Genomic DNA, 112714 nt, shown 5'->3' on the forward strand with positions numbered 1-112714 from the left:
ATGGGCCATGGATGGCCCTTCGCAGCGGGCCCCTGGAGCGGTGATGGAGCGAGGGAACCCCGGCGCAGCCGGGGCCGTATGCAGGGGTGTGTTTCTTTGCTTACTTTCTTTGCACAAGCAAAGAAAGTGAGTCGCCCGTAAGGGGCGAACCCCATCAGATCAGACGATCTCGCTAACGGAGAGTGCCAAGTCATCGACAGCTAACACGTAATTACCAGTCCGGTGCCCAACGTATCCTCCCCCGCGAAAACGCAAATACCTTTCTCTGCCCGCCCCCTGCCGGCGACTGCACCGTTCGTCAGGAGATACGAGCATTCGCAATCGATCTTTGACAAGCATTCTCATTAACATTAGTATCCGATCCATCGAACAGAACCACCAAGACGAGCCTTGCTTATGTACGTCTGCCTCTGTGAAGGTGTCACCGATACTCAAATCCGCGATGCGGTCTACGAGGGCTGCTGCAGCTATCGTGAAGTGCGCGGCACGCTCGGCATCGCCAGCCAGTGCGGCAAGTGCGCTTGCCTGGCCAAGCAGGTCGTCCGCGAAACCATCGCTGAAGTGCAAAGCAGCCAAACCTCGCTGGCCTACCCTGCAGGTTTCGTCGCGGCCTGACGCACGGCCGAGAATAAAAAACCGGATCTGAGCATCCGGTTTTTTTTCGTCCTCGAACAGCCAAGGGTCACGTCGGACCGTCGCGCTCCAGGTGATCGAGATCCACCGCTTCACCCGGCTTGGCGTGCAACTTGGCGCGGATGTCTTCGAAGAGCGCATCGTATTCGGCATGGGCACGCATGATCGGGCTGTGGTTGGGCGGCAAGCCATGCTTGGCTACCAGGCGGGAGATCACGCTGGCGAAGTTGAACGCGGTATCGCGATGCATTTCGAAGACTTCCTCGAATGCCCTGCCCTCGATCTCGCCGACCAGGCGCCCATGCAGCATGGGTCCTTCTTGTGAATCCTTGCGCACCTCATAGTAGAAATCGATGCTGTAACCAGGTTGCCCGCCCAGGCCAGGCGGATTGCTGCGATGCAGGTGACCAGGTTCGAACATGGGGCTCACTCCTTTGCCGTGGCACTGCGAGAAACTCCCTGACGGGAGCGTGCGAAGAGTCTAGCTCGCTGCTCAAAGCCCTGCATCGCACCATTTCAGTGCACAGCTGAATCCCCTGCCCTTTCCTGTACCAACACCCAGGGGGCGACCACGACTGCCCACAACTGGGGGTTGCGCGCGAGCAGATCTTCGGCACGTGTATCTTCGAGCTTGCACAGCAGGCCTTGGTTCATCCATTGCGCAACTCGAGCCTGATCGTTCTCGGCCAGGGCCTGCGCGACCGCCACCAGATCCTCGCCACCCTCGACCCAGAGTAGCGCACCGCGAGCGAAGAACGGCTGCAGTTCCTGCCAACGAATCGGCGCTGTCTCACCGAGCAGCTTGGCATAGAGGGTGCTAGATTGATCCGTCATGGTGTGTCCCGTGTCGATGGCTTTGAATGCAGGCGCGCAATGATAGCGTCGGCAACTGCCCTGGCAACCGCGCGACGCTCGCCAGCCGACCCAGGCCACGCCGTTTTTCTATACATTCCTTGCAATTTAGCGACAACCCCACGTATCGCCTCCAGCTGCCGGCTTTTCAAGGCGCAAATCCGCGCTCTACACTGTTCCGGTACAGTTGCCGGAGGCATTACCGGGGTAACGGACCCGGTTCTGCAGCTTCGGCCGCAAGAACTACAACAACGAAAAACACAAGAGTGGAGCACTCATGAACAAGGCTACTAAGCAGATTTCCAAGCTGTTCGCGGCAATGGCACTGGCGGGGGCGGCCAGCTATTCGATGGCGGCCGACAACATCAAGATCGGTCTGGCCGGTCCGGTGACCGGTGCCGTTGCTCAGTACGGTGAGATGCAATTCATCGGCGCCAAGATGGCCATCGAACAGATCAACAAGGCCGGCGGCGTCAACGGCGCCCAGCTCGAAGGCGTGGTCTACGACGACGCGTGCGATCCGAAACAAGCCGTTGCCGTTGCCAACAAGATCGTCAACGACGGCGTCAAGTTCGTGGTTGGCCACCTGTGCTCCAGCTCCACTCAGCCGGCTTCCGACATCTACGAAGACGAAGGCATCCTGATGATCACCGCGGCTTCCACCAGCCCGGACATCACCGCTCGTGGTTACGAGCTGGTCTTCCGCACCATCGGTCTGGACAGCCTGCAGGGCCCGACCGCCGGCAACTTCATCGCCGACCACGTCAAGCCGAAGAACGTCGCCGTCATTCACGACAAGCAGCAGTACGGTGAAGGTATCGCCACCGCGGTCAAGCAGACCCTGGAAGGCAAAGGCGTGAAGGTTTCCCTGTTCGAAGGCATCAACGCCGGCGACAAGGACTTCTCGGCGCTGATCGCCAAGCTCAACCAGGCTGGCGTCGACTTCGTCTACTACGGCGGCTACCACCCGGAGCTGGGCCTGCTGCTGCGCCAGACCAAAGAGCGCGGCCTGAACGTCAAGTTCATGGGCCCGGAAGGCGTGGGTAACAAGGAAATCTCGGCCATCGCCGGCCCGGCTTCCGAAGGCCTGCTGGTCACCCTGCCGAAGTCCTTCGACCAGGATCCGAAGAACCAGGCGCTGGTCGAGGCCTTCAAAGCCAAGAACGAAGACCCGAGCGGTCCGTTCGTGTTCCCGGCCTACGCTGCCGTTCAGGTCATCGCCGAAGGCATCGAGAAAGCTGGCGATACCGATACCGCCAAGGTAGCGGCTGCCCTGCGCGCCAACAGCTTCAACACCCCTACCGGTTCCCTGGGCTTCGACGAGAAGGGTGACCTGAAGGACTTCAGCTTCGTGGTGTACGAGTGGCACCAGGACGGCACCAAGTCCGAAGCCAAGTAAGCTTCCTGTCTGAGCCAAAGCCCACTGCGCGAGCAGTGGGCTTTGTTTATTAGAAGAATTCCGGCCTCGCGCTGCGCCACAAGCGCCGCTTTACGCAAGCGCCCAGGAGTTAGGCAATGCCTGATCTTTATCACTACCTACAACAGCTGATCAATGGCCTGACCATTGGCAGTACCTATGCCCTGATCGCCATCGGCTACACCATGGTCTACGGCATCATCGGCATGATCAACTTCGCCCATGGCGAGGTTTACATGATTGGCTCGTACGTAGCCTTCACCGTTATCGCCGGCCTCGCCATGTTCGGCCTGGAAGCCGTGCCCTTCGTGATGATCGCGGCCTTCGCCGCCACCATGATCGTCACCAGCGCCTACGGCTACAGCATCGAGCGGGTGGCCTATCGCCCCTTGCGCGGCGGCAACCGCCTGATCCCGCTGATCTCCGCGATCGGTATGTCGATCTTCCTGCAGAATGCCGTGTTGCTCTCACAGGACTCGAAGGACAAGGCCATTCCCAGCCTGCTGCCCGGCAATTTCGTCTTCGGTGAAAGCGCCGCCAACGGCGTGGTGGTGTCCTACATGCAGGTGCTGATCTTTATCGTCACCTTCGTCACCATGATCGGTCTGACCCTGTTCATCTCCCGTTCGCGCCTGGGCCGTGCCTGCCGCGCCTGCGCCGAAGACCTGAAGATGGCCAACCTGCTCGGCATCAATACCAACAACATCATCGCCCTGACCTTCGTCATCGGTGCTGCGCTGGCCGCCATCGCCTCGGTACTGCTGGGCATGAACTACGGCGTGATCAACCCGCACCTGGGCTTCCTCGCCGGCATCAAGGCCTTCACCGCTGCGGTACTCGGTGGCATCGGCAGCATCCCTGGCGCGGTACTCGGCGGCCTGCTGCTGGGCGTTGCCGAAGCCTTCGGCGCCGATATCTTCGGTGACCAATACAAGGACGTGGTGGCGTTCAGCCTGCTGGTGCTGGTGCTGCTGTTCCGTCCAACCGGCATCCTTGGCCGCCCGGAGGTGGAAAAGGTATGAGCCGCAACATCAAATCCGCGATTTTCAGCGCCCTGCTGGTGCTGATCATTTCCTACCCGGTCCTGGGCCTGAAACTCTCCACCGTCGGCATCAGCCTGCGTGTGGAAGGCGCAAGTGCCTTCGAACTCTGGTGCATCGGCGGCGCTGCTACGCTGATCTTCCTCTGGCAATTGCTGCGTGACCGACTGACTCCGACCTGGGCCAAACTGCCCAAGCTGCCCAGCGGCTCCGGTCAGGTCGGCAACTTCCTCACCCTGCCCTCCACCCAGCGCTGGATCATCCTGGCGATGGTCATGGTGGCGCTGGTGTGGCCGTTCTTCGCCAGCCGTGGTTCGGTGGATATCGCCACGCTGATCCTGATCTACGTGATGCTCGGCCTTGGCCTGAACATCGTGGTCGGTCTGGCCGGTCTGCTCGACCTGGGTTACGTCGGCTTCTACGCAGTCGGCGCCTACAGCTATGCGATCCTCTCGCACTACTTCGGCCTGAGTTTCTGGATGTGCCTGCCGATCGCCGGGATGATGGCTGCGCTGTTCGGCTTCCTGCTCGGTTTCCCGGTGCTGCGCCTGCGCGGCGACTACCTGGCCATCGTGACCCTGGGCTTCGGCGAGATCATCCGCATTCTGCTGCGTAACCTCACCGAACTGACCGGTGGCCCGAACGGCCTGAGTATCGCCAACGAGAACAAGCCGACCCTGTTCGGTCTGTCCTTCGAACGCCGCGTGCCGGCCGACATGCCGACCTTCCACGGCTACTTCGAAATCGCCTACAACTCGCAGTACAAGGTGATCTTCCTCTACCTGATCGCGTTACTGCTGGTGCTGCTGACCCTGTTCCTGGTCAACCGCCTGCTGCGCATGCCGATCGGTCGTGCCTGGGAAGCCCTGCGTGAAGACGAGATCGCCTGCCGTGCGCTGGGCCTGAACCCCACCGTGATCAAGCTTTCGGCCTTCACCATCGGTGCCAGCCTGGCCGGTTTTGCCGGTAGCTTCTTCGCTGCCCGTCAGGGCCTGGTAACGCCGGAGTCGTTCACCTTCATCGAGTCAGCGATGATCCTCGCCATCGTCGTACTCGGCGGCATGGGCTCTCAGCTGGGCGTTATCCTCGCCGCCATTGTCATGGTGATGCTGCAGGAGATGCGTGAGCTGAGCGAGTACCGCATGCTGATCTTCGGCCTGGTCATGATCTTCATGATGATCTGGCGCCCGCAAGGGTTGCTGCCGATGCAACGTCCCCACCTGGAGCTGAAGCGATGAGCCGCACGATTCTCGAAGTAAGCGGCCTGTCCATGCGTTTCGGCGGCCTGTTGGCCGTCAACGGGGTGGGCCTGAACGTCAAGGAAAAGCAGGTGGTGTCGATGATCGGCCCGAACGGCGCCGGCAAGACCACCGTCTTCAACTGCCTGACCGGCTTCTATCAGCCGAGCTCCGGCAGCATCCGCCTGAACGGCGAGGCGATCGAAGGCCTGCCCGGCCACAAGATCGCCCGCAAGGGCGTGGTGCGCACCTTCCAGAACGTGCGTCTGTTCAAGGACATGACGGCGGTGGAAAACCTGCTGATCGCCCAGCATCGCCATCTCAACACCAGCTACCTGGCGGGTCTGTTCAAGACCTCGGCATTCCGCCGCAGCGAGCGCGAGGCCATGGACTACGCCGCCCACTGGCTGGAACAGGTCGACCTGGTGGACTTCGCCAACCGTGAGGCGGGCACCCTCGCCTACGGTCAGCAGCGTCGCCTGGAAATCGCCCGGTGCATGATGACGCGCCCGAGCATCCTCATGCTCGACGAGCCGGCCGCCGGTCTCAACCCGCGTGAAACCGAAGACCTGAAAGCCCTGATCAGCGTGCTGCGTGACGAGCACAATGTCACCGTGCTGCTGATCGAGCACGACATGAAGCTGGTGATGAGCATTTCCGACCACATCTACGTGATCAACCAGGGCACTCCCCTGGCCGACGGCACGCCGGACGACATCCGCAACAACCCGGACGTGATCAAAGCCTATCTGGGGGAGGCGTAATCCATGCTCAGCTTCAACAACGTCTCAACCTTCTACGGCAAGATCCAGGCGCTGCACGACGTCAGCATCGAAGTGCAGAAAGGCGAAATCGTCACCCTGATCGGCGCCAACGGTGCCGGCAAGTCGACCCTGCTGATGACCCTGTGCGGCAACCCGCGCGCCACCAGCGGCAGCATCCGTTACCTGGGTGAAGAGCTGGTGGGCATGGACACCCCGGAGATCATGCGCAAGAGCATCGCCATCGTGCCGGAAGGCCGCCGCGTGTTCGCCCGCCTGACCGTCGAGGAAAACCTGGCCATGGGCGGTTTCTTCGGTGACAAGGCGGACAATCAGGAGCAACTGGACAAGGTGCTGCACCTGTTCCCGCGCCTGAAGGAGCGCTTCGCCCAGCGCGCCGGCACCATGAGCGGCGGCGAGCAGCAGATGCTCGCCATCGGTCGTGCCTTGATGAGCAAGCCCAACCTGCTGCTGCTCGATGAGCCGTCTCTGGGTCTGGCGCCGATCATCATCCAGCAGATCTTCGACATCATCGAGCAACTGCGCAAAGACGGCGTGACCGTGTTCCTGGTCGAGCAGAACGCCAACCAGGCGCTGAAGCTGGCGGATCGCGGTTACGTACTTGAGAACGGCCACATCGTCATGCGCGGCAGCGGGGAAGAGCTGCTCAACGATCCCAAGGTACGCGACGCCTACCTCGGTGGCTAAGCGCAACCTGCGACATCGGAACCGCCCTTCGGGGCGGTTTCTTTTTATCTGCGGGAGTGCAACGGTCCACATTGGATCGCCCGCAAGCGGGCTCCTACAAACAGTAAGACCACCGCCTCCTGTAGGAGCCGGCTTGCCGGCGATCATGGCCTGATGGCGAACTCTTAAGCGAATATTTCCGCCCTCTTGCGTCAGCCTCGACGAGTATTAGTCTCAACAGCTCTACTCTCGCGAGTCCCGCTCATGCGCAAGCCTCTACTCCTGCTACTGGCCATCACCCTGCTGCTGAGCGCCTGCAGCCGTGTCGGCCTGGCCTATCGCAACCTCGATTGGCTGATCCCGTGGAAGCTGGGCGACTACGTGGCGCTGACCAGCGAGCAGAGCGCCTGGCTCAAACCCCAACTGCAGGAACACCTGACCTGGCACTGCAGCGTCGAGCTGCCGCGTTATCTCGACTGGCTGCAACGCAGTCAGCAGGCGCTGAGCAGCCGTGACAGCGAGCTGATGGCCAGCCAGTTGGCCGACTTCGAGCAAGCCATGCAGCGCATCGCCGTGGAGATCACGCCCAGCGCCATCGAACTGCTGCGCGGTCTAAGCCCGCGTCAGGTCGATCAGCTATTGGCGGCAATGGACGAGCAGAACGCCAAGCTGCGTGAAGAGTTTCTCGAGCCGCCCGTGCAGGAACAGGTCAGTCGGCGCGCCGAGCGCATGGAAGAGCGCCTGCAGCCCTGGTTTGGCACGCTGAACGCCGGGCAGCGCGAGCGGGTGCAGAGCTGGGCACAGGGCCTGGGCGAACAGAACAAGATCTGGCTGGAAAACCGCATGGTCTGGCAACAGGCTCTGCGTGAGGCATTGGAAGTACGCCGTGGCGATGACTTCACTGCGCGCATGACCGCCCTGCTGCAACAACGCGAGCGCTTCTATACCAGCGCCTATCAGGCCAGCTATGAAAGCAACCGTCAGGCCATGGCCGAGATGATCGTCGATCTGGTCGAGCAGGCAGACTCACACCAGATGGAGCGAGCCGACAAGCACCTGGAAAGCCTTCATGCCGACCTGGCTGCGCAGCAGTGCCAGGGGGGCGAGTCAGTAGTCAGTCGTTGAAACAACGGCAGCCGATAGACTCAGTCGTGGGGCTACCCAGGCCGTACGCACCAGGTAAGCCGGTGCGCACGGCGCACCCTACGACGCGATCTCGCTATAGCGTCGGCAAGCGCCAGTCGATGGGCGTCATGCCGTTCTGGCTGAGGAACTGGTTGCAGCGACTGAAATGACCATTGCCGATGAAGCCACGATGCGCCGACAGCGGCGACGGATGCGGCGAACGCAGCACCAGGTGCTTGGTCGGGTCGATCAGGCGCTGCTTGCTCTGCGCATGGGCACCCCAGAGCAGGAACACCAGCTTGGGCTGATGTTCACTGACGACCTCGATCACCCGATCAGTGAAGAACTGCCAGCCCTTGCCGGCATGCGAGCCAGCATTGGCGCGCTCGACGGTCAGCGAGGTGTTGAGCAGCAGCACGCCCTGGTCGGCCCAACTCTGCAGGTAGCCATGGGCTGGAATGTCGATGTTCAGGTCGCGCTTGAGCTCCTTGTAGATGTTCACCAGCGACGGCGGCGTCTGCACCCCCGGCTGCACCGAGAAGCACAGGCCATGCGCCTGACCCGGACCGTGGTAAGGGTCCTGACCGATGATCACCACCTTGACCTGATCCAGCGGCGTGGAGTTTAGCGCATTGAAGATCAGCGGCCCCGGCGGATAGATTTCCTTGCCGGCCGCCTTCTCCGCCTGCAGAAACGCACGCAGCTCGCTCATGTAAGGCTTGTCGAACTCCTCACGCAGCGCGTGTTTCCAGCTGGCTTCGAGCTTGATGCGGTCGTCGGTCATGCGGTTTTCCTGCGGGTACAAAACGAGTGGAGGCACGCTAGAGAAGGCAGCAAGGCAAGTCAAGGAAGAGCTTGCCGGCAGGGCGAAGGATGCTTTGCTAGCCTTTCGGGAACCGTATCAATCGATGATGCCAAGCCGATGTCTCCCTCTACCGATACCCTGCGCATGGCGTTGCTCAACCGTTTCCTGAAGGGCGAAGCCAGGATTCCGCAAATGCCTGAAGCCGCCGTCCGCATCAGAAAGCTGTTGGACGACCCACGCACCTCGCTGGAACAACTGACCCGCGTGATCACTGGTGACCCGCCGCTGGCCGCGTACCTGATGCAGTTCTCCAATACACCTCTGCTGCGCGGGGAGCGCTCCTGTAGCTCGCTACGCGAACTGCTGGGCCGCCTTGGTACCCGCCAACTGGCAGACCTGGTGCTGGGCTTCAGCCTGCAAAACCTGTTCACCAGCACCGAACCTGCGCTTCAGCTGGCATTTCGCGCTCGTTGGCGCAGTGCCAGGGAGCGCGCCGCCCACTGCGCGGTACTGGCACAGCGCACAGGCATGTCACTGGACGATGCCATGCTCGGCGGCTTGCTACAGGACATCGGCAGCCTGCCGCTGCTCTCGGAGCTGGAGCACTGGCCGAACGTGCCGCGCGCGAGCGACACGCTTCAGGAGCTGTGCGAGCGCCTGTCTGGTGACCTCGGCGCCCTGGTCCTGACCCGCTGGCAACTGCCCTCGGCGATCATCGAGTCCACTCGTCTATATGGACAGTGGCAGCGCGAGCATGACGGCGCTGCCGACCTGGCGGATCTGGTCCTGCTTGCCAGTGCCCTGCAGACGAGCCAGACGCTACAGGGGCCGCTACCAGCGCAGGTAAAACTGGGGCTGGAGCAGCCACTTGGCGAGCTGAGGCAGGAGCTGGCGGGCGAACTGCAACTGTGGAAGCGTCTGCTCGCCTGAAGTGCCTGCTATGCAGCCTCATCAGGCACATGGATGCAGCTTGTCCTCCCTCTGGAGCAGGTCGAGACTCTTCTGCACGCCCATGCAGGAGGTCATATGAGCGACTCGAACGGTATCAGCCGCGAGCGCCTGGAACAGGCGCTCGCCCACTCCACCTTTGCCCAACTGCTCGGCGCCGAACTGCTCGACTTCGCGCCAGGCCGGGTCAGCCTGCAGGTGCGCAGCCGTCCCGACCTGTGCCAGCACCATGGCTACATGCATGGCGCGGTCGTCGGCTTCATGGTCGACAGTGGCTGCGCCTGGGCAGCGGCGTCGATGGTTGGCGATGTGGTCACCAGCGAATACAAACTCAACCTGCTCGCACCCGCGCTTGGCGAACGCCTGCTGTGCCGCGCCGAAGTGCTCAAGGCCGGCCAGCGCCAGGCAGTATGCCGAGCCGACGTGTTCGCCGTGAAAGACGGCCAGGAAAAGCTGGTGGCCACCGGTCTGGCGACCATCGCGCGGGTATAGCAGGCGCGCGACTAACCCTGATGCAGCGTCCGGTAATGACTGGGCGCCATGCCCACCACCTTGCGAAACAGCCGCGAGAAGTAATACGGATCCTCATAGCCCAGTTGCTCGGCGACCTGACGCACCTCGATGTCGCCGCGATCGAGCAGGCGGCAAGCCAATGCCATCTTCAACTGAATGAAGTCCTGGATTGGCGCGTGACCGGTCAGCGCGCGGTAGGTCTTGGCGAAGTGAAAGCGTGACAGCTTGAAGTGCGCCGCCAGTTCGTCGAGGTTGAGGCTACCGTTCAGGTGCTCGCGCATCACCGCCTGCACCGCTTCGATATCCAGCACCCGCCCGGATTTCAGACTGACCCGCGCCGGTAGTACCGCCAGCGAACTGAGCATCGCCTGCAAGCGGTGCGCAGCATGGATGAAGGGCAATGCGTTTAAGCCCTGGCGCTGCAAGCCCAGCAACGCCTCGAAATCGCCGATCAGCCTGGGCTGCACGCCAATACGCCGGTGAGGTTGAGTGCCCATCAGGCGCAGGAAGTCCACGCCGAGACTGCCGTCGAAGTGCACCCAGTAGATCGTCCAGGGGTTTTGCCCATCGGCGCCATAGGCATGCGGTGCATCCTTGGGCAGCAACAGCAAATCGCCAGCGGTGACCTCGAATCGTCCATCCTCTGTTTCCAGCCAACCCCTGCCGGAACGGCAATAGATCAGCAGGTGATCGTCCGGCTGCAGGCGCCGCATCTGGTGCCCGGCCGCCTCCGGGTAAAAGCCCATGGCCAGGGGATAGCAGCCAGAGCTCAGCGCATGGCGCGCCAGCAGGCGGCGCAAGCGCGGCGGCGTGATGAAGCGCTGTCCGCCAAGCGGCAGCGGCCAATTGGAGGTTTCCACCCGCATGCCCATACCCACCACTTCCTTCCATAACGAACCGAATGACAAGATCGTCCATCTCAAGACCAAGATCGTCAATCCACAAAGCGGCGGCGAGTGGCTATAAAGAACCCCATACAAGAACAACAGGAGGCGACCATGCCCATTACCCTGCCGCAACTGATCGATGGCCAGTGGCAAACCAGCCAGGCCGATGAGCTGATCGAAGTCACCGACCCGGCCACTCAGGAGGTAATCGCCCTCGCCCCCAAGGCCACTGCCGAGGAAATCGAAGCGGCAGTAACCGGTGCACAGAAAGCCTTCCTCGCCTGGCGCGAAGTACCGGTATCGGAGCGCGCCCGCCTGATGCTGCGCTACCAGCACCTGCTCAAGGAGCATCACGACGAGCTGGCGGAGATTCTCGCGGCGGAAACCGGCAAGACCTTCGCCGACGCCAAGGGCGACGTCTGGCGCGGTATCGAAGTGGCCGAACATGCCGCCAACATCGCCAGCCTGATGATGGGCGAGACAGTGGAGAACGTCGCCCGCGAGATCGACACCGCCAGCTGGGTCCAGCCATTGGGCGTGTGCGTCGGCATCACCCCGTTCAACTTCCCGGCGATGATCCCGCTGTGGATGTTTCCGCTGGCCATCGCCTGCGGCAACACCTTCATTCTCAAACCCTCGGAACAGGACCCGATGACGCCCAATCGTCTGGCCGAACTGTTCCTCGAAGCTGGCGCACCGGCCGGCGTGCTGCAGGTGCTGCATGGCGGACGCGAGCAGGTCGATGCGCTGCTGGTGCATCCACTGGTACGCGCGGTGTCCTTCGTCGGTTCAGTGACGGTAGGCCAGCATGTCTATCGCACCGGCACTCAGCATCTGAAACGCGTGCAGGCCTTCGCCGGGGCCAAGAACCATATGGTGATCATGCCTGACGCACCCAAGGATCAAGTGCTCAGCAACCTGCTCGGCGCCAGCTGTGGCGCGGCCGGTCAACGCTGCATGGCGATCAGCGTGGCGGTGTTCGTCGGCGAATCGAAACAGTGGATCGACGAGCTGGCCAAGCAAATGGCCGAGCTGCGCCCTGGTCACTGGCAGGACAGCGGTGCCGCCTATGGCCCGCTGATCAGCCCACAGGCACGCCAGCGCGTACTGCGCCTGATAGAGGAAGGCAAGGCCGAAGGCGCCGACTGCCTGCTCGACGGCTCGCACTGCGCGGTGGACGGCTACCCGGACGGCAACTGGGTCGGGCCAACACTGTTCCGTGGCGTGACGACGAAGATGGGTCTGTACCGCGAGGAGATCTTCGGCCCGGTACTGGTGTGCATGGAGGTTGCGACCCTGGAAGAAGCCATCGAACTGGTCAACGCCAGCCCCTACGGTAACGGCACCAGCCTGTTCACCCGCTCCGGCGGCGCTGCGCGGCATTTCCAGCACGCGATTGAAGTCGGCCAGGTGGGCATCAACGTGCCGATTCCGGTGCCGCTGCCGTTCTTCTCCTTCACCGGCTGGAAGGGCTCGTTCTATGGCGACCTGCACGCCTACGGCAAGCAGGCAGTGCGTTTCTATACCGAAACCAAGACGGTGACCAGCCGTTGGTTCGACGACACACCGCTCGGCGATGGCCCGAACATGACTATTCAGCTGAAATGAGAACCGGGTGACCGTTTCTTAGACTAATAGACGATCACTCGAACTGGACGAGCGGCGTAAAACTGTTCTCTGCAGAACAAAAACAAGGAGAACTGCAATGCGCCAACTGTCCGCCACACTGGCCCTGTGGGCCGCACTTACCGCCTGTGCGCAGGCTGCCGAGCCCATCACCCTCGGCCTCAACTACCCGCGCACCGGACCATACAAGGAGGAGGGATTGGCGCAGATGCGTGGAGCCCTGCTGGCCATCGATGAAATCAACGCCGCTGGTGGCGTGCTGGGTAGACCTTTGCGCCTGTCCAGCAAGGACACTGCCTCACGTCCGGCCAAGGCAGAGAAGAACGTCGACAAGCTGGCCGCCGAGGGTGCGGCGATGCTCTTCGGTGGCTCCTCCAGTGCGGTCGCCATCGCCGCAGGCAAGCGCGCCAAGCAGCACGGTCTGCTGTACTTCGGCACCCTCACCTACTCCAATGACACCACGGGCAAGGATGGCCACCGCTACATGTTCCGCGAGTGCAACAACGCCTGGATGAGCGCCCGGGTGCTCGGCCAATACCTGAGCAAGACCCTGCCGAACAAGCGCTACTTCTATGTCACCTCCGACTACACCTGGGGCCACACCACCGAGGCCTCGCTGCGTCAGGCCACCGCCACCGACAATACCGCCCAGCACACCAGCGTGCGCATCCCCTTCCCAGGTGCGCGCCTGGCTGACTATCAGGACGCGCTGACCCAGGCCGCCGCCAGCAACGCCGAGATCCTCGCCCTGGTGCTGTTCGGCGAAGATCTGGTTCGCGCCATGCGCATCGCCAAGGACCTGGGCCTGACCGAACGCATGCAGATCGTCGCGCCGAACCTGACCCAGAGCATGGTCGAACAGGCCGGTCCCAACCTGATGCAGGGCGTGATTGGCACCGAACCCTGGACCTGGCGTGTCCCGGCGCTGGAAAAATCCGCTCGTGGCGAAGCCTTCGTCGAAGCCTTCAAGACCCGCTACGAGATGTACCCATCCAGTTCTGCCGCATCGGCCTACAGCATCGTCCAGCAATGGGCCGACGCCGCCACGCGAGCCAAGAGCCTCGACAGCGAAGCGCTGATCAAGGCGCTGGAAGGCCACACCTACACCTTGCTCAAGGACGAGCAGCAATGGCGTACCTTCGACCACCAGAACCTGCAGACGGTCTACGCGGTCAAGGTCAAGCCGCGCGACGAGGTGCTCAAGGACCCGCTCAAGCAGGACTACTTCGAAATCGTCGACCGCCTCGATGCCAGCAGCGCGCTGCCCAACCTCGCCGAGTGGCAGGCCGAACGCCGCGCCGGCGACCAACCCCTGACCTTGCAATGAGATGCCATGGACTTCGAACTCAGTGATGAACAACGTCTGTTGACCGACAGCGCCCGCGCCTTCGCTGCGCGGGAGCTGACGCCCCACGCTGCCGAGTGGGATCGCGAGCAGCACTTCCCTGTCGAAGTGATTCGCCGCGCAGCCGAACAGGGCTACCTGGCTCTGTATCTACGCGAAGAAGATGGCGGCCTGGGCCTGTCCAGGCTCTCCAGCTCACTGATTTTCGAACAACTGGCGGCGGGCTGCGTGGCCACCACCGCCTACCTGACCATCCACAACATGGCCACCTGGATGCTCGCCAGCTTCGCCGACCAGGCGCTGAAGGATGCCTGGTTGCCGGGACTGATCAACGGCCAGTTGCTGGCCTCCTACTGCCTGACCGAACCGGACGCCGGCTCCGACGCTGCCAACCTGAGAACCCGCGCGCGGCGCGACGGCGACGACTACGTGATCGACGGCAGCAAGTGCTTCATTTCCGGTGCGGGAAGCACGCAGGTACTGATCGTCATGGCGCGTACAGGCGAGAATGGTGCCAAGGGTGTTTCCTGCTTTCTGGTACCTGCCGATGCGCCCGGCGTGCGCTACGGACGTAACGAGGACAAGATGGGCTGGAAAGCGCAGCCGACACGCACCATCAGCTTCGAAGGTGTGCGCATTCCTGCCAGCCACCGCATCGGCCCGGAAGGTGAAGGCTTCGTCTACGCCATGAAGGGCCTCGATGGCGGGCGCATCAATATCGCCAGTTGCTCGCTCGGTGCGGCCCAGGCAGCGCTGGAGCAGAGCCTGCGCTACGTGGAAGAACGCAAGCAGTTCGGCAAGGCGCTCAGCGAGTTCCAGGCCCTGCAATTCAAGCTGGCCGACATGCTCACCGCCCTGACCGCCAGCCGGCAGATGGTGCGCCTGGCTGCGCACAAGCTCGATCTGGGGCATGGCGAAGCCAGCCTGTACTGCGCCATGGCCAAGCGCTTCGCCACCGACCAGTGCTTCGACCTGTGCAACGAAGCGCTGCAACTGCACGGTGGCTACGGCTATCTGAATGACTATCCGCTGGAACGCTGGGTACGCGACGCCCGCGTGCACCAGATACTGGAAGGCACCAACGAAATCATGCGGGTGATCGTCGCCCGCCGCCTGCTCCTGCAGGGCGGCATGCTCGATCGCCTGCTGTAGTAACCACGATAGGTAGGAACGCGCGCTGTTCGCGAGCAGAGCTCGCTCCTACTGCAATGATCCGTATCGAGGACGACCATGAGTACAGCCATCGAAACCTATAAATCCGGCATCTTCGACCTGACCCACAAACTCACCGTGGAAAAGCACGGCCACACCGCGCTGATCACTATCAACCATCCACCGGCCAACACCTGGGACCGCGACTCGCTGATCGGTCTCAAGCAGGTGGTCGAGCATCTCAACCGTGACGATGAGGTCTACGCCCTGGTGGTAACCGGTCAGGGGCCGAAGTTCTTTTCCGCCGGTGCCGACCTGAACATGTTCGCCGATGGCGACAAGGCCCGTGCCCGCGAGATGGCCCGACGCTTCGGCGAGGCCTTCGAGACCCTGCGCGATTTCCGCGGCGTGTCCATCGCCGCGATCAACGGCTACGCCATGGGCGGCGGCCTGGAGTGCGCGCTGGCCTGCGATATCCGCATCGCCGAACGCCAGGCACAGATGGCCTTGCCGGAAGCCTCCGTGGGCCTGTTGCCCTGCGCCGGTGGCACCCAGGCCCTGCCCTGGCTGGTAGGCGAAGGCTGGGCCAAGCGCATGATCCTCTGCGGCGAACGCATCGACGCCGAAACCGCCCTGCGCATCGGCCTGGTCGAGCAGGTGGTGGACACTGGCGAAGCACGCGGCACAGCCCTGCTGCTGGCATCCAAGGTGGCGCGGCAAAGCCCAGTGGCGGTACGTACCATCAAGCCGCTGATCCAGGGTGCCCGTGAGCGTGGCTCCAACACCTGGTTGCCGGAGGAACGCGAGCGCTTCGTCGACCTGTTCGATGCCGACGACACCCGCGAAGGGGTCAACGCCTTTCTGGAAAAACGCGACCCGCAGTGGCGCAACAAATGATCCGCGGCATCGTAGGGTGCGCCGTGCGCACCGCAATCGGCCAGGCCCGTAGGGTGGACGTCGCCTTTTACGTCCACCACAAACCCTCACGGTGGATGGATGAAGCGCCATCCACCCTACGCAGGGAGCCCCTATGAACCTGCAATTCGAAGCCCGTAGGGTGGACGTCGCCTTTTACGTCCACCACAAACCCTCACGGTGGATGAATGAAGCGTCATCCACCCTACGCAGGGAGCCCCTATGAACCTGCAATTCGAAGAACGCCCCAGCCTGCACGGCTACCGCATCGGCATCGCCAGCCTGGACGCGGAAAAGAGCCTCAACGCCCTCTCCCTGCCGATGATCGAAGCACTCGACGAACGCCTGAAGGCCTGGGCAGAAGACTCGACCATCGCCTGCGTGATGCTGCGCGGCAACGGCACCAAGGCCTTCTGTGCCGGCGGCGATGTGGTGCAGTTGGTCAATCAGTGTCGCGAACAGCCAGGCGAAGTACCGGCCCTGGCACGACGTTTCTTCGCCGACGAATATCGGCTCGACCATCGTATTCACACCTACCCCAAGCCCTTCATCTGCTGGGCCCATGGTCACGTGCTGGGTGGCGGCATGGGCCTGATGCAGGGCGCCGGCATCCGCATCGTCACCCCGAGCAGCCGACTGGGCATGCCGGAAATCAATATCGGCCTGTACCCGGATGTCGGCGGTAGCTGGTTCCTCGCCCGCCTGCCGGGTCGCCTGGGTCTGTTCCTTGGGCTCACTGCTGCGAGCATCAATGCCCGCGATGCGCTGGACCTGAACCTGGCCGACCGCTGCCTGCGCGATGACCAGCAAGAGGCACTGCTCGAAGGTCTGGTGCAGCTGAACTGGCGCGAACAAGCCGACCTGCAACTGCACAGCCTGCTACGGGCGCTGGAGAACGAGGCACGCAGTGAGCTGCCGGCAGCCCAATGGTTGCCGCGCCGCGAACGTATCGATGAGCTGCTCGACGTCGCCGACCTGCCGGCTGCCGTACACGCGCTCAAGGCACTGCAAGCGGATGACGACGCACTGCTCGCCCGCGCTGCCAAGACCCTGGCCAATGGCTGCCCGCTGACGGCGCACCTGGTCTGGCAGCAGATACGCCGCGCCCGCCACCTGTCGCTGGCCGAGGTGTTTCGCATGGAATACGCCATGAGCCTGAACTGCTGCCGCCACCCGGAATTCCCCGAAGGCGTGCGCGCCCGCCTGATCGACAAAGATCAAACACCGCATTGGCACTGGCCGGACGTGGCCGCAATCCCAGACGCCGTGGTCGAAGCTCACTTCGCATCGGCCTGGGAAGGCGAACATCCGTTGGCGGATCTGTAAGCGCGGGTCGGTGCGCACGGCGCACCCTACATATAGCCCGGATGCACTCCGGGAGAGCTCACACGCAATCCTCGAACAATGACAATCGATGCGCGAAGCGCCCAATAGAAAGGAAAGCTGCCATGACCCAAACCGCCTTTATCGGCCTCGGCCACATGGGCCTGCCGATGGCCCGCAACCTGCTCAGGGCGGGCTATCCGCTGACAGTCTTCGACCTGGTGCGCAGCGCCGTCGACACCCTGGCTGGCGAAGGTGCCGTGGCGGCCGATAGCGCCACCGACGCCATCGATCAGGCACAGGTAGTGATCAGCATGTTGCCGGCCAGCCGTCATGTGGAAGGCTTGTACCTGGGCGATGAAGGCCTGCTTGCGCGGCTGCCCGCCGGCACGCTGGTGATCGAGTGCTCGACCATCGCCCCGGAGTCCGCGCGCAAGGTGCACGCCGCCGCCCGCGAGCGCGGCATCGCTCTGCTCGATGCGCCGGTCTCCGGCGGCACCGGCGGTGCAGCAGCCGCCACCCTGACCTTCATGGTGGGTGGTGAAGCCGAAACGCTGGAGAAAGCCAGACCGCTACTCGCCGCCATGGGCAAGAACATCTTCCACGCCGGCCCCGAGGGCGCCGGCCAGGTGGCCAAGGTGTGCAACAACCAGGTGCTCGCCGTGCAGATGATCGCCACCGCCGAAGCCATGGCCATGGGCGTCGCCAACGGCCTGGAGCCGGCCGTGCTGGCCGAGATCATGCGGCAGAGCTCCGGCGGCAACTGGACGCTGGAGAAGTACAACCCCTGGCCCGGCGTGATGGAAAACGCCCCTGCATCGAAAGGCTACAGCGGCGGTTTCATGGCCGAACTGATGGCCAAGGACCTCGGCCTGGCCCAGGAAACTGCCAGCCACAGCGGCAACAGCACACCGATGGGCGCCCTGGCGCTGCAGCTGTACCGCCTGCTGCTCAAGCAGGGCAAGGGCAAGCAAGACTTCTCGGTGGTGCAGCAACTGTTCGTGGAATAGCGTCTACAGCCAGTTCGCCTATATGCACAGTCGCACCGCCGCCGTAGGGTGCGCCGCGCGCACCGGGGCTTTTCCCGATAGGCCGGTGCGCATGGCGCACCCTACACGGAGCCTAACGCAGGGTCAGGCCGAACGCCTCGTCGCTGAAGTCGAAACAGTTGAGGAAGCGGCGAATCTCCAGCAGGTTGCCGTCGACCTTCACATCGCCGAGCAGCGCGCCCTTGACCAGGCCACCCTCACCGGTCAGCAGGGTTTCCATGAAGCGCTTGTCCATGCTCAGGCGCAACTCGGTGCCTTCGGGAATGCCTCTGTGCAGTTGCGCGACGCCGCGCCGGACCTCCAGCGCCCATTGCTCGTCCACGTCGGGGAAGCTGAAGCCCAGGGTCAACTCGACATCGCCGGCCTTTTCCGGGTCGATACGAGTCACCCAGTTCTGCAGGAAGCTCTGCGGGGTGAAGCTGCGCACCATGTCCGGCGAAAGGAACACCTTGCGCATCTCCACCGAGCGCTGGCGGATGACGTCGCCGTCGAGCTTGCCCTCCAGCTCCATGGCGCTCATCAGGTACCAGTTGCGCCAGTTGATGTTCATGCTGGCATAGCCCAGTTTGCGGAAGCTGCGCGCCTTGATCTCGCGCGCCAGCGCATCTTCGTGGTCGACGCGAATGGCATAGCCGGACAATTCGGCAGCCCACTGGTAGTCGCCCTTGAGGTAGGCATTGCCGGCTTCCAGCAGCAGTTTTTCACGGCCGCCGGCGAGGGCGATCAGGCGCTCGGCCTGCTGCAGTGGCGGCGTCGGATCAAGGTCCACCGGGTCACCCTGGAACCAGCCCAGGTAACCGTTGTAGATCTGCCGCACGCTGTGCTTCACCGTGCCGTAGTACTCGCGCAGGTAGGGCGTGTAGCCGGCCAGATGCGGCGGCAGTTTGACCTTCTCCACCAACTCATCGGGCGTCAGTCCCTTGTTCATCCAACGCACGGTCTGGTCGTGAATGTAGGCGATGCCATCGCGGGTCATGCGCAGCACTTCCTCGACCTTGTCCTGGCCGCTGACGGGCCGACCATGCAGCGGCACCATATGCTCGGCCTGGTAGGCGCGCAGCTTGTCCAGGCTCTCGACCCACTGCACCGGATCGCGGAACTTGGTGCCGCGCAGCGTGTGGATGTTCGGCAGTGTCGGGCCCTGATCAACCTCGGCGCTGATCAGCACACGGTTGGCCGGCAGATACAGAGTGATCTCGTCCGGCGCCTCGCTCGGCACGTGTAAAAACTGCACATCGAGGCCGGCGATAGTGGTGTCCAGGCGCTCGTCAAAGGTCACGGTTGGCGCGATGAAGGACGACGGCTCGGGCCTGACCAACGGGCCGATGCCACCGTTCATACCCTCCTGATCGCTGGCCGGCAGGAAGGAACCGAAGCTGTACGCCGAACGCACGCCGAGAATCGGTCCGACCAGCGCGCCCTGCGCCACCACATTCTGCAACAGGGTCTCATGGGCGAAGATCTGCACCTCGCCGCGCTCCACCTGCTCGCGGCTGACGAACGCCTGCACACCGTTGATGTGATCCGGATGAAAGTGGGTGTAGACCACCGCCTTGACCGGCTTGTCGGTGAGCTTGCGGAACTCGGCCATGATCTTGCGCGACTCGCTGACCGACTCGCCGGTGTCGACGATGATCAATCCCTGCGGCGCCTCGATCATCACCACGTTGCCCAATTGCCAGCCGACCGCCGAATAGACGTTGTCGGCGACGCGGTAGAGCTGCTGGGCGAACACCTTGGTGTGGGCAGCCAGTTCGGCGTTGATACTGGCCTCGATACGCTCGGCTGGCAGCTCGGCATAGGCGCTCAATGGCAGGGCGGCGGCCAGCAACAGGCCGCTGAAGCGAGAGAATGGGCTCATGGTGTTGGAAGGTCTTGTTGTTGGAGTACTGGCAGGTTGGCAAAGGCCGACCGATAATTCCAATGCATTCGAATAGAAAAACCAATGCAGGAAGCGCATGAACGACCTACGCCAGCTCCGCCACTTCGTCGCCCTCGCCGAACATCAACATTTCGCCCGCGCGGCAGCGGCCGTGCACCTCAGCCAGCCGGCGCTTAGCCGCAGCATCCAGGCACTGGAAAGCCAGCTCGGCTGCACCCTGGTGGACCGCCACAGCCGTGGCGTCAACCTCACCGCCCATGGCCGCCTGGTGCTGGAGCACGCACGCCGCCTGCTTGCCGGTAGCCTGGCGCTGAGCAATGCGGTCAATCAGCTGGGCAATCTGGAGGCCGGCGAACTGCGCCTAGGCGCCGGCCCCTACCCGGCCGCGCGCCTGATACCGCAGGCGCTCGGGCAGTTGTTGCAGCGTTATCCGCGGGTGCAGGTGAAACTGGACATCGCCAACTGGCTGGAACTGCGCGACAGCCTGCTGGACTCGGCCATCGAGCTGTTCGTCGCCGATATCCGCGAATTGCAGGACGACACTCAGTTGCACATCGAACCACTGCGCGTGCACGAGGGCGTGCTGTTCTGCCGCCCGGCTCATCCGCTGCTGCAGCGGCGCAACCTGCAGCTGCGTGACCTGCTCGACTTTCCCCTCGCCGGCACACAGCTGCCAGAGGTGGTCGAGCGCAGCCTGGGTCAGGCCAGCGGGCGAGCGCAACCGTTGAGCGTGCAATGCGACAATTTCCTGGTGCTCAAGCGCCTGGTGGCCGACAGCGATGTGCTGAGCATGGCGCCCTGGGACGTGATCGCCGACGAACTTCACAGCGGTCAGCTTGCTCTGCTACCACTGTTGCCCCAGGGCCTGCATCAGCATTCGGCCTATGGCCTGGTCAGCCGCGCAGGCCACAGCCTGTCGCCAGCGGCGCAGGCCATGGTTACAGCGATTCGCCTGGTGGATGAACAGACGCCGCGCGCCGGGCACGCGGCGGATTGAGAGAGGCTTACCAGCGCCGCTCGCCGCTACGACGATGTTCGTTATTGCTGCGCCCGTTGGAGAAACGATGCTGCGTGTTGCGGCCTGCCTCCCAGCCGCGCTGAATCTGCCCGCCGCGATGCTCCTGACGACGCTGGTCGCGGCGATAGTCATGTCGCGGCTGCTGGTGCTTGTAGCTGTCGCGATAACCGCGATCGTAACCGTAGTGATGACGCGGCGGCGGCGCCGGTACGTAGCGCGGAGGAGCCGGGTAGTAATTATGCCGACGCTCCTCGTAGTAGTAGCGTGGCGGCGGGTAGTAATCGCGCCGGTAACCGTCGTGGTAACGGTAGCCATGGCCGTTGTGATAACCACGGTCGTAGCCATCGCCATAAACGGCGCAACCGGAAAGCATCAAGAGCAGGGCGGAAAACAGCATCTTGTAGGGCATGGCGGCCTCCTGTGACCGCTGGGACGACGCCGACCGATGTCGGCCTCCGGGATGGTGATCCCTGAGGCATCAGACAGCGCCGCCCGCAACAGGTGCGATTCATTTCGTCGGCTGTGACCGACGGCGCAAAACCACAAGCGCACAGGACAATCGGCCTGTCGCTGGCATGGCATTCGCTTGCCCAGCGTCGCGGAAAGCCGATCCATGCACAGGATCATCAGTGGTAGCGAATCGTAATGGCCGACTAGGGTTCCGGCTCGTCAAACGGCGAGTGGCTGGTCCGAGAGTGGGCGACCTCATGCAGCGGCGGGAAGCCGCGGGGTTACACGGCGGGACAAAAGCCCGGGAGAACGCGCAGCCAGGCTGCCGGCTTTCCCGCTTTCGTCCATGACCCGAGGTTTCCATGTCCATTCGCTCCCTGCTCACCGTCCTGCTCTGCGCCTGCCTGCTTGGCGCTCCGACAGCCCAGGCCGCGCCTAAAACCTTCAAGCTGTGCTGGTCGATATTCGCCGGCTGGATGCCCTGGGGCTACGCCGCCGAACAGGGCATCGTGAAGAAGTGGGCGGACAAGTACGGCATTGACATTCAGGTGCAGGAAGTGCCGGATTATGTCGCATCCATCGAGCGCTACACCGCCGGCCAGTTTGACGCCTGCAGCATGACCAACATGGACGCCCTGACCATTCCCGCTGCTGCCGGCAAGGACAGCACCGCGCTGATCATCGGCGATTTCTCGAACGGCGCCGACGCCCTACTGCTGCGTGGCAGCGGCAAGAGAATCCAGGACCTGAAAGGCAAAAGCGTGCTGCTGGTGGAGAACTCGGTCTCGCACTACCTGCTCAGCCGTGCACTGGAGTGGGCCCTGCTCGATGAAAGCGACGTGACCATCATCAACGTCTCCGACACCGAAATCGCTGATGCCTTCCTCGCCGGCAAGGGCGACGCGGTGATTACCTGGAACCCGATCCTCTCCGAGATTCGGCGCAAGGCCGAGGTCAGCCAGGTGTTCAGCTCCAATCTGATTCCCGGCGAAATCCTCGACCTCACCGTGGTCAGCAGTCAGACCCTGGCTCAGCATCCGGAATTCGGCCGCGCACTGACCGGCGCCTGGTTCGAGACCCAGCGCCTGCTCGGCCTGCCTACCCCGGCCGGTCGTGAAGCCCGGGCCAGAATGGCAGCCGCCGCCGGCACCACCGCGGAAGATTTCGACGCCCAGTTGGGCACCCTGCGCTCGTTCTACTCACCGCGCACCGCGCTGAACTTCGCGCGTACCGGCAAGCTGCCGGACCTCATGCAACGGGTCGCGCGCTTTGCCGATGCGCATGGCCTGCTGGGCAAGAGCGGCATGGGCCTGACCAATCTGGGTATGGAATTCAGCGGTGAAAAGCCGCTTGGCAACCCGCAACGCATTCTGCTGCGCTTCAACCATCGCTATATGGAGCTGGCAGCCGAAGGGGCGCTGTAACGCCCCATCGCACAGCAAACCGATCACAGGCCGCACCAATAACGCGCACCTGCTGCAGCAAGCAGCGGCGAAAACCCCGAGATAGAAGCCTCGACTAGCTGGCACGATGTTCGCTACGGACCCAGCGTGCAGGAACACCCCGGCTCGCCGGGATCGCGGCACCACAATTTGCCAATAGCCGGCTAGGGTTCCGGCTCGCCACAGGCGAGCGACTGGTCCGAGAGCTAGCGACCTCCAGCGAGGTTACACGGCGGGACAAAAGCCCGGGAGAACGCGCCCCATCCGTGGGGACCGCCGCGAACTCCTGCCCGCCCCTGTCAAACTGGAGGTTCATCATGGGTACGCCCCACTCGCATCAGCGGCAACCAGCCGTCCCCCCCAAAGGCCCGAAACCAGCGCGCTCTTGCGCTTGCTAGCTGCGCACGCATTTCGTTCCAGGCCCGACGAGGACTATCCATGCGCCTGATCAACCGCCACCCGGATCGCAGCAGCCGCCTGCTGCTGATCCTGCTGCCTTTCGCCCTGCTGCTGTTCGTCTATTTCAGCGCCTCGACCAGCCGCCTGGCCGAGAACCCCAACGACAAGCTGCTACCCAGCGCCAGCCAGATGGTCGATGCCATCGACCGCCTGGCCTTCAGCGAAGACAAACGCAGCGGCCAATACCTGTTCTGGCAGGACACCGCTTCCAGCCTGCAGCGCCTGGGCCTCGGCCTCGGTATCGCCGCGCTGCTGGGCCTGGTGCTGGGCATCGCCGCCGGTAGCGTGCCACTGTTCGGCGCGCCGTTGTCGCCGCTGCTCACGGTGCTGTCGATGATTCCGCCGCTGGCGATCCTGCCGATTCTGTTCATCGTCTTCGGCCTCGGCGAGCTGTCCAAGGTGATGCTGATCGTCATCGGCATCACTCCCTGCATCGCTCGTGACATCGAACAGCGCGCCCGTGAAATCCCCGGCGAACTGCTGATCAAGGCACAGACCCTGGGCGCCAACTCCTGGACGTTGATCCTGCGCCTGGTGCTGCCGCAACTGATGCCACGCCTGCTGATCTCGCTGCGCCTGATGCTCGGTTCGGCCTGGCTGTTTCTGATCGCCGCCGAGGCCATCGCATCGACCGATGGCCTCGGTTACCGCATCTTCCTGGTACGTCGCTACATGGCCATGGACGTGATCCTGCCCTACGTCGTATGGATCACCCTGCTGGCCTGGCTGATGGATCTGGGCCTGCGCCAGGTGCTGCGCCTGTGCTTCCCCTGGCATGAAGGAGGCAAGGCATGACCCTGTTCAGCCAACACATCGTCCCGCTGAGTGAACCTGCCATGAGCGACTCCCGCACGGCTACCAGCTTGTCGCCAAGCGCCTTCATCGAGGCGCGCAACCTGTGGCAGGAATACGGCGACCTGGTGGTGCTCGAACGCCTCAACCTCAAGGTCAACGAGGGTGAGTTCTGCACCCTGGTCGGCGCCTCCGGCTGCGGCAAATCCACCTTCCTGCGCATGCTGCTCGGCCAGGAACGCCCGAGCCGTGGCGAGCTATTGCTGAGCGGCCAGGCGCTGCCCAACGAACCCGATCCGAGCCGTGGCGTGGTGTTCCAGCGCTACTCGGTATTCCCCCATCTGAGCGTGCTGGACAACGTCGCTCTGGGCCTGGAGCTGCCGAAATCGAAGCTGCTGGGACGGTTGTTCGGCGCGGCCAAACGCGAGGCCCGCGAGCGCGCCGCGGAAATCCTCACCAAGGTCGGCCTCGGCCATGCCCTGAACAAATACCCCAGCGCGCTCTCCGGTGGCATGCAGCAACGCCTGGCCATCGCCCAGGCACTGGTGATGCAACCACGAATGCTGCTGCTCGACGAGCCGTTCGGCGCGCTCGACCCCGGCATTCGCAAGGATATGCACGCGCTGCTGCTGGAGCTGTGGCAGGAAACCCGCCTGACCGTGTTCATGGTCACCCACGACCTGCCCGAAGGCTTCAGCCTCGGTACCCGTCTGCTGGTGTTCGACAAGGTTCGCCACGACCCGCAGGCGCCCAACGCCTATGGCGCGCGCATCACCTACGACATCCCGCTGAACGAAGCGCGCCGGGCGCAGGCGCAATTGCCCAACGAGCTGGCCGAGCGTATCTCCGCTCGCAACGAACGGTAGCCCGGATGAAATCCGGGGATCACCGGCATATTTTCCCCGGATTGCATCCGGGCTACGGACCTGAGATGTAGCGTATCTCGGCGTATTCGGTGCGCGCGGCGCACCCTACGACGCGCAAACCGCGCGAGATCCCGTAGGGTGCGCCGTGCGCACCAACTCTACAGTGACACCATCGCGGCTCAAGCCCCTCCCACGAATCGACCGGAACCAAACCGTGGGAGGCGCTTCAGCGGCGAGCTTTTCAGCGGTGAATCAGACGGTCACCGTCTGACTAACTCAACACTTCCAGATACCGCGACAGCGTTTCGCCTTCCGCAGCGAACCAGCGCTGCGCCTCGTCAGTACAAGGCGTGGCCAGGTCCGCGCGCCAGTCCGGCTCCAGCGTATCGATGATGAAAGTCCGCACCACCGCACGGCCATCCGGGCGTTGCAGGTGCTGACAGACGCGCCCCGCTCCAGGCAGCTCGAAGCCTTCCAGCGAGACGCTCTGCCCCACCCGCGCCGGCAAGGTGGACAGCGCCACCTGATAACGTCCCTGCTGATCGGCGTAGGCCAGCGAGGTCTCGCAGTCGAACAGCGCGGCCAGCGCACGACCATCACCACGCGCCAGCTCGGCTCGCTCGCGCAGTTGCAGGGCTGATTCGCCAAGATCCGCTCCCCGCCCCTGCACCCAACCAAGCTGCTCGCCACAGAGAATCAGGCCGCCACCGCGCTGCAACACCTCGCCGCTTTCAGCGTCGCATTCCTCCAGCAGCCGCAGGCCAATCAACGGCCCGCTGCTAGCCTGCAAACGCCAGTCCTCGACATAGGCGCCACTGGTGCCGAACTCGATCATGCAGTTGCCGGTGCGCTGCAACTGCGCCGGCTCCGGCCAGCGGTTGTGCAGTTGCAGGGACACGCCACCGTGCCAACTCAGATAGCCGTTCTCCCAGACGCTGTCGGCCGCCCAACCTTCATGATTGGCAAGCTGATGCAACTCGGCGGCGCCGTAGTCCTGCCAGGCCCGTACCGGCAGCGCGGGCGCATCCGGCAAGCGCAGATCGATGGTGAAGGTGCGGCTTTGCAGCCAATGCACCTGGGTACGCTCGTCGCTGCGGCCATCGGCAAAGCTGATGGTGCGGCGGCGAAAGTGCCCGAGCATCCAGTCCGGCACACCACCTTCGGCGCGTTGTGGGTAACGTGCAGCCAATTCCAGCAGGTTCATGCCGTCACCTCCCGGCGGCCTTGACCAAAGCTGGACAAACCCGCCGCGCCATCCGGCAATTTCAGCGAGCCGTCCTCCAGGCGCTCGCGCAGGTAGCGGAAGGTCTGCGCGGTCTGCGCGAACAGGTGATCGCCACAACTCACCGGCGCATACGCACGCTCACCACGGGCTGGCAGGCCGGCAATCGGCGCGATGCGCGTCGGGTAGTCGCAGGCGCAGAACAGCGGGAAGGCGAAACGCTCTTCGCTGACCTTGCGCACGCGGTGCGAGGTGGCGACGAAATGGCCGTTGCTGAGCACTTCGAGCATGTCGCCAATATTGATCACGAAGGCGTCCTCCAGCAGCGGCACGTCGATCCACTGCCCGTCGCCGTTGAGCACCTGCAAGCCTTCAGCGGTGGGTAGAAGAATGGTGAAGCACTCGTAGTCGGTGTGCGCGCCGATACCGGGACGATCGGCCACCGGGTCGGGATCGAGCGGGTAATGGATCATGCGCAGCTGGCTGGTGGGTTGCCGGGTGATTCCGGCGAAGGTGTCTTCGGCCAGCCCCAGCGCCAGGGCGAAGCCACGAAACAGCGTGTCACCCAGCGCCAGCGCCGCCCGGTAATAAGCGCCCACCTCTCGTTTGAAGTCCGCCGAGTCCGGCCACTGCGTCGGCCCCAGCAGCGGATAGACCTGAGCCGCCTCGGTGTAGTCGTAATTGACGTCGTAGGCTTCCTTCAGGTCCTTGCTGCCGCCGACGAACTGCTCCTCGCCTTCCGGCACATAACCGCTGTGGTTGCTCGACTGGCCGATATAGAAGCGCATCTTCTCTTCCAGCGGGCGGGCGAAGAAACTGCGCGCCTGCTGGATCAACCCGTCGCGCAGATCACGCGAAATGCCGTGCCCGGTGATCTGCAGAAAGCCGACCTCGCGAGCCGCGCGGCCCAGCTCATCGGCAACGCGCTGACGCTGGGCAGGGTCGTCGGCATACAGGCCGGCAACGTCGATAAGAGGAATGGAGGTGAAATGGGTATGCGCCATGGCAATCTCCCTTGAACAAGTGAGTTACCTGGTCGTCCAGACGAGCAGCGGGTCGGGTCGTCCCGAGGGCAGCAGCAAGGCCGTCCCTGCAGCAGGATCGATAGCGATTTCCATGCCACCGCCATAATGCCGCCAAGCTGCGATGCCACGGGCCGAATCGCCCCCGAACGGTGCAATGAACGCTACTCAGGCCCCATCAGGCAGCACGCAAACCGCAAACAGCATCGCCAGAGCGCCCAGCCACGGGCTTCGGCGAGCTGGCACGCTATTCGCTACTGCCTGAGTGTGCAGGTTTCAACCGGGTTTTCCCGGAATCGCGGCACCACAATTTGCGAAATGGATGACTAGGGTTCCGACTTGCCTGGCAAGTGCTGGTCCGAGAGTCATCGACCTCCAGTGAGGTTACACGGCGGGATAAAAGCCCGGGAGAACGCGCCTTTCGAACGACTCGAAACGTGCCGCGACTCCTGCCCGTACTCACCAAGACTGGAGGTTCCAAATGCGCAAGTACCGTCTGTTCTCCTTCGCCGCTGCCGGTCTGGCCGCGGTGCTCAGCTTCAGCGCTCACGCCGAGAAGAAAGACAGCTTCAGCGTCTGCTGGACGCTCTACGCCGGCTGGATGCCCTGGGGCCATGCCAGCACCTCCGGCATCATCGACAAATGGGCGAAGAAATACGGCATCGACATCGATGTCGTGCAGCTCAACGACTACGTCGAATCCATCAACCAGTACAGCGTCGGCCAGTTCGACGGCTGCACCATGACCAACATGGACGCCCTGACCATCCCCGCCGCGGGTGGTGTGGACAGCACAGCGCTGATCGTCGGCGATTACTCCAATGGCAACGACGGCCTGCTGATCAAGGGCGAGGGCAAGACCCTGGCCGACATCAAAGGCATGCAGGTCAACCTGGTGGAGCTGTCGGTCTCCCACTACTTCCTCGCCCGAGCGCTGGAGTCGGCAGGCATGAGCGAGCGCGACGTGACGGTGGTGAACACTTCCGACGCCGACATCATCGCTGCCTACACCACCCCCAGCGTGCAGGCTGCCGCCACCTGGAACCCGATGCTCGCCGAGATTGTCGCCCAGCCCGGCAGCACCCAGGTCTTCGACTCTTCGAAGATCCCCGGTGAAATCCTCGACATGATGGTGGTCAACACCCAGACCCTGAAGGACAACCCGGACTTCGGCAAAGCCCTGGTCGGCGCCTGGTTCGAGATTCTCGAGCTGATGCAGTCCGGCACGCCCGAAGCCACCGAAGCCCTGACCGAAATGGCCAAGGCCTCCGGCACCGACCTGGCCGGCTACCAGGCGCAACTGGCGACCACCAAGCTGTTCTACACACCGAAGCAAACCCTGGACTTCGTCACCAGCCCGGCCCTGCCCGAGACCATGACCAAGGTCGCCAACTTCAGCTTCGAGCACGGCATCCTCGGCGAAGGCGCGCGCAGCGCTGATGCCATCGGCATGACCTTCGCGGGCGACGTGACGACCGGCGACAGCGCCAACATCAAGCTGCGCTTCGACCCGAGCTACATACAGATGGCCGTCGACGGCAAGCTCTGACGGGCAACTCTAAAAACTACCTGCGTTGCCATCACTGCCTCGCCAACGTTTTTAGAGCCGCCCTAAACCGTATCGCAACGATGATCAGGCGCCCCTGGCGGCGCCTGACGACCAGGCTTTGATCCCGAGGTACCCATGACCACTGCCCTTACCCTGCGCCCGACTTTGTACGAAGAGACCGTACCCGGCGGCGGCCACACCTCCTTCATCCTCAAGCGTGGCCAGTTGCTGCGCATCACCGATATCGAAGGCGGCGCCAACGTCAGCATGCTGCTGTTCAACGCCACTGAGAAAAGCGAGCGCCTGAACCTGCCCGACACCCTCAAGTGCCAGCACACCGCCAAGCTCACCGCCGGCCACTGCCTGTACTCGGACATGGGCAAGGTGCTGGCGGCGATCACCGCCGATACCTGCGGCTGGCACGACAGCTTCGGCGGCGTAATGAATGCCGATGAAGTGCTGGAGAAATACGGCCAGGGCCGCTACCAGGAACTGCGCAACGGCTTCTTCCGCAACGGCATGGACAACCTGCTGGTGGAAATGGGCAAGTGGGACCTGAACCTGCTCGACCTGCTGATGAACCTCAACCTGTTCAGCCGCGTGGACGTCGATGCCGACGGTGCCTTCCGCTTCCAACCTGGCAACAGCACAGCCGGCGACTACATCGAGCTGTACGCGCCGATGGACTGCCTGGTGGTGCTCACCGCTCTGCAGCACCCGATGGACCCCAACCCGCAGTACGCACCCAAGCCGGTGCAACTGACCTGGAGCAAGGTCGACAGCGACGGCATCACCGTGCTCTGCCGCACCTCGCGCCCTGAGAACGGCCGGGGCTTCCACAACACCGAACGCCAGTACATTTGAGGATGCCGACATGAGCCTGACCGCAAGCAACCTGCATCCCGAAACCGCCAGCTTCCGCCATACCATCCCGGCGGGCGAACCCTACCTGTTCGAGGTCAAGGCCGGGCAGACCCTGCGCCTGCATGACCTCGAAGGCAACCAGGCGATCGACACCCTGTTCTTCGCCGCACGCAACCCACGTGAACGCTTCGACCCGCAGCGCACCCTGCGCAAGCAGAACAACGTCTACCTGACCACCGGCACGGTGCTCTACTCCAACCTCGGCAACCCGCTGCTGACCATCGTCGCCGACACCTGCGGTCGCCACGACACCCTCGGCGGCGCCTGCGCGCAGGAGAGCAACACCGTGCGCTACGCGCTGGACAAACGCTACATGCACAGCTGCCGCGATAACTTCCTGCGCGCCAGCCTGCACGACGGCCGCCTGAGCAAGCGCGACATCGGCGCCAACATCAACTTCTTCATGAACGTGCCGGTAACGCCGGAGGGCGGCCTGACCTTCGAGGACGGCATCTCCGCGCCCGGCAAATACGTGGAGCTGCGCGCCGAGACCGACGTCATCGTGCTGATCTCCAACTGCCCGCAACTGAACAACCCGTGCAACGGCTGGAACCCGACGCCAGCCGAGGTCTTGGTGTGGGATTGATCGCTCCCCGTAGGAAGGGCCGGGCGGCGTTCCGCTTCAGCCGCGACAGCCATGTAAAAGCTCGCGGCTAAAGCCCCTCCTACAGCAGTAGCCCGGATCGCATCCAGGCTGTGGGGTCCGCAAGACCTGTAGGAGCCAGCTTGCTGGCGATGCTTTTACGCACCCCAGGATCGCTATCTCGTAGGGTGGATGTCGCTTTCTACATCCACCGGCTCCGCCGGTTCGCGGCTGAAGCGGAACGACACCCGGCCGCGCCTACACAGGCAACACGCATCACCAGAATTTTCTGCCACGGACGACCGTGGCACATGACGAATGACGGCGGGACGGCCCGCCACCTTATACGAGGCAGGAGCAAAGCGTCGCGAGCGAACATCAGGCAAGGCGGCAGCCAGTGAGAAAGCGGAGTTTGCTGGAGCAAATGAGCATTTCGAACTGGCTGCCAACGCAGCATGGTGGAGCGCAGCAGCTTTGAACTGTCTCGGGAGCGGATATGTTCGAGAAACTATTGATCGCCAACCGTGGCGCCATCGCCTGCCGCATCCTGCGCACCCTGCGTGAGCTGAACGTCGGTGGCGTGGCCGTGTACTCCGAAGCCGACGCCGCCAGCCTGCATATCCAGCAGGCCGACGAGGCCTTCTCCCTAGGCGAAGGCCCGGCTGCGCAGACCTACCTGGTGGTCGAGAAAATTCTCGACGTCGCCAAGCGCAGCGGCGCCCGGGCCATCCACCCCGGCTACGGCTTTCTCTCCGAGAACGCCGCCTTTGCCGAAGCCTGCGAAGCCGCCGGCATCGCCTTCGTCGGCCCGACGCCCGAGCAACTGCGCGTGTTCGGCCTCAAGCACACTGCCCGCGCCCTGGCCAAGCAGCACGGCGTGCCGATGCTCGAAGGCACCGAGTTGCTGGAAAACCTCGACGCCGCACTCGAGGCCGGCGAACAGGTCGGCTACCCGGTGATGCTGAAAAGTACCGCCGGCGGCGGTGGCATCGGCATGCGCGTATGCCGCTCGGCAGCAGAACTGAGCGACGCCTTCGAGGCCGTCAAGCGCCTGGGCCAGAACAACTTCAGCGACAGCGGCGTGTTCATCGAGAAATACATCCAGCGCGCCCGCCACCTGGAAGTGCAAGTGTTCGGCGACGGCCAGGGCGAAGTGCTTGCCCTCGGCGTGCGCGACTGCTCGGTGCAGCGGCGCAACCAGAAGGTGCTGGAAGAGACCCCGGCACCCAACCTGCCGGCCGGCATGGCGGATGAGCTGTGCGCAGCGGCGATCAAGCTGGCCAAGGCCGTGAGTTACCGCAGCGCCGGCACCGTCGAATTCGTTTACGACAGCGAGGCCGAGCGCTTCTACTTCCTCGAAGTGAACACCCGCCTGCAGGTCGAGCACGGCGTCACCGAACAGGTGTGGGGCGTCGACCTGGTTCGCTGGATGATCGAGCTGGCTGCCGGCGATCTGCCGCCACTGAGCGAACTGGCCGCACCCCTCAAACCCTGCGGCCACGCCATCCAGGCGCGGCTGTACGCCGAAGACCCGGGCCGCGACTTCCAGCCCAGCCCCGGCTTGCTCACCGCCGTGCAATTTCCTGAAGCCGACGGCAAGGCCCTGCGTATCGACACCTGGGTCGAAGCCGGCTGCGAGATTCCGCCCTACTTCGACCCGATGATCGCCAAGCTGATCACCTGGCAGCCAACCCGCGAACAGGCCAGTGCGGCTCTGGACAAAGCCCTGGCCGAAACCGTGCTGTACGGCGTGGAATGCAACCGCGACTACCTGCGCCAGATTCTCAGCGATGCGCCTTTCGCCAGTGGTCACCCCTGGACACGCTGCCTGGAGAATCTCGTCTACCAGGCGACCACCTTCGAGGTGCTCAGCGCCGGTACCCAGACCAGCGTGCAGGACTTCCCTGGCCGACTCAGCTACTGGGCGGTCGGCGTACCGCCATCAGGCCCGATGGACGACCGCGCCCTGCGCCTGGGCAACCGCCTGCTCGGTAACGAAGAAGGCGCCGCCGCGCTGGAAATCACCATGAGCGGCCCGCTGCTGCGCTTCAACTGCGACGCCGTGGTCGCCGTCACTGGCGCCGAGATTCCGCTGGCCGTCGATGGCGTGGAACAACCGATGAACACCGCCCTGCTGATCGCAGCCGGCAGCACCCTGGCCCTCGGCACCATTGCCGGGTCCGGCGCACGTAGCTACCTGAGCATCCGTGGCGGCATCCAGGTGCCGGAGTACCTGGGCAGCAAAAGCACCTTCACCCTCGGCCAGTTCGGTGGCCACGGCGGCCGTGCCCTGCGTGCCGGCGACGTGCTGCACCTGCTGCCGCTCACCAACCGCGAGGCCGGCGCGCAACTGCCCGCCGAACTCTGCCCGGCCCTGCCGGCCGTGCGCGAACTGCGCGTGATCTACGGCCCGCACGGCGCGCCGGAATACTTCACGCCCGCCTATGTCGACAGCTTCCTTGCCACCGACTGGGAAGTGCACTTCAACTCCAGCCGCACCGGCGTGCGCCTGATCGGCCCGAAACCGGAATGGGTACGTGACAGCGGCGGCGAAGCCGGCCTGCACCCGTCCAACATCCACGACAACCCCTACGCCATCGGCGCGGTGGACTTCACCGGTGACATGCCGGTGATCCTCGGCCCGGACGGCCCCAGCCTCGGCGGTTTCGTCTGCCTGGTGACCATCATCGAGGCCGACCTGTGGCAGCTCGGCCAACTCAAGGCCGGCGACAAGGTGCGCTTCGTGCCGGTGGATGTCGTCACCGCGCGGGAGTTGGCCAAGGCGCGTAATGCAGAGGTCAGCACGCTTGTCTCCCCTGTCCCATTTATGGGAGACGACTGCATGGATGCAGGAGGTAGGGCGACGCAGGACGCTCAAGCCGAGGGGTCGGGGGAGAGGGTTCTTGAAAACACCCAAAGCCCCTCTCCCCAGCCCTCTCCCGCAAGCGGGAGAGGGAGCCGTTCGGTATTGGCTTCCCCCATCGTCCTCGACATCGGCCACGCCGACACCCGCCTGGTCGCGCGCCTGTCCGGCGACACCCACCTGCTGCTGGAAATCGGCGCGCCGGAACTCGACCTGGTGCTGCGCTTCCGTGGCCATGCGCTGATGCAGGCGCTTCAGGCCAAGCAGCTCGACGGCGTGATCGACCTGACGCCGGGCATCCGCTCGCTGCAGGTGCACTACCAACCGGAAACCCTGCCCCTGCAGACACTGCTCGATATCGTCGCCGGCGAATGGGATGCCGTCTGCGCCGCGCGCGATCTGAAGGTGCCGTCGCGCATCGTCCACCTGCCGCTGTCCTGGGACGACCCGGCCTGCCAGTTGGCCATCGACAAGTACATGACCACCGTGCGCAAGGACGCCCCCTGGTGCCCGAGCAACCTGGAGTTCATCCGCCGTATCAACGATCTGCCAAATCTCGAAGAGGTGTACCGCACGGTGTTCGACGCCAGCTACCTGGTCATGGGCCTGGGCGACGTCTACCTCGGCGCGCCGGTGGCCACCCCGCTCGACCCACGCCATCGCCTGGTCACCACCAAGTACAACCCGGCGCGCACCTGGACGGCGGAAAACTCGGTCGGCATCGGCGGCGCCTACATGTGCGTGTACGGCATGGAAGGCCCAGGCGGCTACCAGTTCGTCGGTCGTACCCTGCAGATGTGGAACCGCTACCGCGCGGTCGAGGCCTTCGACGGCAAGCCCTGGCTGCTGCGCTTCTTCGACCAGATTCGCTTCTACCCGGTGAGTGCCGACGAACTGCTGCGCATCCGCCGCGACTTCCCGCTCGGCCGCTACCCGCTACGCATCGAACACAGCGAACTGGCCCTGGCCGACTACCAGCAGTTTCTCGATGACGAGGCGGAAGGCATCGACGCCTTCCGCCAGCAGCAGCGTGCCGCCTTCGATGCCGAGCGCCAGCGCTGGATCGACAGCGGCCAGGCGCATTTCGAAGTCGAGGAAGTGGCCGCCGAACTCGGCGATGACGCCCCGCTGGCAGCCGGCCAACACGGCATCGAAAGCCATATCGCCGGCAACCTCTGGCAGGTGCAGGTCGAAGCCGGCGCGCAGGTGCAGGCTGGCGATGTGCTGGTGATCCTCGAGTCGATGAAGATGGAAATCCCGCTCACCGCACCGATAGCCGGCACCGTGCGCGAAGTGCGTGTGCAGCCGGGTTCGCCCGTACGTGCCGGACAGCGCGTGGTCGTACTGGAAGAAGCCTGAAAAGCTCGCCGCTGAAGCGCCTCCCACAGGGCCTCACCAGCCCTTGTGGGAGGGGCTTTAGCCGCGACAGCGTCCGCCCGAGCAAGGTAGCGCGTGGTGGTGCTGGAAGAAGCCTGAAAAACTCGCCGCTGAAGCGCCTCCCACGGGCCCTGACCAACCCTTGTGGGAGGGGCGTCAGCCGCGACAGCGCCCGCCCGAGCAAGGCAGCGCGTGGTGGTGCTGGAAGAAGCCTGAAAAGCTCGCCGCTGAAGCGCCTCCCACGGGCCCTGACCAACCCTTGTGGGAGGGGCTTTAGCCGCGACAGCGTCCGCCCGAGCAAGGCAGCGCGTGGTGATGCTGGAAGAAGCCTGAAAAACTCGCCGCTGAAGCGCCTCCCACGGGCCCTGACCAACCCTTGTGGGAGGGGCTTCAGCCGCGACAGCGCCCGCCCGAGCAAGGCAGCGCGTGGTGATGCTGGAAGAAGCCTGAAAAACTCGCCGCTGAAGCGCCTCCCACAGAACCTGACCAGCCCTTGTGGGAGGGGCTTCAGCCGCGACAGCGTCCGCCCGAGCAAGGCAGCACGTGGTGGTGCTGGAAGAAGCCTGAAAAACTCGCCGCGCAAGCGCCTCCCACGGGCCCTGACCAACCCTTGTGGGAGGGGCTTTAGCCGCGACAGCGTCCGCCCGAGCAAGGCAGCGCGTGGTGGTGCTGGAAGAAGCCTGAAAAGCTCGCCGCTGAAGCGCCTCCCACGGGCCCTGACCAACCCCGTAGCCCGGATGCAATCCGGGAAACCGACCACACGCCGTTCGCCGCACCAAACCTGTAGGAGCGGCTTCAGCCGCGAACCTGCCTGACGCGCACGCTCAAAGCTTCGCCCCGGGGCGAGGCTCCTACGCAAGGCTGCTTTGCTCGCCTTGCCGGATTGGCACTACCCCAACTTTCATCCACACCCCATAACAGCGCCGATCATGATCACAACTGGCGCTATCCCCTCCCGACAAGCTAGCATCACGCCACTAGCCCGCTCCCGGATTCACCCATGTCCCTGCGCCCCAAACGGCACACGCAAACCTCGTTGGTATTACTGCTCCTGTTCCTGCTCGGTAGCGGCTTTCTCACGACTTCGCTGCTGAGCTACTACGCCTCGCGCGACTCGATTCGCGACCACATCATCAACACCGAGCTGCCGCTGACCTCCGATACCGTCTATTCGGAAATCCAGAAGGACCTGGTGCGCCCCATCCTCATCTCCTCGATGATGGCCCGCGACACCTTCCTGCGTGACTGGGTGCTGGCCGGCGAACAGGACAACGGGCAGATGACCCGCTACCTGCGCGAAGTGCAGGAGCATTACGGCGCCTTCACCAGCTTCTTCGTCTCCGACAGGACCAGCACCTACTACCAGGCCAAGGGCGTACTCAAGCAGGTCAAGCCGGACGAGCCGCGTGACGTCTGGTACTACCGCGTGCGCGGCCTCGAGGAGCCCTACGAGATCAACGTCGACGTCGACATGGCCAACGCCGACCGCCTGACCATCTTCATCAACTACAAGGTGCTCGACTACGACGGCAGCTTCATTGGCGCCACCGGCGTCGGCCTGGCTGTCGATGCCGTGGTCAAGCTGATCGACGAATATCAGGCGCGCTACGAACGCAGCGTCTACTTCGTCGATACCACCGGGCGCATTACCCTCACCGGCGCCCAAGGCGGACCGATGGGCGCCCAGGTCGGCGATTCACTGGCCGACGTGCCCAGCCTCGAAGGCCTGATGGAAAAACTGCCCACGCCACAGAGTGGCCAGTTCGAATACCAGGAGCAGGGCCGCGAGCACTTCCTCAACGTTCGCTACATCCCCGAACTGGAGTGGTACCTGTTCGTCGACAAGCAGGACAAGGCCCTGGCCGGCATCCGTCAGGGGCTCTACATCAACCTGCTGTTGTGCCTGTTGGTCACCGCCATCGTGCTGACCCTGGTGAGCCTGGCGATTCGTCGCTACCAGCGGCGCATCGCCGCTCTGGCCACCACCGACAGCCTCACCGATCTGCCCAACCGCCGCGGCTTCGACATCCTCGCCGAACAGGCGCTGCAGGAGGCGCAGCGCGACAGCAGCCCGCTGTGCGCCGTGCTGCTGGACCTCGACAACTTCAAACTGATCAACGACGAGCACGGCCATCTCGCCGGCGACCAGGTGTTGCACGACTTCGCCCAGCAACTACGCGGCACGCTGCGCCAGGCCGACATTATCTGCCGCTGGGGTGGCGAGGAATTCATCCTGCTGCTGAAGAACACCGACCGCCAGGCCGCCCACGACCTGGCCGAGAAACTGCGCCATCAATGCGCCGAACAACGCCATGAAGTCGAAGGGCATAGCCTGCAGGTCACCGTCAGCCTGGGCCTCAGCCAGTGGCAAGCCGGCGAGAGCCTGCACACCCTGCTCGGCCGCACCGACCGCGCGTTGTACCGTGCCAAGCAGGCCGGGCGCGACCGCGTGTGCCTCGATCTCTGATGGACACTCAACACTGCCCGCTATGCGGCAAGAGCAACCAGTGCAGCGTCGCCGCCGGGCGTGACGAACCCTGCTGGTGCTTCGACGCGCAGATCGACCCGGCCGCGCTGCAGCGCCTGACGCCCGAGCAACGTGACCAAGCCTGTCTGTGCCCGGCCTGCGCTGGGGCGCTGAAAGCCACTGAGCCCCGCGAGCGCGATTGAGCCATGCGCCTGGATCGCTTCCTCAGCAACTTCCCTCGTTTCAGTCGCCAGGACAGTCGCCTGCTGATCAGCGCCGGTCGCCTGCGTGTGGACGGCGCGGTCGTCCACGACCCACGCCATGAGGTCCGCGACTTCCAGCGCGTCGAACTGGACGACGAACTGCTGCAAGCCGGACGTAGCGCGCGCTACTGGATGCTGCACAAACCGGTCGGCGTGGTCAGCGCCACCGAGCACGACGAGCACCGTACCGTGCTCGATCTGCTCGACGAGCCGGACAAGCACGACCTGCACCTGGCCGGGCGCCTCGACCTGAACACCAGCGGCCTGCTGCTGATCACCAACGACGGGCGCTGGTCGCGGCGCATCACCCAGCCGCAGCAGCGCAAGCCCAAGGTCTACCACGTCACCACCGAGCAGCCGATCACCGCCGAGTACGCCGAGGTCTTCGCCCAGGGCCTGTACTTCGCCTTCGAAGACCTCACCACCCTGCCCGCCCAGCTCGACGTACTGAGCAGCCACGAAGCCCGGCTGACCCTGTTCGAAGGCCGCTACCACCAGGTCAAGCGCATGTTCGGCCACTTCCGCAATCGCGTCGTCGCCCTGCACCGCGAAAGCATGGGCGAAATCATCCTCGACCCACAGCTCGCCCCCGGCCAATACCGCGCACTGACCGATGCGGAAATCGCCAGCGTTTGATCGTCATCCTGCCCCAGAATCTGACTACCCGACCAACGGCAGCACCAATCGGCTACAAAGATGTGACTCACCCTTGCGTGGCTGCAAGGTAACTGCTTGAATCGAACCATAAGTCTTGAGATGACCAACCAGTCACTACGAGACAGCTATACGTTCTTTCAGTTGCTGGCGCCCTGCGCCGACTGGATTCCTGCCTGGTAACACCGCTCTCTCCACGGCCTTGAAAGAGGTCTGGAGCGCTCGCCTGTTTCGATCCTAACTGCTTGAAATTCCTATATTTATAAAAATCTCCAGCCTGACATCATGCTGTCACGCTCAGGCGCTTTTCTGACTGCTCAATCAAATGCGAACGGCCACCCGCTCGCCTTGACACACTTGCGCCAGGAGGAAACGACATGAGGCCAGAAACCGCAGTCGTCGAGATCAACAGGAAGCACAAGGTACACACGGAGTTCTACGGCAATCCGGCAGCAAGCAAGACCATCATCCTGGTCAATGGCTCTCTGGCGACCACCGCCTCGTTCGCGCAAACGATCAAATATCTGCAGCCGCAGTTCAACGTAGTGGCCTTCGACCTGCCCTATGCCGGCCAGTCGAAGCCTTACAACAGCGACTTCACGCCCATCAGCAAGGAAGACGAAGCGGCGATCCTGCTGCACCTGATCGACCACTATGGTGCCAACTACCTGATGTCCTTCTCCTGGGGCGGTGTCGCCTCCATGCTCGCCCTGGCCCAACGCCCGGCGACGCTGGAGAAGGCCGCCATCTGCTCCTTCTCGCCGATCCTCAACGTGCCGATGCTCGACTACCTGCACAAGGGCCTGCGTTTCCTCGGTTCGGTAGATCGCGACAACATCGCCCTGCTGGTCAACAGCACCATCGGCAAGCACCTGCCGTCGCTGTTCAAGCGCTTCAACCACAAACACATCAGCACCCTGGATGAGCACGAATACCGGCAGATGTACGCGCATATCAAGCAGGTGCTGAGCATGGAAGCGAACTGCGGCAAGGAATGCCTGCAGGCCATCGACATCCCGCTGATATTCGTCAACGGCGACCGTGACGAATACACCTCAGTCGAAGACGCCTGCCTGTTCGCCCAGCACATCGACCACGCCCAGTTCGCCGTGATCGACGATGCCGGTCACTTCCTCGACATGGAACACAAGGCCGCCTGGCTGCAAAGCCAACGCGTACTGCTGGACTTCTTCAACGCCCCCAGCAAACGCCTGCAACTGCCGACGCGCGGCGAACTGCAGGAACTGCAGGCCATGGCGGTATGAACCGGCCCAGAGGCGAACCGGCTGCACGACAAGCGCCGGTTCACCCTTCATTTCCCCGCCGAGTTCCGGTATAAAGGCACCCGCTGCGGGTGTCGTATAATGGTAATACCCTAGCTTCCCAAGCTAGAGCCGTGGGTTCGATTCCCATCACCCGCTCCAGACAGCCAAGAAAAAGCCCCGTCATCACTGACGGGGCTTTTTCGTTTCTGGCGTTTGAAGGGCTTGACCGCAAGGGTTTGAGCCGGGAAAGATGGCGCTTTGCGATCAAATAGAAAAGGCGCTAGGCGGGAAAATAAATCTGTCCCCTTATTCAAAATAAATCTGCCCCCTTTCTCCCGGTTTGCCCGCTACCATGCCTTATCAGCCTCAAGCTCTGCAATTTTAGCTACAGTTTTTTTATAAATATCTTCAAGCCCCACAGCTAGATCTTGAATATCATAGTACTCCCCCCTGAATCCGAATATATTTGTTGCCGGATCAAAGTGATGAAGAATGTCTGAGTCCTGAATAGCATTACCACCTATAGCCGCTCGGGGACCAAAAAGGCGATGTACAATATTTCTATATTTACTGTTTTCTGCCCAATCATCTAGTCGCTCATCGAAGTGCTCAAAGTGGTCGCGCAGAGAGCGATTTTGAACAGCATGACCATTTTGAAGCTGAAGCATATCCCTAAGAGCCTGGCCTCTACGAAGAGCCCGCTTACTACTTTGCTTATTCCTTCCACCGGGAGGCCAAAATATACGAGAAACGGCAGAGGCATGATGAATCAGATCAAGAGCGTACTGGAAAAAATCGCCTTCTAGCTCTCCTTGAATTATTGCATTCATTATCCCTATCGAATAAAAACATCTTTCGCACTCCTGCTTAGATTGGGCTAAATATATTTGAGCTAAAAATTTGTCCATATTTCACCTTGCATGCCGAAAGTTATGAGATGAACAGAGATAACAGCCCGACATGTAGATCCTAATAGCAAATAGAAAGAGAGCGGATTTATTCACTGATGACTGATACGCAGAAAGACCACCCCGAATCTAAGCCAAGCCAGCCCGGCCTACGACGAAGATAGCCGAAGAAGCCTTGGGAAAAGGGGACAGATTTATTTATGGCGCAGCGCAATCAGCCTGAAAATAAATCTGTCCCCTTTTCGAGGAGATTGCATGCGCTATCTGCGATTGTTTTATTTCTATATCGAAGCCGGACTCTAACTCTAGAATAAAGATTGGTTCTGGCGCGAGAGACACAAGAGAAACTAACGAACCTTTATTGCCCGCATGGGTGCCGCTTAAGACAAGTACAAAATCATCATGCTCAAAGTTCACACCTGTAATTGGCTCACGATTAAGAAATGCTTGAATGATCTGCACAGACATAACAGGCTCCTGCCGTTCGCAATAAATATTGGCGCAGTCCTCACTCTATATAACTAACCTACTGACTACCTCCTAGATGCCAAAGCTGACCTTCACGTATGACTTGGCAGTGATAACAACCACTTTCCTTACCATCGATGTTATACCACTCATGAGAGCCTCCGGCTTGCTCGCAATCGGAGCCTTTAGCGGCAATACCCCAATCAATTAACATCCAGGGCAGATAACCTCTCAGCCACGTTCTAAAACGATATGGCCCACCCGAATACTGAGGCATTAGCGCGTTTCCCTTATTACGCAGAAAAGGGGACACATTTATTTTCTCCGCCAAGCAATTGAAAAAGCAAAAAGGGCATATCATTTATCGTCTAGACAAGGAATAAAAACTCATCATTCAACCTAGCAAATCACGCCATTTATCGTAGCAAACTCAAAATACGCCACATCTCAGAACCCCCGATAAATGCAAGAACAATAAAAATACAAACACAGAAAAAACCAACAATAACAGGAATAAACTTCAGATAGCTATTTCCCTCTGGAAACCTACCAAAGGTCAAAACTCTTAGAACCCAAATCCCTATACGATAAAAAACACGCTAAAAATAAAATCTATAACAAAATCCACATACCACCCCGCTCTTTTATTTGCATTCAACCAAATACCGCAATACACACAAAAAGAAGAGACCCCAAAACAACCAATTTCAAAACAAAATAAACACCTTAACCAACCAATGCCTTTATATTATGTACGGACTTTGTTCTCCATCGACATAAATCTGCATACATTCAAATTTATCTGAATCATCCCGAAGATGAATTTCAATACCATTTTCCAGATGGATAACCACTTCTCTTTCATCCAACATTTGGCATGCAACTACGTTAACGTTCATAACTTCAAAAAACTGCTGTGATGGCCAAGCACCCGACTGCCAACCCCCAATGACCTCGCCGCACCGAACAAGATAAATATCTGACTGAATCGCAAAATGGTATTCTCCAAAGCGAAATTGAATGTCGAACTGACCAACCAATACTTGCGTTGTGAACTCACCAACAATCCCTGATAGGTCTAAATCTTGGGGTATGCGGTACATGAATGCCTAAGCCTGAAAAAATTGCCGTCGCAAAAACGACAAGCTGATGCTCGGAAGCTAGCCATAGCTGCCAATCATGTCTAGCCGCTGTGTCGAAAAAGTGTCGAAGACACTGCAAGAGATAGCGGGAAAATGCCGCCGTGGGCAGGCTGCAAGGCTAGGAAAGCCGAGAATTGCGGATCACAGCAAGGCGCCGGAAAGGGTTCGATTCCGGCCATCGATAACAGTATCCTCGCGTTAGCGGCTTCACCCCGCGAAAAGGAATTCACTAATGAACAACCACAAGTTCTTCACCAAACGCAGCATCCAGCTGTGCCGCGTGGTCCTGCTGGCATTCACTCTCTACAGCGGCTCCCTGTTTACGCTTTATCTGTGGCGTGGCGAGTTTTCGGAAGCACTGAGCCATCTCGCCACCACGATGTTGCTCCTGTTTTTCTGGTCGCTGGAGCCTCTGGCGAAGCGCGTACAACAATCCAGCGCTTCGGCAAAACAGCAGTGAGCTTTCGATGCCATTGCTGGCTCTCCCTCTTCGTGTAATCCCACTACCTGAATGAGCGCTGCACTCAGCAGCGCGCCACCCATTTCCCCGGAACTTCTGCCCCTCAACGCCACCAGAACCCTATATGTCTTTTTCTGGAGGCCCCCGGCGATGGAACAGTGGAATATCTGGCTTGAACGCGATGTCTGGCTCAACGTGGCGATTGTCCTGGTCGCCACGGCGCTGATCTACAGCGTGCTGCGTACTCTGGTGAACACCCTGCACAAGCGCCTGAAGGCCGGATCGGCGGATCGGGAGCGCAGTTGGTCACACTTCATCGCCATGGTCATCGGCCGCACTAGCCGCCTATTGCTGCTGGCGTTTTCCCTGCTGTTGGCGTTGCGTCTGGCGGACTTGCCGCTCGCCTGGCAAAGCGCGCTGAGCCATACCTGGTTCGTCGCCCTGGCCCTGCAGGTAGCGCTGTGGGTCGATACCGGCGTGCGCCTGTGGTCGCGCAGCCTGGTGATGGGCAAGAACGGTGGCAGTTACAACCCGGTGATGACCACCATCATCAGCATCATGATTCTGATCGTGGTGTGGTCGGTGATGCTGCTGTCGATCCTGGCCAACCTGGGGGTGGATATCACCGCGCTGGTGGCCAGCCTCGGTGTCGGCGGTATCGCCGTGGCGCTGGCGGTGCAGACGGTGCTCAGCGATGTGTTCGCCTCGCTGTCGATTGGCGTCGACAAGCCGTTCGAGATCGGTGACTTCGTGGTGTTCGGCGAGGTGGCCGGGACCATCGAGCATATCGGTCTGAAGACCACGCGCATTCGCAGCCTCAGCGGTGAGCAGGTGGTGTGCGCCAACGCCGACCTGCTGCGCCAGGTCGTGCACAACTACAAGCGCATGGACACGCGCCGTATCGTCTTCAAGTTCGGCATCAACTACGACACGCCCAGCGACAAGGTGCGCCAGGTATCGGAGAAGGTCGGCGATATCATCCGCGCCACGCCCAAGACCCGCTTCGACCGCGCGCATTTTCTCGGTTTCGATGAAAGCCAGCTGACCTTCGAGGTGGTCTATATCGTGCTGACCTCGGACTACAACCAGTACATGGACACTCAGCAGGAGATCAACCTGGAGTTGCTCGATGCCCTGCGCGAGCTGGATGTGCGCTTCGCCCTGCCCCGCCGCGATCTGCGCCTGGTGGGCGAGAGGATGCCGGTGCTCAAGGTCGCAGGCCTGCCGCAACCGGCCCAGAGCGAAGGCAACGACTCGGATCAGCGCTTGCCGAGGTTCAGCTGATTGCAAGGGCGGGAGGTCGCCAGTGCTGCTTGCAGGCTGACGGACTGAGCAGCAGTCCATGTACCAACCAGCCCGCAATAAAGGCCTCTAGCCATCACGCAAGCATTTGAAAAACCTGAAATTTCTGTCTTCACATCGACAGCGGTGACGGCTACTCTGCCGCCCCATGATTCGACGCCTACTGCCCCTGCTCTGCTGTTTCACAGCCCTTTCCCTGCACGCCGCACCCGCCACTTTCGCCGAGGCCAAGCGCCTGGCCTGGCCGCTGTATGAGCAGCAATCCACCGAGTTCTATTGCGGCTGCAAGTACAGCGGCAATCGGGTCGATCTGCGCTCCTGTGGTTACACGCCACGCAAGAACGCCAATCGCGCCCAGCGCATCGAGTGGGAACATATCGTCCCGGCCTGGGTGATCGGCCATCAGCGCCAGTGCTGGCAGAAAGGCGGGCGCAAGCACTGCGCGGCCAACGATGCGCAGTTTCGCAAGGCCGAGGCCGACCTGCACAACCTGGTGCCGAGCATCGGCGAGGTGAATGGCGACCGCAGCAACTACGCCTTCGCCTGGCTGCCGCAGAAGCCGCATCAATATGGCAAGTGCGAAACGGTGGTGGACTTCAAGGCGCGCAAGGTGATGCCGCGCCCGGCCATTCGCGGGATGATCGCGCGCACCTATTTCTACATGTCCGACCGTTACAAGCTGCGCCTGTCGAAGCAGGACCGGCAGCTCTACGAAGCCTGGAGCAAGGCCTACCCGGCCAAGGCCTGGGAGCGGCAGCGCAACCAGCAGGTGGCCTGCGTGATGGGTTGGGGCAACCCCTATGTGGGCAAGGTGGATATGAGCCGCTGTGCGCGCAAGCGTGCGTAGGGCGCGACACACCAGTGCGTAGGGCGGACTCAGGAGCGAAGCGAACAGTCCGCCGAGCCATGCCGAGTCCGGCACTACAACCCACGCCCATTACGCCCCCCAACGGCGTACTGCTTCGCGACGACTGCATGGATGCAGGAGGTAGAGCGACGCAGGAAGCCAAAGCCGAGTACGCCCTACTCGCTGCGGGCGCAAGCGCGCTTGAGTCGCAGGATACCAAGGGTCGCGGCTGAAGCCCCTCCCACAGATGCGGGAGACTTGTGGGAGGGGCTTCAGCCGCGACAGCTTTGGCATGTTCCAAACAGTCCCCGGATTGCATCCGGGCTACGCCAACCGCTGCAACTCGCGGCGCACCATGTTGGCGAACTCCGGTGGGCTGAGCTGGTACAGCTCCTGCGCCACCCAGGGCAGCCAGCGCCCTTGCAGCTCGCTCCTGCGCGCCAGCAGGCGCTGCGCCTCGGCTTCGGCGCGGGCCTGGTGCTCGCGGTGGTAGTCGGCGCGGCTCGGTTTTTCTGTACTCACGCGGTTGTCCTTTTCCTCATATCGAGCAGAGCAGGCATAATCGCCGCCTGTTCGCCCATTTCGACCGTCATCAATGCGCATCCACGTCAGCTTCATCGACCGCGTCGGTATCACCCAGGAAGTCCTGGCGCTGCTGGGCGGGCGCAATCTGAACCTCGATGCGGTGGAGATGGTACCGCCAAACGTCTATATCGACGCACCGACGCTGAGCGCCGCCGTGCTCGAGGAGCTGCGCGGCGCGTTGCTGCAGGTGCATGGCGTGCAGAGCGTCGAGGTGGTGGACATTCTGCCCGGCCAGCGCAGACGCCTGCAGCTCGATGCGCTGCTGGCGGCCATGCCCGACCCGGTGCTGGCGGTGGATGACCGCGCCACTGTGCTGCTGGCCAACCCGGCGCTGGTGGATATCTGTGGCCGCACGCCCGAAGGCCTGAGCATCGCCGCGCTGTTCGCCGATGATGCGCTGCAGCAATCGCTGCTCGCCGCCGGTTTTCATCAGCCGCTGCGCGAAGTGCATTTCGCCGGCCAGCCGCTGCTGCTCGACGCCCAGCCGATCACCGAAGACGGTCGCCTGACCGGCGGCTTGCTCACCCTTTATGCACCGAGCCGCATGGGCCAGCGTCTGGCCGCGCTGCATCATGATCATGCCGAGGGCTTCGACTCGCTGCTTGGCGAGTCCGCGCCGATCCGCGCGCTCAAGGCCCGCGCGCTGCGTGTGGCATCGCTCGATGCGCCGCTGCTGATCCACGGCGAAACCGGTACCGGCAAAGAGCTGGTGGCGCGCGCCTGCCATACCGTCAGCGTGCGCCGTACCGCACCGTTCCTGGCGCTGAACTGTGCCGCCCTGCCGGAGAATCTGGCCGAGAGCGAGCTGTTCGGCTACGCCCCCGGCGCCTTTACCGGTGCTCAGCGTGGCGGCAAGCCGGGGCTACTGGAGCTGGCCAACCAGGGCACGGTGTTCCTCGACGAGATCGGCGAGATGTCGCCCTATCTGCAGGCCAAGCTGCTGCGTTTTCTCAGCGACGGCAGCTTCCGCCGCGTCGGTGGCGACCGCGAGGTGAAGGTGGACGTGCGCATCCTCAGCGCCACCCACCGTGATCTGGAAAAGATGGTCGCCGAAGGCAGCTTCCGCGAAGACCTGTTCTACCGCCTCAACGTGCTCAACCTGGAAGTGCCGCCGCTGCGCGAGCGTGGCCAGGACATCCTGCTGCTGGCCCAACACTTCATGGCCCAGGCTTGCGCGCAGATCCAGCGCCTGCCCTGCCGCCTGGCACCGGCGACCTTCCCGGCGCTGCTGGCGGGGCGCTGGCCGGGCAACGTGCGCCAGTTGCAGAACGTGATCTTCCGCGCCGCCGCGATCTGCGACAGCAACTGGGTGGAGATGGACGACCTGGATATCGCCGGCACCGAAGTGGCGCCGAAGGTGCAAGGGGAAGTCGCCAGCCTGGAGCAGGCCATGGACGAGTACGAGAAGGCGCTGCTGGAAAAGCTCTACGACAGCCACCCGTCCAGCCGCCAGTTGGCCACCCGCCTCGGCACCTCGCACACCGCCATCGCCAAGCGCCTGCGCAAGTACGGGATTCCGGGCAAGCACTGACGCACTCGCCCAATAGGGTGGGTTAGGCGCCTGTCTTGAATACGAAAAATCCCACAGGGTCCGATGCGCCGTAACCCACCATCGGCGCAACGCGGAAGACCGCCCGGTGGGTTACGCGGCGCACCATTACCGAGCTCGAGCGGTTTCAGCCGGCCAACGTATCGATATCATTCCACCGTAACGATTCAGCAACAAACGAGCGAAAGCCGCGCCCTGTCTGCTGCGACTTCGACTTTTCCATTTGCGACGCCTGAATTCGTAGCGATATCGTTCCAGAGGACTGTATACAAGCCCTTAAAATATTATTAAGACCTTGATTTTATTGAATATTTTTACTTTGGCACCGGCATTGCAAACGCTTCCGCAACCTGCCCGCCACCTAGAAGCGGACACCATTACCCCCTGAGGATTTGACATGAGCGAGTTGCGTTTCACCGCCGATCACGAATGGCTGCGTCTGGACAACGATGGTCTGGTTACCGTCGGCATCACCCATTACGCCCAGGACGCGCTCGGCGACGTGGTGTATGTGCAACTGCCGGAAGCCAAGTCCTACGCCCAGGGCGAGGAAGTAGCGGTGCTGGAGTCGGTCAAGGCCGCCAGCAACATCGTCATGCCGCTGGACGGTGAGATCGTCGAAATCAACGCCGACCTGGAAGGCAGCCCGGAGCTGGTCAACGAGTCGCCGCTGGACAAGGCCTGGTTCTTCCGCATGCGCCTGGCCGACAACGCCGTGCTGGCCGACCTGCTGGACAAGGCCGGCTATGATCGTCTGTTGAACGCCAACGCCGACGCCTGAGTGACCGCCATGACCAAGCTCGATACCCAGAACGAATTCATCGCCCGCCACATCGGCCCGCGCGATGCCGACACCGCCGCCATGCTCGAACTGCTCGGCTATGACTCGGTCGACGCGCTGACCGGTGCCGTGATTCCCGAGAGCATCAAGGGCACCAGCATCCTCGGCGAGCAGCCAGGCCTCTCGGAAGCCGACGCCCTGGCCAAGATCAAGGCCATCGCCGCCAAGAACCTGCAGTTCAAGAACTTCATCGGCCAGGGTTACTACGGCACCCACACGCCGAGCCCGATCCTGCGCAACCTGCTGGAAAACCCGGCCTGGTACACCGCCTACACCCCGTACCAGCCGGAGATTTCCCAGGGCCGACTGGAAGCGCTGCTGAACTTCCAGACCCTGATCAGCGACCTCACCGGCATGCAGATCGCCAACGCATCGCTGCTCGACGAAGCCACCGCTGCCGCCGAGGCCATGACCTTCTGCAAGCGTCTGTCGAAGAACAAGGCTGCCAACACCTTCTTCGTTTCCCAGCACTGCCACCCGCAGACCCTCGACGTGCTGCGCACCCGTGCCGAGCCGCTGGGCATCGACATCGAAGTCGGCGACGAAGCCGCCATCACTGACGCCAGCGCCTACTTCGGCGCGCTGCTGCAGTACCCGGCGAGCAACGGTGACATCTTCGATTACCGCGCGCTGGTCGAGCGCTTCCACGCCGCCAATGCCCTGGTGGCCGTCGCCGCCGACCTGCTGGCCCTGACCCTGCTCACCCCGCCGGGCGAATTCGGCGCCGACGTCGCCCTGGGCAGCGCCCAGCGCTTCGGTGTTCCGCTGGGCTTCGGTGGCCCACACGCCGCCTACTTCGCCACCCGCGACGCGTTCAAGCGCGACATGCCGGGCCGCCTGGTCGGCATGTCGGTGGACCGTTTCGGCAAGCCGGCCCTGCGCCTGGCCATGCAGACCCGCGAGCAGCACATCCGCCGCGAGAAGGCCACCAGTAACATCTGTACCGCTCAGGTGCTGCTGGCCAACATCGCCAGCATGTACGCCGTGTACCACGGCCCGAAAGGCCTGACCGAGATCGCGCAGCGCATCCACAGCTTCACCGCCATTCTCGCCCTGGGCCTGACCAAGCTGGGCCACAGCGTCGAGCAGCAGCACTTCTTCGACACCCTGAGCATCAAGACCGGCGCCAAGACCGCCGAACTGCATGCCAAGGCCCGTGCTGCCGGCATCAACCTGCGCGAGATCGACGCCGAGCGTCTGGGTCTGTCGCTGGACGAAACCACCGACCAGGCCGCCGTCGAGGCGCTGCTGAACCTCTTCGCCGCTGACCAGGCTGCCCCTGCCGTCAGCGACCTGGCCGCGCAGATCGCCAGCCGCCTGCCGCAGAACCTGCTGCGTCAGTCGCCGATCCTCAGCCACGAAGTGTTCAACCGCTACCACAGCGAAACCGAGCTGATGCGCTACCTGCGCAAGCTGGCTGACAAGGACCTGGCCCTGGATCGCAGCATGATCCCGCTGGGCTCCTGCACCATGAAGCTCAACGCCGCCAGCGAGATGATCCCGGTCACCTGGCCGGAATTCGGCAACCTGCACCCGTTCGCTCCGGTCGAGCAGGCCGCAGGTTACACCCAGCTGACCACTGAGCTAGAAGCCATGCTCTGCGCCGCCACCGGCTACGACGCCGTGTCGCTGCAGCCCAACGCCGGTTCCCAGGGCGAATACGCAGGTCTGCTGGCCATCCGCGCCTACCACCTTAGCCGTGGCGACGATCAGCGCGACATCTGCCTGATCCCGCAATCGGCCCACGGCACCAACCCGGCGACCGCCTCCATGGCCGGTATGCGCGTGGTAGTGACCGCCTGTGATGCACGCGGCAACGTCGACATCGCCGATCTGAAGGCCAAGGCCGAAGAGCACAAGGATCGCCTGGCCGCGATCATGATCACCTACCCGTCCACCCACGGTGTGTTCGAGGAAGGTATTCGCGAGATCTGCCAGATCATCCACGACAACGGCGGCCAGGTTTACATCGACGGCGCCAACATGAACGCCATGGTCGGTCTGTGCGCCCCGGGTCAGTTTGGTGGCGACGTGTCGCACCTCAACCTGCACAAGACCTTCTGTATCCCGCACGGCGGTGGCGGCCCGGGCGTCGGCCCGATCGGCGTCAAGTCGCACCTGGCGCCGTTCCTGCCGGGCCATGCGCACATGGCACGCAAGATCGGGGCGGTCAGCGCCGCACCGTTCGGCAGCGCCAGCATCCTGCCGATCACCTGGATGTACATCACCATGATGGGCGGCAACGGCCTCAAGCGCGCGTCGCAGATGGCCATTCTCAACGCCAACTACATCGCCCGTCGTCTGGAAGAGCACTACCCGGTGCTTTACTCCGGCGAAGGCGGCCTGGTGGCGCACGAGTGCATCCTCGACATCCGTCCGCTCAAGGACAGCAGCGGCATCAGCGTCGACGACGTGGCCAAGCGCCTGATCGACTTCGGCTTCCATGCTCCGACCATGTCTTTCCCGGTTGCCGGCACCCTGATGATCGAGCCGACCGAGAGCGAGTCCAAGGAAGAGCTGGATCGCTTCTGCGACGCCATGATCGCCATCCGCGAAGAAATCCGCGCGGTCGAGCAAGGCCGTCTGGACAAGGACGACAACCCGCTGAAGAACGCCCCGCACACCGCCCTGGAACTGGTTGGCGAATGGCACCACGCCTACAGCCGCGAGCAGGCCGTGTACCCGCTGGCGACGCTGATCGAGGCCAAGTACTGGCCGCCGGTTGGCCGCGTGGACAACGTCTACGGCGACCGCAACCTGGTCTGCGCCTGCCCGTCCATCGAGGCGTATCAGGACGCGTAAGCGCCAGCCCGTAGCCCGGATGAAATCCGGGAGCTCTCAACAGCTTCCCCGGATTGCATCCGGGCTACATCCACCCCGATTCCTTTCGGCTCCCCTCACCGGGGCGGGCCGACTGCATCCCGAGAAAAACGATAAAGAGGGCCTCACCATGTTCAGCAAGCACGACCAACTGCAAGGCTATGACGATGCCCTGCTTGCGGCGATCCAGGCCGAAGAACAGCGCCAGGAAGACCATATCGAGCTGATCGCATCGGAAAACTACTGCAGCCAGCGCGTGATGCAGGCGCAAGGCAGTGGCCTGACCAACAAGTACGCCGAAGGCTATCCGGGCAAGCGCTACTACGGTGGCTGCGAGCATGTGGACAAGGTCGAGGCGCTGGCCATCGAGCGCGCCAAGCAGCTGTTCGGCGCCGACTACGCCAACGTCCAGCCGCACTCCGGCTCCTCGGCCAACAGCGCCGTGTACCTCGCACTGCTGAACGCGGGCGACACCATCCTAGGCATGAGCCTGGCCCATGGCGGCCACCTGACCCACGGCGCCAAGGTGTCGTCCTCGGGCAAGCTTTACAACGCCGTGCAGTACGGCATCGACGAGAACGGCCTGATCGATTACGACGAGGTCGAGCGCCTGGCCATCGAGCACAAGCCGAAGATGATCGTCGCCGGTTTCTCGGCTTACTCGCGCGTGCTGGACTTCCCCCGTTTCCGCGCCATTGCCGATAAGGTCGGGGCGCTGCTGTTCGTCGACATGGCCCATGTCGCTGGTCTGGTCGCGGCCGGTCTGTACCCCAACCCGGTGCCGTTCGCCGATGTGGTCACCACCACCACGCACAAGACCCTGCGCGGTCCGCGTGGCGGCCTGATCCTCGCGCGCAAGAACGAAGAGATCGAGAAGAAGCTCAACTCCGCCGTGTTCCCCGGCGCCCAGGGCGGCCCGCTGATGCATGTGATCGCGGCCAAGGCTGTGTGCTTCAAGGAAGCGCTGGAGCCGGGCTTCAAGACCTACCAGCAGCAGGTGATCGACAACGCCCGCGCCATGGCGGCAGTGTTCGTCGAGCGCGGCTATGACGTGGTCTCCGGCGGCACCGACAACCACCTGATGCTGATCAGCCTGGTCAAGCAGGGCCTGACCGGCAAGGCGGCTGACGCAGCTCTTGGCGATGCCCACATCACCGTCAACAAGAACGCCGTGCCGAACGACCCGCAGTCGCCGTTCGTTACCTCCGGCATCCGTATCGGCACTCCGGCGGTGACCACTCGCGGCTTCAAGGAAGGCGAATGCCGCACCTTGGCTGGCTGGATCTGCGACATCCTCGACGACCTGGAAAACCCGGCCGTGATCGAGCGCGTGCGCGGCCAGGTCGCAGACCTGTGCGCCACCTTCCCGGTCTACGCTGACTGATACCCGACTGACCACGGGCCGCGCGGCGGCCCCAACCGGTGCGCGCGGCGCACCCAACAGGAAATCGACATGACCACTGAAACTCTCGCCAAGACTCCGCTGCACGCCCTGCACCTCGAACTCGGCGCGCGCATGGTGCCCTTCGCCGGCTATGACATGCCCGTGCAGTACCCGCTGGGCGTGATGAAGGAGCACCTGCACACCCGCGACGCCGCCGGCCTGTTCGACGTCTCGCACATGGGCCAGATCCTGCTGCGTGGCGAGCACGCTGCGCGCGCTCTGGAAACCCTGGTGCCGGTGGACATCATCGACCTGCCGGTGGGCATGCAGCGTTACGCCATGTTCACCGATGCTCAGGGCGGCATCCTCGACGACCTGATGGTCGCCAACCTGGGCGACGACACCCTGTACGTGGTGGTCAACGCCGCCTGCAAGGATCAGGACCTGGCCCACCTGAAGAAACACATCGGCGAGCAGTGCCAGATCGAGTGCCTGTTCGAAGAACGCGCCCTGCTCGCCCTGCAAGGCCCGAAAGCGGTCGACGTGCTGGCCCGCCTGGCGCCGGAAGTGAGCAAGATGACCTTCATGCAGGTTGCCCGTGTGCGCCTGCTGGGCAGCGAGTGCATCGTCAGCCGCAGCGGCTACACCGGCGAAGACGGTTTCGAGATTTCCGTCGCCGTCGATCAGGCCGAAGCCCTGGCGCGCAGCCTGCTGGCCGAAGTGGAAGTCGAGGCCATCGGCCTGGGGGCGCGTGACTCGCTGCGCCTGGAAGCCGGCCTGTGCCTGTACGGCCACGACATGAGCAGCGCCACCACGCCGATCGAAGCCAGCCTGCTGTGGGCCATGTCCAAGGTGCGCCGTGCCGATGGCGAGCGTGCCGGCAACTTCCCGGGCGCCGAGCGCGTGTTCGAGCAACAGCAGAAAGGCGTGGCGCGCAAGCGTGTCGGCCTGCTGCCGCAGGAGCGTGTACCGGTGCGTGAAGGCGCGGAAATCGTCGATGCCGACGGCACCGTGATCGGCCAGGTGTGCAGCGGCGGCTTCGGCCCGACCCTCGGCGCGCCGGTGGCCATGGGTTACGTCAACGCCAGCCACACCGCCATCGACAGCGACGTCTGGGCCGTGGTGCGCGGCAAGCGCGTGGCGATGAAAGTCGCCAAGACCCCGTTCGTGCCGCAGCGCTACTACCGCGGCTGATTCACTCACTTTCCCGCTCATGGGAAAGGACAATGGCGTAGGGCCGGTGAAACCCGCCACATAGTCCTGGCGGGTTGCACCCGCCCTACAGGTCACTGCTTAGTAGCCCGGATGAAATCCGGGGATGCCCTCAAAAGCTCCCGGATTGCATCCGGGCTACGGCGTTTCTATCCTCTGATCCGCTCATAGGGCACCCGCTCGCGTCCGGCACGCAGTTCGTAGGGCCGGTGAAACCCGCCACATAGCCCTGGCGGGTTGTACCCGCCCTACGGATGACGGCTCCGTAGCCCGGATGCAATCCGGGGAGGCCCTCAAAAGCTCCAGGATTGCATCCGGGCTACGTCGTTTCTACCCTCTGATCCGCTCATAGGGCACCCGCTCGCGTCCGGCACGCAGTTCGTAGGGCCGGTGAACCCCGCCACATAGCCCTGGCGGGTTGTACCCGCCCTACGGATGACGGCTCCGTAGCCCGGATGAAATCCGGGGATGCCCTCAAAAGCTCCCGGATTGCATCCGGGCTACGGCGTTTCTACCCCCTGATCCGCTCATAGGGCACCCGCTCGCGCCCGGCGCGTAGTGTCTGTGCCCACCAGTTCAGTTGCACCAGCGTATGCGCCAACGCCGAGTTGGCCCGTCGTGGTTCACTCAGTTGGCCCTGGTCATCGAACTGTTCCCAGGCATTGGTGAAGCTCACCGAGCCACGCACCGTCATCGCGTGCAGCTCTGCCAGCACCTGGCGCAGTTGCTCCACCGCGCGCAACCCGCCGGACACCCCGCCATAACTGACGAATCCCACCGGCCGCGCCTCCCAGGACGCCGGCACCTCGTCGATGAACTGCTTGAGCGCCGCCGGATAGCCGTGGTTGTACTCCGGTGTGACGATCAGAAAGGCATCGGCACGCAGCAACTGCTGCAGCGATTGATGCCGGCGTTCAGCAAGCGCCTGCGCCTCGCCAGGCTGGCGAAACATCACGGCCGGATCGACCAGGCTCAGCTCGAATTCGCTGCGCTGCTCGATCTGCTCACGCGCCCAGGCCACCACCTGGTCGCAGAAGCGCTCTTCACGCACGCTGCCGTAAATCAGTACCAGTCGAATGCGGTCCTGCATGGAATTGCCCTCGGTGTTGTCTATCAAGGCCAGCGAGGGTAAAACCTCAACTTAACTTGAGGTCAACAGGAATTTCTCATGGACATGCACCGCGCTTTTCACGAGCGTCCGTTGAGCGTCGGCCAGGTAGCCGAGCGCAGCGGCGTGACGGTTTCCACACTGCATTTCTACGAAGCCAAGGGTTTGATCCACAGCCAACGCAATGCCGGTAATCAGCGACGTTATCGGCGCGATGTGCTGCGCCGCGTAGCGCTCATCAAGGTGGCGCAGCGCCTGGGTATTCCCCTGGCAGATATCGGTTTGGCGCTGAGCACGCTGCCTTGCGACCACATCCCCACGGCTGCGGACTGGCAGCGACTGTCAGCGCAGTGGCAGCACGACCTGGACGCACGCATCGAGCAAATGACGCGGCTACGCGACCAGCTCACCGGCTGTATCGGTTGCGGTTGTCTGTCGATGCAGGACTGCCCACTGCGCAACCCCAGCGACGAACTCGGTGAACAGGGCGCAGGGGCACGTCTGCTGGAGACGGATTAATCGTCCAGGCAGTTGCGCCTGTTGCTGAACACCTCGCGGCAAATGTCGCGCACGTCCAGGGAGATCGCCGGCACCTGCGGCAGGCGCTCGACCAGTGCGCGCACGATACGTCGCGACAGCGCCCGCTTGTCGTCATCGCTGCGCCCGGCCAGCACGTAGAAGATCAGGTGCACGAACAACCCCGGCTCGCCACCCACGCAGTGGTGCTCGTACAGGCTCAGGCGCACCTTGACCTCGCCGGGCTGGAACAGCCCCGCCTCAGCTGCCTGGTCATGCACCAGCTGCACCAGCTCCTGCGGTGCAATCAGCTCACTCACCTCGCGGGCGGCTTCGATCAGGCAATGCGGCATGGATAAACCCTAGACGTAAGTGAATTTGTCATACGTTATCACACAACAAATTCGATACCAGATGGTTTACCGGCTCTGCACGGAACCGCGCTGAAAGCCCATGGCATCGTCAATAGCAGCGCTATACGGGGAAAACCTCCTCAGACTTTCGTCTAGCCATACGTTGACAAGCAATAAAAAGGCTGTCGATAATCCAGCAAGTTGTATGACGACATATAACAACGATAACAACAAGAATCAGGGCCATGACATGACTATCCTCGCCTCTCCCTCAGCGCAGCAGCCCCTCGCCTGCTCGGCACCCATCGCCGCCACACGCCATAGAACCGGATTCGCCGGAGGCTGACGTCAGCCACCAGCAATGACCGGCCGCGTTCGGCCGGGCTATCGCCCTCTACGGGGCAAACACAACATTCCCATCATGCAGGTCCTGATGCAGACCGGCAGGGGATGGTTCGTTCAAAAACTGGGAGCACAACAACAATGACCGCACGCAACATCATTCCATTGGCCCTGCTCGGCAGCACGGCTCTGGCCCTGGTTATGCCGACCACCACGCACGCTGCCGGCTTCGTCGAAGACGCCAAGGTCACCCTCGGCCTGCGCAACTACTACTTCAACCGTAACTACCTGAACGGTACCGATCCGGTGATCCGTGGCGAGCGCCAGGGCCAGGCCGAAGGCTGGACGCAGAACTTCATCCTCGATGCCCGCTCCGGTTTCACTCAGGGCACTGTCGGCTTTGGCCTCGATGTGCTCGGTCTGTACAGCATCAAGCTGGACGGCAACCGTGGCGCCGCCAACACCCAACTGATGCCGATCCACGATGATGGCCAGGCCGCCGACCAGTTCGGCCGCACCGCCGTAGCTGCCAAGGCCAAGATTTCCAAGACCGAACTGAAGGTCGGCGAATGGTTCGCCGTGCTGCCGATCCTGCGTGCTGACGACGGTCGTTCGCTGCCGCAAACCTTCCAGGGTGCCCAGCTGACCTCCAGCGAGATCGATGGCCTGACCCTGTACGGCGGCCAGTTCTGGAAGAACAGCCAGCGCAACGATGCCAGCCGTGAAGACATGTCGTTCAACGGCGTAGAAGGCGATGACTTCAACTTCGGTGGTGGTGAGTTCCGTTTCAACGGCAACAACACCATGGTCGGCGCCTGGCACGCTCGCCTGGAAGACGTTTATCAGCAGAGCTTCCTGCAGTTGACCCACAGCCAGCCTGTCGGTGACTGGGTACTGGGCGCCAACCTCGGCTACTTCAACGGCAAGGACGAAGGCGCGGCCAAGGCCGGCGACCTGGACAACAAGGTGTATCAAGGTGCTCTGTCGGCCAAGAGAGGCAACAACACCTTCCAGGTCACCTACCAGCGACTGAGCGGTGACACCAAGTTCCTGCGTATCGACGGCGCCAGTGGCGGCTCGCTGGTCAACGACGGTTTCCTGTCGGCGTTCGACAGCCCCGAGGAGCGTTCCTGGCAGTTGCGTCATGACTACAACTTCGCCGGCCTCGGCATCCCGGGCCTGACCCTGATGAACCGCTACACCAGCGGCTCCAATATCCATGCCGGCGGCCGTACCGATGCCGAAGAATGGAGTCGTGAAACCGAACTGGCCTACACCATTCAGGAAGGCACCCTGAAGAACCTGAACGTTCGCTGGCGTAACTCCGACGTCCGCCGTGACGTTGGCCAGGATCTGCACGAGAACCGTCTGATCATCAACTACCCGCTGTCGATTCTGTAATACCGGACGCATCACTGCGTCCTATTGACTCCTGTGTGTTAACGGCACTTTATGCCCGTCCTCGTGACGGGCTTTTTTTACCTGGAAAATGGCTGCCTCTCCCCGACCGCACAGGCAGCTTGCCTTGGGAAAACGTAGGGTGGATGTCGCTCTTTACATCCACCAGAGCGGTGGATCGGTGAAGCGTGATCCACCCTACCTGTCATGCGCATCGATGATGCGGAACACATGGCACCCTACCTCAAGGTCGCGACCATCTGCGCCAGCACGGTCAACACATCCTGCCCCAGCTTCTGCGAGCGTGCGCCATTCCAGGCGGTGCGCGGCTGTGGGCTGTCGTCGTGGTCCTTGAACGGCATCTCGATGGTGAACGACAGGCAATCGAAGGCCTGGCCCACGGCGTTGCAGGCCAGGGTCAGGTTGGCCTTGCCCGGCTCGTCACGCGGATAACCGAAACGGGTCTGGAACTCGGCGCCAATACCAACCAGGCGGCTACGGAACTCCTCTTCCAGCGCAGCCAGCCGTGGGGTATAGCCCGGATTACCCTCGCAACCGGCGGTGAACACGTGAGGGATTTCTTCGTCGCCATGAATATCGAGGAACAGATCGACGCCGATGCGCTGCATGTGCTGCAGCACGAACAACACCTCGGGGCTACGCTCGGAGCTGGCTGACTGCCAGGCGCGATTGAGGTCCTGCCCGGCATGGTTGGTACGCAGATGACCGCGATAGGCACCGTCCGGGTTCATGTTCGGCACCAGATAGAACTCGGCCTCGGCCAACAGCGCGGCGATCTCGGCATCCTGTGGATCCTGTAAACGCTCGATCAGCCCCTCCATGAACCACTCGGCCATATGCTCACCCGGATGCTGCTGGGCGATGATCCACAGTTTGCGCGCAGCGCCAGCCTGGCAACCGATACGCAGCAACTGGATATCACGGCCTTCCAGACTTCTGCCGCTGGCCACCAGCTCGGCGCCGCGCTCCAGCGCGTTGGCAATCAGGCGTTCATGCCGCGCTCGCGGGTAGGGCTCGAAATAGGCGAACCAGATGCCCTCGTGCTCGGCCTGCAACTCGAAGTGCAGTTGACCATCCTGATAACGGGTGGGCACGCGAAACCAGTCCTGCTGATCGTAACTGGCCACAGCCTGGTAACCGTCCCAGGCACGGTTGTAGGCCGACTGCCCGGCATTGGTCAGACAAAATCCATAACGCTGGCCAGGTTGCAGATCATCGACCTGAAAGTGAAACCACTGGAAATGATGGCTGTTGAGGTCCGGCCGCATGGCCAGCAGTACGCGCTGCGGGTCACTGGCGTCGATGACCTGAATGTTGCCACTGTCGAAATCCGCGCTGATCTTCATGACTACCTCGTAAGCGAAATCAGCGCTCAGGATTGCAGTTCAGGACGCGAGTGTGAAGTCGACACTGCACAGACGGATCAGAGCGAACTAAGGTGAGCGAGGCAGGCCTAATAGCGACTTGCCCTGTTTCTTGCCTACGGAGTCACTGCCATGCCCAGCCCGATCAGCCCGCTTCACGCCATCACCGCCCTGCTCGCCCTCGCGCTGCTGGCGGGCTGCGCCGGGCGGGAAGCCGACTCCGTCGCACCGGAAAAACAGCCGCACGTCGAACAGCCCGTCACCCAGACCGAGCAGGATCAGCTGCGCCAACAAGCCCAACGCGGTGATCTGGAAAGCCAGTTCCAGCTCGGTAGCAGCTACTTCGTCGGTCAGCCGGAGAAGAACCTCAAGCAGGCCGAATATTGGTGGAAGCAGGCCGCAGACAAGGGCCACGCCATGGCTGCGGTCAGCCTGGCCTACCTCTATACCGGGCGTGACGCCCCTGAGTTCGCCAACCAGCGTGACATGCTCAAGTACCTCAACCAGTCAGCCGCTGCGGGCAACCCGATGGCGCAGCATGTGCTGGGCAATCTCTACCGTCGCGGCGAAGGTGGCGTATCGCGCGATCCCGACCAGGCCCAGCGCCTGTACCAGAGCGCCTGCCAGCAGAACTACGAGCCGTCCTGCATGGCGCTGGGCCAGCAGTGACGAAGGTTCAGACGTAACAGGCCACCTCGACGTTGTAGCCATCGGGGTCAAGCACGAAGGCGGCGTAGTAGCCATATTCTTTGCGCAGGCCGGGCTGGCCATTGTCTTCGCCACCGGCCTGCAACGCCGCGGCATGGAAGGCTTGCACTGTCGCCTGGCTGTCGGCACGCAGGCAAAAATGCGTCAGCGGCTCACACTGACCACGTCCGGGGGCGGAACTGAGCAGGTAAAGCACGGCCTGCTCCTCGGCCTGCGGACCGAAGCCGGCGGCCAACCCCGCGCCATGCTCGCCGTCGTATTTCAGCTCGTAGCCCAAAGGCGCCAGGGCCGCCTGATACCAGGCGCGACTGCGGCGAAAGTTGGCCACGGTGATACAAAGATGGTCGATCATCGAAACCTCACCATAGGTTTTCAGGCTGCGCACAACCCTTCGCGCAGTTGTTGGAAGCCCACATGGCCGAGGAAGCCGCCAGCGCCCTCAACCGTTATGCCCTGCTCGATCGCATGAGCGAAACGCGCCGCTGGATCGTTGGCGAGCCGAGCCAGGTGGCGGGCCAGATGCGGGTAGTCGTGTCGCAGATCGAACAACTGGTGGTAGTCGACCCAGCGGCCGACACCGCTCAGGTAGGCATCCGCCAGACTGCGTCGCTGGCCCAGCAGCCAGTCACGCTCGCTGAGCAACCGATCGAGATAGCGACAGCCCGCCTTCACCTGTTCTGCGCCGAGGCTGCGCAACAGCTTGCGCTGCGGCTCGTCCAGCTCAGCCTTTTCATAAGCCAGCCACAGCGGGTTGAAGGCGGAGAAAAAGTCGGTCACCAGGTAGGACAGCATCTGGTTGAGTGCATCGAATTCGTCGCTGCCCTGGCGTGGGCCCAGCGGCGTCTCCACCGACCGCGCCGCCAGGTTCAGGAGAATGGCCAGGCTCTCGCTCAGGAACTCGCCGTTCTCCAGCAGCAGCGCAGGCGTCTGATAGAGCGGGTTGATCCGCTCGAAAAGCGGGTCCCAGGGTTGCTCGAGCATCTCGACCCGGCACAGGCGATAAGGTTGGCCGAGCCACTCGAGGGCTACGATCGAGCCGAACGAACAGCCTTGCGGAACGCCGTAGAACAGTATCGGTTGCATAAAAGTTGCTCCTTGTCTGCAGGTGGCCGACACGCCTTTAGCGTCGACCTACCTCCAGACTAAGAGCCAATTAGGCTATATTCCGCCCTAATAAAATCACCTAGCGCTGTTTTTGTTGAGTGCACGCGCAGCAAGACAGTCAGGGGGTTGACCGGTGCGCACAGCGCCCCCTACGGAGCCTGCGATCCCCATGAACAGCCCCACCACCCGCGTGCTCGCCCTGCTGGAGCTGCTGCAAAGCCATGGCCAGCTCAGCGGCCGCGAACTGGCCGAGCGCCTTGAGGTGGACGGCCGCACGCTGCGCCGTTACATCCGCCACCTGGAAGACCTGGGGATTCCGGTGACCAGCGAGCGCGGCCGGCACGGTGGTTATCGCCTGGTGGCCGGTTTCAAGCTGCCGCCCTTGATGTTCACGGCTGAGGAAGCTCAGGCGGTGGCGCTGGGCCTGTTGGCGACGGCCAATCTGGGCCTGGCAGAAACCGCCGTGGCGGTGGCCAGTGCCCGCGCCAAGCTGGAGCGGGTCATGCCCAAGGGGCTGCAGCAGCGGGTGCGCGCCCTGAGCCAGAGCGCCATTCTGGATCTGCCGCGCAGCCGCGCCAATGGCGACCAGCAACTGCTGGCCGAACTCGCCGCCGCCGCCGAGGCGCGCCGTCAGGTGCGGGTGAGCTATTGCAGCGATCAGGGCCAATGCAGCGAGCGCGAGGTCGATCCCTACGGTTTGGTGTTCCGCCAGGGCTTCTGGTACCTGAGCGGCTACTGCCACCTACGCCAGGCGGTGCGTTCTTTCCGCCTGGATCGCCTGCGCGAAGTGCGCGCCCTGGAGAGCCACTTCGAGCGGCCGGAAGCCTTCGACGCCGCCGCCCACCTCAATACCAGCATCGCTACCCTGCCACGGGCCTACCCGGTGAGTATCCAGCTGCACACCGACCTCGCCGGTGCCATCGCCGAACTTGGGAGCAACGCCGGTCTGCTGATGCCCGAAGGCAACAGCGTGCGCCTGACCACCAGCACCGACAGCCCGACCTGGTTCGCTCGCCTGCTGCTGCGCCTGTCCTTCGACTTCACCATCGAACAGCCGGTCGAGTTGCGTGAGGCCGTACGCCAGCAGGCGCAACGCATGCTGGAACTGGTCGCGCGCTAAGGATGGTCTGGTACGCACCAGACAATCGCGCAGCCCCTGCTCGCTAGGGCTGCAGATCGAACAGCGCCTTGCCGCTTTCCATGTCGCTCGGGGCAGAGAAATGCTCGTGGAAGATCAGCCAGCGACCGCCCTGGCGGCGCAGGCACTGGGTCACGCGCATCCAGCAGGTCTCCAGCTCGCCCTTTTCATTGGCGCCGCCGCAATGCAGCAGGTAATGGGTCACGCCCAGATCGCCGCTGGCGGTGAAGGTCGGCTCGTGCGGTTCGAACATCCCCGGGCCGCTGCACATCTCCATGCAGGCCTGCCAATGCGCCTGGTACGCCGGGCGCCCCTGAAAACGCAAAGGGCCGATGGCATCGTAGGACACCACGTCCTCGACGTAGTGACTCATGATGCGCGCCACGTCCTTGCTGCGGCAGGCTTCGGTCCAGTCGTTAAGGGCATCTTGCAGTTCGTGCTGACTCATGTCGTTCTCCTTCGCTGAGGTTCAGGCCTTGTGGCCGCAGCAGTCGTGGGTGAGCGCGGTCTGTTCGTACTCATCGTGCAGGCGCGTCCAGTTGAGCCCCTTGCCGTCCAGATCGGGCATGCCATCCCAACCCTCGCCGCGGCCAAAAGGTGTGAAGTCGAGGAAGTGGAAACTGCTCATCAGCATCTCCACGCCTCGGCCGTAGGTGGAATAGGTGTGATAGATGCGCCCACCGTCGCGCAGGAACACGCTGACACCGGGCTGCTCGCCCTGGATGTGATAGGTCAGGCCCAGGCGCTTGAGCTCGTCTTTGTCGCGGTAGTTGTATTCGACCGGCGCGACCTGCTCATCGGTGGTGGCGTGATAGTCGTAGTTGAAGCGACTGCCGTAGGCGCTGTACCAGGGCAGCGTCCAGCCCATGCGCCGCTTGAAGGCTTCGAGATCAGCCAGCGGTGCGCGTGAGACCAGCACCAGATTGGTATCACGGGCGTGCAGGTGGGACTGGTGGCCGATGTTGTCGACCAGGCAGGAGCAGCCGTCGCAGCCTTCGCCACGGTCCATGTGATACATGAAGTGGTAGACGATCAACTGGCTGCGCCCGTCGAACAACGCCTCCAGGCCGAGTTCACCTTGCGGGCCCTGGAAGCGGTAGTCCTCTTCCACCAGCACCATGGGCAGGGCACGGCGGGCGCGATTGAGCGCATCGCGCTGGCGGGTCAGCGCCTTTTCCTGCTCGAGCAGCGCCTTGCGAGCGGCCAGCCACTGCTCACGCGTGGCGACCTCGGGGATATAACGACGGTCCATGAAGGTTCTCCTGCTGAACGAAGGCAGCTCAATGCTGAGCGGCCGGGTCGACATCCAGTTGGCGAACCGGCCTCACTTCCACGCAGCCGACACGGGCGGCGGGAATGTGACCGGCGAGTTGGATGGCGTCGTTGAGGTCGCGCGCCTCGATCAAGTAGAAGCCGGCGAGCTGCTCCTTGGTTTCGGCGAAGGGGCCATCGGTGATGTCCAGCTTGCCGCCACGCATGCGCACGGTAGTGGCGGTCTGTACCGACTGCAGCGCCTCGGCGGCGAGCATGCGCCCGCTCTCCTGCACACGCTGGGCGTAGGCGTGACACTCGCTGTCATGCGGGCTGTCGGGGGAGCTGTGCAGCTCCTGTTCGTTGGCGTAGACGAGACAGAGGTATTTCATGACGCACTCCAGTTCCTTGGCGGTGGATACTGGATAGTCGAACGCGGCGAGCTCATTTCGACATTGGCCGAAAAAACATCATCGCAGCCGACGAACGGTAGGGTGCGCCATGCGCACCTCAATACCTGCGTCAAGGGTTAGGAGTTGCTGCGCAGGCCTGTTGGGTGGGCCGGGCGGCGTTCCGCTTTGGCCCACCAATGATAGTGAGCGCCCCCCCTGTAAGGCTCAGTGCCTCGCAACAGCTGGTACAGACAGCGCCCTGAAAATCCGGTGCGCGCAGCGCCCCCTACTCGGGGACTTCGACGCTGACGTGAATGGCGTCGTGACGCCAGAACTCCAGGTCGCAGTCGATGATGCGTCCGTGCTGGTCACGGTTGACGCGGGTGATGCGCAGCGCCGGGCTGCCAGGTGAAACTTTCAGGCTGGTCGCCGCCTCGGTATGCAGGGCGGTGGGTACCATGTCGAAGCGCACGCGGCCGTAGTGGATGCCGTATTCGCTGGCATAGAGGTCGGTCAGCGAGCGAGTCAGGTCGAACTCGAGAATGCCTGGGAAGTAGGCCGGATTCAGGTAGTGCTCGACATACAGCACCAGGCGCCCGTCGATGCGCCGCGCGCGGCACACCTGATAGACGCTCGACAGCGCCGGCAACTCCAGCACCTGGCAGATCTGCGCGGTGGCCGGCATCAGGCGTGCACTCAGGACCTCGGTCGCCGGCACCCGCCCCTGCTCGGCCACCATGGCGTGGAAGTGGGTACGCACCAGAGGGTTGTAGGCCACCCGTTGCGGCGAAACGAACCAGCCACGACGCTCCTCGCGATAGACCAGCCCCTGCGCCTCCAACTGGCCGAGCGCCTCGCGCAGGGTGATACGCGTGGTGTCGAACAACTCGCTGAGCTTGCGCTCGGCCGGCAACTTGCTGCCGGAGGGCAACAGGCCCCGGTCGATCTGCTCCTGCAACGCGCGGCAGATGAGGGTGACGGCCCGTGGCGCTTCTTCGCGCATCAAAATTTCCCCTTTTGGACTAGTCCAGCCCCATCACAGGGCAAAAGTCACTCACTCAAACGGGTTACAAGACTAGGCAGTCTAGATGACTGATAGATGACAGCCTTGCTGCAAGCACGCTGCATGCCACCGCCACATCCACTCACAGCCCAATAAATCAGCGACTTATCCATGGTCTACGCTTGATGAGCGCGCCAGCTGACTGCAGCTAGACATCTGCCAGCCGTGGCTGGACATAAAACTGTCATCGAAGGCGCTTAGATTGGCTCGGGTATTGCTGATCTAGACCAACATTCTCACTGCAAAGGAGTTTCCAATGAAACAACTGCTGCTGGCTTCACTGATGGGCTCGGCCATCGCTCTGGCGACTTCCGCCATGGCCGAAGGCACCGACTTGCAGGCACTGGAAAAGGCTGCACGCGCCGAAGGCGCGGTGAATAGCGTGGGTATGCCTGACAGCTGGGCCAACTGGAAAGACACCTGGGCTGACCTGGCCAAACTCTATGGCCTCAAGCACCAGGACACCGACATGAGCTCGGCGCAGGAAATCGCCAAGTTCGCCGCCGAGAAAGAGAACGCCACCGCCGACATCGGCGACGTCGGCGCAGCCTTCGGTCCCATCGCCGTACAGCAGGGCGTGACCCAGCCGTACAAGCCAAGCACCTGGGCGCAGATTCCGGACTGGGCCAAGGACCAGGACGGTCACTGGATGCTGGCCTACACCGGCTCCATCGCCTTCATCGTCAACAAGCAACTGGTCAAGGACATCCCGCGCTCCTGGGCCGATCTCAAGACCGGCACCTACAAGGTGTCCGCCGGTGACGTGAGCACCGCCGCGCAAGCCGTGAACGGCGTGCTGGCCGCCGCCATCGCCATGGGCGGCAACGAGAGCAACGTGCAGCCGGCCCTGGATTTCTACGGCGAACTGGCCAAGCAGCGTCGCCTGTCGTTGGCCAACCCGACCATCCAGACCCTGGAAAAGGGTGAAGTGGAAGTCGGCATCGTCTGGGACTTCAACGGCCTTTCCTATCGCGACCAGATCGACCCCGAGCGCTTCGAGGTACTGATCCCGTCCGACGGTTCGGTGATCTCCGGCTACAGCACCATCATCAACAAGTGGGCGAAGAACCCCAACGCCGCCAAGCTGACCCGCGAATACATCTTGAGCGATGCCGGGCAGATCAACCTGGCCAAGGGCAACGCCCGCCCGATCCGCGCCGAGCACATCGAACTGCCGGCCGAGGTGCAGGCCAAGCTGCTGCCGCAAGAGCAGTACGCCAAGGTCCAGCCGATCAAGGATGCCGCTGCCTGGGAGGCCACTTCCAAGGCCCTGCCGCGCCTGTGGCAGGAGCACGTGATCATCAATATGAATTGATGCGGCCGCGTCACCATTCATCCGTAGCCCGGATGAAATCCGGGGCAATCGTCAAGTACGCCCCCGGATTGCATCCGGGCTACGAGCGAAAGAGAGAACCCCATGAAGCACAACGTCATCCTGGTGGTACTGGATGGCCTGAGCTATCAGGTGGCCCAGCATGCGCTGGGTCACCTGTTGGCTTACTGCCAGGCCGGGCGCGCCGCGCTGTACAAGCTGGACTGCGCACTGCCGGCACTGTCCCGTCCGCTCTACGAATGCATTCTCACCGGCGTCGCGCCCATCGACAGCGGCATCGTGCATAACGATGTGGTGCGTCTGTCGAATCAGCGCAGCGTCTTCCACTACGCCCGTGACGCCGGCCTGAGCACTGCCGCCGCGGCCTATCACTGGGTCAGCGAGCTGTATAACCGCGCGCCCTTCCAGGCCGCGCGCGACCGCCATACCAGCGATGAGTCGCTGCCGATCCAGCACGGCCACTTCTACTACGCCGACCATTACCCGGATTCGCACCTGTTCGCCGACGCCGACAGCCTGCGCCAGCGCCACCAGCCGAACCTGCTGCTGGTACACCCAATGAACATCGACGATGCCGGCCACAAGCACGGCCTCGACAGTTCTCAGTACCGCAACGCCGCGCGCATGGCCGACGTGCTGCTGGCCGAATACATCCAGACCTGGCTCGACGCCGGTTACCAGATACTGGTGACTGCCGACCACGGCATGAACAACGACCGCAGCCACAACGGCGTGCTGCCGGAAGAGCGCGAAGTACCGCTGATCGTCCTGGGCAGCGCATTCAGTCTCGATCCTGCAGCCCGCCCGCAACAGACCGAGCTATGCGGCACTATCTGCCAGTTGCTCGGCGCAGCCCACGACAAACCCTGGTGCAGGGAGCTGCTTGCATGAAGTCGTCCATTTCCAGCAAGGGTTGGGCACTGCTGTGCCTGGTCCCCTTCGCCCTGTTCTTCTTCGCCTTCCAGATCGCACCGCTGGTCTGGGTGGCGAGCAACAGCCTGAATACCGCCGAAGGCTGGGGCCTGGGCAATTTCCAGCAGGCCTTCTCCTCGGCCTTCTACCGCCAGGCCATGCGCCATAGCCTGGAGGTCGCCTTCTGGTCGAGCCTGTTCGGCATCGTCATCGCCATCATCGGCAGCTACTCGCTGCGCCAGGTCAGCAGCCGCCTGCGCGATTTCGTCATGGCGTTTTCCAACATGACCAGCAACTTCTCCGGGGTGCCACTGGCCTTCGCCTTCATCATCCTGCTCGGCTTCAACGGCGCGCTGACCATCCTGCTCAAGCAGATGGGCGTGATCGAGGACTTCAACCTCTATTCCAAGACCGGCCTGATCGTCCTCTACACCTACTTCCAGATTCCCCTCGGCGTGCTGTTGCTCTATCCGGCATTCGATGCCCTGCGCGAAGACTGGCGCGAGTCGGCCGAACTGCTCGGCGCCAATACCTGGCAGTTCTGGCGCCACATCGGCCTGCCGGTTCTGACCCCGGCGCTGCTCGGCACCTTCGTAATCCTCCTGGCCAACGCCCTGGGCGCCTACGCCACTGTGTACGCGCTGACCACCGGCAACTTCAACATCCTGCCGATCCGTATCGCGGCGATGGTCTCCGGCGACATCTTCCTCGACCCGAACATGGCCAGCGCCCTGGCCATGGTACTGGTCGGTCTGATGACCCTGATCACCATCGTCCACCAATGGCTGCTGCGCCGGAGCTACCATGTCACCCGCTGAAAAACGCTCGCCGCTGTTCCACCAACTGGTGGTCTACCTGCTGTTTCTGATCCTGCTGCTGCCGCTGCTCGGCACCCTTGTGTACTCGCTGTCCACCAGTTGGTCGGCGACCATCCTGCCCAGCGGTTTCACCTTCAAGTGGTACGTGGCGCTGTGGAGTGATGCGCGCTTTCTCGCCGCCTTCGGCCGCTCGCTGCTGGTGTGCATCGCTGCCCTGGCGCTGGCGCTGGCGCTGATCCTGCCACTGCTGTTCGTGGTCAACTACCACTTCCCCAAGCTGGACGGCGTGATGAACGTGTTGATCCTGCTGCCGTTCGCCATTCCGCCGGTGGTGTCCTCGGTCGGCCTGATGCAGCTGTTCGCGTCCGGCCCACTGCCGATCCTCGGTACGCCATGGATCCTGATCGGCTGCTTCTTCACCATCGCCCTGCCCTTCATGTACCGGGCCATCACCAACAACCTGCAGGCGATCAACCTGCGCGACCTGATGGACGCCGCCCACCTGCTCGGCGCCAGCACCTGGCGCGCGGCCTTCATGGTGGTGCTGCCGAATCTGCGCAAGGGCTTGATGGTTTCGGTGTTCCTGTCCTTCAGCTTCCTGTTCGGCGAATTCGTTTTCGCCAACCTGCTGGTGGGCAGCCGCTACGAGACGCTGCAGGTGTACCTGTACAACATGCGTAACGACAGCGGCCACTTCACCAGCGCCCTGGTGATTTCCTATTTCATGTTCGTGCTGCTGATGACCTGGGCAGCCAACCGTCTGAACAAGGACAAGTCATGAGTTTTCTGCATATCCAGAACCTGCACAAAAGCTACGGCCCGACCCGTATCTTCACCGACATCAATATCGAGATTGGCCAGGGCCAATTCATCACCCTGCTCGGCCCGTCAGGTTGCGGCAAGTCCACCCTGCTGCGCTGCATCGCCGGCCTGACTGCGGTCGACGGCGGGCAGATCCTGCTGGCCGGCGAGGACCTGGTACCCGTGGCACCGCAAAAGCGCGGCATCGGCATGGTGTTCCAGAGCTATGCGCTGTTCCCCAATATGACCGTGCAACAGAACGTCGCCTTCGGCCTGCGTATGCAGAAAGTCCCAGCCGCCGAGGCCAGCAAGCGCGTCGCCGAGGTGCTGGAACTGGTGGAGCTCAGCGACTACGCCAATCGTTACCCGCAACAGCTCTCCGGCGGCCAGTGCCAGCGCGTGGCCCTGGCCCGTTCGCTGGTCACCCGCCCGCGCCTGCTGCTGCTCGATGAGCCGCTATCGGCCCTGGATGCGCGCATCCGCAAACACCTGCGTGAACAGATCCGCGCCATCCAGCGCGAACTGGGCCTGACCACTATCTTCGTCACCCATGACCAGGAAGAAGCGCTGGTCTTGTCCGACCGCATCGTGCTGATGAATGGCGGCCAGATCGTCCAGAGCGGTGACGCCGAGACCCTCTACACCGCACCGGCCGATGCCTTCGCCGCCGGGTTCATCGGCAACTACAACCTGCTCGATGCCGATGCCGCCAGCCGCCTGCTGCTGCGCCCGGTGAACAGCCGCGTGGCGATTCGCCCGGAAGCCATCCAGATCGGCGGGCTCGGTATCGACGGCACCATTCTCAGTCACAGCCTGCTCGGCAACGTCATCCGCTACCGGGTCGAAGCACGCGGCGTGGAGCTGCTGGTGGACGTGCTCAATCGCTCCGCCGCCGACCTGCATGCAGACGGGCAGAGCATCAGCCTGGCCATTGGCGCCGATGCGATCCGGGAGGTGGCGTGATGGCCTTGGCGATCTTCGATCTCGACGAGACCCTGATCCATGGCGACTGCGCCAGCCTGTGGACCCAGGAAATGGTGAAGATCGGCTGGGCCGATGGCGACTCCTTCCTCGCCCACGAACAGGAGCTGATGCGCCAATACGCCGCCGGCACCCTGGCCATGGAAGACTACATGGCCTTCACCCTGTCGCCGCTGGTTGGCCGTACGCCCGAGGAAGTCGCGCATGTGGTCGAGCCCTTCGTCGAGGACGTGATCGAGCCGATCTTCTACAGCGACGCCAGTCGTACGCTGGCCGCGCACCGCGCTGCGGGCGATCGCCTGCTGGTGATCTCGGCGTCGGCGCATTTCCTGGTCAGCGCCATCGCCGAACGCTTTGGCATCGATGAGGTGCTGGCCATCGACCTGGAGCAGCAACACGGTTTCTATACTGGTCGCACCCAGGGCGTGCTGACCTATCGTGAGGGCAAGGTCACCCGACTGAACGCCTGGCTCGCCGAGCAGGGCGAAAGCCTGGCCGGCGCCAGCTTCTATTCCGACTCCCGCAACGATCTGCCGCTGCTGCAACGGGTGGACAAGCCCTTCACCGTCAATCCCGACCCGACTCTGCGCGCCCATGCCGAACAGGCCGGCTGGCCGATTCTAAGCTGGCGCTGATCCGGCCCCCGTAGGATGTCGCGGGGCCGCCCAGGCCGTGCGCACCGGCGTCCTCTGATGCATGCGGTCAACCATTGGGGCCGCTGCATCGCGCACGCTATCCGGCCCCGCGCCACCCTACTGGCTCATGATCCCTTCGCAGGCCTCGATCAACGCCGCTGCCAACTCCCGCGCGTAGCCGGGTAGCTGGTTGCGCGCATGCAGGGCCACTTCCACCGGCGCCACCGGGGCGAAACCTTCGGCCTCGTTCAGTTCGCGGTGCGCGGCAGTGATCAACCGGCGCGGCAACAGGGTCAGACCCAGCCCTCCTTCTGCAGCAGCGCTGACGCCGGGCAGGCTGCTGCTGACATAGGCAATGCGCCAGGGCTTGCCCATGGCGTCCAACGCGTGAGTCATCTCCAGACGGTACAGGCCATTGGGCGGGAACACAGCCAGCGGTACCGGGTTACGCGCCAGCACCGGGCGCGCACGGCTGTCGAGCCAGGCCAGCGGTTCTGCCCAACTGGCCAGGCCCTTGGCGCTACCGGCGCGCTGCTTGATCAGCGCCAGATCCAGTTCACCCGCGTTGAACGCGCGCCACACGTCATGACTGAGGCCGCTGGTGATCTCCAGGCGAATGCCCGGATGCGCGTCGGCGAAATCCGCCAGATAAGGCGTCAGGCTGTTGGCAGCGAAGTCGTCCGGTACGCCGAGGCGCACTTCGCCTTCCACCGCACTTTGCCCCAGCGCCAGCATCGCTTCGTCCATCAATGCGACGATGCGGTTGGCGTACCCCAGCAGGCGCTCGCCCTCAGTGGTGGTCACCACGTAGCGACCACTGCGGTCGAGCAGCTCCGCACCGAGTTGCTCCTCCAGACGCCGTACCTGCTGGCTGACAGTAGATTGCGTCAGGTGCAGACTGGCAGCCGCACGGGTGAAACCACCGGTCTGCACCACGGCGAGAAAACTGCGTAACAGCACGGGATCGAGCATGTCGCCACCCATCATGAAAGCCACTGACAGGCATTCTACTATTTAATTTCCGAATCCAGCTGCGAATTCCTATAGTGCTTGGGAGCCAATTTCCCGCTCGGGGATCGAACCCCGCGCCATTCACCCGCCGAGGCAATCTCTCGATGAGCAAATCGCCCTACTACTACGCACCGCATGGCGGTCACCCAGGTCAGGATCAACTGCTGACCGACCGCGCCATGTTCACCGAAGCCTATGCCGTGATCCCCAAAGGCGTGATGCGTGACATCGTCACCAGCCACCTGCCGTTCTGGGACAACATGCGAATGTGGGTCATCGCCCGCCCGCTGACTGGCTTCGCCGAAACCTTTTCGCAGTACATCGTCGAAGTCGGCCCGAACGGCGGCAGCAACAAGCCTGAGCTGGACGCGACTGCCGAAGGCGTGATCTTCGTCGTCGAAGGCGAATTCAGCCTGACTCTAAATGGCACCCAGCACGCCATGCGTCCGGGCAGCTATGCCTTCATCCCGCCGCAGAGCGATTGGACGCTGCGCAACAACAGCAGTGAAGCCGTGCGCTTCCACTGGCTGCGCAAGGCCTACCAGCCGGTCGAAGGCGTGCCTTACCCGGAAGCCTTCGTCACCAACGAACAGGACATCGAACCGATCGTCATGCCGGGCACCGAAGGCCGCTGGAGCACCACGCGCTTCGTCGAGATCAGCGACATGCGCCATGACATGCACGTCAACATCGTGAACTTCGAGCCGGGTGGCGTGATCCCCTTCGCCGAAACCCACGTCATGGAACACGGCCTGTACGTGCTCGAAGGCAAGGCGGTGTATCGCCTGAACCAGGACTGGGTCGAGGTCGAGGCCGGCGACTTCATGTGGCTGCGCGCGTTCTGCCCGCAGGCCTGCTACGCCGGCGGCCCGAGCCGCTTCCGCTACCTGCTGTACAAGGACGTGAACCGTCAGATGCCGCTGACCCTGGGCGGCCTGAAGCGCTGAGCGATACCCCATTCGTAGGGTGCGCACCAGCGAAACCGGGGTATCGGTGCGCGCAGCACACCCTACAAAACTGAAGCGCCGAGAAGATAACGCTCATGTAGGGTGCGCCGTGCGCACCAGCAAAACCGAGGCATCGGTGCGCGCGGCACACCCTACGAAGCGGCTCCTCGTTAGCCATAAAAAGAAAGGCCACCCCATGGGGTGGCCTTTTCATTTCTGCAACGCCCGATCAGCTATGGCGGATCAGGTGGTCGAAGGCGCTCAGCGATGCCTTCGAGCCTTCGCCCATGGCGATGACGATCTGCTTGTACGGCACGGTGGTCACGTCACCAGCTGCGAACACGCCTGGGATATTGGTCGCGCCCTTGGCATCGACGATGATCTCGCCGAAGCGGTTGAGCTCCACGCTGCCCTTGAGCCAGTCGCTGTTGGGCAACAGGCCGATCTGTACGAAGATGCCTTCCAGCTCGACGGTGTGCAGCTCCTCGGTGGTGCGGTCCTTGTACACCAGGCCGTTGACCTTCTGACCGTCGCCCTTGACCTCGGTGGTCTGTGCGCTCTTGATCACAGTGACGTTGGGCAGGCTGCCCAGCTTCTTCTGCAGTACGGCGTCGGCACGCAGGGTGTCGGCGAATTCCAGCAGGGTCACGTGAGCGACGATGCCAGCCAGGTCGATGGCCGCCTCGACGCCGGAGTTACCGCCGCCGATCACCGCCACGCGCTTGCCCTTGAACAACGGGCCATCGCAGTGCGGGCAGAAGCACACGCCCTTGGCCTTGTATTCCTGCTCGCCAGGCACACCCATCTCGCGCCAGCGTGCACCGGTGGAGAGGATCACGGTCTTGGCCTTGAGCGAAGCACCGTTCTCGAACTTCACTTCGTGCAGGCCGCCTTCGCTGCTGGCCGGCACCAGAGCCGAGGCACGCTGCAGGTTCATCACGTCGACGTCGTATTCCTTGACGTGTTCTTCCAGCGCGCGCACCAGTTTCGGGCCTTCGGTTTCCTTGACGGAGATGAAGTTCTCGATGGCCATGGTGTCCAGCACCTGACCACCGAAGCGCTCGGCGGCAATCGCAGTACGGATGCCTTTACGCGCGGCGTAGATGGCAGCCGAAGCACCGGCCGGGCCACCACCGACTACCAGTACGTCGAAGGCGTCCTTGGCGCTCATCTTCTCGGCGTCGCGGTTGGCGGCGCCGGTGTCGATCTTGGCAAGGATTTCCTTCACTTCCATGCGACCGGAAGCGAACACCTCACCGTTCAGGTAGATGCTCGGCACAGCCATGATCTGGCGACGCTCGACTTCTTCCTGGAACAGCGCACCGTCGATGGAGACGTTGCGGATATTGGGGTTGAGCACGGCCATCAGGTTCAGCGCCTGGACCACGTCCGGGCAGTTCTGGCAGGACAGCGAGAAGTAGGTCTCGAACTCGAACGTGCCTTCGATGCTCTTGATCTGCGCGATGGTGTCGGCGTCCAGCTTCGACGGATGACCGCCAACCTGCAGCAGCGCCAGCACCAGCGAGGTGAACTCGTGGCCCATGGGGATACCGGCGAAGGCAACGCCGGTGTCTTCACCCGGACGGTTCAGGGCGAAGGACGGACGGCGGGCATCGCTACCGTCGGTCTTGAGGGTGATCTTGTCGGTCAGGCCGACGATGTCCTGAAGCAGGCCCAGCAGCTCCTGAGATTTCGCGCTGTCATCGAGGGACGCAACGATCTCGAACGGCAGGGTGACCTTCTCCAGGTAGGCCTTCAACTGGGCTTTAAGATTGGCGTCCAACATGGCGGAAATTCCTCAAATACGAAAATTCGGGCAATAAAATGCCCGGACGGATCGCGCCCGGGCATCGGGCACCACAAGGGCCGGTTAATGGCCCAAACAGCGCAGGTAGCAATGGCAAAACGGAATTCAGAGCGTCGCGAGCGACGGCTAGGCAAACCTGGTTAGCAGGCGTTGCCTAGCCAAACACGGTAGCTCTGAAACCGTTTTTAGATCTTGCCAACCAGGTCCAGCGAAGGAGCCAGAGTGGCTTCGCCTTCTTTCCACTTGGCCGGGCAAACCTGACCCGGGTTAGCGGCGGTGTACTGAGCAGCCTTCAGCTTGCGCAGAGTCTCGGAGACGTCGCGAGCGATTTCGTTGGAGTGGATCTCAACGGTCTTGATCACGCCTTCCGGGTTGATCACGAAGGTGCCACGCAGAGCCAGACCTTCTTCAGCGATGTGCACGCCGAAAGCGTTGGTCAGCTGGTGGGTCGGGTCGCCGATCAGCGGGAACTGTGCCTTGCCAACGGCTGGCGAAGTTTCGTGCCATACCTTGTGCGAGAAGTGGGTGTCGGTGGTCACGATGTAGACCTCGGCACCAGCCTTCTGGAACTCGGCGTAGTTATTGGCAGCGTCTTCGATTTCAGTCGGGCAGTTGAAGGTGAAGGCAGCCGGCATGAAGATCAGTACCGACCACTTGCCCTTCAGGCTCTGCTCGGTGAGCTCGACGAACTCGCCAGCGTGGAAAGCGTTGACCTTGAACGGTTGTACCTGAGTGTTGATGAGGGACATCTCTGACTCCTTCTGAGGTTTCTGTGAGGGTTTGAAATCTACAGGCCGTATCTTAGCGACCTAACGAAAAAAAGCTTATTGATTACGGCCATGATATTGATTGAATGAGCTAATCGCTGACAAAGCCCGCACCAGACGCGGGCTAGCAGGCTGTTGAAAAACTACCTGCGTTGCCATTGCTGCGTTAAAAACAAGCTCAAAATGCTCATTTACAACTCGTAAACTCCGCTTTTTCGCCTGTTCTTGCCTTGCACTGGCTGCCTCGCCTACGTTTTTCAACGGCCTGCTGGAGCTCTTGCTCAGACAAGATCGGGATCGATAAGCAGCGCGATTTTACCCGCAACCTGATTACCGGCGAGTGTCTCGAATGCCACTTCGCTGTCTTTGAGCGCAAAACTGCGCTCGAGTTGCGGCTTCACCCGCCCTTCTGCGAACAGCGGCCAGACCTGCTGCTGCAGATCGCGCAACAGATCGGCCTTGAACTGATCGTCACGATTGCGCAGGGTCGAGCCGATCAGCTGAATGCGCTTGCCCAGCACCTGGGCCAGGTCCAGGGTGGCCTCGCGTCCGCCCATCAAACCGATATTGATCCAACGACCATCACGGCCCAGCAATTCCAGGTTGAGTGCCGCGTACTGCCCGCCAACCGGATCGAGGATCACATCGAACGGCCCGAAATCACGCAGCGCTTGCAGATCTTCGCCGCGCAAGGCGCCGCCCTGGGCACCGAGCGCTTCGCAGTAAGCCAACCGCTCTGGCGAGCCAACGCTGACCCAACAAGGGCTGCCGAATGCCTTGCACAGCTGGATGGCGGCCGAGCCGACACCACTGGCGCCGGCATGCAGCAGGACTTTCTCGCCGGGACGCAGGGCCCCGAGCTGGAACAGATTGAGCCAGGCGGTGGCGTATACCTCGGGCACCACAGCCGCCTCTACCAGGCTCAAACCCTCTGGCACCGGCATGGCGTGGCGAGCATCGAGTACGACCTCATCGGCCATGCCACCGCCCGCGAGCAGACAGCAGACGCGATCACCTACCTGCCAGGCGCTACCGGCGCCCACTTCGACCACCACCCCGGCGCACTCCAGGCCCAGTGCCTGGCTGGCACCCGGCGGTGGCGGATAAAGCCCGGCGCGCTGCAACAGGTCAGCACGGTTGAGCCCGGCTGCAGCCACCTTGACCCGAATCTGCCCCGCGTCACAGGCCTGCGTCGGTTGTTCCAGCCACTCTGCACGCCCTTCGACGCCTTGCAATGCCTTCATGCTGCCTCCATAGTGCAAGTGAACCGAGCCCAGCGCAGACCGCCGGGCTTTTGCCTAGCGCCAACGGAACCTGGCGCCCTCAAATACGGCCTAATATGCGTTATCAACTGCCACTACGTCGAATCAGCATGAAGCGCTCTCTTGCAAGCACCGCCCTCGCCCTCGTACTCGGCTTCAGTGCCCTGCCGCTGGCGGCCAAGACCACCACAGCGACCAGTTGGGACTATCTGCAGCCGGACCGCGAGCAGGTGATCGCCAGCCTCAACGTAGTGGAGCTGCTGCGCCGCCACCACTACAACAAGCCGCCGCTGAATGACGAGCGCTCGATTCAGATCTATGACAACTACCTGAAGTTGCTCGATCCATCTCGTAGCTATTTCACGGCGGCTGACATCGCCGAATTCAATCAGTGGCGCAGCAAATTCGATGATCTGCTGAAAAGTGGCGACCTCGAGCCAGGGTTCACCATCTATCGCCGCCACCTGACCCGCATGGAAGAGCGCCTGAACTACGCACTGACGGAGCTGGGCAAGGGTGTAGACAAGATCGACTTCACTGCCGACGAGCAATTGCAGGTCGATCGCGAGAAAGCGCCCTGGGCCAAAGACAGCGCTGAACTCGACGAACTGTGGCGCAAGCGTGTCAAAGATGAAGTGCTGCGCCTGAAGATCGCCGGCAAGGAAACCAAGGACATCCAGGAACTGCTGAGCAAGCGCTACAAGAACCAGTTGGCGCGCCTCAAGCAGACCCGTGGCGAGGACGTGTTCCAGGCCTACATCAATGCCTTCGCCACCACCTACGATCCGCACACCACCTATCTGTCGCCGGATAACGCGGAAAACTTCGACATCAACATGAGTCTGTCGCTCGAAGGTATCGGCGCCGTTCTGCAAAGTGACAACGAGCACGTCAAGGTGGTACGCCTAGTACCGGCCGGTCCGGCCGAAAAGAGCAAGCAGATCGCACCGGCAGACAAGATCGTCGGCGTTGCCCAGGGCAACGACGAAATGGTCGACGTCATCGGTTGGCGCCTGGACGAAGTGGTCAAGCTGATTCGCGGCCCGAAAGGTTCCACCGTTCGCCTGGAAGTGATCCCGGCCAGTAATCCGCCCAGCGACCAGACCAGCAAGGTGGTCACCATCACCCGTGAAGCGGTCAAGCTGGAAGAGCAAGCCGCCAAGAAGAAGATCCTGGAACTCAAGCACGCTGGTCGCGACTACAAGCTCGGCGTGATCGAGCTGCCGGCCTTCTACCTCGATTTCAAGGCCTTCCGTGCTGGCGACCCGAACTACAAGAGCACCACCCGTGACGTCAAACGCCTGCTCGACGAGCTGCAGGCCGAGAAGGTCGACGGCGTGGTCATCGACCTGCGCAACAACGGCGGTGGTTCGCTACAGGAAGCCACCGAACTGACCAGCCTGTTCATCGAACAGGGCCCCACCGTGCTGGTGCGCAACGCCGACGGCCGTGTCGACGTGCTCGCCGACGAGAACAAGGGCGTCTACTACAGCGGCCCGCTGGCCGTATTGGTCAACCGTCTGTCCGCCTCTGCCTCGGAAATTTTCGCCGGTGCCATGCAGGACTATCACCGCGCGCTGATTCTCGGCGGCCAGACCTTCGGCAAGGGCACGGTGCAAACCATCCAGCCGCTCAACCATGGCGAACTGAAACTGACCCTGGCCAAGTTCTATCGCGTTTCCGGCCAGAGCACTCAGCATCAGGGCGTGATTCCCGACATCACCTACCCGGACGTGATGGACACCAAGGATATCGGCGAGAGCGCGCTGCCTGCGGCCCTGCCGTGGGACAGCATTCGCCCGGCGATCACCCCCGAACTGGACCCGATCAAGCCCTTCCTGACCGAGCTGAAAGCTCGTCATGACCTGCGCACGGCCAAGGACCCGGATTTCGTCTTCACTCGCGACCGCCTGACCCTGGCCAAGAAGCTGATGGCGGAAACCACCGTCAGCCTCAACGAGCAAACCCGTCGGGCGCGCCAGGCCGAGGTCGAAGCCAAGCAACTGGCACTGGAGAACAACCGCCGCCAGGCCAAGGGCGAGGAGCTGCTCAAGGAACTGGAAAAAGAAGACGAGGACGCACTGCCAGTCGCCGATGAGAAGAGCACGCCGGAAGACGACGCCTACCTGGCAGAGAGCGGACGCATCCTGCTCGACTACCTGGGCCTGAACCCCTCGCTGGCGCTGCATTGAGACGACTCATCGAGCGTCATCAAATCGTCATCGAACTGTCGTGAAATAAAGGGCCGGTTAGAAACCGGCCCTTTCGTTTCTGGCAGATCGAGAACACCATGACCGTCACCGAGCAGTTGAGCGCGCTGGGCAACATCCTCGCTCACGGCGACCTCAGCAGCCTGTTCCAGCCTATCGTCTCGCTGTCCGAACAGCGCATTCTCGGCTATGAGGCACTGACCCGTGGCCCCTCCAACAGTCCACTGCACTCGCCGTTGACGCTGTTCGCCGTCGCCCGGCACGCAGGGCGTCTGAGCGAGCTGGAAATGGCGTGCCGCAAGAGCGCCTGCAAGGGCTTCAGCTCAATGGGGCTGGAGGGCAAACTGTTTCTCAACGTCTCGCCGGAGTCGCTGCTGGACCCCAGCCACCAACCAGGGCGTACCCTCAAGCTGCTGCAGGCTTACGGTATCCCACCGAGCCAGGTGGTGATCGAACTCACCGAACAATCGCCCACTGAAGACTTCGCCCTGCTCGACAATGCGCTGCATCACTATCGCGCCATGGGCTTCTCAATTGCCCTGGATGACCTCGGCGCGGGCTATTCCAGCCTGCGCCTGTGGTCGGAACTGCGCCCGGACTACGTGAAGATCGACCGCCATTTCATCGACGGCATCCATCAGGATGGGGTGAAACGCGAGTTCGTCGGCTCGATCCTGAAGATGGCCGAAGCCTCGCGGGCTCAAGTGATAGCCGAAGGCATCGAACTGCCCGAAGAGTTGGCCGTGCTGGCAGAGATGGGTGTCGACCTGGTACAGGGTTACCTGCTCAGCAGACCGCAGGAAAAGCCGCCACGCGATGCCCGCCAACTGCTGCCCCAGGTCCTGAGCAATCAGGTCAGTCTCAGTGAGGATAACCATGACCTCAGCGCCCTGCTCAACGACCAGCCCGCGGTCGATCAGCACACGGCCATCGCTGAAGTGCTGGACGTTTTTCGTGCCCAAGCCAACCTGAACTCCCTGGCCGTGCTGGACACGCAGCACCAACCGGTCGGTATCGTCCACCGTCACTCGCTGTCCGAAGCGCTGCTCAAGCCCTTCGCCACCGATCTGTTCGCACGCAAACCCATCAGCCGCCTGATGAGTAAGGACTTTCTCGCTGTGGAACTGACGCAGTCCCTGCAGAAGGTCAGTCGCCTGCTCACCAGCCGCGCGCGCCAGCGCATCGAGGAAGACTTCATCATCATCCAGAACGGTCGCTACCTGGGCCTGGGCAGGGTGATTGACGTCCTCAAGCTGATCACCGAGCAGAAGCTGCAGCAGGCCCGTCACGCCAATCCGCTTACGCTACTGCCGGGTAACGTACCGATCCAGCAATGCCTTGGCCGCCTGCTGCAACAGCAGCGCGAAGCTGCGGTGTGCTATGTGGATCTCGACAGCTTCAAACCCTTCAACGACCTCTACGGCTATGCCAAGGGCGACGAGGTGCTGCTGTGCCTCGCGCAATGCCTGAATGATCGGGTCGATCCGGCCCGCGACTTTGTCGGGCATATCGGCGGTGATGACTTCATGCTGGTGCTCGGCTCGCCAGACTGGCGCGAAAAGCTCGGCAAGCTGATCGAGGATTTCCAGAATCAGTGCCGACGCTTTTATCGCGACGAGCATCTTCAGGCGGGCTGCTTCATCGCCCACAACCGCCACGGGCAGCGCCAGGAATATGCGCTGCTGTCGCTTTCGATCGGCGTGGTGCACGTAAAAGCGCAAGATTGCGCCCAGCTAGATGCCTCGCGCCTGGCCGAAATGGCCTCTGAAGCCAAGCGCCAGGCCAAGGCCGTGCCTGGCTACAGCCTGCATATCCTAGAAGGCTCAACGGCCTGAGCGAGTAGCCTCATCCGCCATGGCGGCATAGCGCTCGGCGACTTGCAGGTCTGCGTCCAGCCCGGCAGCGCCATCGCGATAGAGCTGACTCAGACGGCTGGCAGCCAGAGGATGGCCGGCAGCCAGTGCCATTTCCCACCAACGGACTGCTTGCGAGGCATCCGGCGCATGCCTGGTATCGCCCTGCAAGGCCAGCACACCCAGTTGATAGGCGGCCTTGCCGTCACCGCCATTGGCAGCCAGGCGTAACAACCTCAACCCTTCCTCGCGCGCACCGAGGCCCTGCCCCCTGAACAGCAGAATATGGCCGTAAAAGCTCTGCGCCGTGCTGTCACCGAGATTGGCCATACGCCCGTATTGGCCCTGCATCCATTGCCACAAACGTGGCTGACGCAGCGCCGCAGGTAAATGAAACAGACGTCGGGCCAGCCAGTAGCCCAGGCGTGCGCGTAACTGCCAGAGCCACCTAGACATCGGCGGGGTAATCGAACTCGAACACCCTGACCACCTCGGCAGCATGCCAGGATGCAGCCGCCACACCATCGGAAGCGCCACTGAAGCGTCCCAGGCTCGTCACGCAGTCGAAGAATCCGGTACGCGGCAGGCGACTGGCGCCCTGGCTGATCACCAGCGCGCTGCGCAGCGGGCGCTCGGCGCGGGCATCCAGTGCCGCCAGATGCTCCAGTGCAGCGGTCAGCGTCTGCATGGCAGGTGTTGGCAGCTCGAGACGCTCGATCAGCGCGCGGTAGGTCAGTAGATGACGCTGACGGCGAGCGTCGTCAAGCTCCGTCAGCAATGCCTGCCAGTGTTGGCGGCTGATACGTACGCTCAAGACCAGCCCTCCAAACCCAGTTCCCAGGCCAGCGAGCGTAGAATCGCGGCATCGGGTTGGCGCTCGCCGCTCTCGATCATCGCCAGGTAGTGCGGGCTGATGCCGACGCTACGCGCCAGACTCTCTGCTGCCAACCCCTTGGCCTCACGCAGCGCGCGCAGCTGATCGAGCGCTGGCCGCCTGGCCTCGACCGGCTGTTCAACGGCGCTGGCCTGTGCCGCTGGCTGGTGACCTGCGGCCTGCAACAGGGCCTGATACTCGGCCCACGGCAGCACCGCATATTCCGGTTCGCCATCACGGGCAATGATTTGCACACTCATGAGTCTCTCCGTTGGAAAGCAGGGCCGACGACCTCGACCCCTTCCTTGCACGCGGCCATCTTAACAGGCGTGTGGCGCCTGAGGCGTGCTCTATACTGCCGAGGAATCAAGCCCGGTTCTCACACTACGGCGCCAGCCATATCTGTGCGGAAACGACCCCGTAAACCTGCGTGGGGAGTCGCCTTGAGAAGATCATGCGCATTGTCGCTCGGGTTGCTGAGCAACTTCTGTAGCGCCGAAAGCCTGATGTGGGGTTACGGCCCGGCCGACTCCATGCCCTATGTGGGCCTGGACCAACAGCACGTGGAACATGGGCTGGCCTATCAAGTCAGCCAGGAAATAAGCAAACGCTTCGGCCTGCCCGTTGAATTTCTCGAAACACCCAACAATAGGCTTGAGCCCTACCTGCAACAGGGCCGCCTGCACCTGATCTGCAACACCAACCCCGAATGGGTCAGCCAGCCGCAACAGTATCACTGGTCACCGGAACTTTATGACGAACAGGACGTGCTGCTGCAGCGAATGGACCAACCAGAGCTGACCAGCCTTGCCAGTCTTTACGGCAAGGTGCTTGGTACCAGCCTCGGCTACATATACAGCCAGCCCCTGATGACCGCATTCAGCACTGGCAAGGTCGCCAGGCAGGACGTACGCGACCTGGATACCAGTCTACACATGCTCGACAGGCAGCGCCTGGATGCGGTGATCGACATGCAGCGCAACCTGGCCTACAAGCTCGCTCAGCATCCACAGATGCAGCTGCACTTCAGTCCCTGGGTAGTGCAGCGCTATGAGGTCTACTGTGCCTACAGCAGCCACCTGCCCATCCCGGCAGAACGACTGGATGCCCTACTGCTTGAGCTGCGCAATGAACGCATGATCGACCAATGGCTGGATGAAGCCGTCAGGAGTGCAGCGGATCGACCCGCTCCGCTGTCGGCAGATGCTCGATGAGCGCCAAACGCTCCGGGCTTTGTTGGTCGCGCCAGGCCCTGAAGGCTTCGAGCTCGCCATGCCAGGTGCGCATTACCCAGGCCAGCACGGCCAGGTCATCGACGAAACCAACGCCGACCAGCCAGTCGGGAACGGCATCCAAGGGGGTGAGGAAGTACAGCAGTGCAGCCACCACCATCAACAGCGCCTGACTGCTGATCTGCCGGTACTCACCCTTGAACCAGGCCAGACTGAGTGCACGCAGCAGTTGCAGGTCCTCTTTGAGAGCGGCGAAGCGTTGTCCTTGTGGCGTGCGCTTGTCAGCCAGCGCGCGTAGTAACTCCGGCAACCGGCCTTCACGCAGAAAGCGGGCCGCCAGCGGCAGGTAACGCGTCAGTTTCCAGGGAGTTTTCATTCGGCCTCCTCGGCAAGCCAGGCAGTATCAGGGCTTGCCTCGCTTATCCACCGAAGCTGTGGATAAATCTGTGCAAAGTCTTTCGACAAGCTTATCAAAGCCCCGTGGCATGGGGCCTGGGCTTAGATCGGATATTTTTTATACAGCATATAAAATCTATGAAAATCAACAAGTTGCTGATTGACACAAGCATGACTCAGTTGTAGCCCGGACTTGTTAGGAATGTTTCCCATGATGTGCATAAGCGTAACACCCTGATCTCCACATCCTTGTTTACAACCCCCAGAAACGACAGCGCCCCGTCAAGACGGGGCGCTGTAAACGAGTACCGAGTGTTACTGCTCGGTCGGCTCGGCTGCCTGATCCTTGATGGCGATCAGTTCCAGGTCGAATACCAGTACCGAATTGGCCGGAATCGCCGGGGACGGGCTCTGCTCGCCGTAAGCCAGCTCGCTGGGGATGTACAACTTGTACTTCTCACCGACGTGCATCAGTTGCAGGCCTTCGACCCAGCCCGGGATCACGCCGCCAACCGGCAGATCGATGGGACTACCACGAGCGACGGAGCTGTCGAAGACGCTGCCATCGGTCAGTTTGCCTTCGTAGTGAACGGTCACCACGTCGCTTTCCTTCGGCTGCGCGCCGTCGGCCTTCTTGACCACTTCGTACTGCAGGCCGGAAGCGGTGGTAACCACCCCTTCACGCTTGCCGTTCTCTTCAAGGAACTTCTTGCCGGCTTCAGCGGCTTCCTTGTTCAGCGCAGTCATGCGCTCTTCAGCACGGTTTTGCAGGAAGGAGAAGGCCTCGACCATGTCTTCGTCCTTGATGCGCGGCTCAGTCTTCGCCAGCGCGTCCTCGATACCCTGAGCGACGGCCTTGGAGTCCAGGTCATCCATGCCTTCTTCGGACAGACTGCGCCCCATGTTCAGGCCAATGCCGTAGGAGGCTTTCTGCGCCGGGCTCTTGAGTTCGACTTCGCTGGTTTGCGAATCGCAACCGGCAAGCACCAGGCCCACCAGGGCAACCGCTGCCGCCAAACGATGCTGTTTCATGCTTGTTCCTTGTAGATGCGCCCGAAGGCCGTCGTGTGAAAGCGCGAGCTTAGCAGTACGCCGCAATCACTGGCTACGGCATAGGAGCCGAGCAATGCGCATAAGTTCAAGCAAACAAAGGATTTTTTCGAAGATTTCGGCGGATGCCAAAGCGTTGTCACAGGAGGGGATGAAGCGAGGAGAAGAATGGCGCAGCGGACGGGACTCGAACCCGCGACCCCCGGCGTGACAGGCCGGTATTCTAACCGACTGAACTACCGCTGCGCGTAACTGCGAGATTGGTGGGTGATGACGGGATCGAACCGCCGACCCTCTGCTTGTAAGGCAGATGCTCTCCCGGCTGAGCTAATCACCCTTCACTCTCGAAGTGGGGCGCATTCTAGAGAGCGATCCTGACCTTGGCAAGCCCTCTTAGCAAAAAAATTTATCGCCGCAGCAAGAACTTAGGCGAGACCAGCGAATTTCCTCAGCGGCTCGTTGTCAGGGTTGGCCTGAGCACGCCAGCGGAGAATAATGCGCGCTCTGTGCCGGCGGACCGATCATGATCCTGTTGATGGCCCGCCACCTTCACCCGTCGCTGCGCGCCGGCTTTCCCGAACGGGAGAGCCCAAGGATGGCGCCAACCCGCGATCTCATCATCAATGGAGAATCACCCGCTCATGTGGTTTCGTAACCTGCTGGTCTACCGCCTCACCCAGGACATTCCTTTCGACGCCGAAGCACTGGAGACCGCACTGGCCAGCAAGCCGGCACGTCCCTGCGCCAGCCAGGAGCTGACCACCTACGGTTTCAACGCGCCCTTCGGCAAGGGCGCCGATGCCCCGCTGGTGCACGTCAGTGGTGATTTCCTGCTGATCGGTGCGCGCAAGGAAGAGCGCATTCTGCCGGGTTCGGTGGTGCGCGACGCGCTGAAGGAGAAGGTCGACGAAATCGAAAACACCCAGATGCGCAAGGTGTACAAGAAAGAGCGCGACCAGATCAAAGACGAAATCATCCAGGCCTTCCTGCCGCGCGCCTTCATCCGCAAATCCGGCACCTTCGCTGCCATCGCGCCGAAGCAGGGCCTGATCCTGGTCGACAGCGCCAGCGCCAAGAAGGCCGAAGACCTGCTCTCCACCCTGCGTGAAGCCATCGGTTCGCTGCCGGTACGCCCGCTGTCGGTGAAGATCGCACCGACTGCCACCCTCACCGACTGGCTGAAGAATCAGAGCGCTGCCGAAGGCTTCTTCGTACTCGACGAGTGCGAGCTGCGCGACACCCACGAGGACGGCGGCGTGGTGCGCTGCAAGCGCCAGGACCTGACCAGCGAGGAAATCCAGCTGCACCTGTCCACCGGTAAGCAGGTCACCCAGCTGTCACTGGCCTGGCAGGACAAGCTGTCGTTCGTGCTCGACGACAAGCTGACCATCAAACGTCTGCGTTTCGAGGACGTACTGCAGGAGCAGGCCGAACAGGACGGCGGTGACGATGCCCTGGCTCAGCAGGACGCCAGCTTCATCCTGATGATGATGACGCTGGTGGAGTTCCTCCCGGAGCTGTTCACCGCACTGGGCGGCGAAGAGATTCCGCAGGGCATCTAATGACCCGTAGGGTGGATGACGCTTTTTTCATCCACCATTCGGACAGACGGTGGACAAGCTTCGCGTTGTCCACCCTCCCCCTCAGATCAGTGACTCGAGACTCTCGGTAAAGGCACTGGCGCCCTTCTCGGCCGAACTGAAGTTGTGGCGCATGAAGGCGAACAGCTCACGCCCACAACCCATTGCCTGAGCAGGCCGCGCAGCCGGCTCGCGCGCTGCGAATTCGGCCTCATCGACCTGCAGCAGCAATTCTCCCGTCAGACCATCGAGGCGTATCAGGTCGCCATCGCACACCCGCGCCAAGGGTCCACCATCGAATGCCTCCGGGCACACATGAATGGCCGCCGGGATCTTGCCTGAGGCACCGGACATGCGCCCATCGGTTACCAGCGCCACCTTGAAACCGCGATCCTGCAGCACACCGAGATAAGGCGTCATCTTGTGCAGTTCCGGCATACCATTGCTGCGCGCCCCCTGAAAACGCACCACGGCGACGAAATCGCGCTCCAGCTTGCCGGCCTTGAAGGCTTCGACCAGATCCAGCTGATCCTCGAACACCAGCGCCGGCGCTTGCACCACCTGATGCTCGAGCGCCACCGCAGACACCTTCATCACCCCACGCCCCAGGTTGCCCTGCATCAGGCGCAGACCCCCTTCAGCCGAGAACGGCCGCGCCACGGGACGCAGCACACTCTCCTCCAGACTTTCGGTCGGACCGTCGCGCCAGACCAGCTTGCCCTCCTCGAGGAAGGGCTCGCGGGTGTAACGCGACAGCCCACGCCCGGCCACGGTGTTGACCTCTTCATGCAGCAACCCGGCGTCGAGCAGCTCACGAATCAGGAAAGCCATGCCGCCAGCGGCCTGGAAGTGATTAATGTCGGCCTTGCCATTGGGATAGACGTGCGCCAGGGTCGGCACCACCTCGGACAGGTCGGCCATGTCCTGCCAGGTCAGCAGAATGCCGGCGGCGCGGGCGATGGCCGGCATGTGCAGGGTGTGGTTGGTGGAACCGCCAGTGGCATGCAGGGCAACGATGGAGTTGACCAGGCAACGCTCGTCGACGATCTCGCCAATGGGCATGAACTGGCCACTCTGCCTGGTCAGGCGCGTGACCTGCTGCGCGGCTTCACGCGTCAGCGCATCACGCAGCGGCGTACCCGGATTGATGAAGGAAGCTCCCGGCAGGTGCAGGCCCATCACTTCCATCAGCAACTGGTTGGTATTGGCCGTGCCATAAAAGGTGCAGGTGCCCGGCCCGTGGTAAGCAGCCATTTCCGCAGCCAGCAGCTCGTCACGAGTCGCCTTGCCCTCGGCGTAACGCTGGCGCACATCGGCTTTCTCCTTGTTGGACAAGCCCGAGGTCATGGGACCGGCCGGCACGAACATGGACGGCAGATGACCGAAACGCAGCGCCCCCATCACCAGCCCCGGCACGATCTTGTCGCACACACCCAGATAAAGAGCGGCGTCGAACATGTTGTGCGACAGCGCCACGGCGGTGGACATGGCGATCACCTCGCGGCTGGCGATCCCCAGCTCCATGCCCGGCTCACCCTGCGTGACGCCATCGCACATGGCGGGCACGCCACCGGCGAACTGGCCCACCGAGCCGAGGTCGCGCAGGGCCTGTTTGATCTGCGCGGGAAAGGTTTCGTAAGGCTGATGCGCCGACAGCATGTCGTTGTAGGCAGAAACGATGGCCACGTTGGCCGCATCCATCAGGCGCAGGGTCTGCTTGTCGTCACCGCTGCAGCCCGCTACGCCGTGAGCAAAGTTGGCGCACTGCAGCTTGCCACGTTGCGGCCCCTCACTGGCGGCCGCACGGATCATCTCAAGGTAGCGCTGGCGAGTGGCGCGACTGCGCTCGACAAGCCGTTCGGTAACTTCAACAACGCGGGGATGCATGGGGAATCTCCAGGCTAGCTTCTAGCGTCTGTTCGTATTTACAACAAAATACTGCCACTCAACGGGCTTGATTTCTAGAGCAATGGGAATAATCTTGTAATTACAACAACAAATTGACGAGCCCCTCACCATGACACTACGCATCGCCATCAATGGCTTCGGCCGTATCGGTCGCAATGTGCTACGCGCACTCTATACCCAGAATTATCGCCAGCACCTGCAGGTCGTGGCGATCAACGACCTGGGCGACAGCGCGATCAATGCCCACCTGTTGCAATATGACAGCGTCCACGGCCATTTCCCTGAAGACGTTAAAGTCGACGGCGAAAGCCTGTGGATCAAGGGTGACCGCATCGCCGTCAGCGCCATTCGCAATCCAGCCGAACTGCCCTGGAAAACCCATCAGGTCGATGTGGTGCTCGAATGCACCGGGCTATTCACCGAACGCGACAAGGCCGCCGCGCATCTCGCAGCCGGCGCACGCAAGGTGCTGATCTCCGCACCTGCCAAGGGTGCCGACGCCACCGTGGTGTATGGCGTCAACGAGCAGGTGCTGACACCTGACATGCAGATCATCTCCAACGCTTCCTGCACCACCAACTGCCTGGCGCCGGTGGCGCAGGTGCTGCATCGCGAGCTAGGCATCGAACAGGGGCTGATGACCACCATTCACGCCTACACCAATGACCAGAACCTTTCGGACGTTTACCACAGCGATTTGTACCGTGCGCGTTCGGCGACCCAGTCAATGATCCCGACCAAGACCGGCGCCGCAGAAGCGGTCGGCCTGGTGTTGCCGGAGCTGGCCGGCAAGCTCACCGGCATGGCCGTGCGGGTGCCGGTAATCAACGTGTCCCTGGTCGACCTGACCCTGCAGGTCAAGCGCGAGACCACCGCCGAGGAAGTCAACGCCCTGCTCAAGGCCGCCAGCGAGAAGTCCCCGGTGCTGGGCTACAACGCGCTGCCGCTGGTGTCCTGCGATTTCAACCACAACCCGCTGTCATCGATCTTCGATGCCAACCACACCAAGGTCAGCGGTAAGCTGCTCAAGGTCATGGCCTGGTATGACAACGAATGGGGCTTCTCCAACCGCATGCTGGACAACTGCCTGGTCCTGGCCCGCCTGCACTGAACGAGGAGGCTCGATGAGCCGTATCAGTTTCACCAGCGCCCAGTTGCCGGCGCGCAAACGTATCGCCTTGGTGGCGCACGATCACTGCAAAGGCTTCCTGCTGGATTGGTGCGAACGCCAGCGCGAGCGGCTGGCCAACCATCAACTGCTGGCCACTGGCACCACCGGCCTGCTTTTGAGCAAGCGCCTGGGTTTGCCGGTAGAAAGCATGATCAGCGGCCCGCTGGGCGGTGACCAGCAAATCGGCGCGCGCATCGCCGAACAGCGCGTGGACATGCTGGTGTTCTTCTGGGACCCCTTCGAGCCACAGCCACACGACCCGGATATCAAGGCACTGCTGCGTGTGGCGGCGGTGTGGAACATCCCGGTAGCCTGTAACGAGAGCAGTGCCGACTACATGCTCAGCAGCAGCCTGCTGGAGCAGCAGCATGAGTATCGCATTCCCGATTACCAGGCCTATCTGGCGGCACGCGGATAGGGTGTCGCGGGGCCGCCTAGGTCATGCGCACCAACGCCTCCACACCAAAGCCGGTGCGCGCGGCGCACCCTACGCAAAGCCGCTGTCATCCTCTGCGGCACCTGACTGCTGACGCGCCACTAGAAATCCACCCTGCCCCGTCCCGCCTTGATCGCCCCGCGCTTGCTCTTGCCGTCCAGGCGGCGCTTTTTCGAACCCAGGGTCGGCTTGGTCGGGCGGCGCTTCTTTTCCACCTTGCCGGCGCTGCGAATCAACTCCGCAAGACGCTCGAGAGCGTCGGCGCGATTCTGCTCCTGGGTGCGATACTGCTGCGCCTTGATGATCACCACGCCATCAGCGGTGATACGACTATCAGCAAGCGCCAGCAGGCGTTCCTTGTAGAACGGTGGCAGCGATGAAGCCTGGCTGTCGAAGCGCAGGTGCACCGCACTGGATACCTTGTTGACGTTTTGCCCGCCAGCGCCCTGGGCACGGATGGCGGTCAGTTCGATTTCTTCATCGGGAAGGTGAACACTGTTGGAGACGATCAGCATGGCCGTGATTTCTTGAAAGGCATGGGCATCAGGATACCCGCCGCAGCTGTAATCTTTGCTTGAAATTTCCCCACGGCATTCGCTCGGCACCTCGGCTAACGTAGCGGCCTGACTTTTTTGGAAGCACTCGATGGACTCCATAACCCAGGCGGTACTCGGCGCCAGCATCCAGGGTGCCTTGCTCGGTCGCTGGCAGGGCCGCAAAGCCCTGCTCTACGGCGCCATGCTCGCCACCGTTCCCGATCTGGACGTGGTCATGGAATACGGCGATGCCGTGGCCAACATGACCTACCACCGCGGTTTCAGCCACTCGCTGTTCGTCCTCAGCGGCGTTGCCCTGCTGCTGACCTGGATGGCCAGGCGCTTTCGCCCTCACCCTGGTTATTCGGCCAATCGCCTGCTGCTGACGCTGTGGCTGGCGCTGATCACCCATCCGCTGCTGGACGCCTTCACCAGCTACGGCACCCAGTTGTTCTGGCCGCTGATGCCAACGCCCACTGCCTGGTCCAGCCTGTTCATCATCGATCCGATGTATACCGTACCGCTGATCGCAGCGGTGTTGATCAGCCTGTTCACCGGGCTGCGCGAACAGAGTTGGCGTGTACCGGCCGTGGCGCTGGCCGTATCGACGCTGTACATCGGCTTCAGCCTGGCCGGCAAATTCATGGCCGAGCAGCGCGTGGAGCACGAACTGGCGCGCCAGGGCATCGAGGCCGAACAGCTGTTCACCACGCCGACGCCGCTCAACACGCTGCTGTGGCGCGTCATCGTGCTCGATGGCGAGGACTATCACGAAGCCCTGGTCGGCTGGTTCGACGACGAGGCGCCGCAACTGCAACGCCTGCCGCGCGGCACGCACCTGCGCGAGCAACTGACGGACTCGCCCATGCACCAGCGACTGGAGTGGTTCACTGGCGGCGTGCTGCGCTACGACCAGGTCGGTGAGCGTTTGATCGTCACCGATCTGCGCCTGGGCATGACCGGCTTTCATCCCTTCCGCTTCGACTTCGCCCACCTGCAGGACGGCCAATGGCAGGTGCACGAGCGCATCGACCGCCTGCCCTTCGAGCGCGGCGAAGCCGAACATCTGGCTCTGCTGTTCAAGCGCATCTGGCAACCGCAAGTGGAGATTCCGCTACTGGCCTGGGCCGGCGAGTTGCAGAAACCACTTTTAACTGAGACCCGCTCGCACTGACAGCGTTACTATCGGCGTCCCATCCTATTGAGGCAGGACGCCTGCAATGCTGTTTCGCCGCTTCGAGTCCCTGATCGACGTCTTCAAACCAAGCTCCGACGTCGCCCCGCCAACCGGCATGCTGCGCTTCTACGGCCACTACCTGAAACAGGTGTGGCCGCTGATGCTGGCGGTGCTGATCATCGGCTTCTTCGCCGCACTGATCGAGGTTGCGCTGTTCAGTTTCATCGGCCAGTTGATCGACATGGCCCAGGCCAGCACGGATGCCAGCAGCTTCTTCAGCGAGCACCAGAGTGAGCTGTTGTGGATGCTGCTGGTGGCGCTGGTCATCCGCCCCGTGGTGTTCGGCCTGCACAACCTGCTTACGCACCAGGCGGTCAATCCGGGCCTGACCAACCTGATCCGCTGGCAGAACCACCGCTACGTGCTCAAGCAGAGCCTGAGCTTCTTCCAGAATGACTTCGCCGGCCGCATCGCTCAGCGCGTGATGCAGACCGGCCCCTCGCTGCGCGACTCGGCCATGCAGGTGATCGATGCGCTGTGGCATGTGGTGGTCTACGCCGGCAGCGCGCTGTATCTGTTCGCAGCCGCCGATCTGCGCCTGGTGGTGCCATTGTCGTTGTGGATAGTCGGTTACAGCGCAGCGCTGTGGTACTTCGTGCCGCGCATCAAGGCGCGCTCGGCCGCCGCTTCCTCGGCGCGCTCCAAGGTCATGGGCCGGGTCGTCGATGGCTACAGCAACATCGCCACGCTCAAGCTGTTCGCCCACTCGCAGGAAGAGGAAAGCTACGCCCGCGAAGCCATGCAGGATCTGCTCGACAAGTTCCGCCTGCAGTCACGCACCATCACTGCCCTGGATTTTCTCATCACCTGTCTCAACGGCGTACTGATCGTCGGCACCGGTGCGCTGGCCCTGTGGCTGTGGAGCCAATCACTGATCACCACCGGTGCCATCGCCCTGGCGCTGGGCCTGGTGATCCGCATCAACAACATGGCCGAATGGATCATGTGGGTAGTCAACGGCATCTTCGAGAACGTCGGCACCGTGCAGGACGGCATGCAGAGCATCGTTCAGCCACGCCTGGTGCTCGACCACGCAGATGCCAAGCCGCTGCAGGTGACGCAAGGCGGCGTGCGTTTCGAGGACATCCACTTCCACTATGGCAAGAAAGGCGGCGTGATCAGTGGCCTGGACATCGCCATTGCACCCGGCGAGAAAATCGGCCTGGTCGGCCCATCCGGTGCCGGCAAGTCGACCCTGGTCAACCTGCTGCTGCGCCTGTACGACCTGGAAAGCGGTCGCATCCTGATCGACGACCAGGACATCGCCACGGTGACCCAGGAAAGCCTGCGCGCCAACATCGGCGTGGTGACCCAGGACACCGCCCTGCTGCACCGTTCGATTCGCGACAACCTGCGTTACGGAAAACCTGACGCCGGCGACGACGAGCTCTGGCAAGCAGTGCGCAAGGCACGCGCCGATGCCTTCATCCCCACGCTCGATGACAGCCAGGGCGGGCGCGGTATGGATGCGCAGGTGGGCGAACGCGGGGTCAAGCTGTCCGGTGGCCAGCGCCAGCGCATCGCCATCGCTCGCGTGCTGCTCAAGGACGCGCCGATCCTGGTGCTGGACGAAGCCACCTCGGCACTGGACTCGGAAGTGGAAGCGGCCATTCAGGAAAGCCTGGACAGCCTGATGGAAGGCAAGACGGTGATCGCCATCGCCCATCGCCTGTCGACCATTGCGCGGATGGATCGCCTGGTGGTGATCGATCAGGGACAGGTCATCGAAACCGGCACCCACGCCGAACTGATCGCTCACGGTGGCCTGTATGCGCGCCTATGGCAGCATCAGACCGGTGGTTTCGTCGGGGTGGAATGAAACTGTGGGAGGGGCTTCAGCCGCGACTCGCCGCTAAAGCGCCTCCCACAACAGCCTACTTACTCAGCAGCCGGCTTCTTGCGCTTGAGCGGCGCGCTGCCATCGGCGCTGACCAGCACAGAAGATTTGCCAGCTGGACGCGGGCCGGTCTTGCGCTTGGAGGCTGTGGCTTTCTTCGGGTCTTTCTTCTCGGTCTTTTTCTTCTTGCTGCCAACGGCCTTGCCGGACGCCTTGAGGTTCTTCGGCCCCTGGTAGACGCCTTTCAGTTCCTTGATGGTGCGACGCTCGAAACGCTGCTTGAGATAGCGCTCGATGCTCGACATCAGGTTCCAGTCGGTGTGGCAGATAAGCGATACCGCCAGGCCTTCGCCCCCGGCGCGGCCGGTACGACCGATGCGGTGCACGTACTCATCGCCAGAACGCGGCATGTCGAAGTTGATCACCAGATCCAGGCCTTCGACGTCCAGACCGCGCGCGGCGACGTCGGTGGCCACCAGGACCTTGACTGCGCCCTGGCGTAGGCGGTCGATGGCCAGCTTGCGATCCTTCTGGTCCTTCTCGCCATGCAGCACGAAAGCCTTGATCCCGGCGGTCACCAGCTTGCCGTAGAGACGGTCAGCCTGCACACGGGTATTGGTGAAGACGATGGCCTTGTCATAGGCCTCGTTGGTCAGCAACCAGTCGACCAGTTGCTCCTTGTGGTAGTTATGGTCGGCCGTGATGATCTGCTGGCGGGTACCTTCATTGAGCTGGCTGACGCTGTTGAGCATCAGGTGCTGCGGGTCCTTGAGCACCTTGGCGACCATCTCGCGCAGGCCATTGCCGCCGGTGGTGGCGGAGAACAGCAGGGTCTGATGCGGACCGCAGGCCTCGGCCAGACGCTGAGCGTCTTCGGCGAAGCCCATGTCGAGCATGCGGTCGGCCTCGTCGAACACCAGCACCTCGACCTCGTTCAGCGGCAGGTTGCCGGCGTTGGCGTGCTCGATCAGACGGCCCGGCGTGCCGATCAGGATATCGATCTTGCGCATCATCGCGGCTTGCACCTTGAAGTCCTCGCCACCGGTCACCAGGCCGGCCTTGAGGAAGGTGAACTGGGCGAAGCGCTCGACTTCCTTCAGCGTCTGCTGGGCCAGCTCACGGGTCGGTAGCAGGATCAGCGCACGAATGCTCACGCGCTGCTGCGAGTTGCCATCCCCGAGCAGGCGATTGAGCAGCGGCAGGACGAAAGCGGCAGTCTTGCCGCTGCCGGTCTGGGCGATCACCCGTAGGTCCTTGCCCTCCAGCGCAGGCGGAATCGCTGCCGCCTGCACCGGAGTCGGCTCGACGAAATTAAGCTCGGCCACGGCTTTCAGCAGGCGTTCATGCAGGGCGAATTGGGCAAACACGGGGGCACTACCTCAAAGAAATCGACAAAACGATGCATAGCCTAACGGTTTCCGCCGCCGGGGCCGAATTTCTTTGCATGAAACTCGCGTTCAGGCGACGACGAACGGCTGCCTGGAGCCGCTATCCGGCAGGAGCGGGGCGGAACCGAGCGCGCGCATCGGATATCCAATTTGCATCCCCCCCGAAGAGCGCTCCCCCATGCCCAGCAAACCCCTGACCACTCTCAGTATCGGCCTGTGCGTCCTGTTGGCCGCATCGCCAGTGCTTGCCAACCCGCCTCACGGCAAAGGCAAACCGGGCCAGCATGATGGCGTCCAGATCGATCTGCGCGGCCCGACCGTGGATGTTGGAAGGGTACGCATCATCCTCGGCGACAATCGTCAGTGGATCGGTCCGTCCTCCTCCTTGCCACCGGGCATTGCCAAGAACCTGGCTCGCGGCAAGCCGCTGCCACCAGGTATCGCCAAGAACTTCGACAGCCGCCTGACCTCGCGCCTGCCCCATTACGAGGGCTACGAATGGAAGCAGATCGGCCGTGACGTGGTGCTGGTCGCCATCGCGACCGGGATCGTCTACGAAATTCTGCGCAACGTTCTCGACTGAGAGACTATTGCGCGGCCATCCGACAAGCGGTACGGCGCACGACGAACTTGTCTCGGCGGCGCCACTCCAATCTTCAGATGGCCCGTCCGAGGTGCAACGATGAACCCGTCACTGATCTATCACGTCACCTCCAGTCTCGATGGCTATATCGCTCGCCCCGATGGGCGCATCGACTGGTTCAACTCGCTACGCCAGGCCGATGAAGAGTACGCCTTTCAGTACTTCTACTCCGGCATCAACGCGCTGCTGATGGGCCGAGGTACTTACGAGGCACTACTCAAGCGCGGCGGTCCATGGCCCTACCCCGGCAAACCCTGCGTGGTGCTGACCCGCCTCGCCCTGCCGCGCGCCACAGACGAAGTCCAGCTGACCCACTGCACACCCGCCCAAGCCGTGGCGGCACTGAACGAAGCCGGCTTCCAGCGTATCTGGCTGGTCGGTGGCAGCCTGCTGGCGGGCAATTGCTACACCGCCGGACTGATCGACGAGGTGGTGATCAACCTGGTGCCGCACCTGCTTGGCGCCGGCATCCCGCTGCTGGCCACGGGCATGGAACGCAGCCTGAGCCTGAGCGACCAACGCCGCTTCAACAGTGGCACCTTGCAGGTGCACTATCGGGTGCAGAAGCAGGCCAGCGTGCCGACGCAGATCCCCGCGCCGCGTTTCAACGTGGCCTGATGCTCTCGCGCTGCTGCTTGCGCAGCAGCCGAGCGCTGTCCCAACCGACCAGCAGCACGGCTCCCCAGATCGGCAGGTACGTCAGCCATTGCCCGCTGTCGAAGCGCTCGCCCAGCACCAGCAACGCCACGGCGAACAACAGCACCGGCTCGACATAACTGAGAATGCCGAACAGCCCCAATGGCAACAGCCGGCTCGATGCCATGTAGGCGGCGAACGCCAGGGTGCCGATCAACGCCATCACCGGCACCAGCAGCCACAGCCAGGGGCGATCGCTGAACGCCCCCACCGGTCCGTACGCGACGATCAGCCAGATCGCCAACGGCGCCAGCACCAGCATCTCCAGCACGAAACCGGACAAGGCATCCAGGCGCATCCAGCGGCGCAGCATGAAGTAAGGCGGGTACCCCAGCGCGGTGATCAGCGTCAGCCAGGAGAACGCCTGGGTACGCCACAACTCATGCAACACACCAAGCATGGCGCAGGCCACCGCCAACTGCTGCAGCGGGCGCAGGCGCTCGCCATAGAACAGCCGGCCAGTCAGCACCATCGCCAACGGCAGAAGGAAGTAGCCCATGGACACTTCCAGCATGTGCCCGGCCAATGGCGCCCAGAGAAACAGCCCCCACTGCACGCCGATCAACGCCGCCGCCAGCGGGCAGGCGGCCAACAACAGCGGTTCGCGGCGCAGACGCACGAAGGTCTCGCGCAGCAAGGTGGTCTGCCGTGCCAACAGCACTAGCAGCAAGACCAGGGGAATCGACCAGAGCACGCGCTGAGCGAATATCTGCACGCCATCGAGCGGCGTCAGCCACTGCACGTAGCCAGGCAGCACGGCAAACAGCATCGAGGCGCCAACCGATAGCGCCACACCCCGTCCGGACAGTTGCATCAGTGCACCTCGGCAGGTGTACGGCGCGTACGCCCCAAACGAACCAGCGGCAGCGAAGCGGCTATCACTGCACCGCCCAAGGCCAGGCGTAACAGGTCAGCGTCGTGATTCCAGATCAGCAGATTGACCAGCAAGCCTGCAGGCACCAGTGCATTGTTCATCACCGCCAGGGTGCCACCATCGACCAGGCTGGCGCCTTTGTTCCACCAGTACAGTCCCAATCCGGACGCCACCACACCGAGCCAGACCAGCACGCTCCACTGCAGCATGGTGCTCGGCAGACGCTCGCTGTTGCCCAGCAGCAGGAAGGCCGGCAACGCGATCAGCAGCGCGCCCAGGTAGAAGAAACCAAAGCGCTTGTATTGCGGCTCGGTGGAGGGGTGTTTGAGCAGCAGATGCTTGTACAGCACCTGCCCGGCGGCGAAGGTGAAGTTGGCCACTTGCAGCAACAGGAAACCGAGCAAAAAGCCGCTGCTGATACCGTCGTAGCGGATGATCCCGGCGCCCAGCACCGCTACCAGAGCGGCGACCAGCGCCCAGGGGTTGAATCTGCGATTGAGGGCATCCTCGATCAACGTCACATGCAGCGGCGTGAGGATGGTGAACAACAGCACCTCCGGCACCGTCAGCACCGAGAAGCTCAGGTACAGACAGACGTAGGTGATGCCGAACTGCAGGGCGCCGATCAGCAACATGCCGCGCACGAACGCCGGAGCGTGACCGCGCCAACGGGTCAGCGGCACGAACAGCAAGCCGGCGATGACGATGCGCGTCAGCACCGCAAAATAGCTGTCGACCCGGCCGGCCAGGTACTCACCGATCAGGCTGAAGGAAAAAGCCCACAGCAGGGTCACTATCAGCAGATATCGCACAGCCACCTCCGAAGGAAGGCGGCGACCTTAGCGCGTTCCCCTGCGCCGGACAATCCATGCATCGGGCTGCGCTGACCCGCCACATAAAAAAGCCGGTCACTTCATCGCGAAGCGACCGGCATAGCACGCCCGCTAGCGGGCGCTCAGGAGAGTCGGATTGGCTAGTCAGGCCACTTCAGCCAGCTTGGCCTTGGCCTTGGCCAGGCCTTTTTCGCTGAACTCGGCGCCCAGGTTCAGGCCTTCGGCATGGATGAACTGCACGTCATGGATACCGATGAAAGCCAGTGCCTGGCGCAGGTAGGGCTCCTGATGATCCAGCGCGCTACCGGCGTAGATACCACCGCGAGCGGTGAGCACGAAGGCGCGCTTGCCGGTCAGCAGGCCCTGGGGGCCGGTGTCGGTGTACTTGAAGGTGAGGCCGGCGCGCAGCACATGATCCAGCCAGGCCTTGAGGGTACTTGGGATGGCGAAGTTGTACATCGGCGCAGCCAGCACCAGCACATCGGCGGCCAGCAGTTCATCGGTCAGTTGATTGGAGCGCGCCAGGGCAGCTTTTTCGGCATCGCTCTGTTGCTCGCTCGGGGTCATCCAGCCACCGAGCAACGTGGCGTCGAGGTGCGGAACCGGTTCGGCCGCCAGGTCGCGTACCTGGACCTGATCAGCCGGGTGCGCAGCCTGCCAGTTGGCGATGAATTGCTGGGTCAGTTCGCGGGAGACCGAACCTTGCTGGCGGGCGCTGCTTTCGATTACGAGAATACGGGACATGGCTGAGGCTCCATCGAGGGGGTTACGAGTCGATGGAGCACAGAATAGAGATACAAATTTCGATTAAAAAGCGTAAATATCCGCTTACATATATCGGTTAAATTGATTTATCGAGCCATCGCATCTAGGCTTTCATCACTTCAGGTTGCAGGTCAGGTTGATCCGCAGGCGAATCACGCTACGCGTGAACTTGACCGTCATGTTGTTGCTGGCGCCAGGTGCCAATACGGTACGCCGGGTGCGTGGCGCTTCGGGGCCATTGCGAAACACGGCACTGCACTCGGCCTCGCTCTGACCATAGTTGTAGAGCATCAGCGCCGCCATGTTGTGGTCGATTTCCTGGGTGGTCGCGGAGACCTCGGCGCCGTTGAACTGTTTTTCCATCTCGATGGGATAGGCATTGGCGGCCAGCGGCACAAAGGCGAACAGCAAGCAGATTATTTTTTTCATCGGTGCTCTCCAACATGGGATCGCCAGTGTAGGTGGAGATCGTCGGCGATAACAGCCGACTCAGGCAGGATGATGTGATGAAAGCTCCTCGTGTAACCCTGGATCAATGGCGCACGCTGCAGGCCGTGGTGGATCAGGGCGGCTTCGCACAGGCCGCCGACGTGCTGCACCGTTCGCAATCCTCGGTCAGCTATACCGTGGCGCGCATGCAGGAACAGCTCGGCGTACCGCTGCTGCGCATCGACGGGCGCAAGGCCGTACTCACCGAGGCCGGCGACGTGCTGCTGCGCCGCTCGCGGCAACTGGTCAAGCAGGCCAGCCAGCTGGAAGACCTGGCTCACCACATGGAGCAGGGCTGGGAAGCCGAAGTACGCCTGGTGGTGGATGCCGCCTACCCCACCGCCAACCTCGTCCGCGCCCTGACCGCCTTCATGCCGCAGAGCCGTGGCTGTCGCGTGCGCTTGCGCGAGGAGGTGCTGTCCGGAGTCGAGGAAGTACTGCTCGAAGGCACCGCCGACCTGGCCATCAGCGCGCTGAACATCACAGGCCACCTCGGCATCGAACTGGGTGAAGTTGAGTTCGTCGCCGTCGCCAACCCGGAACACCCACTGCATCGCCTGCAACGCGAGCTGAGCTTCCAGGATCTTGAAGGCCAGATGCAGGTGGTCACCCGCGATACTGGCCGTCTGCAGCCACGGGATGCCGGCTGGCTGGGCGCGGAGCAGCGCTGGACGGTAGGTAGCCTGCCGACTGCGCGCACCTTCGTCAGCAGCGGCCTGGGCTTCGCCTGGCTGCCGCGCCATCTGATCGTCCGTGAACTGCAGGATGGTCTGCTGAAACCTCTGCCGCTGACTCAGGGCGCTATCCGCAAACCGCGCTTCTTCCTCTATAGCAACAAGGAGCGCGTGCTCGGCCCGGCCACACAGATTCTCATCGAGTTGATCAAGAACTTCGACGCTGCCCCTCTGGACGCGCCCTTCGCCGCACCGCAGTCGACCAACTGAGAGCGCCTCCATGCCCTATTTCGACAACGATGGCTGCCAGTTGCATTACGAGGACTATGGTAACGGCGCGCCGCTGCTGCTGGTGCACGGGCTGGGTTCGAGCACGCGCGACTGGGAATACCAGATTCCCGTGCTCGCCCGGCATTATCGGGTTCTGGCGCTGGACGTTCGCGGCCATGGCCGCTCGGACAAGCCGCGCGAGGCTTATCGCATCGCCGACTTCGCCGAGGATGTCGCCGCCCTGATCGAACACCTGCAACTGCCCCCAGTACATCTGGTGGGCATCTCCATGGGCGGCATGATCGGCTTCCAGCTTGGCGTCGACCGCCCCGAATTGTTGCGCAGCCTGACCATCGTCAACAGCGGCCCTGAGGTGAAGGCCAAAAGCGCGCGGGACTGGCTGGAAATTGGCAAGCGCTGGACGCTGTCGCGCCTGCTCAGCCTGGAAACCATCGCCAGGGCGCTGGGCAAGCTGCTATTCCCCAAGCCCGAGCAGGCCGATTTGCGGCGCAAGATCGAAGAACGCTGGCCGCAGAACGACAAACGCGCCTACCTCGCCAGTCTCGACGCGATCATCGGCTGGGGCGTGCGGGAACGCCTCGATCGCATCACCTGTCCTACCCTGGTGATTACCGCCGACCGCGACTACACGCCAGTTGAACGCAAGCGCGAGTACGTGGCAGAAATGCCCAACGCGCGCCTGCTGGTGATCGAAAATTCGCGCCACGCCACACCACTGGATCAACCGGAACGCTTTAATAACGCCCTGCTCGCCTTTCTCGGCGAAACTGCCAACAAGGAAAACTGACCATCATGCTCAAGCAACTCGTTCTCGCCACCGGCGCCCTGCTGCTGTCGACCAGTCTGCTCGCCGCGGAAAACCCCAAGGTGTTGCTGACCACCAGCCTCGGCGAAGTGGAAATCGAACTGGCCGCCGACAAGGCGCCGATCAGCACGCAGAACTTCCTCAAGTACGTCGACAGTGGCTTCTATGCCGGCACCCAGTTCCATCGTGTGATTCCGGGTTTCATGGTCCAGGGCGGCGGCTTCGATGCCGACATGCGCCAGAAGGACACCGAGGCCCCGATCAAGAACGAGGCCGACAATGGCCTGCACAACGTCCGTGGCACCCTGGCCATGGCCCGTACTCAGGTACGCGACTCGGCCACCAGCCAGTTCTTCATCAACCACAAGGACAACGCCTTCCTCGACCACGGCTCCCGCGACTTCGGCTACGCCGTGTTCGGCAAGGTAACCCGTGGCATGGACGTGGTGGACAAGATCGCTCAGGTGCCCACCGGCAACCGCGGCATGCACCAGAACGTACCGCGCGAGCCGGTGTTGATCATCGACGCCAAGCGCTTGTAAGACGCTGTGTGGCCCGTAGCCCGGATGAAATCCGGGAGATCGCGTCACATCCTCCCCGGATTGCATCCGGGCTACGAGATGCTAAAGCCGTAAGGTGTCGTGGGGCCGCCCAGGCCGTGCGCCTCGCGCTCCAACGAGCAACAGCTCGGTGCGCACGGCGCACCCTACAACGACAAAGCCGCCCATGGGGCGGCTTTGTCGTTTAACGGAGGCGCTTACTTCTCGACGAAGGCGCGCTCGATCAGATAGTCACCCGGCTCACGCATGCGCGGGGAAATCTTCAGACCGAAGCTGTCGAGCACTTCGCTGGTTTCGTCGAGCATGCTCGGGCTGCCGCAGATCATGGCGCGGTCGTCCTGCGGGTTGATCGGCGGCAGGCCGATATCGGCGAACAGTTTGCCGCTGCGCATCAGGTCGGTCAGACGGCCCTGGTTCTCGAACGGCTCACGGGTCACGGTCGGGTAGTAGATCAGCTTGTCCTTCAGCGCATCACCGAAGAATTCGTTCTGCGGCAGGTGCTCGGTGATGAACTCGCGGTAGGCGACTTCGTTCACGTAGCGCACGCCGTGAACCAGGATCACCTTCTCGAAGCGCTCGTAGGTTTCCGGGTCCTGGATCACGCTCATGAACGGCGCCAGACCGGTGCCGGTGCTGAGCAGATAGAGGTGCTTGCCGGGGTTGAGATCATCGAGCACCAGCGTGCCGGTGGGCTTCTTGCTGATGATGATCTCGTCGCCTTCCTTCAGGTGCTGCAGCTGCGAGGTCAGCGGACCGTCCGGCACCTTGATGCTGAAGAACTCCAGATGCTCTTCCCAGTTCGGACTGGCGATGGAATAGGCGCGCATCAGCGGGCGGCCATTGTCCTGTTGCAGACCGATCATCACGAACTGACCATTCTCGAAGCGCAGGCCTGGATCACGGGTGCACTTGAAGCTGAACAGCGTATCGTTCCAGTGGTGGACGCTGAGCACGCGCTCGACGTTCATATTGCTCATGATGATTTCCTCGAAGAACTTCAGCGCCAAAGACGCGATTGCGCGGCATTCTATTCGCGGCAACAATATCTGTTAAGTGGATTATCAAGATATAGGTTATCGGTTATATCGATATGCGATTTACTCTCAGACAACTTCAGGTATTCGTCGCCGTGGCGCAGCATGAAAGCGTCTCGCGCGCCGCGCAATCGCTCGCATTGTCGCAGTCTGCGACCAGCACTTCGCTGACCGAACTCGAGCGCCAATCCGACTGCCAGCTGTTCGATCGCGCCGGCAAGCGCCTGGCGCTCAACGCCCTGGGCCGACAGCTATTGCCCGAGGCCGTCGCTCTGATCGACCAGGCGCGCGAGATCGAACGCCTGCTGGGGGGCAAGAGCGGTTATGGCTCGCTGAACGTCGGCGCCACCCTCACCGTGGGCAACTACCTGGCCACCCTGCTGATTGGCAGCTTCATGCAGCACCACCCTGAATGCCGGGTGAAGCTGCAGGTGCATAACACCGCTCATGTGGTGCAACAGATCGCTCACTACGAGCTGGACCTGGGCTTGATCGAAGGCGACTGCCAGCACCCGGATATCGAGGTGCAACCCTGGGTCGAGGACGAGCTGGTGGTGTTCTGCGCGCCACAGCATCCACTGGCCCAGCGCGGCAGTGCCAGCCTGGAAGAGCTGACGCACGAGGCCTGGATTCTGCGTGAGCAGGGCTCGGGCACGCGACTGACCTTCGATCAGGCCATGCGGCATCACCCGCGCAACCTGAATATCCGCCTGGAGCTGGAACACACAGAGGCGATCAAGCGCGCCGTGGAATCCGGCCTGGGCATCGGTTGCATCTCACGCCTGGCGCTGCGCGACGCCTTTCGTCGTGGCAGCCTGATGCCCGTGGAAACTCCGGAGCTGGACCTGCGCCGGCAGTTCTACTTCATCTGGCACAAGCAGAAGTACCAGACAGCAGCGATGCGTGAGTTTCTCGAACAATGCCGTGACCTGACTGCGGGTGTCAGCCGCAGCGATCAGATCGTCCTGCCGCCGATCGTCTGAGTGACTTGGCCGAGCAGAATAATCGCCCAGACCGTTACGCAGCAGATCGTAGATAGGTTCTCACTGCGCGGGGATCGACTCCATCTGCTGCAGCAGCAACGCCGCCTGAGTACGGGTGCGCACGCCCAACTTGCGGAAGATCGCCGTCACATGTGCCTTGACCGTCGCTTCGGAGACGCTCAGTTCATAAGCGATTTGCTTGTTCAGCAGGCCTTCGCAGACCATGGTCAATACGCGGAATTGCTGCGGCGTCAGGCTGGCGAGACCGGCACTGGCGGCCTTGGCCTCGGCGGAAACCGGCGCGCCCTCCTCGGCCAGTGGTGGCCACCAGGTATCGCCATCGAGTACCTGACGCACGGCTTGCTGCAGGGTTTCTAGCGGGCTGGATTTGGGGATGAACCCGCTGGCACCAAACTCACGGGAGCGGTTAACCACGGACGCCTCTTCCTGGGCGGAGATCATCACTACCGGAATGTGCGGATACTGACCGCGTAGCAGCACCAGGCCGGAAAAACCGTAGGCACCGGGCATATTGAGGTCGAGCAGGACCAGGTCCCAGTCGCTCTTGGCGGCCAGGTGGCCTTCGAGTTCGGCGATGCTGGCAGCCTCTACCAGTCGCACTTCAGGCCCCAGCCCCAGGGTCAGTGCTTGTTGCAGTGCGCTGCGAAACAGCGGATGGTCGTCGGCAATCAGGATTTCGTAGGCGGCCATTGGCAGATCCTGTTCTTGTTATGAGTGGCACTGAGGTGAGTATGGCAGTGCTTTTCGCCTGAAGATCCGTTCAAGACTGCACATCCAGCATCACAGACTCCCCACTCGGACCGACGGCGGCGCTCAGCATGCCGAGCTGTGGCGGGGTGGTCAAGCTCAATGCTTTGCGGCAGGATGCGCAGCTTTACCGCCGAGACGCTCCAATGCGAAGCCAAGCCCTGCGCGCCGACCTGTTGATGCTGATTACCGCGATGATATGGGGAAGCGTGTTCGTCGCCCAGCAACTGGGTATGGAAAACATCGGCCCCTTCCTTTATTCCGGCCTGCGCTTCGTCCTCGCCAGCCTGGTGCTGATCCCGGTGATCATCCTGATACAGCGACGCAGCCAACAACCCAGGCCGGCACCGAGTCGCGGGCTGCTGCTGGGCGGCGCCATCATGGGTCTGGCTCTGGCGATCGGTATCAACTTGCAGCAAGTTGGCCTGATGTTCACCACCGTGACCAACTCCGGCTTCATCACCGGCTTGTATGTGATCGTGGTACCGCTGCTCGGTTTGTTCATCGGCCAGAAAAGCAGCCTGGGCATCTGGCTGGGCGCCAGCCTGGCGGTAGTCGGCATGTTCCTGCTCAGCGTCGGCGAAGGCTTCACCGTGGCATCCGGCGACTGGTTGCAGCTGGCTGGCGCCTTCGTCTGGGGTATCCACGTGCTGTTGGTGGGGTTTTTCGCCAGCCGCCACGACCCGCTGCGTCTGGCACTGATCCAGTTCGCCACCTGCGCTGTGATCAGCCTGACACTGGCCCTGGTGTTCGAGACGGCAACGCTGGAGGGCATATTCAAAGCAGGCCCAGCCATCCTCTATGGCGGTATTTTCGGCGTGGCGATCGGCTTTACCTTGCAGGTCATCGCCCAGCAGCACGCCATCGCCTCGCATGCGGCGATCATCCTCTCGCTGGAGGCTGTATTCGCCGCTATCGCCGGTGCCCTGCTGCTCGGTGAAATGCTGCAACTGCGCGGCTATCTCGGCTGCGCGCTGATGTTCGCCGGCATGCTGTTGGCCCAGCTATGGCCGAAGCCTCTGCCGCTCGAACTCAGCGGTACGCCTGCAAACGCTGATGCAAAGGATCGTTGAGATCCAGCGGCAAACGCCGTTTGGCCGCCAGATAATGTTGGCTGAAAACGTCGAGATAATCGTCCAGCGCCTCGCTGGCGCGCAGGTCACCAGCCAACTCCAGGCACATGGCAGCCACCTCGGCGGTGCACAGGTGCTCGCCGCGGGTAGAGCGGCGCAGTCGATAGCGCGATAGCTGCGCTGGCGTCAGGCTCAGCACCGGCAGTGCGTCCAGATACGGGCTCTTGCGAAACATCTTGCGCGCCTCGGTCCAGGTGGCATCCAGCAGCACGAACAACGGCCGCTTGCCGGGCGCCAGCGCCACCTCCTCCACCACGCGCTGCGGCGCCACGTACTCGCCGGGAAAAACCAGATAAGGCTGCCACTGCGGATCGGCCAAGAGCTCCAGCAGCGCCGGATCGACAGCAGTGCGCGTCCAGCCGAAGGCGTGGGTTTGCGGTACCACGTCGGCAATCAACCAGCCGGTATTGCTCGGTTTCAGCGCCTCGATGTCATGCATCACCAGACACATGGCGGCATTAGCCTGGACCTGCGGGCGCCAGGCGCACAGGCAATGGGTCGGTTGCACCCGGCATTGCGGGCAGCGCTCGGCACGCGAGCCACGGGCGATGAAGGGTTTGACGCTGCGCGCCAGGCGCTCTGTGCGCAGGCGGGCGACGGCATGTGGGGCTGGATGGGTCATGGCGGTAACGACAGCGAACGGGGGGGCGATTCTAGCACCCCCGTTCGTCACTCAGATGGCTCAGAAGCTGTGGTTCAAGGCCAGACCGATGAAGTGGATGTGGGTGTTGTACTCACCGGTGTAGTTGCCACCATTGCCGGTGCAGCGCACTCCACTGTCCTGATACAGCCCGCCGGCACCTGGCACCCAGCCGGCCGGGGAGCAGCCGTCCTGGTAGTCCATCTTGCCGCTGGAGAACTGCACGTAGCTGTAGGCGAAATCCAGCGAGGTATCGCGCATCACCTTGTAGTTGGCGCCGAGCGAAAGCCAGTAGCGATCCGCATCAGGAAAGGCCGGATGGCGTAGCTGCGGCGAGTTGACGGGAGAGCGGTCGTAAGCAACGCCGGTACGCAGCAGCAGATCATCACTGTACTGGTAGTTCATGCCCAGAGAGATCTTGTAGCTGTCCTTCCAGTCCTGCTTGACGCTCAGGTCGCCCTCGGTAACGCCATTGAAGTAAGGATAGCCAGCCACCTGATCGATACCGATGCGCACCTCGTCGAGCCGCGAATGGCGAGTGAAGGTCAGATCCGCCATGAGCGCCATCTTGTCGTTGAGCTGATGGAAGGCGTTGAAGGAGAGCATCTCCGGTGTATCGATGGCGGTCTTGGCCTTGGAGTTGGGGTGCAGCCTGGAGCCGGCGAAATTGCCGGGATTGACCCAGTTGTCCGGGTCCAGCACCTGCCCCAATGCATCGGCTGGCGGCAAGGTGATGATGCCAAGATCGATGCCACCGCTCAAATCGGTATCGGGTGAAGGCACGCTGCCGGACACGCCGGCGAAGCTCCATTTTGTCTCGCCTTCAAGGGTGTGGCGAATATTGGAACGATAGGACACGCCAAAGCGCGTCGCTTCGGTCGGCTCCCACAGGTAGCCGATATTCCAGCCAAACCCCCAGTCATCGCCCTTGACCCGGAAGTAACCGTCGCCCTCGACGTTGTCGGCGAAGTTCTTCGCCACACAGTCGACGAAAGCGTCATCGGCCTGACCGTCGCAACTACTGATCTCACCGGGCACATCGATGCCGTAGAGCAAGGGAATGGCAAACTGACCAAGCGGTGATGCGGCCAGCTCGGTCAGCTCCTGATTGGCAGTGACGAACTGCCCAGCCAATTGCCGCGACGCGCCTTTGACATCCGCCGCACCGCGCTGCACCGACTTGATGTATTGCGCCGACACACCGAAGCCAATGCTGTGGTGTTCGTTGAAGCGAAAGGCAATGCTCGGATTGAAGGTCACCGTCTCCAGGCTGGCCGACTGAATGCCGTAGCGCCCGGCCCAGTCTTCCTTGTAGTCGAGCTTCGCGCCGAACGGGGTGAAGATGCCCAGGCCGACCGTCACTCGGTCGTTGATCTCATGGGAAAAATAGAAGTTGGGCGCAGCGGCGGCATCAGGCAGGAATTCGCCAGCATCTCCCGATACCGGATTGCCGAACACGTCGCGACTGCCCTTGTCCTTGTAATCGCCGTCCGGCAGCAGGATGCTCAGGCCTGAGCTCACCTGGGTGCCCTTGAGGCGAGCCAGGCCAGCGGGGTTGTAGAAAATGGTCGAAGGGTCGGCCGCCTCGGCAGCGTTGGCATGCGCCGAACCCTGCGCCGCTACCGATTGCGAACCAAAGTGATAACCGGATGCCTGCACCTGCGCAACGGGCAAAACCAGTAAACTGCCGACCATCACCCGCGATGGCCAGCGCCGAAAGAGCATTGTCATTGTTATTCTCCTGCACGCTGCTTGAACACCGCGCAGTCCTTCCTGCACCAGCGGCAGACTTCAGGCAGGTCTGTACTGGCGACGTCCGACTGCGACGGCGGCTCAATGCCTGTGACGTGCAGGTTTGGCCGATGATCCCCGGCCTTTGGTCGTGGTGACGGGCGGCGGCCACAGGCCAGCATGTCCCCATCAGTAACACTTAGTTTCAGGCGGGCAAATGGCCAGCGGCGCGAACATTCGCTGCGAGGCCCTGTCCAACCCTCGTCCACGCTTTCAGGAGTCACATGACATGCTGCGTTACATCCTCCCCGCTCTCGCGCTCAGCCTGATGCTTCCCACTGCCCAGGCAGCCTCGCTTAAGGAGATGGAACTGACTCGCACCCTGGAGCAGGTCGCCCGGCAAAGCAGCGAGGGCACGCCGCGAGCGATCAATGAAGACATTCTCGATCAGGGCTACACCGTGGAAGGCCACACGCTGATCAACCACCTCAGCGTGCGTGAAGCGCATGCAGCGCAGATGCGCGGCAACCCCGATACCGTGCGCGCGCAACTGGCCGCCAGCGTCTGCCGCAATCCGGGCTATCGCAACCTGTTGGCCCAGGGCGCACAGCTGCGCTACCAGTTCAGTGAGTACCGCAGCAACCGCCCGGTTACCGTCGAAGTGTTCGACAAGAGCGACTGCGGCCTCTGACCCAGGGCTGCCGTCAGTCCCGTTCCGCTCGGCGCTGCGCCTCATCGGCGCGTAGCTCGGCGAGCAAGGCTTCCATATAGCGCGAACGTCGTACACCGCCCTCGAGGCGACGTCGACATTCATCCTCCAGACTCAGTCGATTGATTAGCGCTGCCTGCTGCAGCAGGCGATAGAGGTCCGTTTCGATCTCCAGAATCAACTTGGGCATACCTGCCTCTCCCTTACCATTGACCCAGTCAGCAGGCTCAGCGCAGGGAGCGAGGACTCCCCCTGCCTGCCAGAGCCGCACGTTCCTCAGGCGTAAGCCAGGCATCGATCGATACGCCGAGCACCTCGGCGACGCTTTGCAGGACATGCGCCCAGGTACAGCCATTGGCGAACAGCATGCCGGCTTCGTCGAAAGTGCCGCCACGGTTGCGATAACCAAGCGCACGACACGTAGCAGCATCGCCCAGCACCGTCGACAGATGCCCCAAGGCCACTTCCGGGCGCATGTGGCCGAGCAACACGCGCCGCCGACAGGCAATCGGGAACAGCGCCTCACGCTGAGCGGTGCTGGCCACACTCGACGCCTCCCAGGCATCACGCGGCATACGAAAGCGCCCTGGTTCCTGCAAGTAAATCAGACGCCAGGCCACACCCTGCTCGCTCAGACGAACGGCGGCGCGACGCATCTCGTGCAGCTGATAGCTGCCGCTTGCAATCAGCAGCACCGGTTCGCCATCGCCTTCGGCGTCGACCAGCAATGCCCCCTCACGGGCCAGTTGCTGCGCCTGTTCGACGGTGAAGCTGCAGGGTTGTTCAAGTTTGGCCACCACCAGGCAAGCGAGCCGGCCGCGCTCCTGGTAGATGCCAGGCAGCAGGGCCAGTAGCGAATTGTGGTCGGCCGGAAACAGCACACGCATGACATCGTGCATCTCGCCCAGCAGCGCCTCGCAGAAGGTAGCGTCCTGATGCGACTGCTGGTTCTTGCCGTTCTCCCAGGTGTGCGAAGTGGCCACCAGCGGCCAGCCCAGCCAGCCGGCTGGACGTCCCGCCTCTTTCTGCTGGCGGGCGAAGATCAGACTCTGGCGCACGGCACCGAGCATCTTCACGCAAAACGCCTCGTAACTGGCCACCAGATTCAGGCCACCCTGATTGGCCAGACAGGCAGAGACCACAGCCTCCTCGTTGAGCGCGGTGATCACCGCACCGTGCAGCGACTCCAGTTCGTTCTCAGGCTGGCTGACGCGGTGCTTGAGCGCTGCCAGCACACCGCCCAGACGGTTGCTGGCCAGTTCGTCCGGGTTACCGACACGCGGCCGCAACTGCGGGTTGGCGCGCACCAGATCGACGAAATAACGATCCAGTGCAGTCATGGGCGAACAGGGCCGATCATGAAAGTGCAACTCCGGCTGCACTGGCAGCGCTGGCTGACGCCGAGCCAATGGATTGTCACGCTCCCGCACCCGCCCTGCACGCAATGCAAACAGGCTACAGGCCTCGGACAATGCCTGCGGCTCCACCCACAAGGCCGCAGCATGCTGGTTGAACAGCTCACGCGCGTGCTCATCCTGCGCCGGGCTGGCCGGTAGCGGCAGGTTATGAGCGGCGTTGCTGCCAGCGCCATGGAAGCCATAACCCTTGGTGGTTTCGGCAATGCCGTAGGGCATGGGCAAGGGATAACCGATCAACTCGTTGTTCAGCTCATTAACCCGGTGCGCCAGGCGCTGCTCCATCTCCCATAGCGCACAGACGAAGGCTGCCGGATCGCGCCCATCGAAGGTCACCGGGTCGAAACCACAGCCACGCAGATGTCGGCGAAAGCCTTCCAGCCCTTCCAGCGTGCCCAACTCGGTACGCTGCTCGATACGCCGGCCGTTGGCGATCATCACCGGTAGCGCCACGCCACAATCCTCGGCACGCCACCAGCGTGGCATCCAGTCGCTGCCACGCTGCTCTTCGGCGGCGCCATCGGACAGGAACGCCACCAGTTTCTCCCCTGGCAATGGCAGATGTGCGTACTGCAACTCAGCGAACCCGAGGTATCCGCCTTCGGCGATACCGCCGGCGGTGTGCGGATTGACATGACTGCCCAACGGCACGCCAGGGCTGCCGTCCGCAGTCTGGGCGTAACTGTAGAAGTCCGCCGCCAGGCGACTCATGCCCGTCTCGTCACACGCGTAACGGGCGGCCTGCTCGGGATGCTGGTTGCCGGTCAGCAGGTTCAGCGCCTCGATCGCCGCCACGCAATGGCCTTGGCCCATCAACCAGCCACGCGTCTCACCCGTCAGAGCGTTGAGCGCCAGGTAGCCGGCATAGGCCGGCACCATGTTCAGCGCGCCGCCGGTATGCCCTTCGGGCACGGGCTTGAAATCATCGGCCTGCAGCGGCTGGCCATCGAGCCGAACGCGCTGGGCATAAGTCATGTGTACCACCAACCAGAGGCCGGCTGCCGTCAGCGAGTCCAGCGCGCGCAACAGGCGGTAGACGCTCGGCAGGTCGGGCTGCAAACCGCTCTGCACCAGTTGATGGGCCAGACGAAAGACGGCGGCGCGGGTCTGCGGGCTATGCTGGACAGGTCCGTGGCCAACTTGCCAGCGGGCAAAGTCGGGATATTGCTGGGCGTGCCGAGCCAAGGTGGCGGCGTCGGGCAATAGCTGGGTCATGAGTGCTCTCCTGAATGCTTACCTGCAGTTTAGGTATCGCTACGAAGCACCCGCTGACCTGCATCAAGACCCGCTCCGGTTCGAAGCGGCAGACTCGCTTCATCATCACGACAAGGAACAAACCATGGCCTTGCTCACTTTTCTCGGTGCGATTCAACAGGTCACCGGCTCCTGCTACCTGGTGGAAAGCCGCGATGGCGCCAAGGTGCTGCTCGAATGCGGCATGCATCAGGGACGCCGCCAGGAAGAAGATCTGAACCGCAGTGCGTTTTCTTTCGATCCGAGCAGCCTGGATGCGGTGGTGGTCTCCCACGCCCACCTCGATCACAGCGGGCTGTTGCCGCGCCTGGTCGCCGAGGGCTATCGCGGCCCGATCCACGCCACTGAAGCCAGTTGCGAACTGCTCGAGCTGATGCTGATGGATTCGGCCTTCCTCCAGGAGAAGGACGCCGAATGGGAAAACCGCTGGCGCGCACGCCAGGGCAAGCCAGCGGTCAAGCCGCTCTACACCATCGCCAATGCCGAGCAGGCGCTCAGCCAGCGCCACGCGCATGCCTATGGCGCAGCGGTCGAGGTAGCCAAGGGCGTGCATGTCACCTTCCACAATGCAGGCCACATCCTCGGCTCGGCCATCGTCGAGATGCAGGTAGAGGATCACCACCTGCGACGTCACCTGGTGTTCTCCGGCGACCTGGGCAACACCTGCTCACCGCTGATGCAGGCGCCGACACAGCTGAACCAGGCGGACGTGCTGCTGATGGAGTCGACCTACGGCGACCGCGACCATCGCACCAGCAACGAAACCCTAGAAGAGCTGGCAGACATTCTTCAGCAGGCTCACAAGGAAGGTGGCAACGTGCTGATCCCGTCGTTCGCCGTCGGCCGCACGCAGGACCTGATCTACTACCTCGGCCGCTTCTATCAGGAAGGCCGCCTGCCGCAGCAGGCCGTGTTCCTCGACAGCCCCATGGCGATCCGCGCCAACGCCATTTACAGCCGCTTCCATGACCAGTTCGCGGCCACAGATCGCGCGGCGCTGGCCGCCAAGGGCGTCAAGCGCATCGAGGACTGGTTACCGATCCTGCGCTGCACACCGACAGCCGAAGAATCGATGGCGATCAACCGGATCAAGAGCGGCGCGATCATCATCGCCGGTGCCGGCATGTGCAATGGCGGGCGTATCGTCCATCACTTCAAGCACAACCTCTGGCGCGAGAACTGTCACCTGGTGTTCCCCGGTTTCCAGGCCAGGGGCACGCTGGGTCGCCTGATCGTCGACGGGGCCGAAACGGTCAAGGTGTTGCACCAGCGCATCGCGGTGAAGGCCAAGGTGCATACCCTGGGCGGTTTCTCCGCGCATGCCGGGCAATCGCAGTTGCTCGAATGGGCCAGTCGGTTCGAGCATCACCCAGAGCTTTACCTGGTGCATGGCGAACTGGAAAAGATGCAGGCCCTGCAAGCCGCTCTGCGCGAGCGCCTGAACTGGATCGCCAACATTCCCGAACCGGGTGAACAGATCGCCCTGTAACCGGCGCTTACGAAAAGGGGACAGCGAAACGGCAACCTGGCTGTGGCAAGCTCCATGAAACTCCATAATCAAGAAACCGGCCCGAGCGTGAGCAGCATCAGCCGCCCGCCCGGCTCAGAACAGGAGAGCCCTCATGCCTTACGAAGCCGACGACTATCTGTCCCGCCATGTGCAAACCAGCGAAGTCGACCTTACCAGCAAGGTGGACGAGCTGGTGGCGCTGGCAGCCCCAGGGAACAGCCCGAACCTGCAGCTGTACCGTGAAATGCTCGGCACCGTGCTCCATATGGCTCAGGCGGATCGCAACCGCTGGGACGCCAAGATCATGCTGCAGACCCTGCGTGAGATGGAAAATGCCTTCGGCGTACTCGAACAGCTGAAACGGCGGCGCAAGGTGACGGTATTCGGCTCGGCACGCACCCCTGCCGACCATCCCCTGTACCAACAGGCTCGCGAGCTCGGCGCACGGCTGGCGCACCGTGACCTGATGGTAGTCACCGGCGCTGGCGGCGGCATCATGGCCGCTGCGCATGAAGGTGCCGGGGTGGACAACAGCCTGGGGTTCAATATCACCCTGCCCTTCGAGCAGACGGCCAACTCCACGGTGCGGGGCAGCAACCACCTGCTGTCGTTCCACTTCTTCTTTCTGCGCAAACTGTTTTTCGTCAAGGAGGCCGATGGCCTGGTGCTGTGCCCCGGCGGCTTCGGCACCCTCGACGAAGCATTGGAAGTACTGACCCTGATCCAGACCGGCAAAAGCCCACTGGTGCCCGTGGTACTGCTCGATCAACCAGGCGGCAGCTACTGGGAGGATGCCTTGGGCTTCATCCGTCGTCAGCTTGGTGACAACGGCTATATCCTGCCCACCGACCTCAACCTGATGCACCTGGTTTACAGCGCCGAAGAGGCGGTGGAGGAAATAGCCCGGTTCTACCGCAACTTCCACTCCAGCCGCTGGCTCAAGGATCGCTTCGTGATCCGCCTCAATCATCCGCTCAACGAGGCTGCTCTGGCCAAGTTGGACAGCGACTTCGCCAGCCTGTGCAAAGAGGGCGGCTTCACCCAGCAACCCCATTGCGAGCAGGAGCGCGACGAACCGGAACTGTGCCACCTGACCCGCCTGGCGTTCGTTTTCAACGGGCGCGACTACGGCCGCCTGCGCGCACTACTCGATGTGGTCAACGAGCCGGAAAGCTGGGTGAGCTAACGTAGCAGACGTAGCCCGGATGCAATCCGGGGGTATTGGCCGCTCGCCCTTCCCGGATTGCATCCGGGCTACGTAAAGCAAGAAGCCCAGCATTGGCTGGGCTTTGTTTTGACTATTGTCAGTCAGGCGTTGCCGGCGACCTTCAGCCGCGCCGCCTGGGTGAAGTCGAGCATGCGCTTGAGCGGCTTGATCGCCTTGGGAATCAACGCCGGGTCGACGTGAATTTCGCCAGAGCCCTGACGCAAGCCGGTCAGCACGCGCTCCAGTGTATTCATCGCCATCCACGGGCAGTGCGCGCAGCTGCGGCAAGCCGCACCATTGCCGGCGGTTGGCGCCTCGATGAAGGTCTTGTCCGGGCACAGCTGCTGCATCTTGTAAAAGATGCCACGGTCGGTGGCGACGATGAAGGTGGAGTTCGGCAGGGTCTGCGCCGCCTTGATCAACTGGCTGGTGGAGCCCACCGCATCGGCCAGCTCAACCACATTCTGCGGCGATTCCGGGTGCACCAGAATGGCGGCGTCCGGATACAGCGCCTTCATGTCCAACAGCTGTTTGGACTTGAACTCCTCGTGCACGATGCAGGCGCCATCCCACAGCAGCATATCGGCACCGGTCTCGCGCTGAATGTAGTTGCCCAGATGCTTGTCCGGCGCCCAGATGATGGTTTCACCGTTGTCCATCAGGCTCTCGACGATTTCCAGCGCGCAGCTGGACGTCACCACCCAGTCAGCACGCGCCTTCACCGCCGCCGACGTGTTGGCGTAAACAACCACGGTACGCTCCGGGTGCTGATCGCAAAAGGCCGAGAATTCGTCCACCGGACAGCCCAGGTCGAGCGAGCAGGTCGCCTCCAGAGTGGGCATCAACACGCGCTTTTCCGGGTTGAGGATCTTCGCCGTCTCGCCCATGAACTTGACCCCGGCAACCACCACGGTCTGCGCCGGGTGCTGATTGCCAAAGCGGGCCATTTCCAGGGAGTCGGAAACGCAGCCACCGGTTTCCTCGGCCAACGCCTGGATGACCGGATCGCAGTAATAGTGCGCCACCAG

Annotated in this window: 108 protein-coding genes, 3 tRNA genes and 3 riboswitches (1 of these 114 cut by a window edge); of the genes, 65 read left to right on the top strand and 46 right to left on the bottom strand. The window is 62.6% G+C overall.

Features of this window, described 5'->3' with window-relative positions; translation table 11 throughout:
- Window positions 1-396 precede the first annotated feature (396 nt).
- Window positions 397-615, top strand: a complete 219-nt coding sequence (locus INS93_RS15085) for a bacterioferritin-associated ferredoxin (protein ID WP_192983457.1) — start codon at window positions 397-399, stop codon at window positions 613-615.
- Window positions 616-682: 67 nt separating this feature from the next.
- On the opposite strand, the gene INS93_RS15090 is transcribed toward INS93_RS15085, so the two are convergent.
- Window positions 683-1054, bottom strand: coding sequence for a DUF5064 family protein (locus tag INS93_RS15090; RefSeq protein ID WP_192983458.1), 372 nt, complete (start codon window positions 1052-1054; stop codon window positions 683-685).
- Window positions 1055-1149: 95 nt separating this feature from the next.
- The gene (locus tag INS93_RS15095) at window positions 1150-1467 is read right to left on the bottom strand and encodes a DUF2288 domain-containing protein (protein WP_192983461.1); all 318 of its coding nucleotides are present in this window, start codon (window positions 1465-1467) and stop codon (window positions 1150-1152) included.
- A 295-nt stretch (window positions 1468-1762) separates the two neighbouring features.
- On the opposite strand from INS93_RS15095, the gene INS93_RS15100 reads away from it, so the two are divergent.
- The 6 genes from INS93_RS15100 (at window position 1763) to INS93_RS15125 (ending at window position 7753) form a co-directional block, all read left to right on the top strand.
- Window positions 1763-2884 (top strand): branched-chain amino acid ABC transporter substrate-binding protein, encoded by a 1122-nt coding sequence (locus tag INS93_RS15100; RefSeq protein ID WP_160020569.1) that lies wholly within the window; start codon window positions 1763-1765, stop codon window positions 2882-2884.
- 116 nt (window positions 2885-3000) lie between these two features.
- Window positions 3001-3924 (top strand): high-affinity branched-chain amino acid ABC transporter permease LivH, encoded by a 924-nt coding sequence (gene livH / locus INS93_RS15105; protein WP_004423699.1) that lies wholly within the window; start codon window positions 3001-3003, stop codon window positions 3922-3924.
- Complete coding sequence (locus INS93_RS15110) at window positions 3921-5180, top strand: high-affinity branched-chain amino acid ABC transporter permease LivM (protein WP_192983463.1); 1260 nt, start codon at window positions 3921-3923, stop codon at window positions 5178-5180. The genes livH and INS93_RS15110 overlap by 4 nt, the downstream gene beginning before the upstream one ends.
- Window positions 5177-5944, top strand: a complete 768-nt coding sequence (gene livG / locus INS93_RS15115) for a high-affinity branched-chain amino acid ABC transporter ATP-binding protein LivG (protein WP_192983466.1) — start codon at window positions 5177-5179, stop codon at window positions 5942-5944. The genes INS93_RS15110 and livG overlap by 4 nt, the downstream gene beginning before the upstream one ends.
- A 3-nt stretch (window positions 5945-5947) precedes the next feature.
- On the top strand, window positions 5948-6649 hold the full coding sequence (locus INS93_RS15120; protein ID WP_072422687.1) for an ABC transporter ATP-binding protein: 702 nt from the start codon (window positions 5948-5950) through the stop codon (window positions 6647-6649).
- Between the two features lie 243 nt (window positions 6650-6892).
- Window positions 6893-7753: a DUF6279 family lipoprotein gene (locus INS93_RS15125; protein ID WP_192983469.1), complete on the top strand. Its 861-nt coding sequence runs from the start codon at window positions 6893-6895 to the stop codon at window positions 7751-7753.
- A gap of 94 nt (window positions 7754-7847) precedes the next feature.
- On the opposite strand, the gene ung is transcribed toward INS93_RS15125, so the two are convergent.
- A complete protein-coding gene (ung, locus tag INS93_RS15130; protein ID WP_192983472.1) occupies window positions 7848-8537 on the bottom strand; it encodes a uracil-DNA glycosylase in 690 nt (229 codons plus the stop codon).
- Between the two features lie 138 nt (window positions 8538-8675).
- On the opposite strand from ung, the gene INS93_RS15135 reads away from it, so the two are divergent.
- Both INS93_RS15135 and INS93_RS15140 read left to right on the top strand, forming a co-directional pair.
- Window positions 8676-9488: an HDOD domain-containing protein gene (locus INS93_RS15135; protein ID WP_192983475.1), complete on the top strand. Its 813-nt coding sequence runs from the start codon at window positions 8676-8678 to the stop codon at window positions 9486-9488.
- A gap of 96 nt (window positions 9489-9584) precedes the next feature.
- Window positions 9585-9998, top strand: a complete 414-nt coding sequence (locus INS93_RS15140; protein WP_074675450.1) for a PaaI family thioesterase — start codon at window positions 9585-9587, stop codon at window positions 9996-9998.
- A gap of 11 nt (window positions 9999-10009) precedes the next feature.
- Here the strand turns inward: INS93_RS15140 and INS93_RS15145 are convergent, their stop codons facing one another.
- Window positions 10010-10891, bottom strand: a complete 882-nt coding sequence (locus tag INS93_RS15145; protein WP_192983812.1) for an AraC family transcriptional regulator — start codon at window positions 10889-10891, stop codon at window positions 10010-10012.
- Window positions 10892-11017: 126 nt separating this feature from the next.
- Between INS93_RS15145 and INS93_RS15150 the strand changes: the two genes are divergently transcribed.
- The 6 genes from INS93_RS15150 to mmsB all read left to right on the top strand — a co-directional run bounded on the left by INS93_RS15150 (window position 11018) and on the right by mmsB (window position 18277).
- Complete coding sequence (locus INS93_RS15150) at window positions 11018-12514, top strand: CoA-acylating methylmalonate-semialdehyde dehydrogenase (RefSeq protein ID WP_192983478.1); 1497 nt, start codon at window positions 11018-11020, stop codon at window positions 12512-12514.
- A 97-nt stretch (window positions 12515-12611) separates the two neighbouring features.
- The gene (locus INS93_RS15155) at window positions 12612-13859 is read left to right on the top strand and encodes an ABC transporter substrate-binding protein (RefSeq protein WP_192983481.1); all 1248 of its coding nucleotides are present in this window, start codon (window positions 12612-12614) and stop codon (window positions 13857-13859) included.
- A 6-nt stretch (window positions 13860-13865) separates the two neighbouring features.
- Window positions 13866-15029 carry an acyl-CoA dehydrogenase family protein gene (locus INS93_RS15160; RefSeq protein ID WP_192983484.1) on the top strand — a complete coding sequence of 388 codons (1164 nt, stop codon included), beginning with the start codon at window positions 13866-13868 and terminating at the stop codon, window positions 15027-15029.
- A 78-nt stretch (window positions 15030-15107) separates the two neighbouring features.
- The gene (locus INS93_RS15165) at window positions 15108-15926 is read left to right on the top strand and encodes an enoyl-CoA hydratase (RefSeq protein ID WP_160020579.1); all 819 of its coding nucleotides are present in this window, start codon (window positions 15108-15110) and stop codon (window positions 15924-15926) included.
- Between the two features lie 240 nt (window positions 15927-16166).
- Window positions 16167-17270, top strand: a complete 1104-nt coding sequence (locus tag INS93_RS15170) for an enoyl-CoA hydratase/isomerase family protein (protein WP_192983486.1) — start codon at window positions 16167-16169, stop codon at window positions 17268-17270.
- A 122-nt stretch (window positions 17271-17392) separates the two neighbouring features.
- On the top strand, window positions 17393-18277 hold the full coding sequence (mmsB, locus tag INS93_RS15175) for a 3-hydroxyisobutyrate dehydrogenase (protein ID WP_192983489.1): 885 nt from the start codon (window positions 17393-17395) through the stop codon (window positions 18275-18277).
- A gap of 112 nt (window positions 18278-18389) precedes the next feature.
- Here mmsB and INS93_RS15180 read toward each other — a convergent pair whose 3' ends face one another.
- Entirely contained in the window at window positions 18390-20177 is a 1788-nt protein-coding gene (locus INS93_RS15180) for an alkyl/aryl-sulfatase (protein ID WP_160020582.1), read from the bottom strand.
- A gap of 97 nt (window positions 20178-20274) precedes the next feature.
- On the opposite strand from INS93_RS15180, the gene INS93_RS15185 reads away from it, so the two are divergent.
- A complete protein-coding gene (locus tag INS93_RS15185; RefSeq protein ID WP_192983492.1) occupies window positions 20275-21195 on the top strand; it encodes a LysR family transcriptional regulator in 921 nt (306 codons plus the stop codon).
- Between the two features lie 7 nt (window positions 21196-21202).
- On the opposite strand, the gene INS93_RS15190 is transcribed toward INS93_RS15185, so the two are convergent.
- Window positions 21203-21625 carry a hypothetical protein gene (locus INS93_RS15190; RefSeq protein ID WP_192983495.1) on the bottom strand — a complete coding sequence of 141 codons (423 nt, stop codon included), beginning with the start codon at window positions 21623-21625 and terminating at the stop codon, window positions 21203-21205.
- Window positions 21626-21858: 233 nt separating this feature from the next.
- Window positions 21859-21976, top strand: a riboswitch (guanidine-I (ykkC/yxkD leader).
- A gap of 52 nt (window positions 21977-22028) precedes the next feature.
- On the opposite strand from INS93_RS15190, the gene INS93_RS15195 reads away from it, so the two are divergent.
- The 3 genes from INS93_RS15195 (at window position 22029) to INS93_RS15205 (ending at window position 25225) form a co-directional block, all read left to right on the top strand.
- Window positions 22029-23090: a putative urea ABC transporter substrate-binding protein gene (locus tag INS93_RS15195; RefSeq protein ID WP_192983497.1), complete on the top strand. Its 1062-nt coding sequence runs from the start codon at window positions 22029-22031 to the stop codon at window positions 23088-23090.
- A gap of 171 nt (window positions 23091-23261) precedes the next feature.
- Window positions 23262-23362: riboswitch (guanidine-I (ykkC/yxkD leader) on the top strand.
- 184 nt (window positions 23363-23546) lie between these two features.
- Window positions 23547-24362 (top strand): ABC transporter permease, encoded by an 816-nt coding sequence (locus INS93_RS15200; protein ID WP_108234276.1) that lies wholly within the window; start codon window positions 23547-23549, stop codon window positions 24360-24362.
- 41 nt (window positions 24363-24403) lie between these two features.
- Entirely contained in the window at window positions 24404-25225 is an 822-nt protein-coding gene (locus INS93_RS15205) for an ABC transporter ATP-binding protein (protein WP_192983815.1), read from the top strand.
- Between the two features lie 271 nt (window positions 25226-25496).
- On the opposite strand, the gene INS93_RS15210 is transcribed toward INS93_RS15205, so the two are convergent.
- Window positions 25497-26429, bottom strand: a complete 933-nt coding sequence (locus INS93_RS15210) for a hypothetical protein (RefSeq protein ID WP_192983500.1) — start codon at window positions 26427-26429, stop codon at window positions 25497-25499.
- Window positions 26426-27451 (bottom strand): isopenicillin N synthase family dioxygenase, encoded by a 1026-nt coding sequence (locus INS93_RS15215; RefSeq protein WP_192983503.1) that lies wholly within the window; start codon window positions 27449-27451, stop codon window positions 26426-26428. The genes INS93_RS15210 and INS93_RS15215 overlap by 4 nt, the downstream gene beginning before the upstream one ends.
- Window positions 27452-27784: 333 nt before the next feature.
- A riboswitch (guanidine-I (ykkC/yxkD leader) is annotated at window positions 27785-27882 on the top strand.
- A gap of 68 nt (window positions 27883-27950) precedes the next feature.
- On the opposite strand from INS93_RS15215, the gene INS93_RS15220 reads away from it, so the two are divergent.
- From INS93_RS15220 to INS93_RS15260, 9 genes are all read left to right on the top strand, one after another.
- Window positions 27951-29018 (top strand): putative urea ABC transporter substrate-binding protein, encoded by a 1068-nt coding sequence (locus INS93_RS15220; protein ID WP_192983505.1) that lies wholly within the window; start codon window positions 27951-27953, stop codon window positions 29016-29018.
- Between the two features lie 135 nt (window positions 29019-29153).
- The gene (locus tag INS93_RS15225) at window positions 29154-29882 is read left to right on the top strand and encodes an urea amidolyase associated protein UAAP1 (protein WP_192983508.1); all 729 of its coding nucleotides are present in this window, start codon (window positions 29154-29156) and stop codon (window positions 29880-29882) included.
- Window positions 29883-29892: 10 nt separating this feature from the next.
- Window positions 29893-30528 (top strand): urea amidolyase associated protein UAAP2, encoded by a 636-nt coding sequence (locus INS93_RS15230; protein ID WP_192983511.1) that lies wholly within the window; start codon window positions 29893-29895, stop codon window positions 30526-30528.
- Between the two features lie 493 nt (window positions 30529-31021).
- Window positions 31022-34747, top strand: a complete 3726-nt coding sequence (gene uca, locus INS93_RS15235) for an urea carboxylase (protein WP_192983513.1) — start codon at window positions 31022-31024, stop codon at window positions 34745-34747.
- A gap of 1018 nt (window positions 34748-35765) precedes the next feature.
- A complete protein-coding gene (locus INS93_RS15240; RefSeq protein WP_192983516.1) occupies window positions 35766-37232 on the top strand; it encodes a sensor domain-containing diguanylate cyclase in 1467 nt (488 codons plus the stop codon).
- On the top strand, window positions 37232-37435 hold the full coding sequence (locus INS93_RS15245) for a cysteine-rich CWC family protein (protein ID WP_160020593.1): 204 nt from the start codon (window positions 37232-37234) through the stop codon (window positions 37433-37435). Before INS93_RS15240 ends, INS93_RS15245 begins: the two co-directional genes overlap by 1 nt.
- Before the next feature lie 3 nt (window positions 37436-37438).
- On the top strand, window positions 37439-38131 hold the full coding sequence (locus tag INS93_RS15250; protein ID WP_192983519.1) for a pseudouridine synthase: 693 nt from the start codon (window positions 37439-37441) through the stop codon (window positions 38129-38131).
- A gap of 395 nt (window positions 38132-38526) precedes the next feature.
- Window positions 38527-39414, top strand: coding sequence for an alpha/beta fold hydrolase (locus tag INS93_RS15255; RefSeq protein WP_192983522.1), 888 nt, complete (start codon window positions 38527-38529; stop codon window positions 39412-39414).
- An 85-nt stretch (window positions 39415-39499) separates the two neighbouring features.
- Window positions 39500-39573: transfer RNA gene (locus INS93_RS15260), tRNA-Gly, on the top strand.
- Between the two features lie 188 nt (window positions 39574-39761).
- On the opposite strand, the gene INS93_RS15265 is transcribed toward INS93_RS15260, so the two are convergent.
- The 3 genes from INS93_RS15265 to INS93_RS15275 all read right to left on the bottom strand — a co-directional run bounded on the left by INS93_RS15265 (window position 39762) and on the right by INS93_RS15275 (window position 41893).
- A complete protein-coding gene (locus INS93_RS15265) occupies window positions 39762-40322 on the bottom strand; it encodes a hypothetical protein (protein WP_192983525.1) in 561 nt (186 codons plus the stop codon).
- A 198-nt stretch (window positions 40323-40520) separates the two neighbouring features.
- Window positions 40521-40790: a hypothetical protein gene (locus tag INS93_RS15270; RefSeq protein WP_192983527.1), complete on the bottom strand. Its 270-nt coding sequence runs from the start codon at window positions 40788-40790 to the stop codon at window positions 40521-40523.
- A 743-nt stretch (window positions 40791-41533) separates the two neighbouring features.
- Window positions 41534-41893 (bottom strand): hypothetical protein, encoded by a 360-nt coding sequence (locus INS93_RS15275; protein WP_192983530.1) that lies wholly within the window; start codon window positions 41891-41893, stop codon window positions 41534-41536.
- Window positions 41894-42164: 271 nt separating this feature from the next.
- On the opposite strand from INS93_RS15275, the gene INS93_RS15280 reads away from it, so the two are divergent.
- From INS93_RS15280 to INS93_RS15290, 3 genes are all read left to right on the top strand, one after another.
- The gene (locus INS93_RS15280; RefSeq protein ID WP_192983532.1) at window positions 42165-42392 is read left to right on the top strand and encodes a hypothetical protein; all 228 of its coding nucleotides are present in this window, start codon (window positions 42165-42167) and stop codon (window positions 42390-42392) included.
- A 150-nt stretch (window positions 42393-42542) separates the two neighbouring features.
- On the top strand, window positions 42543-43676 hold the full coding sequence (locus tag INS93_RS15285) for a mechanosensitive ion channel family protein (protein ID WP_192983534.1): 1134 nt from the start codon (window positions 42543-42545) through the stop codon (window positions 43674-43676).
- Window positions 43677-43842: 166 nt separating this feature from the next.
- Window positions 43843-44541 carry an endonuclease gene (locus INS93_RS15290; RefSeq protein ID WP_192983536.1) on the top strand — a complete coding sequence of 233 codons (699 nt, stop codon included), beginning with the start codon at window positions 43843-43845 and terminating at the stop codon, window positions 44539-44541.
- Window positions 44542-44865: 324 nt separating this feature from the next.
- Here INS93_RS15290 and INS93_RS15295 read toward each other — a convergent pair whose 3' ends face one another.
- Window positions 44866-45063 (bottom strand): hypothetical protein, encoded by a 198-nt coding sequence (locus INS93_RS15295; RefSeq protein ID WP_192983538.1) that lies wholly within the window; start codon window positions 45061-45063, stop codon window positions 44866-44868.
- A 73-nt stretch (window positions 45064-45136) separates the two neighbouring features.
- On the opposite strand from INS93_RS15295, the gene INS93_RS15300 reads away from it, so the two are divergent.
- The 5 genes from INS93_RS15300 (at window position 45137) to gcvT (ending at window position 52914) form a co-directional block, all read left to right on the top strand.
- Window positions 45137-46657, top strand: a complete 1521-nt coding sequence (locus INS93_RS15300) for a sigma-54-dependent transcriptional regulator (RefSeq protein ID WP_192983540.1) — start codon at window positions 45137-45139, stop codon at window positions 46655-46657.
- A gap of 415 nt (window positions 46658-47072) precedes the next feature.
- Window positions 47073-47456 carry a glycine cleavage system protein GcvH gene (gene gcvH, locus INS93_RS15305; protein WP_017361715.1) on the top strand — a complete coding sequence of 128 codons (384 nt, stop codon included), beginning with the start codon at window positions 47073-47075 and terminating at the stop codon, window positions 47454-47456.
- A gap of 9 nt (window positions 47457-47465) precedes the next feature.
- Complete coding sequence (gcvP, locus tag INS93_RS15310) at window positions 47466-50318, top strand: aminomethyl-transferring glycine dehydrogenase (RefSeq protein WP_192983542.1); 2853 nt, start codon at window positions 47466-47468, stop codon at window positions 50316-50318.
- A 148-nt stretch (window positions 50319-50466) separates the two neighbouring features.
- Window positions 50467-51720 (top strand): serine hydroxymethyltransferase, encoded by a 1254-nt coding sequence (gene glyA, locus INS93_RS15315; RefSeq protein WP_192983545.1) that lies wholly within the window; start codon window positions 50467-50469, stop codon window positions 51718-51720.
- A 69-nt stretch (window positions 51721-51789) separates the two neighbouring features.
- The gene (gcvT, locus tag INS93_RS15320; RefSeq protein WP_192983547.1) at window positions 51790-52914 is read left to right on the top strand and encodes a glycine cleavage system aminomethyltransferase GcvT; all 1125 of its coding nucleotides are present in this window, start codon (window positions 51790-51792) and stop codon (window positions 52912-52914) included.
- A 529-nt stretch (window positions 52915-53443) separates the two neighbouring features.
- Here gcvT and INS93_RS15325 read toward each other — a convergent pair.
- A complete protein-coding gene (locus INS93_RS15325; protein ID WP_192983550.1) occupies window positions 53444-54022 on the bottom strand; it encodes an NADPH-dependent FMN reductase in 579 nt (192 codons plus the stop codon).
- An 84-nt stretch (window positions 54023-54106) separates the two neighbouring features.
- Here INS93_RS15325 and soxR point away from each other — a divergent pair, with 84 nt between their 5' ends.
- Window positions 54107-54559 carry a redox-sensitive transcriptional activator SoxR gene (soxR, locus tag INS93_RS15330; RefSeq protein ID WP_420707313.1) on the top strand — a complete coding sequence of 151 codons (453 nt, stop codon included), beginning with the start codon at window positions 54107-54109 and terminating at the stop codon, window positions 54557-54559.
- Here the strand turns inward: soxR and INS93_RS15335 are convergent.
- On the bottom strand, window positions 54556-54909 hold the full coding sequence (locus INS93_RS15335) for a 5-carboxymethyl-2-hydroxymuconate Delta-isomerase (RefSeq protein ID WP_192983554.1): 354 nt from the start codon (window positions 54907-54909) through the stop codon (window positions 54556-54558). The two genes, soxR and INS93_RS15335, sit on opposite strands and share 4 nt — an antisense overlap.
- Before the next feature lie 483 nt (window positions 54910-55392).
- Here INS93_RS15335 and INS93_RS15340 point away from each other — a divergent pair, with 483 nt between their 5' ends.
- Entirely contained in the window at window positions 55393-56652 is a 1260-nt protein-coding gene (locus tag INS93_RS15340) for an OprD family porin (protein WP_192983556.1), read from the top strand.
- Between the two features lie 236 nt (window positions 56653-56888).
- Here INS93_RS15340 and INS93_RS15345 read toward each other — a convergent pair whose 3' ends face one another.
- Window positions 56889-58016 (bottom strand): M14 family metallopeptidase, encoded by a 1128-nt coding sequence (locus INS93_RS15345; protein WP_192983559.1) that lies wholly within the window; start codon window positions 58014-58016, stop codon window positions 56889-56891.
- Between the two features lie 150 nt (window positions 58017-58166).
- Between INS93_RS15345 and INS93_RS15350 the strand changes: the two genes are divergently transcribed.
- The gene (locus tag INS93_RS15350) at window positions 58167-58703 is read left to right on the top strand and encodes a tetratricopeptide repeat protein (protein WP_192983561.1); all 537 of its coding nucleotides are present in this window, start codon (window positions 58167-58169) and stop codon (window positions 58701-58703) included.
- Between the two features lie 7 nt (window positions 58704-58710).
- On the opposite strand, the gene INS93_RS15355 is transcribed toward INS93_RS15350, so the two are convergent.
- Window positions 58711-59094: a VOC family protein gene (locus tag INS93_RS15355; RefSeq protein ID WP_192983563.1), complete on the bottom strand. Its 384-nt coding sequence runs from the start codon at window positions 59092-59094 to the stop codon at window positions 58711-58713.
- Between the two features lie 20 nt (window positions 59095-59114).
- Window positions 59115-59825 carry a glutathione S-transferase family protein gene (locus INS93_RS15360; RefSeq protein WP_192983565.1) on the bottom strand — a complete coding sequence of 237 codons (711 nt, stop codon included), beginning with the start codon at window positions 59823-59825 and terminating at the stop codon, window positions 59115-59117.
- A gap of 190 nt (window positions 59826-60015) precedes the next feature.
- Here INS93_RS15360 and INS93_RS15365 point away from each other — a divergent pair, with 190 nt between their 5' ends.
- Entirely contained in the window at window positions 60016-60966 is a 951-nt protein-coding gene (locus INS93_RS15365; protein WP_192983568.1) for a helix-turn-helix transcriptional regulator, read from the top strand.
- 43 nt (window positions 60967-61009) lie between these two features.
- Here INS93_RS15365 and INS93_RS15370 read toward each other — a convergent pair whose 3' ends face one another.
- The 4 genes from INS93_RS15370 to INS93_RS15385 all read right to left on the bottom strand — a co-directional run bounded on the left by INS93_RS15370 (window position 61010) and on the right by INS93_RS15385 (window position 63630).
- Window positions 61010-61432: a YybH family protein gene (locus INS93_RS15370; RefSeq protein ID WP_075751100.1), complete on the bottom strand. Its 423-nt coding sequence runs from the start codon at window positions 61430-61432 to the stop codon at window positions 61010-61012.
- A gap of 21 nt (window positions 61433-61453) precedes the next feature.
- Window positions 61454-62236, bottom strand: a complete 783-nt coding sequence (locus tag INS93_RS15375) for a DUF899 domain-containing protein (RefSeq protein ID WP_192983570.1) — start codon at window positions 62234-62236, stop codon at window positions 61454-61456.
- Between the two features lie 28 nt (window positions 62237-62264).
- Window positions 62265-62627: a YciI family protein gene (locus tag INS93_RS15380; protein WP_192983572.1), complete on the bottom strand. Its 363-nt coding sequence runs from the start codon at window positions 62625-62627 to the stop codon at window positions 62265-62267.
- Between the two features lie 286 nt (window positions 62628-62913).
- Window positions 62914-63630 carry a UTRA domain-containing protein gene (locus tag INS93_RS15385; RefSeq protein WP_160020630.1) on the bottom strand — a complete coding sequence of 239 codons (717 nt, stop codon included), beginning with the start codon at window positions 63628-63630 and terminating at the stop codon, window positions 62914-62916.
- Between the two features lie 316 nt (window positions 63631-63946).
- Here INS93_RS15385 and INS93_RS15390 point away from each other — a divergent pair, with 316 nt between their 5' ends.
- The 6 genes from INS93_RS15390 (at window position 63947) to INS93_RS15415 (ending at window position 69170) form a co-directional block, all read left to right on the top strand.
- The gene (locus INS93_RS15390; protein WP_072422729.1) at window positions 63947-65005 is read left to right on the top strand and encodes an ABC transporter substrate-binding protein; all 1059 of its coding nucleotides are present in this window, start codon (window positions 63947-63949) and stop codon (window positions 65003-65005) included.
- A 102-nt stretch (window positions 65006-65107) separates the two neighbouring features.
- On the top strand, window positions 65108-65914 hold the full coding sequence (locus INS93_RS15395; protein WP_192983574.1) for an alkaline phosphatase family protein: 807 nt from the start codon (window positions 65108-65110) through the stop codon (window positions 65912-65914).
- Entirely contained in the window at window positions 65911-66753 is an 843-nt protein-coding gene (locus INS93_RS15400) for an ABC transporter permease (RefSeq protein ID WP_192983576.1), read from the top strand. The genes INS93_RS15395 and INS93_RS15400 overlap by 4 nt, the downstream gene beginning before the upstream one ends.
- On the top strand, window positions 66740-67534 hold the full coding sequence (locus INS93_RS15405; protein ID WP_192983578.1) for an ABC transporter permease: 795 nt from the start codon (window positions 66740-66742) through the stop codon (window positions 67532-67534). The genes INS93_RS15400 and INS93_RS15405 overlap by 14 nt, the downstream gene beginning before the upstream one ends.
- The gene (locus tag INS93_RS15410) at window positions 67531-68517 is read left to right on the top strand and encodes an ABC transporter ATP-binding protein (RefSeq protein WP_192983580.1); all 987 of its coding nucleotides are present in this window, start codon (window positions 67531-67533) and stop codon (window positions 68515-68517) included. Before INS93_RS15405 ends, INS93_RS15410 begins: the two co-directional genes overlap by 4 nt.
- Window positions 68517-69170, top strand: a complete 654-nt coding sequence (locus INS93_RS15415; RefSeq protein WP_192983583.1) for an HAD family hydrolase — start codon at window positions 68517-68519, stop codon at window positions 69168-69170. Before INS93_RS15410 ends, INS93_RS15415 begins: the two co-directional genes overlap by 1 nt.
- A 117-nt stretch (window positions 69171-69287) precedes the next feature.
- Here INS93_RS15415 and INS93_RS15420 read toward each other — a convergent pair whose 3' ends face one another.
- Window positions 69288-70142, bottom strand: coding sequence for a LysR substrate-binding domain-containing protein (locus INS93_RS15420; protein ID WP_192983585.1), 855 nt, complete (start codon window positions 70140-70142; stop codon window positions 69288-69290).
- A gap of 143 nt (window positions 70143-70285) precedes the next feature.
- On the opposite strand from INS93_RS15420, the gene INS93_RS15425 reads away from it, so the two are divergent.
- The gene (locus INS93_RS15425) at window positions 70286-71128 is read left to right on the top strand and encodes a bifunctional allantoicase/(S)-ureidoglycine aminohydrolase (protein WP_079784336.1); all 843 of its coding nucleotides are present in this window, start codon (window positions 70286-70288) and stop codon (window positions 71126-71128) included.
- A gap of 229 nt (window positions 71129-71357) precedes the next feature.
- On the opposite strand, the gene ahpF is transcribed toward INS93_RS15425, so the two are convergent.
- From ahpF to INS93_RS15440, 3 genes are all read right to left on the bottom strand, one after another.
- Window positions 71358-72914, bottom strand: coding sequence for an alkyl hydroperoxide reductase subunit F (ahpF, locus tag INS93_RS15430; RefSeq protein ID WP_192983587.1), 1557 nt, complete (start codon window positions 72912-72914; stop codon window positions 71358-71360).
- Window positions 72915-73120: 206 nt separating this feature from the next.
- Window positions 73121-73684 (bottom strand): alkyl hydroperoxide reductase subunit C, encoded by a 564-nt coding sequence (gene ahpC, locus INS93_RS15435; protein WP_160020638.1) that lies wholly within the window; start codon window positions 73682-73684, stop codon window positions 73121-73123.
- Between the two features lie 299 nt (window positions 73685-73983).
- Complete coding sequence (locus INS93_RS15440) at window positions 73984-74946, bottom strand: NAD(P)H-quinone oxidoreductase (RefSeq protein ID WP_192983589.1); 963 nt, start codon at window positions 74944-74946, stop codon at window positions 73984-73986.
- A gap of 128 nt (window positions 74947-75074) precedes the next feature.
- On the opposite strand from INS93_RS15440, the gene INS93_RS15445 reads away from it, so the two are divergent.
- Window positions 75075-77156 carry a carboxy terminal-processing peptidase gene (locus tag INS93_RS15445; RefSeq protein ID WP_192983591.1) on the top strand — a complete coding sequence of 694 codons (2082 nt, stop codon included), beginning with the start codon at window positions 75075-75077 and terminating at the stop codon, window positions 77154-77156.
- A gap of 98 nt (window positions 77157-77254) precedes the next feature.
- On the top strand, window positions 77255-79009 hold the full coding sequence (locus INS93_RS15450; RefSeq protein ID WP_192983593.1) for a bifunctional diguanylate cyclase/phosphodiesterase: 1755 nt from the start codon (window positions 77255-77257) through the stop codon (window positions 79007-79009).
- On the opposite strand, the gene INS93_RS15455 is transcribed toward INS93_RS15450, so the two are convergent.
- From INS93_RS15455 to INS93_RS15465, 3 genes are read right to left on the bottom strand one after another with little or no spacing between them, the layout of a single operon-like run.
- On the bottom strand, window positions 78998-79483 hold the full coding sequence (locus INS93_RS15455) for an SEL1-like repeat protein (RefSeq protein ID WP_192983595.1): 486 nt from the start codon (window positions 79481-79483) through the stop codon (window positions 78998-79000). The two genes, INS93_RS15450 and INS93_RS15455, sit on opposite strands and share 12 nt — an antisense overlap.
- Entirely contained in the window at window positions 79476-79841 is a 366-nt protein-coding gene (locus INS93_RS15460; RefSeq protein WP_192983598.1) for a hypothetical protein, read from the bottom strand. Before INS93_RS15460 ends, INS93_RS15455 begins: the two co-directional genes overlap by 8 nt.
- Entirely contained in the window at window positions 79838-80161 is a 324-nt protein-coding gene (locus INS93_RS15465; RefSeq protein ID WP_160020643.1) for a helix-turn-helix domain-containing protein, read from the bottom strand. The genes INS93_RS15460 and INS93_RS15465 overlap by 4 nt, the downstream gene beginning before the upstream one ends.
- 183 nt (window positions 80162-80344) lie before the next feature.
- Between INS93_RS15465 and INS93_RS15470 the strand changes: the two genes are divergently transcribed.
- Window positions 80345-81115 carry a substrate-binding periplasmic protein gene (locus INS93_RS15470; protein WP_226945551.1) on the top strand — a complete coding sequence of 257 codons (771 nt, stop codon included), beginning with the start codon at window positions 80345-80347 and terminating at the stop codon, window positions 81113-81115.
- Here INS93_RS15470 and INS93_RS15475 read toward each other — a convergent pair.
- From INS93_RS15475 to INS93_RS15490, 4 genes are all read right to left on the bottom strand, one after another.
- Window positions 81066-81509, bottom strand: a complete 444-nt coding sequence (locus tag INS93_RS15475) for a YkvA family protein (RefSeq protein ID WP_192983601.1) — start codon at window positions 81507-81509, stop codon at window positions 81066-81068. The two genes, INS93_RS15470 and INS93_RS15475, sit on opposite strands and share 50 nt — an antisense overlap.
- Before the next feature lie 335 nt (window positions 81510-81844).
- The gene (locus tag INS93_RS15480; protein ID WP_192983603.1) at window positions 81845-82561 is read right to left on the bottom strand and encodes an FKBP-type peptidyl-prolyl cis-trans isomerase; all 717 of its coding nucleotides are present in this window, start codon (window positions 82559-82561) and stop codon (window positions 81845-81847) included.
- Between the two features lie 187 nt (window positions 82562-82748).
- Window positions 82749-82825: transfer RNA gene (locus tag INS93_RS15485), tRNA-Asp, on the bottom strand.
- Window positions 82826-82840: 15 nt separating this feature from the next.
- Window positions 82841-82916 (bottom strand) — tRNA-Val (locus INS93_RS15490).
- A 304-nt stretch (window positions 82917-83220) separates the two neighbouring features.
- Between INS93_RS15490 and rdgC the strand changes: the two genes are divergently transcribed.
- A complete protein-coding gene (gene rdgC / locus INS93_RS15495; RefSeq protein WP_192983606.1) occupies window positions 83221-84141 on the top strand; it encodes a recombination-associated protein RdgC in 921 nt (306 codons plus the stop codon).
- Window positions 84142-84222: 81 nt separating this feature from the next.
- Here rdgC and edd read toward each other — a convergent pair whose 3' ends face one another.
- Entirely contained in the window at window positions 84223-86046 is a 1824-nt protein-coding gene (gene edd / locus INS93_RS15500) for a phosphogluconate dehydratase (protein ID WP_192983608.1), read from the bottom strand.
- Window positions 86047-86176: 130 nt separating this feature from the next.
- Here edd and gap point away from each other — a divergent pair, with 130 nt between their 5' ends.
- Together gap and INS93_RS15510 are read left to right on the top strand one after the other, a co-directional pair.
- A complete protein-coding gene (gap, locus tag INS93_RS15505) occupies window positions 86177-87178 on the top strand; it encodes a type I glyceraldehyde-3-phosphate dehydrogenase (RefSeq protein WP_192983611.1) in 1002 nt (333 codons plus the stop codon).
- Between the two features lie 13 nt (window positions 87179-87191).
- A complete protein-coding gene (locus INS93_RS15510) occupies window positions 87192-87656 on the top strand; it encodes a methylglyoxal synthase (protein ID WP_160020649.1) in 465 nt (154 codons plus the stop codon).
- Between the two features lie 119 nt (window positions 87657-87775).
- On the opposite strand, the gene arfB is transcribed toward INS93_RS15510, so the two are convergent.
- Window positions 87776-88189 carry an alternative ribosome rescue aminoacyl-tRNA hydrolase ArfB gene (gene arfB, locus INS93_RS15515; protein WP_192983613.1) on the bottom strand — a complete coding sequence of 138 codons (414 nt, stop codon included), beginning with the start codon at window positions 88187-88189 and terminating at the stop codon, window positions 87776-87778.
- A 130-nt stretch (window positions 88190-88319) separates the two neighbouring features.
- Here arfB and INS93_RS15520 point away from each other — a divergent pair, with 130 nt between their 5' ends.
- The gene (locus INS93_RS15520) at window positions 88320-89384 is read left to right on the top strand and encodes a metal-dependent hydrolase (protein WP_192983616.1); all 1065 of its coding nucleotides are present in this window, start codon (window positions 88320-88322) and stop codon (window positions 89382-89384) included.
- A 46-nt stretch (window positions 89385-89430) separates the two neighbouring features.
- Window positions 89431-91266 (top strand): ABC transporter ATP-binding protein, encoded by a 1836-nt coding sequence (locus INS93_RS15525; RefSeq protein ID WP_192983619.1) that lies wholly within the window; start codon window positions 89431-89433, stop codon window positions 91264-91266.
- 59 nt (window positions 91267-91325) lie between these two features.
- Here the strand turns inward: INS93_RS15525 and INS93_RS15530 are convergent, their stop codons facing one another.
- Window positions 91326-92651: a DEAD/DEAH box helicase gene (locus tag INS93_RS15530; protein WP_192983621.1), complete on the bottom strand. Its 1326-nt coding sequence runs from the start codon at window positions 92649-92651 to the stop codon at window positions 91326-91328.
- Window positions 92652-92850: 199 nt separating this feature from the next.
- Here INS93_RS15530 and INS93_RS15535 point away from each other — a divergent pair, with 199 nt between their 5' ends.
- Complete coding sequence (locus tag INS93_RS15535) at window positions 92851-93255, top strand: anti-virulence regulator CigR family protein (RefSeq protein WP_192983624.1); 405 nt, start codon at window positions 92851-92853, stop codon at window positions 93253-93255.
- 99 nt (window positions 93256-93354) lie between these two features.
- The gene (locus tag INS93_RS15540) at window positions 93355-93933 is read left to right on the top strand and encodes a dihydrofolate reductase family protein (protein WP_192983627.1); all 579 of its coding nucleotides are present in this window, start codon (window positions 93355-93357) and stop codon (window positions 93931-93933) included.
- On the opposite strand, the gene rarD is transcribed toward INS93_RS15540, so the two are convergent.
- From rarD to INS93_RS15560, 4 genes are all read right to left on the bottom strand, one after another.
- Window positions 93920-94825 (bottom strand): EamA family transporter RarD, encoded by a 906-nt coding sequence (gene rarD / locus INS93_RS15545; protein WP_192983630.1) that lies wholly within the window; start codon window positions 94823-94825, stop codon window positions 93920-93922. The two genes, INS93_RS15540 and rarD, sit on opposite strands and share 14 nt — an antisense overlap.
- Complete coding sequence (locus INS93_RS15550; RefSeq protein ID WP_192983633.1) at window positions 94825-95697, bottom strand: carboxylate/amino acid/amine transporter; 873 nt, start codon at window positions 95695-95697, stop codon at window positions 94825-94827. Before INS93_RS15550 ends, rarD begins: the two co-directional genes overlap by 1 nt.
- 165 nt (window positions 95698-95862) lie before the next feature.
- On the bottom strand, window positions 95863-96462 hold the full coding sequence (locus INS93_RS15555; protein WP_192983636.1) for an FMN-dependent NADH-azoreductase: 600 nt from the start codon (window positions 96460-96462) through the stop codon (window positions 95863-95865).
- A 135-nt stretch (window positions 96463-96597) separates the two neighbouring features.
- Window positions 96598-96912: a 3-phosphoglycerate kinase gene (locus tag INS93_RS15560; protein ID WP_160020659.1), complete on the bottom strand. Its 315-nt coding sequence runs from the start codon at window positions 96910-96912 to the stop codon at window positions 96598-96600.
- Between the two features lie 77 nt (window positions 96913-96989).
- Here INS93_RS15560 and INS93_RS15565 point away from each other — a divergent pair, with 77 nt between their 5' ends.
- Genes INS93_RS15565 through INS93_RS15575 form a run of 3 tightly spaced genes read left to right on the top strand, consistent with a single transcriptional unit; the run spans window position 96990 to window position 99284 of the window.
- Window positions 96990-97916, top strand: a complete 927-nt coding sequence (locus tag INS93_RS15565; protein WP_160020660.1) for a LysR family transcriptional regulator — start codon at window positions 96990-96992, stop codon at window positions 97914-97916.
- Window positions 97917-97926: 10 nt separating this feature from the next.
- Window positions 97927-98724, top strand: coding sequence for an alpha/beta fold hydrolase (locus INS93_RS15570; protein WP_192983639.1), 798 nt, complete (start codon window positions 97927-97929; stop codon window positions 98722-98724).
- Window positions 98725-98729: 5 nt separating this feature from the next.
- Window positions 98730-99284, top strand: a complete 555-nt coding sequence (locus tag INS93_RS15575; RefSeq protein WP_160020662.1) for a peptidylprolyl isomerase — start codon at window positions 98730-98732, stop codon at window positions 99282-99284.
- A 215-nt stretch (window positions 99285-99499) separates the two neighbouring features.
- Here INS93_RS15575 and fpr read toward each other — a convergent pair whose 3' ends face one another.
- Entirely contained in the window at window positions 99500-100279 is a 780-nt protein-coding gene (gene fpr, locus INS93_RS15580; RefSeq protein ID WP_026041990.1) for a ferredoxin-NADP reductase, read from the bottom strand.
- A gap of 113 nt (window positions 100280-100392) precedes the next feature.
- Between fpr and INS93_RS15585 the strand changes: the two genes are divergently transcribed.
- Window positions 100393-101319, top strand: coding sequence for a LysR family transcriptional regulator (locus INS93_RS15585; protein WP_192983642.1), 927 nt, complete (start codon window positions 100393-100395; stop codon window positions 101317-101319).
- A 60-nt stretch (window positions 101320-101379) separates the two neighbouring features.
- Here INS93_RS15585 and erdR read toward each other — a convergent pair whose 3' ends face one another.
- Window positions 101380-102030, bottom strand: coding sequence for a response regulator transcription factor ErdR (erdR, locus tag INS93_RS15590; RefSeq protein ID WP_192983645.1), 651 nt, complete (start codon window positions 102028-102030; stop codon window positions 101380-101382).
- Between the two features lie 203 nt (window positions 102031-102233).
- Here erdR and INS93_RS15595 point away from each other — a divergent pair, with 203 nt between their 5' ends.
- Window positions 102234-103160: a DMT family transporter gene (locus tag INS93_RS15595; RefSeq protein WP_192983647.1), complete on the top strand. Its 927-nt coding sequence runs from the start codon at window positions 102234-102236 to the stop codon at window positions 103158-103160.
- Here INS93_RS15595 and INS93_RS15600 read toward each other — a convergent pair.
- Entirely contained in the window at window positions 103120-103842 is a 723-nt protein-coding gene (locus tag INS93_RS15600; protein WP_192983650.1) for a tRNA-uridine aminocarboxypropyltransferase, read from the bottom strand. The two genes, INS93_RS15595 and INS93_RS15600, sit on opposite strands and share 41 nt — an antisense overlap.
- A 60-nt stretch (window positions 103843-103902) precedes the next feature.
- Entirely contained in the window at window positions 103903-105591 is a 1689-nt protein-coding gene (locus tag INS93_RS15605) for an OmpP1/FadL family transporter (RefSeq protein ID WP_192983653.1), read from the bottom strand.
- Between the two features lie 289 nt (window positions 105592-105880).
- Between INS93_RS15605 and INS93_RS15610 the strand changes: the two genes are divergently transcribed.
- The gene (locus INS93_RS15610) at window positions 105881-106282 is read left to right on the top strand and encodes a quorum-sensing-regulated virulence factor family protein (RefSeq protein WP_160020668.1); all 402 of its coding nucleotides are present in this window, start codon (window positions 105881-105883) and stop codon (window positions 106280-106282) included.
- Window positions 106283-106295: 13 nt separating this feature from the next.
- Here INS93_RS15610 and INS93_RS15615 read toward each other — a convergent pair whose 3' ends face one another.
- Complete coding sequence (locus tag INS93_RS15615) at window positions 106296-106490, bottom strand: hypothetical protein (protein ID WP_192983655.1); 195 nt, start codon at window positions 106488-106490, stop codon at window positions 106296-106298.
- Window positions 106491-106527: 37 nt separating this feature from the next.
- Window positions 106528-108930, bottom strand: coding sequence for a xylulose 5-phosphate 3-epimerase (locus INS93_RS15620; protein WP_192983657.1), 2403 nt, complete (start codon window positions 108928-108930; stop codon window positions 106528-106530).
- 124 nt (window positions 108931-109054) lie between these two features.
- On the opposite strand from INS93_RS15620, the gene INS93_RS15625 reads away from it, so the two are divergent.
- Together INS93_RS15625 and INS93_RS15630 are read left to right on the top strand one after the other, a co-directional pair.
- Window positions 109055-110458, top strand: coding sequence for an MBL fold metallo-hydrolase RNA specificity domain-containing protein (locus INS93_RS15625; protein ID WP_192983660.1), 1404 nt, complete (start codon window positions 109055-109057; stop codon window positions 110456-110458).
- A 133-nt stretch (window positions 110459-110591) separates the two neighbouring features.
- Window positions 110592-111665 (top strand): LOG family protein, encoded by a 1074-nt coding sequence (locus INS93_RS15630; protein WP_192983662.1) that lies wholly within the window; start codon window positions 110592-110594, stop codon window positions 111663-111665.
- Between the two features lie 122 nt (window positions 111666-111787).
- On the opposite strand, the gene nadA is transcribed toward INS93_RS15630, so the two are convergent.
- Window positions 111788-112714 carry the 3' portion of a quinolinate synthase NadA gene (gene nadA, locus INS93_RS15635; RefSeq protein ID WP_192983667.1) on the bottom strand. It continues 132 nt past the right edge of the window, so the window shows 927 of its 1059 coding nt (coding positions 133-1059); its start codon lies beyond the right edge, outside the window; its stop codon occupies window positions 111788-111790.

Origin of the sequence: Pseudomonas sp. EggHat1 (genome assembly GCF_014892995.1) — a bacterium.
GTDB lineage: Bacteria > Pseudomonadota > Gammaproteobacteria > Pseudomonadales > Pseudomonadaceae > Aquipseudomonas > Aquipseudomonas chaetocerotis.

Bases quoted from the DNA above. Each gene is read 5' to 3' on its own strand.
- INS93_RS15085 (WP_192983457.1), top strand. From the start codon at position 397: ATGTACGTCTGCCTCTGTGAAGGTGTCACCGATACTCAAATCCGCGAT.
- INS93_RS15090 (WP_192983458.1), bottom strand. From the start codon at position 1,054: ATGTTCGAACCTGGTCACCTGCATCGCAGCAATCCGCCTGGCCTGGGC.
- INS93_RS15095 (WP_192983461.1), bottom strand. From the start codon at position 1,467: ATGACGGATCAATCTAGCACCCTCTATGCCAAGCTGCTCGGTGAGACA.
- INS93_RS15100 (WP_160020569.1), top strand. From the start codon at position 1,763: ATGAACAAGGCTACTAAGCAGATTTCCAAGCTGTTCGCGGCAATGGCA.
- livH (WP_004423699.1), top strand. From the start codon at position 3,001: ATGCCTGATCTTTATCACTACCTACAACAGCTGATCAATGGCCTGACC.
- INS93_RS15110 (WP_192983463.1), top strand. From the start codon at position 3,921: ATGAGCCGCAACATCAAATCCGCGATTTTCAGCGCCCTGCTGGTGCTG.
- livG (WP_192983466.1), top strand. From the start codon at position 5,177: ATGAGCCGCACGATTCTCGAAGTAAGCGGCCTGTCCATGCGTTTCGGC.
- INS93_RS15120 (WP_072422687.1), top strand. From the start codon at position 5,948: ATGCTCAGCTTCAACAACGTCTCAACCTTCTACGGCAAGATCCAGGCG.
- INS93_RS15125 (WP_192983469.1), top strand. From the start codon at position 6,893: ATGCGCAAGCCTCTACTCCTGCTACTGGCCATCACCCTGCTGCTGAGC.
- ung (WP_192983472.1), bottom strand. From the start codon at position 8,537: ATGACCGACGACCGCATCAAGCTCGAAGCCAGCTGGAAACACGCGCTG.
- INS93_RS15135 (WP_192983475.1), top strand. From the start codon at position 8,676: ATGTCTCCCTCTACCGATACCCTGCGCATGGCGTTGCTCAACCGTTTC.
- INS93_RS15140 (WP_074675450.1), top strand. From the start codon at position 9,585: ATGAGCGACTCGAACGGTATCAGCCGCGAGCGCCTGGAACAGGCGCTC.
- INS93_RS15145 (WP_192983812.1), bottom strand. From the start codon at position 10,891: ATGGGCATGCGGGTGGAAACCTCCAATTGGCCGCTGCCGCTTGGCGGA.
- INS93_RS15150 (WP_192983478.1), top strand. From the start codon at position 11,018: ATGCCCATTACCCTGCCGCAACTGATCGATGGCCAGTGGCAAACCAGC.
- INS93_RS15155 (WP_192983481.1), top strand. From the start codon at position 12,612: ATGCGCCAACTGTCCGCCACACTGGCCCTGTGGGCCGCACTTACCGCC.
- INS93_RS15160 (WP_192983484.1), top strand. From the start codon at position 13,866: ATGGACTTCGAACTCAGTGATGAACAACGTCTGTTGACCGACAGCGCC.
- INS93_RS15165 (WP_160020579.1), top strand. From the start codon at position 15,108: ATGAGTACAGCCATCGAAACCTATAAATCCGGCATCTTCGACCTGACC.
- INS93_RS15170 (WP_192983486.1), top strand. From the start codon at position 16,167: ATGAACCTGCAATTCGAAGAACGCCCCAGCCTGCACGGCTACCGCATC.
- mmsB (WP_192983489.1), top strand. From the start codon at position 17,393: ATGACCCAAACCGCCTTTATCGGCCTCGGCCACATGGGCCTGCCGATG.
- INS93_RS15180 (WP_160020582.1), bottom strand. From the start codon at position 20,177: ATGAGCCCATTCTCTCGCTTCAGCGGCCTGTTGCTGGCCGCCGCCCTG.
- INS93_RS15185 (WP_192983492.1), top strand. From the start codon at position 20,275: ATGAACGACCTACGCCAGCTCCGCCACTTCGTCGCCCTCGCCGAACAT.
- INS93_RS15190 (WP_192983495.1), bottom strand. From the start codon at position 21,625: ATGCCCTACAAGATGCTGTTTTCCGCCCTGCTCTTGATGCTTTCCGGT.
- INS93_RS15195 (WP_192983497.1), top strand. From the start codon at position 22,029: ATGTCCATTCGCTCCCTGCTCACCGTCCTGCTCTGCGCCTGCCTGCTT.
- INS93_RS15200 (WP_108234276.1), top strand. From the start codon at position 23,547: ATGCGCCTGATCAACCGCCACCCGGATCGCAGCAGCCGCCTGCTGCTG.
- INS93_RS15205 (WP_192983815.1), top strand. From the start codon at position 24,404: ATGAGCGACTCCCGCACGGCTACCAGCTTGTCGCCAAGCGCCTTCATC.
- INS93_RS15210 (WP_192983500.1), bottom strand. From the start codon at position 26,429: ATGAACCTGCTGGAATTGGCTGCACGTTACCCACAACGCGCCGAAGGT.
- INS93_RS15215 (WP_192983503.1), bottom strand. From the start codon at position 27,451: ATGGCGCATACCCATTTCACCTCCATTCCTCTTATCGACGTTGCCGGC.
- INS93_RS15220 (WP_192983505.1), top strand. From the start codon at position 27,951: ATGCGCAAGTACCGTCTGTTCTCCTTCGCCGCTGCCGGTCTGGCCGCG.
- INS93_RS15225 (WP_192983508.1), top strand. From the start codon at position 29,154: ATGACCACTGCCCTTACCCTGCGCCCGACTTTGTACGAAGAGACCGTA.
- INS93_RS15230 (WP_192983511.1), top strand. From the start codon at position 29,893: ATGAGCCTGACCGCAAGCAACCTGCATCCCGAAACCGCCAGCTTCCGC.
- uca (WP_192983513.1), top strand. From the start codon at position 31,022: ATGTTCGAGAAACTATTGATCGCCAACCGTGGCGCCATCGCCTGCCGC.
- INS93_RS15240 (WP_192983516.1), top strand. From the start codon at position 35,766: ATGTCCCTGCGCCCCAAACGGCACACGCAAACCTCGTTGGTATTACTG.
- INS93_RS15245 (WP_160020593.1), top strand. From the start codon at position 37,232: ATGGACACTCAACACTGCCCGCTATGCGGCAAGAGCAACCAGTGCAGC.
- INS93_RS15250 (WP_192983519.1), top strand. From the start codon at position 37,439: ATGCGCCTGGATCGCTTCCTCAGCAACTTCCCTCGTTTCAGTCGCCAG.
- INS93_RS15255 (WP_192983522.1), top strand. From the start codon at position 38,527: ATGAGGCCAGAAACCGCAGTCGTCGAGATCAACAGGAAGCACAAGGTA.
- INS93_RS15265 (WP_192983525.1), bottom strand. From the start codon at position 40,322: ATGGACAAATTTTTAGCTCAAATATATTTAGCCCAATCTAAGCAGGAG.
- INS93_RS15270 (WP_192983527.1), bottom strand. From the start codon at position 40,790: ATGTCTGTGCAGATCATTCAAGCATTTCTTAATCGTGAGCCAATTACA.
- INS93_RS15275 (WP_192983530.1), bottom strand. From the start codon at position 41,893: ATGTACCGCATACCCCAAGATTTAGACCTATCAGGGATTGTTGGTGAG.
- INS93_RS15280 (WP_192983532.1), top strand. From the start codon at position 42,165: ATGAACAACCACAAGTTCTTCACCAAACGCAGCATCCAGCTGTGCCGC.
- INS93_RS15285 (WP_192983534.1), top strand. From the start codon at position 42,543: ATGGAACAGTGGAATATCTGGCTTGAACGCGATGTCTGGCTCAACGTG.
- INS93_RS15290 (WP_192983536.1), top strand. From the start codon at position 43,843: ATGATTCGACGCCTACTGCCCCTGCTCTGCTGTTTCACAGCCCTTTCC.
- INS93_RS15300 (WP_192983540.1), top strand. From the start codon at position 45,137: ATGCGCATCCACGTCAGCTTCATCGACCGCGTCGGTATCACCCAGGAA.
- gcvH (WP_017361715.1), top strand. From the start codon at position 47,073: ATGAGCGAGTTGCGTTTCACCGCCGATCACGAATGGCTGCGTCTGGAC.
- gcvP (WP_192983542.1), top strand. From the start codon at position 47,466: ATGACCAAGCTCGATACCCAGAACGAATTCATCGCCCGCCACATCGGC.
- glyA (WP_192983545.1), top strand. From the start codon at position 50,467: ATGTTCAGCAAGCACGACCAACTGCAAGGCTATGACGATGCCCTGCTT.
- gcvT (WP_192983547.1), top strand. From the start codon at position 51,790: ATGACCACTGAAACTCTCGCCAAGACTCCGCTGCACGCCCTGCACCTC.
- INS93_RS15325 (WP_192983550.1), bottom strand. From the start codon at position 54,022: ATGCAGGACCGCATTCGACTGGTACTGATTTACGGCAGCGTGCGTGAA.
- soxR (WP_420707313.1), top strand. From the start codon at position 54,107: ATGCACCGCGCTTTTCACGAGCGTCCGTTGAGCGTCGGCCAGGTAGCC.
- INS93_RS15335 (WP_192983554.1), bottom strand. From the start codon at position 54,909: ATGCCGCATTGCCTGATCGAAGCCGCCCGCGAGGTGAGTGAGCTGATT.
- INS93_RS15340 (WP_192983556.1), top strand. From the start codon at position 55,393: ATGACCGCACGCAACATCATTCCATTGGCCCTGCTCGGCAGCACGGCT.
- INS93_RS15345 (WP_192983559.1), bottom strand. From the start codon at position 58,016: ATGAAGATCAGCGCGGATTTCGACAGTGGCAACATTCAGGTCATCGAC.
- INS93_RS15350 (WP_192983561.1), top strand. From the start codon at position 58,167: ATGCCCAGCCCGATCAGCCCGCTTCACGCCATCACCGCCCTGCTCGCC.
- INS93_RS15355 (WP_192983563.1), bottom strand. From the start codon at position 59,094: ATGATCGACCATCTTTGTATCACCGTGGCCAACTTTCGCCGCAGTCGC.
- INS93_RS15360 (WP_192983565.1), bottom strand. From the start codon at position 59,825: ATGCAACCGATACTGTTCTACGGCGTTCCGCAAGGCTGTTCGTTCGGC.
- INS93_RS15365 (WP_192983568.1), top strand. From the start codon at position 60,016: ATGAACAGCCCCACCACCCGCGTGCTCGCCCTGCTGGAGCTGCTGCAA.
- INS93_RS15370 (WP_075751100.1), bottom strand. From the start codon at position 61,432: ATGAGTCAGCACGAACTGCAAGATGCCCTTAACGACTGGACCGAAGCC.
- INS93_RS15375 (WP_192983570.1), bottom strand. From the start codon at position 62,236: ATGGACCGTCGTTATATCCCCGAGGTCGCCACGCGTGAGCAGTGGCTG.
- INS93_RS15380 (WP_192983572.1), bottom strand. From the start codon at position 62,627: ATGAAATACCTCTGTCTCGTCTACGCCAACGAACAGGAGCTGCACAGC.
- INS93_RS15385 (WP_160020630.1), bottom strand. From the start codon at position 63,630: ATGCGCGAAGAAGCGCCACGGGCCGTCACCCTCATCTGCCGCGCGTTG.
- INS93_RS15390 (WP_072422729.1), top strand. From the start codon at position 63,947: ATGAAACAACTGCTGCTGGCTTCACTGATGGGCTCGGCCATCGCTCTG.
- INS93_RS15395 (WP_192983574.1), top strand. From the start codon at position 65,108: ATGAAGCACAACGTCATCCTGGTGGTACTGGATGGCCTGAGCTATCAG.
- INS93_RS15400 (WP_192983576.1), top strand. From the start codon at position 65,911: ATGAAGTCGTCCATTTCCAGCAAGGGTTGGGCACTGCTGTGCCTGGTC.
- INS93_RS15405 (WP_192983578.1), top strand. From the start codon at position 66,740: ATGTCACCCGCTGAAAAACGCTCGCCGCTGTTCCACCAACTGGTGGTC.
- INS93_RS15410 (WP_192983580.1), top strand. From the start codon at position 67,531: ATGAGTTTTCTGCATATCCAGAACCTGCACAAAAGCTACGGCCCGACC.
- INS93_RS15415 (WP_192983583.1), top strand. From the start codon at position 68,517: ATGGCCTTGGCGATCTTCGATCTCGACGAGACCCTGATCCATGGCGAC.
- INS93_RS15420 (WP_192983585.1), bottom strand. From the start codon at position 70,142: ATGCTCGATCCCGTGCTGTTACGCAGTTTTCTCGCCGTGGTGCAGACC.
- INS93_RS15425 (WP_079784336.1), top strand. From the start codon at position 70,286: ATGAGCAAATCGCCCTACTACTACGCACCGCATGGCGGTCACCCAGGT.
- ahpF (WP_192983587.1), bottom strand. From the start codon at position 72,914: ATGTTGGACGCCAATCTTAAAGCCCAGTTGAAGGCCTACCTGGAGAAG.
- ahpC (WP_160020638.1), bottom strand. From the start codon at position 73,684: ATGTCCCTCATCAACACTCAGGTACAACCGTTCAAGGTCAACGCTTTC.
- INS93_RS15440 (WP_192983589.1), bottom strand. From the start codon at position 74,946: ATGAAGGCATTGCAAGGCGTCGAAGGGCGTGCAGAGTGGCTGGAACAA.
- INS93_RS15445 (WP_192983591.1), top strand. From the start codon at position 75,075: ATGAAGCGCTCTCTTGCAAGCACCGCCCTCGCCCTCGTACTCGGCTTC.
- INS93_RS15450 (WP_192983593.1), top strand. From the start codon at position 77,255: ATGACCGTCACCGAGCAGTTGAGCGCGCTGGGCAACATCCTCGCTCAC.
- INS93_RS15455 (WP_192983595.1), bottom strand. From the start codon at position 79,483: ATGTCTAGGTGGCTCTGGCAGTTACGCGCACGCCTGGGCTACTGGCTG.
- INS93_RS15465 (WP_160020643.1), bottom strand. From the start codon at position 80,161: ATGAGTGTGCAAATCATTGCCCGTGATGGCGAACCGGAATATGCGGTG.
- INS93_RS15475 (WP_192983601.1), bottom strand. From the start codon at position 81,509: ATGAAAACTCCCTGGAAACTGACGCGTTACCTGCCGCTGGCGGCCCGC.
- INS93_RS15480 (WP_192983603.1), bottom strand. From the start codon at position 82,561: ATGAAACAGCATCGTTTGGCGGCAGCGGTTGCCCTGGTGGGCCTGGTG.
- rdgC (WP_192983606.1), top strand. From the start codon at position 83,221: ATGTGGTTTCGTAACCTGCTGGTCTACCGCCTCACCCAGGACATTCCT.
- edd (WP_192983608.1), bottom strand. From the start codon at position 86,046: ATGCATCCCCGCGTTGTTGAAGTTACCGAACGGCTTGTCGAGCGCAGT.
- gap (WP_192983611.1), top strand. From the start codon at position 86,177: ATGACACTACGCATCGCCATCAATGGCTTCGGCCGTATCGGTCGCAAT.
- INS93_RS15510 (WP_160020649.1), top strand. From the start codon at position 87,192: ATGAGCCGTATCAGTTTCACCAGCGCCCAGTTGCCGGCGCGCAAACGT.
- arfB (WP_192983613.1), bottom strand. From the start codon at position 88,189: ATGCTGATCGTCTCCAACAGTGTTCACCTTCCCGATGAAGAAATCGAA.
- INS93_RS15520 (WP_192983616.1), top strand. From the start codon at position 88,320: ATGGACTCCATAACCCAGGCGGTACTCGGCGCCAGCATCCAGGGTGCC.
- INS93_RS15525 (WP_192983619.1), top strand. From the start codon at position 89,431: ATGCTGTTTCGCCGCTTCGAGTCCCTGATCGACGTCTTCAAACCAAGC.
- INS93_RS15535 (WP_192983624.1), top strand. From the start codon at position 92,851: ATGCCCAGCAAACCCCTGACCACTCTCAGTATCGGCCTGTGCGTCCTG.
- INS93_RS15540 (WP_192983627.1), top strand. From the start codon at position 93,355: ATGAACCCGTCACTGATCTATCACGTCACCTCCAGTCTCGATGGCTAT.
- rarD (WP_192983630.1), bottom strand. From the start codon at position 94,825: ATGCAACTGTCCGGACGGGGTGTGGCGCTATCGGTTGGCGCCTCGATG.
- INS93_RS15555 (WP_192983636.1), bottom strand. From the start codon at position 96,462: ATGTCCCGTATTCTCGTAATCGAAAGCAGCGCCCGCCAGCAAGGTTCG.
- INS93_RS15560 (WP_160020659.1), bottom strand. From the start codon at position 96,912: ATGAAAAAAATAATCTGCTTGCTGTTCGCCTTTGTGCCGCTGGCCGCC.
- INS93_RS15565 (WP_160020660.1), top strand. From the start codon at position 96,990: ATGAAAGCTCCTCGTGTAACCCTGGATCAATGGCGCACGCTGCAGGCC.
- INS93_RS15570 (WP_192983639.1), top strand. From the start codon at position 97,927: ATGCCCTATTTCGACAACGATGGCTGCCAGTTGCATTACGAGGACTAT.
- INS93_RS15575 (WP_160020662.1), top strand. From the start codon at position 98,730: ATGCTCAAGCAACTCGTTCTCGCCACCGGCGCCCTGCTGCTGTCGACC.
- fpr (WP_026041990.1), bottom strand. From the start codon at position 100,279: ATGAGCAATATGAACGTCGAGCGCGTGCTCAGCGTCCACCACTGGAAC.
- INS93_RS15585 (WP_192983642.1), top strand. From the start codon at position 100,393: ATGCGATTTACTCTCAGACAACTTCAGGTATTCGTCGCCGTGGCGCAG.
- erdR (WP_192983645.1), bottom strand. From the start codon at position 102,030: ATGGCCGCCTACGAAATCCTGATTGCCGACGACCATCCGCTGTTTCGC.
- INS93_RS15595 (WP_192983647.1), top strand. From the start codon at position 102,234: ATGCGAAGCCAAGCCCTGCGCGCCGACCTGTTGATGCTGATTACCGCG.
- INS93_RS15600 (WP_192983650.1), bottom strand. From the start codon at position 103,842: ATGACCCATCCAGCCCCACATGCCGTCGCCCGCCTGCGCACAGAGCGC.
- INS93_RS15605 (WP_192983653.1), bottom strand. From the start codon at position 105,591: ATGACAATGCTCTTTCGGCGCTGGCCATCGCGGGTGATGGTCGGCAGT.
- INS93_RS15610 (WP_160020668.1), top strand. From the start codon at position 105,881: ATGCTGCGTTACATCCTCCCCGCTCTCGCGCTCAGCCTGATGCTTCCC.
- INS93_RS15615 (WP_192983655.1), bottom strand. From the start codon at position 106,490: ATGCCCAAGTTGATTCTGGAGATCGAAACGGACCTCTATCGCCTGCTG.
- INS93_RS15620 (WP_192983657.1), bottom strand. From the start codon at position 108,930: ATGACCCAGCTATTGCCCGACGCCGCCACCTTGGCTCGGCACGCCCAG.
- INS93_RS15625 (WP_192983660.1), top strand. From the start codon at position 109,055: ATGGCCTTGCTCACTTTTCTCGGTGCGATTCAACAGGTCACCGGCTCC.
- INS93_RS15630 (WP_192983662.1), top strand. From the start codon at position 110,592: ATGCCTTACGAAGCCGACGACTATCTGTCCCGCCATGTGCAAACCAGC.